The following is a 115,343-nucleotide window of genomic DNA, read 5'->3' as shown; positions in this document are numbered from 1 at the left end:
ACGAAGACAACCAACCGCTTGCGGTAGGTGAACCCGGTGAACTTGTGGTGAAAGGTCCGCAGGTCATGAAAGGCTACTGGAACCGTCCAGACGAAACCGAAAAAGTGCTGATCAATGGTTGGTTCAAAACAGGCGACGTGGGCTTGGTGCAAGAAAACGGCAACATCAAAATTGTAGACCGCTTGAAAGACATGATTATTGTCTCGGGTTTTAATGTTTACCCGAATGAAATTGAAGACGTGCTATGCCAACACCCAGCAGTATTGGAAGCGGCCGTTGTCGGCAAGCCAAGCGATAAAACTGGCGAGTCGGTTCACGCATTTGTATCGCTTAAGGGTGAAACAACGGAGAGCGAGCTTATCGAATATTGTCGTGAGCAGTTAACTAACTACAAAGTGCCACAAAGCGTTACGATTATGGATGAGCTTCCAAAATCTACGGTGGGTAAAATTTTACGTAGAGAGCTAAGGTAGATACGGGCGTTATAAATCGACTAACTCGACTTGAGAAAGTGGAATAGGAGCGCCTAAAAACATATTCGCTATTCTCGCGAAACGCTCAGGCCCGTCGGTGACTAGGTATTGGTCAACGGCGGGCTTTTCTTTTGCGAGCAACTGCTTGTCGGTGAGTAACTGATGTAATGCATCAGCTGTAGTTTCAGCAGAATCGACAACCTTTACATTGTTCCCCAATACTTTTTCGATAGTATTTCGAAACACGGGGAAGTGGGTGCAGCCGAGCATCAATGTATCTGGCGCGCTAGTATCGCTAAAGAGCGTGCCTAAATACTCTTCCACGGCAAGATGCGCCAATGTGTTTTGGGTCCAACCTTCTTCAGCCATCGCCACTAACATTTGCGTGGCTAAACTCTGTACCTTAGTTGAAGGGTTGTAGGCGTGTATGGCGCTCTCATAGGCTTTTCCATTTACAGTGCTTTCTGTGGCAATAACGGCGATATGTTGAGACTTACTGGCGGCAACTGCTGCTTTAGCGCCAGGCGCAATAACTCCGATCACCGGAATATTGGGGTAGGCTTCTTGTAGTGCAGGTAGGGCTACAGCCGAGGCGGTATTACAGGCGATAACGAGCGCTTTAATGTCACGCTCTGCCAGCTTACGAGAAGCCTGCAGAGCGTATTGGCGCACTGATTTCGCCGATTTTGTGCCGTAAGGAACACGAGCTGAGTCGCCTAAGTAAATCAAAGACTCATTGGGCAGCCGCTTACGAATAGCCTGAAATACAGACAGGCCACCCACACCCGAGTCAAAAATACCTATAGCCGACATGCTGCTCCCTCTAACAACTTACCTTGGAAAATTAATGCAACACGCGAGCACGAATGGTGCCTGGAATTTGCTTCAAAGCTTCAAGTAAGCTCTCAGCTTGATCGCTGTCCACGTCCATAACCACGTAACCTAGCTCGTTGTCGGTTTGTAAGTACTGACTGGCAATGTTCACATTAAGATCGGCAAACACTTGGTTAATGCGGTTCATCACACCGGGCTGGTTGTGGTGCGTGTGCAAAATACGGCTGTAGTTTTGTTGCACTGGTAATGAAACTTCAGGGAAGTTTACCGCCGACAGTGTGGAACCGTTGTCTGAATATTTAATGAGCTTCAGGGCGACTTCTGTGCCGATATTCTCTTGAGCTTCTTGGGTCGAGCCACCTACGTGCGGTGTAAGAATAACTTGGCTTAAACCGCGAAGCGGCGACAAGAATTCTTCTTGGTTATTCTTCGGCTCTACCGGAAATACGTCGATGGCAGCGCCTGCAATGTGACCAGACTTCACGTGTTCGGCTAAAGCCTCAAGATCGACCACTGTTCCGCGCGAAGCGTTAATCAGCGAAGCTCCCGGTTTCATAGACGCTAGCTCTTTGTCTTTTATAAGCAACTTAGTTTGCGGCGTTTCGGGAACGTGTAGCGTGACAATGTCGCTGGTATGTAGCAACTGCTTCATACTTTTCATGGGCGTGGCATTACCCAGGGCAAGCTTGGTTTCTATATCGAAGTAAACCACGCGCATGCCCAATTGCTCAGCAAGAATACTGAGCTGTGTACCAATGTGGCCATAGCCCACAATACCCAATGTTTTGCCCCGTGCCTCATGTGCGCCTTTCGCCGTTTTTAACCAGCCACCGTTATGACATGCCATATTCTTTTCAGGTACTTTTCGAAGCAACATAATAATTTCTGAAAGCACCAACTCGGCAACGCTGCGGGTATTGGAAAATGGTGCGTTAAATACCGGAATGCCAAACTCTCGAGCCGCTTGGGTGTCGACTTGGTTCGTGCCGATGCAGAAGCATCCTATAGCATTTAGGCGTGTCGCCTTCTCTAATACTTTTCTAGAAAGCTGCGTACGCGAACGAATACCAATGAAATGAAACTCACCAATGCGCTCCATCAGCTCGTCTTCATTCATTGCTGTGGCGTGCTCTTCAATTTCTGAGTAGCCCTGTTGCTCAAAACACTCTACTGCACTGGGGTGAACGCCCTCGAGTAAGAGAATTTTAATCTTGTCTTTTTGCAGCGAGTACACCGGCGGCATGGCGTTTTCCTATCGGGTTAGTTTTTGGACTTGGGTTCCGTCACTCAATAGCGCAATGTCTGCGTGGCGCATTGCAAACAAGCCATTGGTAACAACACCAGTAATATTATTGATCGCTTGCTCTAATTCTTCAGGCTTTTCGATATTCAAGTGGTGAATATCCAGAATGACATTACCGTTGTCTGTAGTGACACCTTCGCGGTAAACAGGGTCGCCACCTAATTTCACAAGTTCACGAGCTACATGAGAGCGTGCCATTGGAATGACTTCGATGGGCAAAGGGAAAGTGCCTAACACATCCACTAACTTGCTGCTGTCGGCAATACAGACGAATTTTTTGGCACAGGCAGCTACGATTTTTTCGCGCGTTAAAGCTGCACCGCCGCCTTTAATCATTTGTAGGTGACGATTAATTTCGTCGGCGCCATCCACATAAACACTAAAAGGTCCTACGCCATTTAAGTCATAAACAGGAATGCCATGCTTTTTTAACCGCTCGGTTGACGCTTCAGAGCTTGAAACTGCGCCTTCAATGTCGAACTTCAATTCGGCGAGCGCGTCGATGAAGTAGTTTACAGTTGAGCCGGTTCCGACACCGACAATGCTTCCTTCTTCAATGAATTCAATGGCAGCTTCTGCTGCTTGGCGCTTTGCGGCATCTTGATTTGTCATGGGTCACCGTTGTTTGAGGGGGATAAATTCGAATCATCAACGGCTCTCTATTATACCGATAAGTGTTAGAACCGCCATGTTTTTGAGGGGGTAATAATCATGGGTAAAGGAACGTCCCAAGGGGCAGAGGGTAAGCTGTCGACGAACTGACAGTCGTGCGCTATGCCTACGGGATATAGGTTGCCCAACGTGCCGTTTTGCCAACGCGAGAGCAGGCGATCGTAGTAGCCACCCCCCATACCTAACCTCTGTCCTGTTGTGTCGAATGCAACCAGTGGAACGCAAAGCAGTTCAATGTGTTCTGGTGCAACTTTGCTGTTTTGCGTTGGACAAGGTTCTGATAAACCGAACTGGTTTACTTGCATGGCCGAGTTTTCGCGAAGCTCGAAAAATTCCATCATGCCCTGAACTTGTGGGTCAATGACGGGTACCGCAACATTCTTATGCTGACTCCAGCTAGTGCTTATGAGTGAATGGATATCGAGCTCGCCAAATGCGGCAAGATAAGCGCCCACCGACTGAGCTTGTTGATATTCTGGAAGGTCTATCAGTTGCTGACACACAGCAATAGACGCCTGCTCTTGTTCCGAAGTAGGTAAATGGCGTCTGGTTGCACGCATTTGCTGGCGAAGCGTATTTCGCGCTTCTATAACTTCGTTTGAAAGAAACATTTCCATAAAAAACCCAACTGTTGCGGCTAGTTTATTTGCTTCAAAGTCAACATGCTGCGACACTCTTTGCTATTCGATTTGCCACAAATTTTCAAAAAGGATAACAAGATGCGCTTCATCAGTCTGCTTTTTCTTATTGCTGCACTTTTTAGTGTTTCTGCATGTGCTCAAGAGCCTATTGCCAGTGAACGTGAGCGCGGTGAAGGACCTTATGAGCGCTTAATTCTTCGTGGTGGCATTGTCATTGACGGGGAAGGTGCACCGCCTTTGGGTCCTGTCGACATAGTGATAGAAGGTAACCGTATTATCCAAGTTGCTGTTGTGGGTTACCCCGGGGTTCCTGTTCGAGAGAATAGAAGGCCTGAAGCTGGACCGAACGACCGAGAAATTGACGTAACAGGGCAATATATTTTACCGGGGTTCGTGGACATGCATGGCCATTTGGGGGGCAGCGCACAAGGCATTCCGGCAGAATACGTATTGAAGTTGTGGTTGGCACACGGCATTACTACTGTTCGTGAGCCGGGCAGCTTTCGTGGTTTAGACTGGACTATGGAGCACGCTCGGTTGGCAGAGCAGGGCACTATTGCTTCACCACGTATTATTCCTTATTTAGGTTTTGGCATGGAGTGGGACGAAGCCATAATTACGCCAGACGAAGCTCGCCAATGGGTGCGTCATATTGCTGATGAAGGTGCGAAAGGTATTAAATTCTTCGGAGCAACACCGCGTGTTATCGAAGCGGCTTTAGATGAAGCGCAGCAGCAAGATATCGGAACTATGATGCACCATGCGCAACTTAACGTAGTGCGCACTAATGTTATCGACTCTGCCCGCATGGGGCTTGGTTCTATGGAGCATTGGTATGGCTTGCCGGAAGCATTATTCACTGATCGCGTTATTCAAGATTACCCTACAAACTATAATTATCAGAATGAGCAAGACCGCTTTAGCGAAGCGGGACGATTGTGGGCGCAAGCAGCGGCTCCTGGGAGTGAGAAGTGGAACGCTGTTCGAGACGAACTTATCGAGCTAGATTTTACGATTAACCCCACTATGACTATTTACGAAGCTAGCCGAAATTTAATGGCACAACGCAATGCCGATTGGCATGAAGAATATACGCTACCGCGTTTGTGGGATTTCTTTACACCTTCGCGTTATGCCCATGGGTCTTACTGGTTTGACTGGACCACTGAAAATGAAGTGGCGTGGCGCGAAAACTTCCGTTTATGGATGGACTTTTTAAACGACTTCAAAAATCACGGTGGGCGAGTCACTGTAGGTTCAGACGCTGGCTACATCTATAAAATTTACGGTTTCGGATATATTCAAGAGTTGGAGCTTCTTAGAGAAGCGGGATTTCATCCGTTAGAAGTTATTCAATCGGCAACATTAAATGGCGCTGAAGCGTTAGGCTTAGACGAAGATATTGGTAGTATTCGTGCCGGTAAAATCGCCGATTTAGTTATCGTGAACGAGAACCCGCTAGAAAACTTTAAGGTGTTGTTCGGTACTGGGCATTATCGTTTGAATGAAAATAACGAGCCTTACCGCACCGAAGGTATTCGCTACACTATTGCTAACGGCATTGTTTACGACGTTTCTGAATTGCTTGCCGATGTTCGCAGCATGGTAGACGCGGAACAAGCAGAGCGCGCAAGCGCAGAAGACTAGAGGACATTAGAAAATGGACAAGCTGCATCCCAGTAAAGTTGACCCGCTCTATTTATTAGTGCTGATGACCATACCCATGTTCGGGTTTGTGTTTGTGGGGTTGTTTTTATTGGTGGGGCAACTTCTGATTGGCTTTTTATTAAGCTTAATCACCATTGTGTGGCCTGCATGGATTGCGCTCGGTACGCGTTACCGTATTACGGGTGAAAACCTAGAAGCCAGTTGTGGGCCGCTACGATACCGCGTGGCTCTTGCGGATATTAAGAAAGTAGAGCCAAAAACGACGATTATGCCTGGTCCGGCGCTCTCGCGTGACAAACTGCTCATTCATTATGTCGATTCGAAAACAGGGCAAACAAAAATTCTTCGGGTTTCTCCTACCGACAAATACACATTCGTGTTTAATTTGGGTTTAGGTCAGGAAGACGACTTTGAAGGACAGCTCGACGAAGACGAAGTATAAGACTTCCCAAGGTGCCGCTGCTCGGTGTTAGCCCTTGAACCCATTGGTTCAAGGCGGGTGCTAAGTTATGTACCGCAGGCTTCCCGGCAAATTCTGGGCATGCACACTGGCACACAAGTAGGACCCTAATAAAAAAGCATCGGCTCAGGGACATCCACGTGCTGGCGAACACCCCAGGAAGCAATTCTATTGTAACTTATTTGGAAGTGGTTTTTGAGGGCGATTTGTCTTCAGGCTCACCGATTGCTTTTTTTATGGTCGCTTGTAAAAGGGCAACCTTGTCTTCTAAGGCAATCATTTTCTCAGACTGTTCTGCGCGCTCTTGCATCCACTCGTGGCATAAGTTTAGCGCTGTCATTACTGCAATTTGCTCAATGTTGGTTAGCTTGGTAGCAGAACGTGTTTCGTTCAAGCGTTCGTCGAGTTGTCTTGCTGCCTCGCGCAATGCACTTTCTTGCCCGTCTGGACACATAACACGATAGTTTCGCTCTAGCAGGTTAATCTCAACAATTTGACCGCTCATTTATATTCCTCTGAAGAAAATCCTTCTGTAGAGCCCGAAGCATAGCGATACCACTGAATTTATGCAACATATCTGCACTGCTTTACATTTTATAAAAGCAGGTGGCGAATAGTAGTTCCATGGCGTAGCAAGTGGTAGGATAGGCGCTGAAAATACACAGAAAGAACAGACTGCACAGGTGAAACGAATGGCAGAGCCTATTTCGAAATTATTTGAAACGTGGAATCAATGGTTAGAGCGCGAAGGTATGATTACCAGCGCGGCAGAGCTCCACGGCATGCTTACAGGCTTAATGGCAAGTGGCCAACAGGTTCAGCAGTCTGATTGGTTGAATGTAGTTGCAGACCTCGCTCACGAGGGGCAAGCTTTCTCTGCACAAATGAATGAACGCCTAGAAACTCTAGGGCGTAAAATTCGTGAAGACCTTGCCAGTGCAGAATTAAACTTTCAATTATTAGTTCCTGGCGACGAAGAATTGCTTTCAGAGCGCTTAAAGGCGCTGGCTGAATGGACCCAGTGTTTCTTGGTGGGTTTTGGTGTGAATCAGCAAAACCTTAAAGCTGCGTCTAATGAACTACGCGAAGGTATTGAAGATATGGCTGAAATTGCCAAGCTTTCGCCTGAAATGGAAGGCGACGAAGAAGACGAGCGCGCGTTCTATGAAGTTTCAGAATATGTACGTATTACGGCAATTATGTGCTTTAACGAGCTAGGGCAAGTTGCTAATCCTACGCCGCCTTCGAGCAACACCATTCATTAATTGCTAAACGCTGAACAAGCTGAACAAAGAGTGCAGTGATTCGATGACCACCCCAAATGCCCAGCAAGGTAAAATAAGTTCCAACCGCATTGTATTGGCGGGCGCGGGTCTTGTTGGCATGCTGGCTGCGGTGGTATTGAAGCAAACCCGCCCAGACTTTGACGTGTTACTGCTAGATACACGAAAAGAAGACGACCCGACTAAAGATCCTAGAGCCATTGCGCTCTCTCGTCGTACGGTTTGGGCTCTTAAGCAATACGGCGTGTGGCAACTTCTAGAACAGTTCCTACCCAATATTACCGAGCATGCCATTGAAACTATTCACATTAGCGACGCAACTGGTCCGGGAAGTAACAAGCTGGAAAGTGCAGAGCATGGTGAAGAGCCGTTAGGTTTTGTGATACCCGCAGCGCAAGCGATGAAAGCGCTAGACGAAAAGCGCAAAGAACTTGGTGTGGAAATTCGCTACCAGTCTTCGGTGACGAATATTTCAGGTACAGCTGCATGTGTTGCTTTAAAAGTGAACGAACAAGAAACCATTGAAGCCCAGTTGCTGTTAAGTTGCGACGGCAGTGCTTCGCAAATGCGCGACCTTTTGGGTGTGCAGGAAAATATTTACGACTACCAGCAAATGGCGATTGCCGCCGAAGTTGATATGGTCAAAGCGCATGGCCAGGTGGCGTACGAAAGGTTTACACCAGAAGGTCCAATGGCGTTACTTCCTCTAGGCTCTCGACGCTACTCGATGGTGTGGTGTGGCACTTGGCAAAGTGTACAAAAGCTTATGGAGTTACCGGAACAAGACTTTATACGCGCAGCTACGTCGCTATTAGGTGGGCGTGCAGGCTCAATAAAGCATGTTGAACGCTTGGCTGCTTTTCCGCTTCGTAAAATTACCGTAGATCGCTTCTGTGGTTACCGTTGGGCACTTATTGGTAACGCGTGCCATACCCTGCATCCAGTTGCCGGACAAGGTTATAACTTAGGTGTTCGCGACGTATTAGCTTTGGCAGAGCGGCTTCGTTATGCAGAAGATGCTGGCGCAAATACAGTTTTGGAAAGTTACCAAAAAGCTAGAAAAGCAGACTATAAAAATGTAGTGGGCTTTACCGACAGTGTGGTGCATTTGTTTTCCTCTACCGATCCTATTGCCAGTTATGGTCGACGGGTTGGTTTAAAGTCGATGCGTTTATGTAGCACTTTACGGAATGCAGTGGCGAGCAAAGCTATGGGTTTTGAAACGGAGCGCAGCCGATGGGATTAACAAAAACCCAAGTTATTGTTGTCGGTGGTGGCATGGTGGGTGTGTCGCTAGCCCTGGCGCTCGCTAGTAAAGGTAAAAAGGTTGCGTTACTGGAACGCGCAACAGAACCTAAAGCCATGCCCGATCAACCCACGTTAAGAGTGAGCGCGCTGAACGAAGCTTCGCAAACCTGGTTAGAACAACTTGGCGTTTGGTCTTTGTTGCCGCCTGAAAAGCTAGGCTACTTTCAGCGTATGCAGGTGTGGGACGACAGTTCTGGTGCCGATATACAGTTTTCCGCTGCGTCGGTCGACAAACCAAACTTGGGCTGCATTGTTGAAAACGCCGTTATTGAAGCTGCGCTTTGGCAAAAAGCTGAAGCTCTCGGCGTGCAGCTTGAAACGGGCGTGGTGATCGAGCAAATCGAAGAAAGTGAAGACGACGTTCATGTGCAAAGTGAAGACGGTCGTCATTTTCTGGGACAACTGTTGGTGGCTGCGGACGGCGGTAAATCACAAGTTCGGGCGACCATGAATGTTGAAACCTCATTTCGAGACTACGAACAACTTGGTGTAGTCACTACATTAACCACCGAATACCCGCACGAAGGCAGTGCAAGGCAGATGTTCTTGCAAGGTGGGCCTTTGGCATTATTACCTATGGCGAACCCAAATGAAGTGTCTATTGTGTGGAGTTTACCGACTCTTGAAGCCAAGGCTTTATTGGAGCAAGAGCCACAAGCGTTTGACCAAGCCGTAACCGCTGCGGCTGGTGGTAGACTAGGGCTTCTCAAGCAAGCTATGAAACCTGCGGCGTTTCCTTTGAAAATGCAGTACGCCGAACAGTGGGTGAAAGGCAGAATGGTTCTTGCTGGCGACGCAGCCCACACTATTCACCCGTTAGCAGGACAAGGTGCGAATTTAGGCTTAGGCGACGCATGGTATCTCGCCGAACAGCTGTTAACCCTAGGGTCGTTAAATGGGGCTTGGGACGCTGCGAAACTGCAGAAGAGCTTGCGACATTACGAGCGTGCTAGAAAAACTGCAGCCGTGAAACAAATTGCCACTATGGAAGGTTTTCATCGTCTTTTCACAGAGCAGCACCCAGCTGTGCGATTCATTCGAAGCCTTGGTCTTTCCGCGACTCAGCGTTTGGACAAAGTAAAAGCCTTTTTTTTAAAGCAAGCCAACGAGTTTTAAGAAGCTTTAAGGCGTTTGTGCGCTTAAAAATTCGTGCAAGTAGCTTTGTAAATGTTCCGCCGCCGCGTTTTGTTTTTGTCCGTGGCGCTCTAAGAAAATATTGATTTTTCCAAGCTCGGGTAAGTTTTGACTTTTATCTGCGCGTTTTACTTCAAACAGTTCTGGTGGTACCGAGCTTTTCGCCAATACCGTAAAACCCAACCCTGATCGTAACGCACTAGAAATACCGGTTAGGTCGTTGTTGGTGTATGTAATGCGGTGCGGTATTTCCGAACCATTTAATGCTTGTAGGGTTCTGCGCCGATAAATACAGCCCTCAGAAGCCAAAACCAAAGGTACCGGTGTAGCATAAGAGGCATCGGCACGACCGGTGACCCAAACCAATTCGTCTTCTTTTACTTTAATGGCATTTTCTGGAGCCTGTTCTGCAACAGTGAGGATAATGTCGAAGCTTCCGCGGCTAGCCCCTAAGCGAAGATCACGGCTTAATGCAGAAGTGACTTCCAACGTGATTTGCGGGTAGGTACTGGCAAATTGACCCAGAATTCTGGGCAAAAGGGCGGTGGCGAATTCACTGGGAATGCCTAACCGCACCTGCCCAGCAACTTGTTCGGTATTAAAGCGACTAACCAGCTGATCGTGTTGGCTAAGCAGTGCTACAGCACCTTGGTAAAGCTCTTGTCCGGCAATGGTGAGTTTGATACTGGAACCGTCTTTGGTGAATAAAGACTGGTCTAACGTTTCTTCTAGACGTTTTATTTGCAAGCTAATGGCTGGCTGGGAACGGCTCATGCGTTCGGCGGCCTTGGTGTAGCTTTGTAAGTCGTACACGCTAACAAATGCGCGCAGTGCGTCTAAAGATAAGTGTTTCATAAGCTTGCCAAATATAAGAAAACTCAATGCCTAAGGGTTGAGTATAACAAAAATTAATAACTTAATTTGTCTTTTTAATTTGTTGCGCAAGGCTCAGACTTCTATAATGTGCCGCATTAAATCACAACCCGAGTATTTGTTATGGCACAACGCACTGCATTGTACGAAGCGCACATTGAAGCTGGCGCGAAAATGGTTGATTTCCACGGTTGGGACATGCCGCTTAATTACGGTTCGCAAATTGAAGAGCACCATGCGGTTCGTAAAGCTGTAGGTATGTTCGACGTTTCTCACATGACCATTGTCGACGTAACTGGCCCAGAAGCGAAAGCATACTTGCGCCGTTTGCTTGCGAACGACGTTGAGAAGTTGAAAGCGCCGGGCAAAGCACTTTATAGCGCAATGCTCAATGAACAAGGCGGTGTGATTGACGACCTGATTACTTATCACTTCAACGACGAGTCTTACCGTGTGGTTGTAAACTCTGCTACGCGTGACCGCGACATGGCTTGGTTGCAGCAGCAAACTGGCGAATTCGACGTACAAGTGACCGAACGCACTGAGTTCGGCATGATTGCGTTACAAGGCCCAGAAGCACAAGACAAGATTAAAGCGATTGTGTCTGCAGAAGACCACGCAACAATTTCTGAAATGAAGCCTTTCTTTGGTGCACAGTACGGCGACGTATTCGTTGCAACCACAGGTTACACTGGCGAAGCAGGTTACGAAATTATCGTTCCTGTGGCAGAAGTTGTGAACGTATGGAACAAGCTTAAAGAAGCTGGCGTTCAACCCGCAGGTTTGGGCGCGCGTGACACACTTCGTCTAGAAGCTGGCATGAACTTATACGGCCAAGACATGGACGAGTCGGTTTCTCCGCTAGCAGCAAACATGGGCTGGAGTGTTGCACTTGAGCCAACAGACCGTGATTTCATTGGTCGTAAAGCCCTAGAAGCTGCAAAAGCGCAAGGCACTGAAAAATTAGTTGGCTTGGTGATGACTGAAAAAGGTGTGCTTCGTGCAGGCTTGAAAGTGATTGTAGACGGCGGCGAAGGCGTGATTACTTCAGGCACATTCTCACCTACATTGGGTGTGAGTGTGGCAATGGCGCGTGTACCTCAACCAGTAGGTGAAACTGCACAGGTGGAAATGCGCAAAAAAATGGTTACAGTTAAGGTCACGAAGCCAAGTTTCGTAAGAAACGGTAAAGCGGTCGTCGAACTTTAACAATTAGTCAGATTTTACTGAAATATTTGAAGGACATAACAATGAGTCAGGTACCTACAGAGTTAAAATATGCGTCTACCCACGAGTGGATCCGTGACGAAGGTGACGGCGTTTACACCGTTGGCATTAGCGAACACGCACAAGAACTTCTTGGCGACATGGTGTTTGTTGAGTTACCAGAAGTGGGTGACACGGTTGCAGCAGGCGACGACTGCGCAGTAGCAGAGTCTGTAAAAGCTGCTTCAGACATTTACGCACCTGTAGGTGGCGAAATTATTGCTGTGAACGAAGAGTTAGAAGACTCTCCTGAAACAGTAAACAGCGACCCATACGGCGACGGCTGGTTATTTAAACTTAAAATTGAAGATGCAGGCGAGCTTGCAAACTTGCTCGACGCAGACGGCTACAGCGAGTCAATCGCAGACGAATAAGCCACAATCACAAAGGCCCCGGTATCGCCGGGGTCTTTTTGTTCGACTTCCGTGTTTTTAAAGAACTACCGAACAGAGTTCTAGAATTTAATAGGTATTTTCATGAGCAGTAAATCGCTGAATCAGCTTGAACAGCACGACGATTTTATCTACCGCCACATTGGCCCAGACACCGCTGAGCAGAAAGAAATGCTAGAAGTGGTGGGTGCGCCTTCACTTGAAGAAATGACTGCGCAAACCGTTCCTGGTTCTATCTTGCGTCAGCCGTTCCTGTCGGTAGGCGAGCCAATGTCTGAAACTGAAGCTTTGGCGAAGTTGAAGAAAATCGCGCAAAAGAACGAAGTGTTCACAAGCTACATTGGTGCGGGTTACTACGACACCGTTACACCTAATGTGATTCTGCGTAACGTACTTGAGAATCCAGGTTGGTACACGGCGTACACGCCTTATCAGCCAGAAATCGCACAAGGCCGTTTGCAAGCTATTTTGAATTTCCAGCAAATGACTATCGATTTAACCGGTATGGAAATCGCCAGTGCGTCATTGCTTGATGAAGCCACTGCAGCAGCCGAAGCCATGGCGATGGCACAGCGTGTGAGCAAGTCGAAGTCGAACGCATTCTTCGTTGCCGACAACGTATTCCCTCAAACCATTGATGTGGTGCGCGCACGTGCAGACATGTTTGGTTTTGAAATTATCACAGGTCCTTGGCAAGAAGCTGGCAAGCACGACGTATTCGGTGCATTGCTACAAAGCCCAGCCGACAACGGTGATGTGCTTGACCTAACCGACGTGATTGCAGAAGTTCAGGCGAAAAAAGGTATTGTGGGTGTTGCTACTGACCTGATGAGCTTGGTGCTATGTAAGTCACCGGGTGAAATGGGTGCAGACATGGTATTCGGTTCTGCACAGCGCTTCGGTGTTCCTATGGGCTACGGCGGACCACACGCGGCATTCTTTGCAACTCGCGAGAAGTTTAAGCGTTCATTACCTGGCCGCATTATTGGTGTTTCTAAAGACACCAACGACAACACCGCACTTCGCATGGCCATGCAAACGCGCGAGCAGCATATTCGCCGTGAAAAAGCGACGTCAAACATTTGTACCGCACAGGTACTATTGGCGAACATGGCTTCTTTCTATGCCGTTTACCATGGTCCGAAAGGCTTAACGACCATTGCTCAGCGTATTCAACGCTTCACCACCATGTTTGCAGCGGCGCTAAAAGAGCATAATTTCGAAGTAGAAAATTCTAACTGGTTCGACACGATTACTTTCAGAGTAGACTCGACTACGCGTAGCGGTATTTTAGCGCGCGCGAAAGTAGCGAAAATTAACCTACGCATCGACAAAGAAGACACCTTAACGGTGAGCTTCGACGAAGCGAAAACTCGCCACGACTTTATGGCATTGTTGAATGCTGTGTTCGGTGAAGGCCACGACATGGAATTGGCTAACCTAGACGGTAAAGCTCAGGGCATGGAACCGCTTGCGAAAGAACTTGAGCGTACTAGCGACTTCTTAACGCACGAGGTGTTTAACCAGTACCACTCAGAAACTGAAATGCTGCGTTATATTCGCCAGCTTGAAGGCCGCGACTTAGCCTTGAACCACAGCATGATTTCATTGGGCTCTTGTACCATGAAATTGAACGCGACTGCAGAAATGATTCCGGTAACTTGGCCTGAGTTTGCTCAACTGCACCCGTTCTGCCCATTAGAGCAGGCGCAAGGTTATGCTGAGATGATCGGCACGCTAAGTGACTGGTTGCTAGACATTACTGGCTACGACGAAATGTCGATGCAGCCGAACTCTGGTGCGCAAGGTGAGTACGCAGGCTTGCTAGCTATTCACTACTACCATGAAAGCCGTGGTGAAGGGCATCGTAATATCTGTTTGATTCCTGAGTCTGCTCACGGTACTAACCCAGCTTCTGCGCAAATGGCAGGTATGAAAGTTGTGGTTGTGGCGTGCGACGACAAAGGTAACGTAGACATTGAAGATCTTCGTGAGAAAGCTTCAAGCGTGAAAGACAACCTCGCGTGTGCAATGGTGACTTACCCGTCTACGCACGGTGTTTACGAAGAGAAGATCAAAGAAATCTGTGACATCGTGCATGAAAACGGTGGTCAGGTATACATGGACGGCGCGAACATGAACGCGCAAGTGGGTGTAACGTCGCCGGGTTATATTGGTTCTGACGTTTCTCACTTAAACCTACACAAAACGTTCTGTATTCCACACGGCGGTGGCGGTCCTGGTATGGGCCCAATCGGTGTGAAGAGCCACTTGGCACCGTTCTTACCGGGTCACGTTTCTATGGACGCAGAAGGGCTAGTAAAAGGTAACTCTGCGGTTTCTGCAGCACCTTATGGTAGCGCGAGCATTCTTCCAATTTCTTGGATGTACATTGCCATGATGGGTAGCCGTGGACTTCGCGAAGCAACTGAAGTGGCTATTTTGAACGCTAACTACATTGCGAAGCGCCTAGAGCCGCATTATCCGATTCTATATCGTGGCCGTAACGACCGTGTTGCGCACGAATGTATTATCGACTTGCGCCCGTTAAAAGACGCAACTGGCATTGCGGAAATCGACATTGCGAAGCGTTTGCAAGACTATGGTTTCCACTCACCAACAATGAGCTTCCCGGTTGCGGGTACGCTAATGGTTGAGCCTACTGAGTCGGAAGCTAAAGCGGAACTCGACCGCTTTGTAGACGCGATGATCAGCATTCGCCAAGAAATTAAGCGCATTGAAGACGGCGAGTGGACTTTGGAAGACAACCCATTGGTTCACGCTCCGCATACGCTTAACGACATTGTGAATGCTGAGTGGAACCGTGCTTACAGCCGTGAAGAAGCTGCATACCCTGCAGAGTGGATTCGTGGACACAAGTTCTGGCCAAGTGTGAACCGTATTGACGACGTATTTGGCGACCGTAACTTGATTTGTTCATGCCCTCCGTTGAGTGCTTATCGTTAATCGAGCGAGCTGTTCCCATGAAATAAGTCGTTTAAAAGCTGAAGTCCGCCTTGTGCGGGCTTTTTTATTACAGGTTAGCCATTTCGTCAGTACCGCATGCGAAACTTACACTTGTATGTACTTGAAGTACACTTGGCCAGCCAAAAGATAGGGCTAATCCTTGAATTGTGATCTCTCGACCTCGAAATGAGGAGCAGAAAAATTTGTAGAAAAAAAGCGGAGATTGTCGAGAAACCAACTTTTCACAAGTTTTAATTTGGAGAGTGAAGAACCACTTTAATACAACTTATGTGATGTAAGAGCGTCTCAAGCTAAAGGCATGTTACGAGTTTTTAACTATCATCTATTAAATAGCCGTATAAGTTTCGGTTGTCATCGATAGATGTTGGCTTTAAGGTTGTATATGAGATAGGAAGAAGACACCGATACCGTAAAAAAACTTAAAATACTAAATCAAAAATCCCCTTATTTATTCTAATGTTTAGGGATAATTCATTAGGCGATTAGAGCCTGATGCAAATGATTCAGTTAGGGAAAGATAGAATGACACAAAAAGTTTTTATCAGTTACTCACACATAGATGAACCATTCAGGCAAGAGCTCGAAGACCATCTCGCCATGTTGAAAAGAGATAATCTAATTTCAGTCTGGCATGACAGGAAGATTGATGGGGGTGATAACTGGAAGAATGAGATTGATAAAAACCTAGACAGCGCAGACATAATACTCTTCCTAATTAGTTCAAAATTTCTTGCATCGGATTACTGCATGGACGTTGAAGTAGCAAGAGCAATTGAGAAAGAGGAGGAAGGTACGGGAAGGCTAATTCCTATTATCATAAGACCTGTGGATTGGCAGGCCTCCCAACTTTCAAAGTTCCAAGCGTTTCCTAAAGATGCTCTAGCTATAACTAAATGGGAAAATCAGGACGAAGCATGGGTCGACGTAACTCAAAGACTCAGGCGAGTGCTCGCAGACTTTGTTCCAAATACTGTGCCTGTGCAAAGCCAGCTTGACTTGTCAAATGATATTAAGGTTTCTAATAGTACCCTAGATTGGTTGAACTCCACTGAGATATCGTTTTCACACAGACACGTTGACTTAGTGAAGTTGTCGCATATATTCGTTTGGCCTGACCTCCTTCTAGACCAAGATGTGAAAGATATCGAGATAATCGATTCAAAAAAGTTAGTGAGCCAAAAAGGACGATATTTCATTACAGGAGAGGAGCAGCAAGGAAAAACCACTTTACTGAAAGCAATATACAAAGAAGCTCTTCTTGGTAGTATTGTTCCGATCTACATTGATGTTAAAAACCTAAAGAGCTCCGACCTAAATAAAATGCTTGAAAAGGCTCTAAATTCACAATATGAAAACCTTGATTTAAACAAATCACAGGACTTTGAGGTTATTCTTTTAATAGATAATCTAGATGAAAATGGGCTTAATAGAAAAGGATTAAATCGATTTCTCGAGAGTGTAGAGGAGTATTGCGATTGGGTAGTAATTACGGCTCACGAATCATACAGTCTCATGGCGTCGGACATAACCTATCTTGCGGAATATAAAGAAGCAGAAATCCAAGGGTTAGGACACTATAAACGTGAGGAAATAGCAAGAAAGTGGATATCTCTTGGGCAAGAGGAAACTATTGAGGATAAAGAGCTATATAAGAGGTGTGAAGAAATCAGCGCTTATCTTAATTCTATAATAAGAAAGAATATACTACCTCCAAAGCCAATATACATTCTGATGTTAATGCAGATGCATGAGGCAAGTACGAAGCAAAACTTGGATATGACATCGCACGGACATTGTTATCAGAAACTCATATACCAAGATTTAGAAAAAGCAAAGGTAAAGAGTGCTGAAATTGAAAAGTACATGAATTTCCTGACTGAATTAGCTTGGACAATATTTTCTAATGAGGGGCCGTTAAACCTGCATTTCAAAGAAGAATTTTTCAAGCAGTACAATAATACATTCATGCAGGTTGATGGTAATAGGTTGATAGCAACTCTGAGTCATGTGCCAATTCTAAAGGAAAGCGATGGACTTTTGTCTTTCTCGTACCCCTACATTTATTATTTTTTTACCGCAAAAAAAATCGCAGAGGGGTATCAAACAAAACCTGAAGTGAAAGATGCATTCGAGAAGCTACTTGCAGGTTTTCACCGGGAGGATTACTCGAATATTCTCGTGTTCATTACTCATCATTCAAAAGAAAAATGGGTCACTGATGAAATAAACAATGTATTGAGTGGGTTATTTAAGGAACAAACTGAATCTAAATTAAATAATGAGCAATTATCTTTCATGGATGATTTTCTAAGTCAAATACCTCAATTGATAATACAAACAAAGAGTATCCAAGAATCAAGAGATGAGAGAAATAAGAGGTTAGATAAGCTTAGCCGTGAGAATGCAGATGATGAACGTGAGAATGACGACGTACCCTCTGACATTCTTGTAAGTATTAATAAAACATTTAAAGGAATGGAAATATCTGGACAGATTTTGAAGAGTCGCCATGCGACTCTTGAAAAGTCGATTTTATTAACGCTAGCTGAAAATGGAACCTCTACAGGATTAAGATTTTTGGACTATTTCATATCAATCTCCGATAGCACCAAGACGGAGGTGATAAATATAGTATTATCATTGTTAAGTGAGTCGTCGGACATATCAAACTCAGAGCTTGAAGATCAAGCGAAAAAGGCGTACTACCATCTGGTGTATAGCGTGATAAATGGTGTGGTTCGGAAAATTGCGTCATCTGTAGGCTCTAGGGAGGCTTATGAAATATATGTTGAGCTAGAGCAAAAATCTGACTCACCAGCAATAACGTTAATAAAGCAGGCGATAGACCTTCAATTTAATAGGAATATTGATTTTGTTGAGCTCGAACGCACCAATTTGAAATTAAAAAGCAATCCTGTATGTCAGCATATCTTGAAAGAGATTGTCGTTCAGCATGTTTATATGTTCCCCACAGATTATAAAGAGAAGCAGAGACTTGAAGAGCTCTTTGGCCTACCTGTGAAAAGACAGAGACTATTCGACAGTAATAAACGAGGGAAGGGATAATTCAGTTTTTAGCGTTACTAAGGTGATGACTTGAACGGTGGATTCTAAATGGGTCTACTAACGTAACTTTAAACATCTTATTTAAGATACGAGTGTATTAAGGCATTTGCTTTAACTGGACTCCCATTAAACGACTTATTTCATGAGAACACGAGCTTTATGTTTTCAGTATATAAGTCGTTTACTGGGAGTAAATAAATCGTTTGCGGTAAATAAGACGTTTAATAGTGAAGCCCGCCTTGTGCGGGCTTTTTATAATGATGAATCTCGACAAGGTTATGTTTTTATTCCGAAGCTTGAATTTGCTATCCATAGATCCTGCTAGTGAACAACAAGTAAACGAGTATAGATTTGGTTAACTTGAGTAGACATTAACTCAATAGTCACCTCTTAGTTAGATAAACAAACCAAAAATACCGAGGTGTTTGTTTATAAGAGGAAAACTCTTAAATCAACAATATCAAGATTAGAGTGCTGTGCTCTACAGGATTTAGTAGTTAAGAATCATTCGAGCTACTTGCTCATCTTGTTCGTTAAAGGAAAACATTTCTTTTATTTCAGAAATAGGTACACCTTGTCCCAACCACAAAGCGACCTGAGCCGGTACCGTAGTATCGTGATTAGGATTGTTGCGCTTGTATCTAGCAATCTTATTAGCCAAAGAGCTTAAGTTCTGTGGCACGTATTTCACTGCAAAGGAATCTGAATAGGTCGGATTACCTTTTTCAAAATCGGCGCAATATGCAATGAGGGTAATGGAAGTGCTTCTGTTAGAGGCCAGCTCTATAAAATTCTGACCATTCGCTCGGTAGTAACCGCCGCCCCGTAAATAGATTTGAAAAGCAATCATATTTTGATTTGAAGGATTAGAGTTTTCCAAATATAAAGCTGGGTTTATATTAGTTCCTATTCTAAGCGCTTGATTCGTATTATTTCTTAGGGTGCCAGAGATCGACGAACCACTAGAACTACCATTTCCACTTAATCTCTCAATAGAGACCTGCCCAGATTGTAATGCATCAACGAGGCTTACCACTGTTGAGCTGCTTTGGGCGCTAGGGCTAAACAAAAACAAAAACACACCTAAAAGCACTGCAGGAATTGTCAGTGAAAAATCTAAAAATTGCGGCTTTAAAATCTTACTGAAAAGCATTGGTCGTTCCTTATAATCTGTTACCGGTAAGTAGCTCTGGATTATCAATTGGTAGCTTTTCTAAGCTTTCAATACGAATAGAACACTTTTAATTAATAGCGACTAACTAATTTTGACTTTAGACATCTCGATATTCAATTATTGAGTAAGCAGCACACCCTAAACGTTTCAAAGGGTTACCCATGAAATTATGCTTGCAGGCAACGCAACTTGTGCTACGAAAATTCTTGAATGGGGTGAAATAACACCGGCTATGATTGCGCCAATCACAACTTCTCCGATCGCAAAAAAACCATATTTTGCAGGATAGGTTACGAAAGTCGATATGATCCAGATTATTGTTATAACCGGAGTTGCACTCGTGGAAATATTGAACCAGCCTCTGTTTACAGGAGCTAACGCTGGGTTAGTATTTGCGGTTAAGATAGCTTTAGAAGCACTACCCGCAAAGAAGCCCATTAGTAGCCCTAGAATTATTTTAGATTCCATCGGCATTCTCCCCTAAATCGTTAAAACTAAGACGCACGGCAAGTCTTCGAGGTTAATTAACTGTTACTTTTCTACTTAAAATTAACTATTTCTAAGAGCGTTAGCTATAAAAGTCAAACACTTTTAGTCTGAGTTAATATTTGCCTTTCCAATGAAACTATGTAAAGTTCTAAGCCTATATCCTTGTTCTAATGCCATTTATATTGACAAGCTGGATGCTTGCAGAAAATAAGATGCAAAGGATGCTATCAATATCCGGTATTGTATGGGTTAACATATATAAGCCATTTGTTATAGTTTGTTTTTATAGGCCAATGAGCTAGGGCTTTTATTCATTTTGAGAAACAGGAATTCAAGAAAAACACATCAAGGAGACCGCGCTTGGATATTGTTCATGAAAACCCCTTCCGAGTTCTTGGTTTGTTCGCCAATTCGAGTGAAAGAGATCTTCAAAAGCAAGTTGCAAAATTAAAACGTTTTTTAGAGGTTGGGAAGTCGGTTGATTTTCAAACTGATTACTCACTATTGAATAGCGTCGATCGTTCACCCGAAATAATCTTACAGGCTACCGCACTTTTAGAACAAAACTATGAAAAGCTTCATCACGCTTTGTTTTGGTTTGTAGTTGATACTCCATTCGATGAAATTGCGCATAGCAAATTGGCGGATAACGAGATTGATTCAGCAATCGATATATGGAGGACCAGATTAAAGGCTGAAGTAACTGAAGCGAATCTTTCATCGTACCTAAATTTATCTACGCTACTCCTAGCTCTCTCTGTTGATGACGGTCATGTTGACAAAGAAAAACTGGCTGAAGGACTTAATTTGAAAGGTCGGTTACTACAAAGTCAGGCTTTATCAAAATTACCATCATTACTCCATATTAAGTCTGAATACCTTAATACAGAAAGGTTAACTGCTGAATTTGTTGATGAAACAGTGAGCTGGTTAAATAATTTGACTGGTAATCCAAATGGGATCGAAAAGTTCGAACTCATTAAATTATTTACGGAATTTCCCTCAGATATTCAAAGAAAAGTATTAGATGAGCAAGTCAAAGAACCAATACGAGATATACAATCTCAGATTGAACGTTGTGAAGATGAGCGAAAACAAACTCCTCTTAAAGCAGACCGTTTAGGAAAAAAGCTATTTAACAATACTAAAGACAGGCTTAGCACGATTAGCAGTATGGTTAACTCAGGTAATTTGAAATACCAACTATTAGTGAACAGTCTTGCGGATGAAATAATAGAATGCAGTATCAGTTATTTTAATTCGCAATCAAAAAATGGAAATCCTGATGCACACAAGAAGGCTTTGGGTGTTCTGGAACTAGCGCACAAGCTAAGTCCTTCTGGCCAGACGAATAATCGACTCGAAGATAGTCGTCAAACGCTTGAAAAAATGATGCAGGAAAGGGAAGAAGAAAGAGAGCAAGAGGAACTTTTACGTGACGTCGAACCATATGTCGCTAGGCTTACTAAAGAGTTAGAGGCTTTTAATAGTAAATCCTCGATTAATGCAGTGAGTGATTTTATACAAGCATGTCGTCCAGAGCTGGATGCGATAAGAGCTGAGATAGGAGACGACAATGATGCCTACATAATGCTTAGTGATGGGATTGTTAATTGCGCATTAAATGCACTTATCGAAGTTGTAAATGGCGCGCAGCAAAACGCAAGAAGTTATGGTCTGGATAAAATGCTGAAAATAGTCACGCAGGCTCGCAATTTAACAAAGCAACTAGCTAGTATAAGCTGCTCACCAGATATGGCGTCTAGGGTAAAAGTAAATTTAAGAACTATAAGCAGTATCGTTTTGGATCTAGAGGCTATAAAACGTAAAAATAGTGGTGGCTGTTACATAGCGACCATGGCTTACGGGAGCTATGATCATCCAAAAGTCAAAGCACTTAGGCGTTATAGAGATAACGTTCTCAAAGCGAGTTTTACGGGTAGATTGTTCATAAAAATTTATTATGCAGTCTCTCCTCATTTGGTATCTCGGTTGGCCGGCCATCCCATAATCAATGAAAAGATTAGGGGTATTCTCGACAAATTAATAAAGGTTATCGAAAAGTGAAAGCTACTACATTTTTAATCCTGATATTCGCTTCTTTGAGTTCACAAGCCATAGGCCAAGAGTGTACCTTCGATAGTGAGATTGTTGGCCAGATCACAAAAGACATTGATGAGCGTGATTTACATGATACGGACGCCTCAGTTGAGCAGTTGTTGCTGGTAAATCAAGCTGCGTCCGAGCAACTAATATGTTTGGAAGAATTAATCGCTAACGCAGTCACGGAATTAGAAAACACTAGAGCGGAGCAAATTGAAAATAGGACGTTGATTGAAGATCAAGTAAGCGTGCTTGATCGGCTGATGGTGAGTTTAAATCAACTTACGACCAAGAAAGATGAAATAGAGACTGGTCTCAATAACTTGAACGCAGCGCTTGATGCTAATAGAGCCTATATGGAACAGCAAATTGTAAGTCTGCAGATTCAACAGGAAAACACAAACGCAGAGCTTGAAGGCAATACCAATGATCTGAATGAGCGCATACACAGTTCTAAGGAGCAAACAAATGAGATGATAGATAGCCTTGAGGAGCAAAATAAGGATACCAATGCAAATCTTGAGCAGTTATCTATTGAATCGTCAACTTCGATTGCTCTGGTAAATGATTATCTGAGGTACTTGGCGATTGCCATTTGTATCGTTTTTGTGATCCTTGCCTCCTTGTTTATTTACTTCGGAATATATCTTCAGAGAAGAAGAGCGTCGATACAACAAAAAATGTTAGAGCGTTTCAATGAAATTGAAACAAATATTCTAGCAACTGACAAAAATGCTTCTGATATGTTGGAGAAAGTAACATCTAGTTTGGCCTCAAACAAAAAAGATGAGGAAGATCATACATTGGCGTTGAAAGTGGCAGATGAAATAGTCCGAATTGAAAAAAATGCCGCTAAGATGGACTCGAAAACAAAAGGGCTTAAGCAGTTAATGGCCTCAATAAATAGGATTCAGGATAACTTCGCTGCCAATGGCTATGAGATTGTTGAGATGTTGGACAAACCCTATGATGAGCGCATGAACGTGTTAGCTACTTTTGTACAAGATGAGAACCTCTTACCAAATGAACAGGTAATTACCAAGATAATAAAGCCGCAAATTAACTTTAAAGGGCAGATGATACAAACAGCCCAAGTTGAAGTAAGTACAGGGGAATAATAATGGCCAGAAACAAAATTGATTACGGAATAGATCTGGGTACAACAAATTCGGCTATTAGCAGAATTGAGGAAGGTAAGCCAATAATCATTAAGACAGATACTCTTAAAGATACGATGCCATCTTGTGTATTCTTTAATAAGAAAAGGTCCATCCAAATAGGTGATTCTGCATATAGTGCATTAAAGAGAGATAAATTAAAGGCATCACGAAATCCAAATGTTATGGCTAGTAATGCGTTTATTGAGTTCAAGCGCACGATGGGGACCGATAAAAAATACTACTCTGAGTCCATGGGGCAAGAGTATTCATCAGAACAGCTGTCAGCTGAAGTATTAAAAACATTGAAGTCATTTGTTTCTGATGAAGATGTAAAAGCAGTCGTGGTTACTGTACCAGCTAAATTCACGAGTAATCAAAAAGATGCAACTCTTCGCGCAGCAAAGTTAGCAGGTATTTCGCAGTGTGAACTATTGCAAGAACCAATCGCCGCAGCGATGTCTTATGGTTTATCCTCGTCAATAAAAGATGGTCAAGTTCTCGTGTTTGATTTTGGAGGTGGTACTTTTGATGCTGCACTCGTGGAAGTTCATGAAGGTATCATGAAAGTGATAGATACCGAGGGCGATAACTATTTGGGCGGAAAGAACTTGGATTTGGCAATTGTTGATAGAATTATCCTACCTCATCTACAAGACGAATACGACTTAGACGAATTTCTTTCAAACGAGGCGAATAAAGTTGCGTTGCAGGCAGCAATGAAGTTTTACGCGGAAGAAGCCAAAATCCAAATGTCTTTCAGTGACTCTCATAATATTTTATCCGATTTGGGTGATATTCCTTGTGAAGATGATAACGGTGAAGAGTTAGAACTAGATATTACTGTTACGCAAGAAATGATGGAACATGCTGTTGGACCTGTTTTCCAGAAGGCTATTGATGTTTGTAAAGCTCTGCTAGAGCGCAATAATCTATCGACAAAGTCTCTCAATACATTATTACTTGTTGGGGGCCCCACATATTCACCAGTTCTTCGAAAGATGCTCGAAGAGCAGTTAATTAAACCCAATCTAAGCGTAGATCCAATGACCGTTGTTGCTAATGGTGCAGCTTTATTCGCATCAACGGTAGACATTGCTGATGATTTGCAAGAGGCACAACGAGACAGAACTAAGATACAACTAAGTTTAAGCTATGAGGCAACAACAGTTGAAGAAGAGGAGTTTGTCGCTGTAAAAGTACTTGAAGACAGAATAGATGGTGAGGTACCTGAACAAGTTTATATTGAATTTACCAACAGTGATAGATCATGGTCAACTGGTAAAAAGTTGGTTGGCAAAAGTGGTGAAGTTATCGATGTGACGTTGAAAGCTGATTCAGCAAACCTGTTTACAGTGTCAGTAAGTGACGGGCAAGGAAGCAAATTAGACTGTGAACCGGAGTCCTTCACAATTATTCAAGGCTCAAAGATCGGAAGTGCAACTTTACCCTATCATTATGGGGTGGAAATTAAGAGTCGAGATTCAGGAAAAATAGTATTTGATCCAATTAAAGGACTGGAAAAGAATCAATCCACACCAGCAGTGGGCACCAAAAATGGTTTAAAAACGCAAAAGCCAATTCGACCGGGCGTTGTTGATGACTCTTTAAAGATTGCTCTATACCAAGGAGAGCATAATGCGAAAGGTACTCGAGCATTACACAATGAGCACGTTTATGATGTAGTTATTACCGGAGAGCACCTGCCAAAACTTCTGCCAGAGGGAAGTGATGTAGAGTTAACAGTCAAAATTGATAAATCTGAACGAATGACTGTATCTGCTTATTTTCCCTCGTTAGATTACACGCATGAAATTGACGTGCCTACAAATACAACACAGAGTGAGATTGATTCAGACTACTTGAGTTCTGAGATTAATAAGGCCATACAGTCACATAAAATAGTTTGTGAAGAAGGTGTTTACCAGAACTATGAAGAATTGGATGCATTAAAGACAGAGCTTAATAGTATCAAGGAAGAGTTCGAGCTAGGAAAGTCTGACTACGATCGGAAAATGGGTGTTCTTCATCGACTACGATCTGCAATAAAGAAAATTGAGAAGATTCAAGATGAGAGTGAATGGCCAAAAGTAGAAGATGAATTGAAATCAGTATTCTATCAACTGGAACAAACAAATAATGAGTTTGATAATCAGAATGCTAAACCTTTGATTTCTCAATATAAAGATCAAATACCTGAAGCAATAAGAGACAAGGACATCACACTTGCACGCGAACTTATCGATAATATGCGTCGGTTGAATTTTGCAATTACCGACGAGGGTTTAGGCGCTAAAATGGAAATAGGCCTTCTATACAACTTTAACGATGAATTTGACATGCTTCAATGGTCAGATTCTCACAGAGCACGTAATTTAATTGATAAAGGGCTACAACTTGCGACAGATTCGCCGTCCAAAGAGCGATTGAGACCAATCGTCTCTGAACTCTATAGTTTGTTACCACATGCGGATAAAACGATGCTCAGCGAGGGTGACGGATCGGAGCTGATTGGTTAAGGATAATAATGTGAAGAGCACATTCGGGCAAAGAGAACTCATTGATTCTAAATATCGAGTAGAGTTCTTTTTAGACAGAACATCGAACTGCGAGCTTTACCGGGTGAAAGACGAGAGTCAAATTACCCGACTTGTTGCTCTTTACAATAGCTCAAAGGTGCATAGACACAGCTTCTTTAACCAAGATTTGCTAGAAGCAGAGATTCTACGAAAGCTAGATCATAGAAGCATTATTTCATTTGTCGATAGTGGTGTAGTCATAAAAGACAACACAACATTTCACTATTTGGTAACCGAATTCGTTAGCGGTGAAAGCCTGTCTGAAAAAATGGCTCGTGATGGTGCCTTTTCTCAGTACACTGCAACGTCTATTGTTTTGAGGGTGGCTAAGGCTGTAGGAGACTTACATGAGCACTCTCCGCCGATCATTCATAACAACCTGAATATACAAAATATCTTTCTTGATTATTCGGAAGAACAAGCTTGTCCAGTTATTTCCTCTTTTCACTGTGCTCGCTACTTTAACTCTGAAAATCAGATATTTGACCTAAAACTATTGAATCCTTTTTGCACAGCTCCCGAGGTTTTCAATGGTGTATATACAATTCAAAGTGAGATATTTTCGTTGGGTGCGATGCTTTATCACATGATTTTTGCTGTCCCACCTTGGTTCTTCGAGTATCCCTCTGATGATTATTTTTCGGCGGGGTTCATTGATGAACTATTCGAGGTACGAGATAAGAATTTAAGTTTCATACTGCCCCGTGGCGAGAAGTTTTATGATGAAAGCCTCAAGAATACTATATTGAAAGCTGTTCACCCGAATATTGATGAGAGGTTTAAGACCTTAAAACAGTTTGTGTGTGCTTTGAAACAGCCAGTCCGTGTGGCGAGCTCTGAGTCTTCAACATTAAAGAGTGTGACCAATAAACGAGTAGTAAAAAATGGTGCGGGATTTTCGTCAATTGCGGGGATGGAGCAGCTGAAGTATACACTTCATCAAGACGTTATTCGCGCATTAAACGAGCCAGAACTTTATCAGCGTTATGGTCTAACAATACCTAATGGCATGCTGCTTTACGGTCCACCTGGCTGCGGAAAAACATTTATCTCTCAAAAATTCGCAGAGGAAATAGGGTTCAACTTTCTCGAATTACGGCCGTCGGATATAAAAAGTTCTTTCATCAATGCAACAGAGGAAAACATAGGTAGAATTTTTACAGAAGCGACCGAAAACTCCCCGACGATTATATTTATTGATGAAATAGATGCCATCGTGCCCACGCGAGAAGAAAGTGGATTACATCAAATGCATTCTGCACCGGTAAATGAGCTGCTTGCGCAAATGTCTAATTGCGCCGAGAAAGGCATTTTTGTTATTGCAGCAACAAATAGACCCGAACGAATTGATCCTGCCATTCTACGAACAGGGAGAATAGATAAAATATTTTATCTACCTCCTCCTGACTGCGATGCGAGGCTAGAAATGTTCAAACTCTACCTTAAAGACCGACCGGTGGAGTTGGATTTTGATTACGAGCACGTTGCAAAAAGCACGAGCGGATATGTATCGAGCGATTTGAAGTTTTTGGTCGATGAGTCGTCGAGATATGCGTTAAGTGAGAAAATAAGGATAACAACTGAACACGTGCTAAATGCGATAGATAGGAACAAACCCTCAGTTTCATCTGCTGAACTTAAAAAGTATGAAATATTGCGGAAGAAGTTCGAAGATGAAAAAGGCGATTCGACAGGTAATCCAATAGGGTTTATTCAATAATTAAAAAGGGAACAAACATGGATAAAAATGAATTCAAAAGGCTATTATTTAAGATTGCTTTTTGTACTATGGGGTGCGACGGAGATATTGCTAATTCAGAGGTTGACGAATTGCGAGATATTGATAAAAACACCTCTTTTTTCAATGATGTTGATTTGTCTCAAGAATTAGACCAGTTAATCGCTGAATTCAAACTAAAAGGAGTTTTGCTAGTATCCGAATTGTTTGAGCAGTTGAAACAGGTTGGTTTATCTCCACTCCAAGAGTTAATTATATTAGAAGTAGCTATACGATTGATTAATGCAGATGGGAAGCAAGATGAAAACGAGAAGCGATTTATTCAGCATTTGAGAGCACATCTAAAGGTTCATGACGAAGAAATTTATGAACGTTTTGGTCTATTAGATATTTTGCGCGTTAATCCTCACTCTAGGCGGTTTAATAGAGCTGTGACGATCAAAAATGGTTTGGATATTCAAATGCCTGAACATGATGAGCTAGAAAAAGTGAATTTTAGATTTGATTGATTTTGTTAGTAAAGTTTTATGCAGTAGGTCTTTCTCAAAACAGTCATTCTTTTGAGCACTTTGAACCCAACGCAAAAAATATCAGGCAAAAAACAGCAGATAAATGCAGTACATTCAATCTCAAAACGAGGAGAGGAGCCTTTCTCGCCGCTCTCTTTAGCTTAGTTTTTTGCCTACGCTAGTTTTTAGATTATTGGTGTAGATTCAATTTGCCGCTCAAATACTTGGATAACTAATGACATGATATGAGGAATATCCTCAACATTTTCGAGTCCCACTTCAATATCACCATTGCCCCAACGGCCTAAATTGGTAACGTCTTTACATAACCCTCGTGGGTCATCTATTTCTGCAAATGGCATGTTTAACGACAGGCGTAGTCTTTTTGCCTGAGGCACTACATCTACAAAATTTGTCTCCGCTTTAAATGCGATATAAAGCTTTTTGATCTCTTCTGTAACACAAGGGTCAATTTCCAATACTGCTTTACGAAAGGCTTGATAAATCTCTGCTATTTTACCAACCACTAGATGTGGATGGTCTTCTAAACTGTACCCTGTGGGCCGATCTTGGTTAGGTTTGTAAGCATCGATAATATCTTTCGGTAATTCAACTTTTGCCCATACCTGAGTGGCTTTATCTGCTAGTTTGTTTGCACGCTTTTGAATTGCGGCTTCATTCCATCGGGATTCAGCCGCAATTCCTTCATTCATCTTGAGTGGGCTAAATTTGAAACCATATTCGTGCTCGCATTTATCAAGGAATGCATTGTTGCTGTATTCAGAGTTGTATCCAGTTAACGTTAAGTTGCCTAGAGTGTGACGATATGTTTCCCATATTCGTTCCCAGTCATCTCCTAACTCCGAGCGCCACACTGTAGGTAATTTTTCAGAATTGTTATCAGCCTGCGGCAAAATATGCTCAATGGTGAATTCATCAACTAAGATACGCTCTTTACGATCAAAGTTTTCCATCCGTCTCAACCAATAGCTTTTACTTCGGAAGTTATAGATATCTTTGGTTTGTATTTTTCTATGGAATTCTTCATCACTCGGAAACCGACGGTAAGACGGCAGTAACATAAACGACGCTTTAAGGCTTTCTAAATACCGATCCTTTTTCAGACTCATACCCATACGTGCAAAGGTTTTGTTCATCGAGTTTGTCGGTATTTCGCAAATAGCGCGTCTGAATACATAGCTTTCAATAATACGGACAGCAGACAGGAACTCACCGTGGCTCAAGAGTTGAGTTGAATAGTCTGAATACAACTCAAGCAAAAGTGGAAAAGCAACATCAACTTTCAATTCTCGTAAGTCTTTAAATGCCAGCTTTAATTGTTCGTCTTGTTCTCTACCTAAAGCGAAAGCACAAAAGTAGACCGCATAGTTTCTAATGTCTTTAACGAGTTCATCTACACCTTTGCTAGCAACGTGTGGTCGTGTGGAATACTCCTTAAATACGTGGTAAACATCGTTAATCTTAGGAATTTCGCGTGTTTTAACAGTAAGGAAATGACGCATGAAGCTATCAAAATAGTCGCTATATGCCTGTTGCCCAAATGCTAGTTCCATTGGTCGCCAGTATTGTTCATACAGGTGGGTTTGGTGCTCAGGCTCCAGACCCATAAGAATATAATTACGGATTAAATCCGCTTGACTCAGCTCCTTACCTGTTGAGTTCATACTCTCAAAAATAAGCTGGGCGTTGTCTTGCTCGCGGTTGAGAGAAATGTCGACAAGCATCAGTTTCGCTAAGCCTCTACAAACTGGCTTCAAATCAGCCATTTTTTGTAGTTTCGTTTTAAAGAAATCAAAGTTCTCAACTACCCTAATCGATCTTTCATTGGGCTGCTCTAACCCTTTAATTATCGCTTTTAATGACAAATCATCTGTTTGTGATAATATTAACTTGTAGAATTTCTCGCCGCTTTCAAGCGGGTTAGTTAGGTAGTAACCTTTTAGTTTGGCTTTGCTGAACTCTTTTAATGGCTCTTGATCACCAATTACTTCGGTTAAAGCTGCGATCAAAAGGGTAATAGTGGTTAAACGCTGCTGTCCATCAATTACCAAAAGAGGAGTTTGAGATGAGACTGAATACAAGCCTTTCTCAACATAGACAACTGATCCCATGAAATGGGCATTAATATCATCATTGTTGCCGCTACGTATAATGTCATCCCATAATTGCTGGCACTCTTTTACTTTCCACGAGTAAGTTCGTTGGTAAATTGGAATAACAAATTGAGGAGATCTCTTCAGAAACTCCAGTAGTTTCGCTTCGGTCGCTTTCATATCAGATCAAGCCCATATAACGCGGTACACATACTGTTCAGTTGTTGTGCCATTACTTTTATTCCCCGGCCAATAGCCTAGTGTTATTGGCTTCAATTTATACAGTCAGTTAAGGACGTCAATGCCGCTCACCACTAACCCTAAGGTTGTGAGTGTTAATGCGAGGATGGATATCCACAAAGCTCTCTTAGCGATCTCTACAGATTTGTATGATAAATAGTTGAAGTAAGCATTGGCATTGAGCTGCCAATGGCAAGAATGATTATCGAAATCGTCATTATTTACAGTGGTATACCTTTCAAGGCTGCCATCATCTTCAGGGGCGAGGCAGATGTCTCGCATGATTCGAGCTAACTGATGCCTAGTTAATCCATTCAACTCTATGCTTTTCGTTGCTGATTGTACGCTGAAGGCTTCGTTCTTCGTTGATTTGTCTAAAATGAACTGAACCACTCTGAGCACATCAGGTTGCTTTTTGCTTATCACTTGACCAGTCCTTAGTATTGATGCGTTTGCCTTTTAACTTCGTGACTCCATTGAGTTGCACACACATACATATTAAAGGCAATTTCGATATCCTGCCACAAAGGTGATTTAAACGGAAATTCCTCAAGTTCAAAGCTCTCGAATATCCAGCAGCGGTTAGCAATGAAACGAAGTGTGCGTTAGCTCATTTCTTCTACACCATATTAGTAATCAGTCACCTTTATTTGTCTTCTCATTGGGCAATGCGGGGCAGTCTTCTGATTGGCTTTTGTTCGAGATAGCTTCCTTAGACCTCATTTCAAAATGCGCGGAGAAATTTTCAAACGTCTTTTGATGTCCTCCGCACTGATTTTTCAAGAATGCCTCGAATGCTAAAAGGCTCCCTTCATTTATTTTTATCATGAAAAACTCCCGCGTTTTATTTTTCCATTAACCATTGTTAATCAATGGTTTATATTTACTCGTGTTGACATAATTTTTGTTTTTGATATTAAAAGTGGCTTTTGTGATATTTATTTTTAATAAAGATCTATTTTATAAAGTTATAAGTATCACGAAACCTTAAAATGTCAATTTAAAATGCAAATTAGTATTTTTCAATATGCGTTTTTAATGGGTTTTATGGTGATAAAATATAATTTTGATCTTTTATTTGATCTTTTAGTTTGAATTGTCTATTTTAATAACTTATTTAAAGGTGAGAGTTATGAGAAATGTAGACAAACCGAAAATTAAGCAGCCTGCACGCACAGAGTTGACTGAAAGCAAAGTAAAAAAGTATTTGGACAAAAAGAAGTTTGAAGGCAAGTATGTTTCTTACATTACCGCGCGGCAGTTCTCTAGCGCAGGGAATGCCTCCTCAGAGCAGCTTAGCTCTTCTGAACGTCGCCAAGAGTATCTATCTGATCTAGAGCGTCGATTTGGCATTGCTCTGTCCTTTCTGAGTAATGTTTCGAATGTGAAAACCCAATATCCCATTCTGAACGTTGATGAAACAATTCGCATTGCTAGCGAGTTGAACATTCCTCACCCAAGGTTTGCTCCAAAGTCAGGCTTGGTAAAAGATGAGAATAAGGGGTATCAGGCATCGATTATGACGACGGACTTTTTGTTTGAGTATAAAGATGTCCTGACCCAAGAGGCTAATCGCATTGCAGTATCCTTAAAGTATGATCAGGATGTATCCGTCGAGGATGGAAAGGATAGGATTGTTGGACGAACGAAAGATAAGATAGAAATTGAAAGAGTGTACTGGGAAAAGACTCAAGGATATGAGTTTCGTGTGATTACCTCTAAGGCATGGATGGTACAGCCGGCTTTTTCGAAGAATATAGACATGGCACGCAGGTTCAGAGATTTGGATGTGCCAAGAGCGATTCTAAAAAACGCGACCCATGAAATGCTTAGATTGCTTGATGATACGCCATGCTATCGATTACGTGATTTTATTAATAAATCCTCTTCTGCCATTAATATTTCTTTTGAAAAAACCTACTCGATTTTTTGGTATCTCATTTGGCATAAAACTCTCAAGATAGACCTATTTAGACCACTAGAAGACTCTACTTTTGTTTACCCTGCTCAGGAGCATTACGCATGGGCATGGTAGTTGCGCATTCCTCAACTAACTTTGACTATAGAGTTAATGAACTGTTAGTTCACAAGTCAGTTCCCGGCCTCGTTTATACAGTGTGTTGGACATTTCCAACTACTAACCGGGTTGCACTCTCATTGCAGCGTGTGAAGCCTTGTAAACCTATTGTGATAGCCATCGGAGATCCAATTGATGGATATGCATTCGAAGGCTTTGATAGAGCTGAAAACGACTTCATCGGTTCAGATCTGTACAACTCTGTTACGGAAGAGAAGGAAGTCGATGCTCTGCGAAAATACCAAATAATCAAACCGCTCATTGATACACAAGAAATTGAACTGTATATCAAAGGTGATTTGTCTAAGGAAGTCCTTGAGAAATATGCATCTGCGGGTTCAATCTCTGTCCAAACCCTATACAAGTATCTTAATCAATATCTTGCTTTTGGTAGCCATCGGTTAGCATTACTGCCAATGACCCATGTCTGTGGGAAAGGCCGAAAGTTACCTCTAGATCATGAAGCTGCGAATGAAATGAAAAAAACGCGCGGAGGGAACTATATAGGTAGAAAAGGGTTGTCTGATGATTATTTAAGGAGGGACTTTAACCAAGAAGATGAGACGCGGATAAAAAAGTTTATCAAATCGATACTCCCGAGAGCCCAAAATCATCATCTTTCAGCATTGTTCGCTTTATATTCATCAAAACTCTGTACAAAAATAATTAACGTGTACGGTATCGAGGAGCTAATACCCGACCCTTTGAAGTTAATCTCATTAGAGCAATTTTCCTATCACTTCAAAAAGAATGTGAATTATAAAAAATGGGAAGTGTACAAAACTAGCTCCAAGAATGTTCAGAATAATCATGAGCTCACTGTGGGAAGGGCTCAGGACTATTCCTTAGGCCCGTCGCATACCTATGAAATTGATGCCACAACCTTGAATCTTTATGTGGTGTCTCGTGTTCAGGATGAAAACGGTAAAGACTCACCAAAGGTGCTTGGGAGACCTTATTTATATTTTATCGTAGACAGCTATAGCACTATGATTGTTGGGTATACGTTGACGTTTCAAACCGGAACTGCGGCAGTAAAAAGGGCTCTATACAACGCTTTTACAAACAAAGTTGAGTTTTGTAGAAAGTATGGAATTCCCATAGATGATAGTGATTGGCCCTGTGAGCACGTTTGTACCCGTTTACTTTGTGATAGAGCTGGAGAGTACACGACAAAGCTATTCGATGACATTATTGCAGAGGACTTAAAGCTAGAGACGATAACATATGCTCCTGCCTATTTGGGAAAACGAAAGGGCACGGTAGAAGTAAATTTTAACGCTATTGATCAAATTGTAATTCAGCAGCTAGATGGCTCGGTAAAGCGCCGACCCGCCAAAGACTCGGCTCATCCATCAAACTTCGCGAGATATGACATCCAGACCCTAAATCAACTCGTCATCAAGGCCATTCTTTCTTTCAATAAAAGAAGAGTGAACTTCTCCAGATTACAAACATTTGATGTGTTAGACGGTGTCGCTCCTACTCCTATCTCAATCTGGAACAGACACATTTCAGGCAAGATGGGTGGAGGTGTCAGAAGGCCCAAAGAACAAATTAAATATGCGCTATTAGACCGCGTTGAGGCCACTATTGGAAAAAGCGGGATTACTTTAAAGTCAAATCGACTTTCCTACTTTACGGAGCATAAGGCCTTTCAAGAATGGCAGACTGAAATAATGCTTCGTAAGACACCAAAGACAATTGATGTTAGAACCAACCCCGATGACCCGCGATTTGCATGGTTTCGTTCCAAGCAATTTGACAATGAGATTATAGAGTTCTCGATTGGAACCAATTTAGAGAGCTATGCAGAGCTTGTTTATGAGGAAATTCAGCAGCTCAGAGAGCTACAAGCGCGATCTAAATCTATAAATCGAAAAGACCGAAACCTCGACAGATTTGAACTGCAAAACCTCATAAATTCCAACCAATCATCAACTAAGAAAGTCATAGATAGGAAGGGAATGGTTGCAGGTATCAAAGACAACTTTAAAGCTGAACAACAAGCGGAGATTGTTCGTGATTCGATTGAATCAAGACTAGATTTTGGGACTTTGGACTTGTCTGAGAACTCCCAAATGTATAACGACCAACCAACGGAGTACAAAGATGAGTAATGATGATTTTTTAGAAGAACTAATTAATGGGAACCCTTTTATCGAGAGGCTTCAGAGTATGCGGCTTACTGAGTCAGAAGTGTTAGATAGACTCGAAGAAAGAAGCGACAAAAAAGAAGGGTTTAACGACGCCTCTGGCGGAGTTCGACTTAAGTATCTTTCTAAGAGGTTCTTTGTTCCAACAGAGCATACTTATGAACTCTACACTAGTATTCACGACCTGATTTTTACCGGCTACTTAAACCGACACCCAAAAGAAGATACTTATGACAAGTATCTGTGCTGTATAGAGGACGGAAGCGAAAAAGTTAAAGACATTCCCAGACCGCCCTCAATATCGGATGCGGGTAGCTCTATGTTGATTATCGGGCGCTCTGGGCAAGGTAAAACAAAGGAGATCGAAAAGGTATTGTCTTTATTTGATGTCAGTGAATACTACCATGCGCCCTCACCACAGACAGGAGGACGGCGTCTACCTCAGATACCTTACATCAAGGTGTATATGAAAAGCACCAGCAGTAAACGTCCATTCCTGATATCAATTTTGGGGGCAATAGATGAAAAACTCGGCACGAGTCTAGCTTCCAGAATACAGGGACGAACAGTCGGAGATGAAATTATTCACGTCATTAAACTCTGCCGTATGGTCGGTCTGGGACTGATCGTTATCGATGATGTTCAATTTGTACTTAATAGCAAAAAAACAAAAGATGCAAAGCGACTCACCAATGAGTTTTTAGAAGATTTATATAATGACTTAGGCATTCCAATGTTATTCATTGGCACACCTGAGGTGGTGGATTTGTTTACGGAAAAAGACCAGCCTGAGCAAACAGAGCGTCGCCTTTTGAGTGATGGTCTTGTCAAGTTGAATGCATACGACATTGAGTCTCATACTTGGGAAGAGATGGTCGAGGCAACGATGCTCAATTTTCTTGGATTGAAACCTCAATGGCTTACCGAAGATTTCAAACACCTCATATTTTATTATACGGAAGGGAATATCAGTAAACTGAAAAGGATGACAAGTTACCTTCTTAAATTGAGTGAGGAACTCTCACAATCAAATCTTTCAAATTACCTGTATGAGGCGCACATAAATACTCATATTCGTGATGACTCTATAAAACCACAATTCAAAATGAGACAAGGCAAATCAGTAAGCTCTGGCAAAAATCTTAAATTAGCTGAGAAACCTAAAGATACTGATCCTGCTAAGTCTAGAGGTAAAAATGACAAGGAATTCTTTGACAGGTTAATCGAGCAAGATTGGAGTGAGTAAGTATGATGCCGAAAGAAACCTTCGCAAGCTTGCTTATTGATAATCTTGTCATCAAAGAAGATGAATATCTGTTCGGTTATTTACACCGACTGATTCAGTTCTCAGAATGCCACAGTGAGGCGGCATTATTCAGAGAAATGGACATGCCTGCCCCAAGACGCTTTGGGGAGGCGGTTCCCAAATGGGCTGTTAGGATGAGCCCATTTTTCAGCACCATGTCCAGAGCAGAGTTAATAGAAAATCACCTTGGAGGAGGGTTTTGGAGAGGTTTTTTAGATTCTGATAGTTGGATAGACAGTCATGCTCACGTACTAAATATAAAAATAAGCATGGGTGCATATTTTCTCTTTCGTGCAGAAAGGGTTCTGTTCAGCTTTCAGTCTCTTAAATTTTGCCCGAAGTGCTACGAAGAATCTGTACAAAAATACGGATTCGGAATTTGGCGAACGAAACATCAGGATATGACCGCATTCATCTGCCACGAGCATGAAGAAGTGCTCTATCATCGCGAGAACTCTGATTTTAAGGGATTTAAGCATAGTGATGATTTTTTTGACCGCAGTAAATGTTTCCAGCCAAAGCTGACAGTTCTTCATCGTTGGTTAGATTTTGAGACCGCGCGAATTCGCTTAAAGGGAGTTGAGGCGTGTCGAGAAGAGATGAAGCTTCATAAAAGAGTATTTTTAGAAAGCAGCTTCTGTAGTGAAAAGGATTCACCGATGCGTGAGTTAGTAAAAGAACAATGGGCAAAAGCACTAAAAAAATACCTTCTCACTTTATATCCACATCATAGGAAGAATATTGAAGCTCTCGCACATACATCCATGGTGGATCCAATAGAGTTAATGGCATGTCGTAAACCAACTCATCCATTAATTTTTCTACTATTCAAGCTGTTCTCATTATATGAGCTTGAATTACCCTCGCCTGAATTAAAGTCGTGAGCATTTCGATATACTCGCCTCGGATCCAGAACAATGAAACCATCTATTCTTATGTTTCAAGGTGTCAGCACATCTGGGGCATAGTGAATTCGCGCGTAGTTGCCCGGGATTGGTTTGGAAGAGATTCTGTAAGTATCAATCAAGAGTTACCGACGGAGTTGAGTAAAATTTCAGAGGGCGCTGACTACGACTTAGATTACCTGCTGTCTCATCATACGTTGTACAACATTTATGCGCATTTCACGAATCAGTCTGAAAAGTTAAAACGATTGATGTTGGGGAGTAATGCTCAATCCCTTGCGAATGTCTCAATGATATCTCAGCTAGGGGCTTCATCACATGACATATCCAATGTTTGTCCGTTGTGCTACGCAGAGGACATTGAGAGGATTGGGGTTGGATATTGGCGCTTAAACCATCAGTTTTATGGGGTAAAGGCTTGTGCAAAGCACGGATGTGAACTTGTTGCGCAAAGGGTCGATAGTCGACACTATACACTTCCTTCATTGCCTTCAAATCATAGGGTTGAAAAGGCATCTACAATGCAAGTCATGTTCGCAGTATTTGTTGAAGACTTTATTGCGCAATCTAAAGAGTTCGATGCAACCAAAACTGATGGCCTGAAATCCTATCCCCTTGCATTCAAGCGGGGGCGTCAGCTTGATATGAAAAGTCTTCTTCATTTTCTAGATGCAATAGAGCGTGGACTGGGACTACCAAGAACAATCAACGAAGGACATCTACGTAGACTTATCCTAATCCCTTCACAACCCATTCATCCTTTTAAAGCAACACTACTGAGGTTCGGGCTCTCTTTTCTCTCAAAAGGGCTTAGAAACTATCCTAAGCGAGAATATCGAGGCGTCAGCGAAAGACAAGCTCTCAGATGTGTATCTATGCTCCACCAATTCAAGTTCAGTATGCGGGAGATATCTCGGCGGGTTGGAGTGAGTATGAGTTATGTGAAACAAACCGCAAAACGTTTAAAGCTCCCGGTAGATGAGCGCAGAAAATTTATTACAGCTGACATGGAGAGAAATATCATTGATATGGCAATCAATGGGCAGTGCAGAGAAAGCATTGCGAGCAAGTTTGAGATATCAGTGGGCGCTGTAGAGCAGATTATCCAATCAGTGCCCAATCTCACCAGCTGGCGTCAGTATCTTCGGATGCTTGAAAAACGAAATCAAGCTCGCAGCGTTCTGGTGGCATTAATCCAGCGCCACCCAAATTACTCACGAACTCAGTTAAGAAAGCTTGCGCAAAAGGAGTATAAGTTTTTATACACCTATGACAAAACATGGCTATTCAAAAACTTGCCCAAACCACAGAAGAGAGTCTATCACGGGTATAAGCAATGGATTGAGCGGGATAAAAGCCTACTTGTAAAACTTAAAGATTTGGTTCGAAATTGGCTCCTTCAGCAGCGTACAGTGCCTTCGTTAAGCGATTTAGACAGAGCCTTTAAGCATGAAGGGTGGTTCACGAAATCCCTTCATAAAATGCCACTTTGCTGGCGTTATTACAGACGCGTGTCTAAGAGGTTTTCAAATCTACAGGAGAAAAACCATGTCAGAGAACGATGTAAAAAGCACAATTGAAATTGATATCGATTTGATTGAATCTGCTGGAGCTTATTTGGAAAAGCTTCCCAAGACACCGGGTGAGGTTTTAGAAAAATGGATTTATTTAGGCACGGCAGCAGAAAGGCAACTTACTGAAGATGAACAGTTGTTGCTGATGTCTGGGCGAACCTATTGTCTATTGAATAATAATGGTGTTTCAACCGAGGCTCTACAATGCTAAATACCAGCAGGGGAATGCATCAAATCAACAAAGTCACTTTGTTAGGTTGCTTTCGATCGTCTTTTCACACTCAGCGAGAGAACGCGCGCGTATCAATCGCTACTGTTTATCAATTGCACTATCTAATGACTCTTGAACGCTTATTTGCGAATGGGTGGCGATACCCTCTAATAAGCCTTTCCCTGCACCTGACTGTTTTTTCACGATTGAAATAACGCCCTGTCTTTCAACAAAGCACTCGACATCATCGCCCGCATTGATATTTGCGGCCACACATTGTTCTTTGGGCAATGTAACTTGTCTTTTTGCACTTACTTTAGTCATAAGTCCTCTTCGACTACTCCCCGTGAGTAGAGATTACTACATTTTACAGCTTTACTTCGGGGAAAGGTTAAATGATTGGTATTTATCCCTCACAGACAAAAGACTGGGTTAGTACGAGTATTTTCTGGCGGTTTGAATCTATAAGTGTGGATTATTAGTCCGCTACTACATAACCTAAACAAGAAAGTGTGGCCGAAAATAATAGGGCTGTTATTCGCAGCCCCAATAGCCTTGTTGCATACAAGTATCAATAAAAGCTTGCGCCTCTTGTCGATCTGATGAATTTAAATTCCGTTGGACCTGCTGATAAAGGTTTTGATTGATGCGGTGTCCAAGTAATTGAGACAGACTCATCCAAGCATAGGCTTGAGAAAAGTCAATATAGATCCCTTCGCCTCTAGCATACATCTCGCCAATAAGTGCCATGGCTTCTGCGTCTTTTCGTTTTGCAGCTCTTTCAAACCAATGAAAAGCTTGGTAAGGGTCTTGGCGTACACCTGTCGGCCCATTTTTGTACAGGGTTCCGATATTAAACATCGCATTGGTGATTAAACCTTCGTTAGCGGCTTCGACGAAGTAGTCTAAGGCTTTTCTGTAATTCACTGGAACACCAATACCTTCTTGGTAAGCAACGCCGAGATTATACAGACCTGTATTCTTTTTTGTGTAATCACCACTTGTAGCGAGTGTTAGGTTCCATTGGTAGTAAAGATGAGGGTTTCGTGGTGTACCCACTCCGTTTAGATTCATCTGCGCAACTTGGAGCATTGCATCTGAATTTCCTTGCTCTGCTGAGCGAAGATACCATTTATAGCCTTCTTGAGGATCGCGGCGAACACCACGACCTTCTCGATACATAAAGCCTACAAACCGCTGCGCGTGTTCGTTACCTTCTTGAGCATCGCTTAGGCAGGCAGGGAAAGCTTCGTTATATTGATTTGAAGTAAAAAGATCGACACAGGAGGGTCTGTCACCGACCTCAGCACCCAATGCTTGAGTGCTTAATAAAAAAAGGTTTAAAAAGACCAAGGTTAAACCAAAAGTATGCTTCATAAATACTCCTTTTTAAAAGACTGGCCACCATGGCCACTAGATTCACACAAATCCAATATGAAGGTGAGTGCAGGTTTACTTTAAGGTCAAATGATTCTATCAAAATAATTCAAAAAGACATAAACTTAAAAGGAGCCCGCAAGTTGCGGGCTCTTTCGTACGTATGAACCGGCCGCTGTGCGGTCTCCACAGTTATGGATAAGGACTATGTATCTGGCTTAGTTGTGCAGACTGCTTCCCGTTCTACTGGCGAGGTGGGGAGTTGTTGGTTTGGTATGCTTTTGAAATTATCACCTTATTGTGTCACGGTAAATCACAGTGGTGTACCACCGATAAAAGTAGGAAGTATTTGGAAGCCGCTCCGCAAATGCTAAAGAGGTATAACTTCTGAAAATGATAATTAAAATTCAATTAAGGATTAGCCAAAATGACAACTAAACAAGCCAATATTTTAATTTTTTTAGTTATAGTTTTGATTGCTGTTGTAGCGCTCAATCTTCAAAAAAAACTAACTTCGCAAAGTTGGGAATATAAAATTTCCGCTCCTAGCGACTCTAATTTTGAATCTCAGATGAACGAGTTTGGAGAAGAAGGATGGGAGTTGGTTACAGCGCGAAGAGCAACGAATAGTTACGGTGGCGCTAGCTACGAGGTAATACTAAAACGACCACTAAAATAGTAATTCTGGATTATTGTACGGCCACTCTTTGAATGGCTCTTTAGGCTGGTTTGTTTTCCTGTATTCTGGGATTTACTTGCGTGAAAGAATCCAGTCTTGTAAGTTATTGCTCAAATAATAAACGTGCGCCGACGGAGTTATGGCAAGCGAACAGCACTAGAAGAATTAGCTGCAAAAGAACCCGCTCATATAACCTCCTCATGGAAGAGTCTTTCTTGTTTTTCGCTTTTATATGCTTGTTTTGCTCCCATTAGATCGTATTCGTGTGTTTTTAAGAATGCGCATGTATCTGGAATTTGAACCATACATAGCATGAGGAGACAAGAATGGAATACTTGGTCAGCATATTATCTGGTGGGTTAAGTAGTGTAACTGTAGTCTGGCTTGCAAAAGGTTGGATTTCAGAGAGGCTGAAACAATCCATTAAGCATGAATATGCCGAAAAGTTAGAAAGCTATAAAACTGAACTGAATTCGAAAGTAGAAGGAATTAGGCACGAAAATCAGGTTTCACAACTTCGCACTTCATTGTTCTTTGACCATCAAAGGGATGCTTTTGCAGCCCTAATAACGAAAATCGCTCAAATCAACGAGGATTGGATGGCTCACTACCATCCTGACCAAGGGCTATACGAGCCTGTTCCCTCTATAGGGCGAGGTGAGTTTGAAGAATTGTTTTATCGCCATCAACTGTTTTTGGATGAAGAATGCTTATTAGCGTTGTCATTAGTGAAGAATGCTTACCGCCGTTCACTTCCATTCGATGATGGAAGCGGTGCGCCCCCTGAACAAAGTGAAACTTTCCAACATGTTTTATATATCGAATACTTACAACCTCGAATAGCTTCTGTATTTCGAGGAAAGATTGGTATTAATTCTGATCCGCAGCATTTAGTGGATATCGTAGTTTTGTCAGCAATTGAACTTGTTAATAGGTATCATTTTGCAGAAGCAGGTGTCCCACCAAAAGGAGAGTTATCAACTCTTGGGATACAAGATGCATCTGACAAGGTTAAGATTGGATTAGACAATATTGATGAACTAAAAGAGTTGCTCAGGATCTTTGATGACTACCTGAAACGCAATGGAGGCTGGTTTCACGAAGCTCAGTTAGAGGTAAGTCAAACTTTAAAAATACTGGACAAATGCTTGGCAAATCGAAGCGCCCGGACGCAGCAAAGCTGCGCTGGAAGTTGAAGCGTTTAGCTTCTCGCGAGATAAGTGAATAAATGGATGGAAAATACTTTCGTATTTAGATGGTAGCAATCCTTACGTTACGACGACCGCGATGAATTAATGCAACTTACAGCAAGTCCCTTTAGGCTGTTGTGGCGGAAAAGCCTTGGTCGAGACTCCTTTTTATAGCAAGGATTTTGGCTGGAGTGACCGAGCATGAACAACAGATCAGTGATATAGAGAATGCTTATGAGTAAACTTAAAGGAATTCTATCCAAGAGTAAGTCTATTGGTCGAAAGCTCCATGCGGGCATTCAGTCAGAATTTGAAGCTGGGAAAAAATATTGGAAAGACAACAAAGATGATGTTCGGCAGAGTGCGGAAGAAAAAATAGAATTAGGCAAAAGGTTTATCAATAGTAACGTCAAGTCTGTATCTGACTCTGTTTATGGCTTTTATTATGATGCGGCGTACTCTAATGAAAAGCTAAAAAATTTGGAAGCAGATATAGAAAACCAAGGTGGGCATTACAGAGAGTTAAACAAAAGAGATTCGACGCGAGACTCCATCGTATTGGGTGGTGAGTCAATTTCTAACCTGTTGCTTCTGAACTCAATCCCTCAAGATATTATTGACGCATACGAGGCTGCATATCCTAATTTGGCCAATACAATATCCTTTGAAGAGAAAGTCAGAGAGTTAGATAGCGAATCCTTGCTAGGGTTTATATCAGGTGTAAAGGGTAAGCTATTCGAACAAAAGTATGTCGATTATCTAAATAATGATAACTTGCCTGATGGTTATACGGCTTATTTGGCTGACTCTCCGGTTCAAAGCGGCTGGGATATAGCCATTGAAGGGCCTAATGGAGAGTACGCCTCAGTTCTCCAAGCTAAAGCAACTGATTCAGTATCGTATATCCAAGCTGCATTAGAGAGATATCCACAAATAGATGTAGTCACTACGGAGGAGGTATACAGCCACCTTGTTATGACCGGGGTTAGCGAAGGAATTAGCAATAGCTCAATTCAGAATGCTGATCTGGTCGAAGCCTTAGATGAAGCTATTGATAATGCAGAATTAACGATGAGTTTTGCTCCTCCAATATTTGCATTGGCTTTTATTGCTTACACATCATATAAAGACCAAAGTCTGAGTCTTTATCAGAAAGCATCTAGTGCAGGCGACCGAACAGGTAAAGCTTATCTCAGTTATATATTAGGCGTTGGTGTTACTGCTATCACAAACACATGGTGGTTAGGAGTTTTGGGCACAGTTACTAGTCGGATATCAAGTGATAGGGGTATTCGCAAAAGAGAAATGATAAAAAAACTCCAAGAAGTTAAAGGTAATAATCAGTTGATTATTAACAGGCTGAAGGCTCAATAAGGTTAATATTGAGGGCTTTTACATAAACACGTGGTAAGCATTTAATTTAATATTATGGTCTCTTGAAAAGCTTAAAATATTGGAAGAGCATTAAACGACTTATTTCATGAGAACACTTTGCATCATAAAAAAAAGCCCGCAACTTGCGGGCTTTTTTGTGTGTACGGACCGCTGTGCGGTCTGCATGGTGATGGTTAAGCTGCGAGGCATCAGGTCACGTATCAACGGCTAACCGATGAGGCTTGCGAGAATCTGCCACAGGGACGCCGTGAACCCATCCATGGGGGCTTCTCTTCGACGTCCCTGTCTCAGAGACCCTGCGGTCAGAAACCTCGCAATCCTCTGGTATCGGTTAGCCGTTGCATCAGACAACATCAACACAAAAGAAAAAGTCACAGCACAAGCAAAGTGCATCGAGCACTTCACTTGCGCTTGGGTGCGAGGTAGCTAGTTAGGGAGTTAGTACGGACCGCTGTGCGGTCTCCACGTTGATGGTTAAAGGCGATAAGCATCTGATAACGTGCCCCCGCTAACCGATGATGCTTTGCGAGAAGCTCCCACAGGTGCGCCTTAAGCGCATCTGTAGGATCGTCTCTTTTGCAGCAGCTATTGAGCTGAAATCATGGATACTTTCATCACAGCCAACACTTTACGGGTTATGTAAAAACTAGCTGCGGCAATAAGCCATGCAACGGGGATGAACCACCAGCCAAGAACTTCTGTTGAGCTTGGGGATACTGAATCGGTAAAACCGATGATAACGCTATTGCCTTGTGCAGCGCTCCAAGCACCTACTTGATCTGGAAATATAAATTTCGCAGCGCCAATGAGGGCAAGCACTAAGGAAAACCCAAATCCCATGATTGCCATTGAAACCATAAGCCCTTTTGAGGCTCCTCGCTTAATTCTCTGCATAGATCTGAAACCCTGAGGTAATGGACGTCCTTCGAGAATATGGTCGGTGTACTGCGCCGCAAGCTCTCGTGGGGATCCCAAACGAGCAAGAATCTCTTCAATATCGGCGCTGCCGTTTTGCTCCTGCGCAAGTTCTACCGCGTCATAAATATGCGACTCGATTTCTCGAATAACTTCGTCGGCTTCTGGTTTAGACAACCTTGATAGATATTTGGCTAAAGACTTTAAATAAGTATGAATAAGATCTCGTTCTAACATGTTTCTTCTCCCTGTTTTGTCAGAGCTGCTGGTCCAGGATTGTTGATAATAAATTCGATATCCGATACCGACTGACGCCACCGTTGGGTAAAACCCGTTAACTTGTCTAACCCTTTCTGCGTGAGTTGATAGTATTTTCTGGGACGGCTTTCACCTTCCTGTACCCAATTCGCGGCAACTAGTTCGTCTCTCTTCAAACGGTCTAGCAACGGATACAATGTTCCTTCCGTTAATTGCATTGACTCGAATTGATGAAGAGACTTTAAAAGCTCTAAGCCGTACACATTGCGATCTTTTAAAGCTGCAAGAACAACTAACTCCAAAGAGCCTTTGCGCAATTGGACATCCCACTTTTCAGTATTTTCTTCGTTATTAACCATGCAATGCACCTTACTTTGTAATACATAGTACAAATACAAGGTAATGCACTTTACTATGTATTGCAAGGTATATTTGGCAGAAGTTGTTATGGTCTGCTGATAGGTGCGTAAATCTTGAAGATGAACGTGATATTTTGCCGTTTATTATCTAATTTACTTCAATGTAGTAAAAATAACTTGCAAGCTGGGAATTCAAATACTACTTTGTAGTAAAAATAGGGGAAGGTAAACATGAGCCAGAAATCATTAGGAGAGTTTGAGCACATAGTATTGCTTGCGCTAATACGCTTGGAAGGAAACGCCTACGGCGCTTCCATTCGGCAGTTTCTTCATTCTGAAATCGACAGAAACGTAGCATTGGGTGCTTTGTATTCCACACTGGAAAGAATGGAAAAGAAGGGCTTGGTGGTGTCGGTGTTAGGTGAGGCAACGGCTCAACGAGGTGGCAGACCCAAACGCTTTTTTTCGGTCACGGCTGAAGGTAAAGCTGCGCTTCGCCATGCGAAACAAGTCATAGACACAATGTGGAAAGACGTTGCAGTTAAGGCCAGTGGTGAAAGCTATGCATTCTAAAAACGCTCAACAAGAGAATCATACTGCATTGCCCAAACTTGTAGGTTGGCTGCTGTCTAGGTTAGCTAATCCTGCTTATAAAAATGAATTGATTGGGGATTTAGAAGAAGAGTACATCGAGCGCCAAAGCGCGCATCAAGAAACGACAAAATGGTTATGTAGCCAGGCAATGTTCGCAATTTGGGATGGGCAGAAAGCTATGGCAAGAACTACAAAATTCGTAAAAGTGATAAGTATTATTTTGTGTATTTTAGCGTTACCCACCATCGTCTTTTTTGTTGGTTGGCTCGCGAATATGCAAGACCCTTCAGAACAATTGTGGCAGCTATTGGTCGATGGAAAAATACACGCTATTTTGTTCAACAGCGAATATTGGCAAAGCGCATGGAACGAACATGGCCTTGGTCAAATTGGTTTGGCTACGTTCATTAATGTGCCCGGCATTTTCTGGGCGTTGCTCTTTGCTGGCGCAAGCTACCTATTTTTGAGCAAAACCAACAGCAACTCCTGGCAATACGGTATCTTCGCGTTAGCGTTTATAGTAGTACCTTACCTACTTGGCTATGCAGCAATAAGCGCGCTTGAGCCAGAACCACAGAAAATAGGGCCAACAATCGCATTTATGGTGCTCGCACCGTTCTTCACCATTCCGGTTTATTTGGTGATTCTGTTTGGGCGGTTTAGGAAATAGGTTAGGGATACTGCGGGCTTGAGAGTTTAAATTTTGACAGCCCTACAGGGGAACTGATTGAATCCTCTATATTTCGCTGCATTTAGGGAAGATTGAGGAAGGGATTTTCTTAACTACTTTAAAATTAAATGTAGACCTGTGATTGCTAACAATGACTGGAAGGCACTAACGTTGATCGCTATGAAGTGGTTCTATAAAGTTCTAATAATGAGCTTTATGACTCTAATTTATTTGTGCTTAGTCAGTATATTAGAAGTCAAACTGATGACTGAAGCTTTAACCGGTTACTTGGCCTGGCTTGCATTCTTTTCACCCTTCATAGGGGCTTATTGGATTTTCAAAGAACCTTACAAAGGCTCTCATTTGACCTTTCGACTATTTAGTAGCATTACTGCTTTCATTTGCTTGTTTGTAATTACATATTTGCAGTTTTTGTGGGTGCTAGTGAACTTTAGAGCTATGATTGGCGGTAGCTATTGAATATAAAAAGGTGACTTCATTTTTAAATGCGGCTCATAGTAGAGTGGGAGCCTCTTGAAGTAACTTAAATTCAGGGTATCAAAATAGGGAATTAAAAGCCTGTGATAATAAACGGAATTAAAACGAAGAAGGTTGTTATATACACGAGCATCATTACTGCGATTCTTATTCCCATATGCCTGCATGGTATATGGGGAGGTATTGGCTCCGGTTTCGAGTTTTCTTCAGCTCGTTCAGAAAGACTATTTGTTTTGTCTATTGTAGCGCCAATTGTATGGTTCTTTTTTCTTCGTAAAACGATTAGGGAGTACCGTAAAACTAGCGATAGAGTGAAACTTGAAGTACGAGATGAAGCTTTGTATGTGAACGATAAAAAGGTCTTTAGCCAATTCTCAGATAAGGTCAAAGTTACGGTAATTGGCTTTCTTACAGGCTCCAACCGTTACGCCATATCTTTTACAGATGAAAATAAAAAGCCTCTGCGTGACCCAATAAGACATTATAGTTTCGATCATCACCTCGAAGACTTCGCTAATGCCTTACCGAAAGACTTCAAAGTTAAGAGACAAACGTTTTTTGGTTTGTAGTTACTGTATCGCTTCTGTAATGGATTAAATAGTTTGAACAGATTCCTACATCTACTATTCAAGAAAAAGTTTCGGCTGAATAAGCAAATTTTAGTTTTGACTGTATTGCTAGTTGGTACATTCTTGGTTTGCAGGCATCTGGCATTTTCAGCAGTATTGTTAATGGAAACCAATTTTGAAAAAGGATTGAGGAATTTTTTTCTAGCTAATTTGATCAATGCGACGGTAATCACTTTTGTCTGTTATTTTGTGTTCTTTCAAATGATACTAGACACCTATAAAAGCTTTAAAGACAAACGAAGGCTAACCGTTGGTAAGAAGACCGGTGAAAAATGTAATATTCTAAAGAAAGTGGGCGGTCTATTAAGCGCAGTTATAATCGCATCAGGCTCACTACTTCTCATCGTGCTCCCATTTCCATGGCAATTTCAGGCTTACGAGGCTTATCAAAGCTATTCAAATCATTTAGAAAGTTCAAAAAGGCTGGAGGAACTTCAATTGAGATTGGAGAAACAAGACGAGGAGTAGTAGGTAATACAGAAAAAATAGCACTCCTCAAAATGCCTACAAATCGAATTACTCTCATTACTTGCTCAGCCCAAACCAATCTTGTAAGTTATTGCTTAAATAATAAACGCACGCCGATGGAGTTATGGCAAGCGAAGAGCAGTTGAAGTATCAACTGCAAAGAACCCGCTCAGATAGTTTCCTCATGGAAGAGCCTTTCTTGTTTTTCGCTTTTGTGTGTTTGCCTTGATGACTCATGAGGAAGTTAGAAATGCAATATATTAAAAAGCTCAAGCTTTTCAACTTTAAAAGGTTTAGAAAATTTGAGGTTGAGTTTAGCTCTGAGACTAATACGATAATTGGTGATAATGAGTCAGGAAAAAGCTCAATTCTTCAAGCGATAGAGCGAGTGGCGAGAACAGGAAAGAGGGCCGGTTCGAAGTTTTTGGGATGTGCGAGCTATCCTAAGTGTAAGTTTACTAGAAGTGCTTAACAACTTGGCGTCAATAAACAGTACTGAACTTTAAACAGACAATTGGCAAAATTGGTTGAAGAAGGTATTGTAAAAATATTGATTATTAGAAAACCTGCTAAGGAGAGCAATAATATGAACGTAAAGCTCATCTCGTTTTTATTCACCTGTTTAGTACTTACCGCGTGCACTTCCACGCAGGAATCACCTTCTCAATCACAGCAATCAAACACAACACCTACAATTACCGATAGTAGGACATCGAGTGATCCTGACTATGGCTACACTTCCCATAAGCCGATTGAGCTGGGGGGCTTTTTGCGTGGAACTCGTTCGGAAGGGGCGCATATAGATTATTTTGAAAGCTTAACTGGCCCCAACGGTGAGAAAGTGGAAGTGCATCGCCTCGGAAGTTGCTGCGGATTTGAGGATGACTCATTACCATTTGGCGGTGGTTTGCTTGATCGTTATCACCTGAGCTACCGTGGAATCCCCGAGCCAGTGGTTATTTACGTAAATCTATACCGATTCAATAAGCCAATGGCACCGATGGGATTTCTTCTTGAATAAAAGATTTCTTTATTTAGCAGGCCTTTGCGCTTCCCTATCTTTCTCGGCTGTTAGTTACGCATGTGACTCTTTGGAAGACTGTATTGCAGAGTATTCTTTAGTTGAAAAAGGTAGCCATAGGAGTAGCGCACAAGAAATGGAATTGGTAACAAAGGTCCGAACGTATGGGGCTGAAGCGATTTCATATCTGCTCCCACTTTTAGAGCATGATGACGCGGCTGTTCGAGAATTGGCTGCGTATACCATGATTGATATCGAAGGTTTGTCGTCAGAACATTTTGGAGCATTAAGAGAAGCAGCTGAAAATGAAGTGGGCTGGATATATCGCGTGTTAGCTCGGCTTGGGACGCCTCAAGCAATCGATTACCTAGTAGAGAAATTTCGGAAAAGACCGAGTTCTGGCTCTGCTCTGGCTGAAGCTCTTCGAATGCTTGGTGCAAAAGGGGCTATCTCTATTGCTGAGTTATTAGCATGTCTGGAACAGTGTGATGAGCGTTTGCCGAGGGCGGTTTCTTCTGTTTTCAGAGGTTTAAATGAAGATGGTTCTTCGGCAATTCCTCGATTAATGGAAATCGCGACGGATGAGCGATTTCATATTTCGAGCAGAAGAGAAGCTATATCTAGCATTGGAGAGATTGGTGAGAGCTCAGGGGGTGTTGTTCCTCAATTGATTGCGTTAAAAGAGTCAACTCCACCATTTGCTCATACTATCGACCGTGCACTAATCGATATAGGAGTCGAAGAGGCTCTGCCTGGAATAATTCACAGACTCCCTAGCGATTCTTATTATGCATTGAGAGACCTCATAACACTCGGGGATAAAGGCTATGATGCGGGCCCGATAGTTTTAAATTACCTTGATGACCCTGATTGGGATGTCCGAGTAATTGCCGCAGAAGCTTTAGGGCATATTGGATACTTACCAGCGGTACCAAATTTAGTTGATATTTTGTCTGGGGGTCATGACTGGAAACTCGATTACGCTGCGATTTTATCTTTGGCTAGGCTTGAGCAAGAACAACTGTTGGACGAGTTAGAGCGGGTTCATAACTCTCATTGGTACTCACCTGTTAGAGAGGTGGCTAGGGTTTCAATACAACACATTAGAACCGGTGCGGCGATTGATTTGAGTCACTGGTGGCGTTTCGGTAGAGCTGAAAATAGCCCTGAGACCTGTACGGGAGTAGCTTATGAAACTATCGAGGAATTAGAGGGCACTAAGCTATATTCTAGTCGAGATGAGGATAGAAAGCAGTTAGAGATCTTGTCTTACGATATCGAAGTTGTGGGGGTTGGCGCAGCAGAGGGCACGGAGCCGAATGACAATGGTATTATCGAAATTACCCCTGAAAATATGGTTGAGTATGTGGAAATTATTGAACAAGTACCAAATATTGGGCTTAAAGTCCCTAACGGCTGGCTTGTAGGTGCGAGCCGAGGCGAGTGGGGAGGTGAAATTGTTCATGTAGCCTCTAATGGTGACAGGTTGTTCTTAGTTAATGAGAATGTCGAGGATATATTTCCACTGGGAGACAAAATTATTGCAACAGCTGGACTTGCTCATTTGTCAAGCAATAGAGGCATGTTGTTAGAAATTAAAGAATCGGAAGACGGAGTATATTCTGCCTCTCCGTGGCGGCGCCTCCCTGGTGAACCTGTTTCTTCATGGTTAATTGAAGGGAACAAACTTCTAGTCAATACCAGAGGTGCAGGCAGTGTTGTAGTGGATGCCGACGGCACCTTGAGTATGGCCGAGTGCACCATTGTTAATGAAGACTCATGATCTTTTAAGAGTCTCGCTAAGCATGTATATACGGAGCTCCGTAAGTCTGACGAAGAAAATTAACAGGGCAATTAGTATTCATGGAAAATGAATTTTTCATTAGCAGTAAATTTTTCTCATTTCGCGGAAAAATGGATATTACTGATAGCCATGATCAATTGTTATATGAGTCTGCTGGCGAGTTAGCTTTACTCAGTCCTACTTGGACTATTAGTCAAAATGGTCTGCCCCTTGCGAGAGTCCAAAGGAAGATCTTGAGTTTCGTGCCTACTTGGCTTGTTTCTGGAGAACTCGGAAACTTTCAAATTAAAAGAAAGGTGTTCTCTGTTACTCGTTGTTACGTCGTTATTGGTGGCGTCCATGATGGGGTAACGATTGAAGGTAACTGGTCAGACTTGGAATTCAGTATCAATAGCGAAGAGGGAATGATTGCTATGGCGACCGGATCAGCTTTCTCTTTGCGAGACAAGCATCGTATTGAAGTTGTTCAACCCGCCAATAATGGGGAACTACTTACAGTAATTGCTATGACTACTCTGCTTATGGACAAGCGGTCTCAAAGGTTTTCTCTCTCAGTGAATAGCAATAATTAGCGATTGAGGTAATATTAATTTTCCGAATAAAATTCGCGCTAATGGTTAGGTTACCGACCGTATACATTTGATGAAATTAGTAAATATACCATGAGAACCACTGTCATTATTTTAGTAGCTTTAGCTTTGATTGCAGCTATCGCACCACTCACCGTAAAGCTGTGGCCTAGGAGTTACATGCAAGATGCGGTTCTGCTCTGGTTAAATGATGACGAATGGACGCATATACTAGCGCTAGCAGAGCAAACTCCTTATACACATATTATTTGGAGCGAGCCGTTGACCCTAGTAGGTACGAGAACAGAAGACGGTATAAATTGGCACGAAGAACCTAATATTAATGAACTCGTTTCAACTGCGAAAGATTATGGTTTTTTATTGATTGATATCCAGCTTTATTCCGGAAGTTGGACGATAAATGGTTTCGATGATGTCGAGGTTAAGCAGTCAAACGAAAATGAAGTTGTTCATATAGATTCTTATTATCAGAAAGGTTTGACGTCCGCTGAAACAAGGTGCTCGACCGAATTAATTGAGGCGGAGAGTACCGGTCGGTGCTATCAAAAAGTTTTTGGTGGCTGGGTTCGTTACAAAGAGTGGTTCACAATTCCGCATCCCTCGCTTAGACCTCAGTAATAGCATTACCACCCCAACCCCCGATACTAACCGCCACATCTTAGGCACGACCCCATTTTCAGGAGTCGTTCGCGAACTGGTTCATTCTTATTCTTGTTGGGTTAGATAGACTCAACGACCCTTGGCACACAACTTGCTGATTAGGTGACAGGTGGCATCAATGTCACCTGTTTTTCGTGTATTCACACCAAAAATTCGTTTAACAGGCTAATAATTAAGGAATTAACTACATGAATTTGGCGACCTTTAAAAGTTTGGGAATGGCGTTATCGATAACTTTATTCTCTGGTTCAGCATTAGCGGGAAATACGCTTCTGGAAGAAATTACTGCTGCAGATACTGAGCTTTTTAGCGCTTTTAATGCGTGCGATGTTGAAGCGATCAGTACGATTTACTCGCCTGATCTTGAGTTTTATCATGACGTATCGGGGCTGCAGGGTTATCAAGCTAGTATTGAAGCAACGCGTCAACTTTGCTCGCGCGATCTTGGTTTAGTGAGAACGCCGGTCGAGGGAAGCTTTGAAGTTTTTCCAGTTAAAGATTTTGGCGCCATGCACATAGGTGAACATACGTTTTGTCATGAAAGAAATGGTGTAGAAGACTGCGGAACGTTTAGCTTTGCGCACGTATGGAAGCAAACTGATGGCGGTTGGCGGCTGCATCGCGTTCTAAGTTTTGGGCATTAAATAGGTTTAACCAATCCGCACTCGGTTTCGGCCCGCATTTTTAGCTTCGTACATGGCGGTGTCGGTGCGTTTAAGTACGTTCTCGAAGCTGTTGTCTTCGACACCTACGGTACTTACGCCAATGCTTGCAGTAATGGGAATAATGTTACTGTCTATGAGTAGAGGGTTCATTTCTAACGCACTGCGAATCTTCTCTGCGGTGCTTATGGCCCCTTTTTGGTCGGTATGGGGAAGAAGTATAGAAAACTCTTCCCCTCCGGTTCTGGCGGGTATGTCGCTTTCTCTGCAATATTCAATGAGTTTGCCCCCAACAATTTTAATGACTTCGTCGCCAATGTCGTGGCCATAGGTGTCGTTTATGGACTTGAACTTGTCAATGTCTAGGGTAATGAGCGAAAGAGGGCTATCGTAGCGCTTTGCGTTGGTGAAAAAGCGTTGTGAAAAGGTATTGAATGCGCGGCGGTTTGCTATGCCTGTTAGCGGATCGTGGTACGCGTCGAATTTTAGTTTTTCGGCGTACAGGGTAACCTTTTTCACCATCGGGCGGAAAATAAAGAGTGCCTCCACGAGAATGGTAATAATGATGATCCACAGAACTACGCCTTGAGCTTGCCTCAGATGTTCTACTTTTTCTCCGCTTTCTATTTCATATTGTTGAACCGCTGTGTCGAGAGAGGTCAATAAAGGTTCGCGAGCCATGGCGAGGAAGTCGTATTGCAACCAACTTTCGGGAACTTCGGAGTTGTGGTGCTGCGAGATAGCAACTCGTATAGACGTTGTAAAGTCTTCTATTTTTTGGTGAATATTGTGCGGTTCTTCGAAGTATAAAGCTTCCATTTCCGCACTAAACGGAGTGCTTTTATTGGCTGCTAGCGCATAAAGGTGATCTTCAATGAGCGTTAGATGATTACTTTCCAGGGTTTGTAATGCTTGCTCTGCAATACGGCGCGCCTCTTGGTTGCCTGTATTCAAGTACTCTAGGGTGAATAGGCTAGCGCGTTGCGAAATCATGCGCTGTTGACCGCTAATATTAATAAGTTCGCCGCTTCTAGATTGCTGAGCGATAACCCGATCGAGCATAAGGTGAACAAGCAAAGACAATATGGCAATGAGAGACAATGACACGACGTAGGTGAGCGTCATGTATCGGCTGGGGTTTCTTAATTCGTCAGCATTAACTATGTTGTTTGAGTCGGTGCTCATAAAGTTCAACTTTGTTACTTGTGCATATTGTGCATCGCGACATTTAGGCTTTAAAACAAAACCACGTATTTAGAACCTAACACTTGCAAAGCAATTCAACAAATCTGCGCAAACTGAACCTTTGGTACAATAGCAATTTTTCTGCGCCGTGGTATGTTGAATGCAATAGAGATAAAGCGGCTGTAATATGACATTTCTTCCTTTCCTAACGGCTTCGCACGACATGAGCGTTGCTATACACGGACATCACCATAATGGGCTGGTGCTTTTGTCGGTGTGTATGGCCATATTAGCCGCTTATACCAGCTTGTCTCATGTAGAACTTATTAAGAGCATTACGAAACCTTGGCAACGTTTGGTTTGGCATGCGTCTGGTTCTTTAGCGATGGGGCTTGGCGTATGGGCTATGCACTTTACGGGCATGATCAGCTTTCAGCTTCCGTTCGACGTATTTTATTCTCCAACAATTACCGCTATTTCAGTCATTCCGGCGATCATTGCGGCCGCTATTACATTGCAGCTTCTGAAAAAAGAGCCTTTGCAGCCGGGAACTATATTGCTTGGTGGCGTGCTTATGGGGGCTGGTATTGGTGCCATGCATTACACCGGTATGGCTGCGATTCTTACGCACGCCGATATGCGTTATATACCGGTTTGGTTTGCAGTGTCTATTGCTGTGGCGGTGTTGTTAGCGGTTATTGCTTTGGCAACCAAACAGGCCGTTAAGCCTTTTGTGAGAAATGAATATGTGTGTAATGCCTTAAGTGCCGTGGTTATGGGCTGTGCTATTTCCGGTATGCACTATACCGCGATGCACGCCACTTTATTCTTCCCTACAGACGCCATAAAAACGCCTTTAAGTGGCGCAAACGCAAGTCAAATTGTTACTTCCACGTTATTGGTTGCCATGTTTATTGTGCTCACCAGTACGGTAGTGGTGTTAATGGTCCGTAGGCAACATAAATTAGAGCGTGCTGCTGCCGAGCGGGGCGAGGAAGTTGCAGTGCTTACCGAGCGCTTGCAGCGCGTTGCGAACCGGGTGCCGGGCATGGTGTTCGAGTTACACCGCTCGAAAGACGGCTTCTTAACCTTTCGTTATTTAAGTGAGGCGGCAGAGCAGATTTTCGGGGTTTCTCCAGAGCGGGCGATGAAAGACGCGAAAGCAATTTTGGAACTGATGACGCTCTCGGAACGCGCGCGCATTATTGAGTCTTTAACGCAAAGCGCTGTGAATTTGAGAACATGGAGTTATGAGTTTTCGGTTGCTCACAAACATGGTTCGAAGCGCTGGTTGTATGCCACGGCGACGCCGTTTGTAGAGGTTGAGCAAGGCGTAAGTTTTAGCGGTTTTATTACCGACATTACAGACAAGAAAAAAGACGAAGAAACGATTAACCGTTTAGCGTTCTACGATAGTTTAACGGGTTTACCTAACCGCCGTTTCTTCTTACGCAACTTAAGTGAACGTATGGCTCAATTTGCTATAGAAAGCCAAGTTGTGGTGCTGTGGGCTATTAATTTGGACGGGTTTAAACGCATCAATGATGTTCATGGTCAACATCAAGGTGATGCTTTATTGAAAGCCTGCGCAAGACGCCTAGAAAACATTCGAGCTGAGGACGGTTTGTTGTGCCGACTAACGGCAGACGAGTTTGTGATGGTGGCAACTTTCTCTACCGAAGAAGAAGCGCAATTAGCAGCGAGCAGTATCGCCAATCAAACCTTGAGTAAGTTGAATACCCCCTTTGATCTTCCACGGCTGCGCCATCAAAGCTCGGCTTCGGTAGGCGTGGTGCTGATGACCGATGACAGCATAAGCGGTGAAGAAGCGATACGCCGCGCAGACTTGGCGGTGCACCATGCGAAGCAGGTGGGCGGAGCACAATGGCAATATTATCAAGAATCTATTGAGGAAGAAGTAAGTGCTCGCTTCGAACTGGAAATGGACTTGCGTGAAGCGTTAAACAAAGACGAGTTACAGCTGTTTTATCAGCTTCAGGTGGATAGCGAAGGGAACACGGTTGGCGCAGAAGCGCTAATGCGTTGGTTCCACCCAGCGCGGGGCATGGTTTCGCCTGGTTTATTTATTCCGATAGCAGAAGACAGTGGTTTAATTGTTTCTCTTGGTGAGTGGGCACTTACCCAAGCTTGTAAGCAGTTAGCGCTTTGGAAAGAAAAGGAAAGTACAGCCGCGATTCGTTTGTCAGTGAATGTGAGCCCTCGACAGTTCTATCAGCACGACTTTGTAGAGAATGTGCTTCATAACATTAGAGTGAGTGGAATAGACCCAACAAGCTTAAAGTTAGAGCTTACAGAAAGCCTAGTTTTGGAAGACATGGACGTGGTTGTGGACAAAATGCGTGAGCTGAAAGCACATGGCGTAAGCTTTAGTATGGACGACTTTGGCACAGGTTATTCTTCGTTATCTTACTTATCGTTCTTGCCTTTTGACGAAGTAAAAATAGACCAAGCCTTTATTCGCAGAGCTTCTTCCGAGGAATTTTCTCGCGACTGGACTATTGTGGAAGCCATTATTGGTATTGCCAACAACTTGGGTATGGAAGTGATTGCGGAAGGTGTGGAAACACAAGCGCAGTGTGATCGCTTAAAAGCTAGTGGCTGCTTCCGCTATCAAGGTTACCTATTTAGCAAGCCTAGTGCTGTTTCCGACCTGCCCATTTGAGGAAAGAACGGCGGAATGTCTGCTGCTTTCGGTACATCTTCTTCTGGCGTTAGCGCATGATAAAACGGAATTTCCTGTTCTACTTCTAAACGAGGGAAAACTTCACTCCAAAAGCTTGCTCCAAGCTCGCTGATCACGTTGCTTTCCGCATTCATTAAAATAACTAGCCCTACGCTGTATTCCGGTGAATAGGCAACCATTGCTCGATAGCCTTCCACCCAACCACCGTGGTAATAAAGTTCGTGGTCGTTGAAGTTATACTGGCGCCATCCGGCTGCGTAATTGGCGTCTTTCAAGTAACGACGCCAATATCTGCGGCGCAAGTCTCGAGAGGTTCTTACACGTGGCGTGCGAATGTCGGTTAATACAGTATTTGGAATAACTTCTGGACGGTATCCCATGTGTGCAATGAGCCACTGGCTTAGGTCGCTAGCGCTCGCATTTATACCCGCGGCAGCAGGATAATTGTAGTAATGGTGGGTAGGGACCCTTTGGAACCAAGTGCTTCTGCCTTTTACATGCGGCATGGCACTATTGTCGTTATCTACAAGCGCTTGCAAACCAATACTTGCTTGGCGCATACCCAAAGGCTCGAAGAGTAGGTCGTTTACCAGTTGCTCGTAACTTTCACCGGTGGTTCTTTCTATGGTGGGCTCTAACAAGTTAAAGAGCACATTTTGGTAGCCATAACATTCACCGGGTTCACACATGGGGTTAATACTTTGAAAGTACGGCAATACACGGCTCATGGTGTAATTGGCTTCGATGAGGTTGTCATAGGCGTTGGGTACTAGCCCGGCTGAATGGCTCACGATATGGTCTAAGCGAATTTGGTTGGCAAGTGCAGGTTCTTCAAATTGGAAGTCGGGCACAAACTGCGTAATCGGGTCGTGCCAGCTAAAGTATTCGTGCTGTTGGAGTATGGAAGCCAAGGTGCCGGCGAACGTTTTAGACACAGAGGCAAGCCTAAACACCGTATTTTCATCGACAGGAGTTGGATCGTTCAGGGCTCTTACGCCGTAGCTGTGTACTTGATGGACGCGATCGCGAATCACAATGGCAAACACACCGCCAGGAACTTCTTCTTCTGCTAGCTTTTGTTCGAACAATTCTTGAAATTCAGGGTGCAGCGGAACTTGCGCGTGCAGCGCCATGGGTAAGCAGCTTGCTACACAGGCAAGCGTTGTGGCTAAAAACTTCTTAAAGCTTTGTTTCGACATTGTTTAACTAGGCTCGTTGTTATTCTTTTTCTGCTAGAACAAGGTCTACCACTTTAAAGACACTAAGTGCAGTTTCGGCGCTTGCATGGAAAAAATCAATGTCTACGTTCTCAAAAGTGTCAGTGGGTTGGTGGTAGTCGGGGTGATCCGGCACCCCTAAATAGATAAATGGAATGCCTCGTAAATGAAACGGCGCGTGATCTGACGCTGTTGTCCAGTCAGGGGTGTCACCTGCTTCTGAACGTGGTCTGTCGTACGCCGCAATAAGCTTCACCGCGCTTTCAGCTTGAGCTCGGTCAATAAGGGGTACCAGCCACGGGGTGTGGTAGCTGCCCACCGCGAACAATAAGTTGTCGGTGTCACGGCTTAACATGTCTAGGTTTAAGTTAAAGGCTATAGCGTCTGGAGTTAATAACCCAGTCTCGAATAAAGCTTTTGCGCCGCGCAAACCATTTTCTTCCGCATCAAGGGCTGCAAGCAGAACATTGTGCTGCGGTTGGTGCTCGGATAGGTATTCGGCGATTGCCAGCAAAGTAGCTGTGCCAGAGGCGTTGTCGTCTGCACCGTTGTATATTCGACCTTCATGTACACCGACATGATCGTAATGAGCTGTTATTACAATAGTACGTAAGCTCGGTTGCTGCCCTTCAATGCGGGCTAACACATTAACGGCTGTTTTGTTGTCTGGAACCGTGAACGCATGCTCAAAGTTTTCAGTACCCGCCGGTGTAAGTTGTAGTGCGTTGAAGCGCTCTATAATGAAATTGCGTGCGGCTATTCCGCCCTCGGTATCTGGGGCGCGACCTTGCCTGTCGTCATGAGATAACCAACGAATGTCGGCAATTAAAGTTTCAGCGTTAATGCGATTGGGACGCTTAGCTGGTTCTGCGGCAGCGATTAGGCTTTCCACCCGCAATTGCTCTTTAGCGGTAAGATGGTCGACATACTTCGACCATGCAAATTTTCCAAGTAGTGCTGCCACAGATAAACCGATAATAAGAGCAATAATAAATTTGAGGTTGCGGCGCACTGAAAACTCCTTAAAAAAACAGTGATATTTCGAACAACTCTGCTTGGTAAATACGTTCGAAAACCTTAGTATAAAAGCCATTGAAACAAACCAAGAGAGTATAATGAATCAAGCAGTCACTGAACGCGAACGAAAGTCTCCAGGCACGCTTGTCGAGCTGTTGATTACGGTGGCTGTTCCGGCCCTTATCTTAATGAAATTAAGCGGAGATGAACAGCTTGGTTCTGTTTGGGCATTGGTTGTGGCGCTCGCTTTTCCTTTTATTTATGGTAGTTGGGACCTGCTTTCTAACCGCCATGTGAACTTCTTCGCTATCTTGGGCTTGGTGAGTGTTTTGTTGACCGGTGGTATTGGTTTGTTAGAGCTAGACACTAAATACATTGCCATAAAAGAAGCTACTGTACCCGCCATTATTGGTATAGCGGTATGGGTTAGCTTGTACACGCGCTACTCTGTAGTACGTAAGCTTTTGCTTAACCCTTCTATTTTTGATCATGAAAAACTGAATAAGGCATTAGCTGAAAATGGTCAATTAGCGGAGTTCGAGAAAGCTATTGTTCGAGCAGGCTATGGCATTGTGGTTTCGTTCGCATTTTCATCTTCAGTAAACTACATCTTGGCGAAGTCTATTGTCGTGAGCCCAACCGGAACCGAAGCGTTCAATCAAGAACTGGGTAAGCTTACTGCGTTAAGTATTCCGGTAATTGTATTGCCAACCATGGTTATTTTACTTGGCGCTATTATCTATTTATTCTGGAAAATGTATAAGCTTACTGGTGAGTCGGTAGAGAGCTTTATTGAATTAGAATAGCGCGTTGGAATAATAAAAAAGGAGTTGTGATTGATCACCGTTGATTTAAAAGACAGCTTTCACTTAAGAATAACCCGTGAGTTAGGGGACTATCCCCAACACAGTTTCGACGCTTGTCTTTTTGTCCCTGGTGAACTTGGCCTGACACCTTCCTTTTTAGACGAGAAGAGCTTTTACCAGCAAGGTATTCAAATACGGAGAACTTACCAAAGTACCGCTTCACTAGAGCCTCTAGTGAAAAGCCGGCTAGCTCAGCGCCTAGCAAAAACCCAAGACCGCCCAGATCCTCAATATCGAGTGAGCTTGAGCTTATATGGTTACCAATATGTAACTGCAATGGAGCAGGCGGTTCGTAAACTGCAAAGCGACGCACCCGAAAACCTACGTGAAGAGCTGGGTGAACTGGTGGAGCTTAGTGCCACAATTCTGCGCCGCCTACGCCGGAACCGTCCGCAAGACAGCACGATTTCTTTGTACTTCGTGAACATTGATAACTACTTGTCTTGGTTTACAGAGCAACAAATGTTGAAGCTTGCGGCAGAAATGACTTTTGCCGACGACGAAAAAGATATGAAAGAGTTGTTGCTTCGCATTGCTCGCCGTGAAGCGAAGTATCGAGAGGAATACCGATATAACGGTGAAAAGCTAAACCAAGACGGTACTCGTCTTTCCAATAAAATGCGGCTATTGCGCCGATTAATTGAATACCCTGTCTCTATGCGTCGTATCGGTACCGAGTTAGGCAACACCGAGCAAAAGGCTGTGCGAGCAGGTGTTGCGGCTGTGCTCATGTCGGCGGCGTCGTTTTCCATTCTTACCGCGCGTGAGGCGATCGGCGACCTTACAGCCATATTTATTATTGCTTTGGCGTTCTTCTACGGAATGCGTGAATTGTTTCGTGAAGACATCCAACAAAAACTTTGGGGCTGGCTGCGCCGCGGCAGACCCAAGTGGCGATACCAATTTGTAGACGTAAATTCAGATGAAACCATAGGTAAAGCTTTGGAGTGGTTCGACTATAAACGCTACGAAGACTTGCCTGTTGCACTTCAAAATGCGCGACGCTCTGTAACACCTCAACGTGAAGAAACCGTGGTTTGGTTTCGCAGTTATTCACGCATGCTGCCAGCGCGCTTTCTCAGTGGGTATGCTGGCGCACGTGAAACCATCGAAATAGACATGTCGTTGTTACAGCCGCTGATGAACCAAAGTACTTACAGGCTATACAGTGAAGCCGAAGGCGAGGTAGTGAGTGAAGACATTGAACGGCGTTATGTGTTTAACCTTGTTTGCCGCGAGCAAGTGGGCGACAAAAAGGTGGTGGTTAAGCGCTGGAAAGTAATTATGAATTACTCGCGCATTTTAAGTGTTGAGGAAAGCGCCTAATGCCTTCACAAGGAGTAGAGAAAACGGCAAGGAAACGCGAGTTATGGGGCTGGGCAATGTACGACGTTGCCAACCAGGCATACACCACTATTGTTATCTCCTTTGTTTATTCTGCCTTTTTTGTCAATTACATCGTCCCGGAAACAAGCAACTGGCGAGACGCTTATTGGTCGGTTGCCATTTTAGGTTCTACTCTGGTGGCGATGATTCTCTCTCCGATGGCTGGACACTGGATAGACCAAGGTAAATCAAAAAAGACGCTGTTAGCGTGGGCTACAGGTATTTGCGCCTTATTTACCAGCCTATTGTTCTGGGTAAGCCCAGGTGATATTTACTGGGCTATCGCCATTATTTTGGTGTCGAACACCGCATGGATGTTGGGCGAGTCTATCGTGTCGTCATTCCTGCCTGATTTGGCCAAAAAGGAGCATATGGGCATAGTTTCAGGGTTAGGTTGGGGGTTAGGCTACCTCGGTGGTTTTGTCAGTATGGTTATGGTTTCGGTACTGATGATTCGAGCTGATCCAGAAACAGACACTTCGCTTTATGTTTCACAGCATCAGTGGGCAATGATTGCGATATCTATATATTTCCTGGTAGTCGCGCTACCCACGTTTATGCTGGTTAAAGACAGAAAACGTAAATCGGCTAGCCATATACAGCCGTGGTATACCAGCCTTCAGTTTTTGCGCCACGCGAAAAACCAACCCCTACTTTTCCGTTTCTTTGCTGCTTTTATTTTTTATATGGCAGGCGTTCAGGTAGTGGTGAAATTCATTGGTATTTACAGCACCGGAGAACTGAACCTAACGCAAGGGGACTTGGTTTCTGTGTTTTTAGCAACACAATTCAGTGCTTTAGTGGGCGCTCTACTATTTGGCTTTTTCGAGCGGTATTGGGGCGCCAGAAGAGTGCTTTTTGTGGTGATTGCTATTTGGATTGTGGCTATTTTTGGCATTTTTAGCATTCGTGACTTAAGTGCCATGACCGGCATGTCGGTGAAGCATATCTTCTTGGGTATTGCGCTTTTAGCTGGCACCGGGATTGGTTCTATTCAAGCCTCTAGCCGTTCTGTGGTGGGGCTTATTTGCAAGCAGGGACAAGAAGGAATTGCGTTCGGTCTTTGGGGAAGCATGAACCGTGTAGCCATGTTGCTTGCAGCCTCGTTCGGCGTAGTTAGCGACTTACTGTCCCGTCAGTATGCTTTGCTACTTGTTATTATTTTCTTCATATTAGGTGGCTTACTTTTAACCCGTGTCTCACTGAGTCCGAGCACGCAACACAACGAAACGACACAATAAAAATAAATGAGGGGGCGTTATGCTCGGTAATTTAGGTTTAGTTGTAGGTTTAGCATTACTTATTGGTTTGGCCCTTCGTGGCATGAATATTTTGCTCGCCGTACTCATATCTGTCGGCGTTATTGGCTTAACCAATGCCATGAGTTTCAACGACATTTACCTGCAGTACTTTCCTTTTGGCGCTTCCGGGGCATTCTCATTCGCAGGGAACTTCCTCTTATTATTTTTATGTGGGGCTATATTTGGTCGCATTATGGCGGCCAGCCGAGCTGCACAAAGTGTCGCGGTCACGGTAACTCAGTGGCTGGGTGCTGAGCGTGCGTTATGGGTGGCTATGCTGGTGTGTGCAGTATTAACGTATGGCGGCGTAGTGGTGTTTGTAGTGATGTTCACTATGTATCCCATTGGCGTAACACTGATGAAAGAAGCCAATATTCCTCGTCGTTTATACGCAGCAGCCATTGCGTTAGGCGCAGGCACATTTACCATGACTGCAATGCCTGGTACGCCCTCTATTCATAATGTAATTGGTGCGCGCTCTTTAGGTACCGACTTATTTGCTGGCGCAGCTGTGGGCTTAGTGGCTAGTGCCGTAATGATTGGCTTAGGTATGTGGTATTTACAATGGCGTTGGAAGGTTGCAACGCAACAGGGCGAAGGTTACCAAGCTACCGACAAAGACGAGCAAATGCGCAAACTTGCTGAAACGGACAAAGCTATTGTGCCTTGGGGATTAGCTATCCTTCCTATTATTGTGGTACTAGGCAGTATTCTTGTTCCTCGCCTTCTAATGATGGCCAGCATAGAAAGTTCGTGGATAGGCTTCGCTAACACCAATCCTATTTTATGGGCAAGCTTTGCTTTGTTGCTTGGAGCGTTTACTTGTTTCGTGCTGTTTCCCGACGTGCGCAAAGTATTTAGCGTTGCCGCAGGTGAAGGCGCGAACGACGCGATTATGCCGCTTATTAACACTGCTGCCGTAATAGGCTTTGGTGGCGTGGTTATTCAAACACCTGGCTTTAGCGCATTTGCCGAATGGCTACTAGGCTTGCCGTTAGAACCTCTGGTTTCTGTGTTCATTTCGGCGAACTTAATCTCAGGTATTACCGCTTCCGCTTCTGGCGGTTTGCAAATCTTTATGTCTAGTTTGGCAGAGTCATACCTTGCGGCGGGCGTGTCACCTGAAATGCTTCACCGTATTGCGAATCTAGCCGCAGGTGGCTTAGACAGCTTACCGCACTCTGGGGCCGTTATTGCCTTATTTACGCTCATGGGCTTAACCCACAAAGAAGCTTACAAAGATGTATTTGTGGTAACGGTGATTATCCCCATGATCGCTGCATTGGTTGCGGTAGCTTTGGCACTATTTCTTTATTAGGCTTGAAGCCTAGCAAACGAACATTGGTCGTGTTCTCACTTCGGTTTGCCGAGCATCGCTAGACATAGAACAAGAGATTGCTTACAACCGAGGTACAAACAACAAGTGGAACGTAATTATGAAACATAAATTGCAGTGGTTAACCGCATTAACGGTTGCTTCGAGTATGTTGGCTCCTTTGAGCGCAACAGCTGAAGAGTCTGAAGGTTGGTCGGTAACTAATCCTATGGGCGAATTTCAGTCGGTAAGTATTAATACCGACGAAGGTACATGGATGAGTGTCGACGTTAGCCCGAACGGCGAGTGGGTAGTATTCGATATGTTGGGTGACATTTACCGTATGCCAGCAGGTGGCGGAGAAGCCGAATTACTGCGCGGTGGTATTGCTTGGCATATGCAGCCAACATACAGCCCAGACGGTGAATATATTGCCTTCACGTCTGACGAGAACGGCGGCGACAACATTTGGATTATGACCGCGGACGGCTCAGAAGCTTGGGCAGTAACTAATGAAAGCTTCCGCTTGTTGAATAGCCCTTCTTGGAGCCCAGACGGCCAGTACATAGTTGCGCGTAAGCACTTTACGGCTCGCCGCTCATTGGGCGCGGGTGAGATTTGGATGTATCACCGTAGCGGTGGTACAGGTGTAATGCTTACTGCACGCCCGAATGACCAGAAAGACCTAGGCGAACCTGCATTTAGTCACGACGGCAAATATGTGTACTTCTCACAAGACGACACGCCAGGTCCTATTTTTGAATATTCAAAAGACTCAGTAAGCGGTATTTACTCGATTAAGCGTTACGAGTTAGAAACTGGTGAAATTGAAACAATCATTACTGGTCATGGTGGTGCGGTTCGCCCAACACCTTCGCCTGATGGGCGTTTTATCGCGTATGTGGCGCGTGACGATTTCCAAAGTAAGCTTTACTTGTTCGACCTAGAAACGGGTGAACAAACAGAAATTTACGACAATCTAACCCGTGATATGCAAGAGACATGGGCGATTCACGGTGTATACCCGGCAATGGGCTGGACCGATGACAGCGACTCGATTGTGTTTTACGCACAAGGTGGCTTGCACCAGATTGATGTGGACTCTCAAGACGTAACCACCTTACCGTTTGAAGTAAATACGACTAAGCAGGTACAGCAAGCGCTTCGTACGCAGCAGGAAATCGACGATGAGTCTTTCCGTGTGCGCATGATTAGAAGTGCACAAGTGTCGCCAGATGGTGAGCAAGTAATTTACGAAGCCTTAGGTCACTTGTACGTTCGTGACTTACCAAACGGTACCCCGGAGCGTTTAACTTCGCGCACTGACAGGTTTGAACAATTCCCATCTTACTCTCGTGATGGCCGTTATTTGGTTTACACCACTTGGGACGACCAAGAGCAAGGCCAGGTTGTTGTGCGTAACTTGCGCAATGGCAATGAGCGCGTATTGAATACCGGCATTGGCAAGTTTATTGAGCCTGTATTTTCACCAGACGGTGAGTCTGTGGTGTATCGTAAAATTGGTGGCGGCTACTTAACAGACCCTGCTTACGGCATAAACAATGGGGTTTATCACCTAGCTGTTGACGGTGGAGAGCCAGTGCGCATTGCAAGAAGTGGTAGTCAACCTCACTTCGGAAGCAGTAACGATCGTGTTTATGTTTCTGGTTATGGTCGCAGTGGTCCTGAACTTCGCAGCATCGATGTGGACACGCATGATGTCCGTACGCTATATACCTCGTCTCATGCGACTGAATATCAAGTGTCGCCAGATGGTGAGTACTTGGCATTTGCAGAGCGTTTCCGCGTTCATGTAACTCCATTTGTAGAGCGTGGTGATGCCATTAGCATTAGCCCAAACGATCGCCAGTTACCGGTTGAAACCGTGTCTCAAAGAGCGGGTGGTGACATTTCTTGGACCAACGACAGCTTGCACTTGTACTGGACGCTTGGACCAGAGCTCTACAACGCGTCTTTAAGTGGCATGTTCGAGTTGGGTGACAGCGACATTGAAATGGTAGCTGACGGCACAGACATTGGCTTCGAGCAAGAAACCTATGTTCCAGAGCAAACGGTAGCGTTTGTAGGTGGTCGTGTTGTAACCATGAATGACGAACTGGGTGAAAACCAAATCGTCGAGAATGGTGTTGTTGTAGTAACAGGGAATCGTATTGAGGCGGTCGGTCGCCGTGGTGAAGTACGTGTTCCTAGTAACGCACGCGTGATCGATGCGTCAGGGCAAACGATTATTCCTGGCCTTATCGATACCCACGCTCATGGTCCGCAAGGTGAGAATGAAATTATTCCTGAACAAAACTGGAAGCTTTATGCTGGCCTAACGTTCGGTGTAACAACGATTCATGACCCGTCGAATGACACGTCTGAAATTTTCACAGCAAGTGAGATGCAACGTGCAGGTATGATTGTTGGGCCGCGTATCTTCTCGACCGGTACTATTTTATATGGTGCAAATGGCCCAGGATATACAGCGCACGTAGATAGCCTGGACGACGCGCGTTTCCACTTAGAAAGAATGCAGAAGGTAGGCGCATTCTCGGTGAAAAGCTACAACCAGCCACGTCGTGATCAGCGTCAGCAAATTGTGCAAGCGGCACGCGAAATGGGCATGATGGTTATGCCTGAAGGCGGTTCATTGTTCCAGCACAATATGAGCATGATTGCCGACGGTCATACAGTTGTTGAACACTCAATTCCAGTAGAAACAATTTATGACGACGTGTTGCAATTCTGGAGCCAAACCGAAACTGCTTATACACCTACACTAGGTGTTGCTTATGGTGGTATTTGGGGTGAGCACTACTGGTATGCCCATACTAATGTTTGGGAACATCCTAAGTTGTCTCAATTTGTGCCAGAGCGTATTTTACGTCCGCGCTCAATGCGCCGTGAAATTGCACCAGAACATCACTATAACCACTTCAATATTGCGCGTGGAGCAGCAGAGCTGCAAGCCGAAGGTGTACGTGTAACTGCGGGTGCTCATGGTCAGCGTGAAGGTTTAGCACAGCACTGGGAAATCTGGATGATGGAACAAGGCGGTATGAGCCCACTGCAAGCACTTCGCACGGCTACTATTGATGCTGCAGAGCACTTAGGCATGGACCAAGCGATTGGTTCTATCGAAGAAGGTAAGTTAGCGGACATCGTGGTGATTGACGGTGACATTCTTACCGACTTTAGACTGACTGATCGTGTGACTTACACCATGGTGAACGGACGTTTATTCGACGCTGAAACCATGCAGGAAATGGGGCCTAGTGCACAGCCTAGACAGCCGTTCTATTTTGAAGAGCAGAACTAAGATGTTGTAACCACATCTGAACAAAAGGCCGCTTTTTCGAGAGATTAAGCGGCTTTTTTGTGTGTATCTTTTGCTATTTTAAAAGCACTTTTGTAATCTCTTTGAACTGCTATTCAGAAAATTATGCCAATGCCGATAAATCGAATAGCTGTTGTCGAGGAGGTGGCATGTCAATCTGGGCGTCCATACAAGAAAAGTTTAATAAGCTCTCCGTTCGTATTATTTCCGGATTCGTGATCGTTTCTGTTGTGGTTGCCATAACAGGCGGTGTCGGCTTGTTGTTTATCAAAAGCTTTGACCGAACGATTGGGTACGTTACCGAAACGACCACGCCGACTGTTACGATTTCAGGCGAATTAAAGAACGCGATGTTTGAAGCGAATGCCATTGTTGGCCAAGCTCTCGCTTCCGACGTCATTGGCGACATTTCTACCTACGAAGAAAACTTTCAAGCGGCGAGCACCTTATTCGGTGAAAGTTATCGTAGCCTTAACAGCCTTATAGACGATACAGAATTGAAACAAACGCTAGAGTCTGCGGTGGCAGCGCGTCAGTCGTTTGAAACCGAGGCCGAGGCGCTTTTCCAATATCATCGTAGTGCACTTGAAAATGCAGCTGAAGTGAGACGAAACAGAACTGAGTTTGACCGAATCGCGGCGTTTCTTATCGGCGAGCTTGGCAATATTTCTTATCAAGCAGAGTCGGTAATTCAAGACACCGAAATGACTTCTGCAGCGGTGAATTTGCAAGCCTTAGTCTTTGAAATTCAGTATTTGGTGCGCGACTACTTGAACCAAGAGCGGGTGATTTTGCTCACGCCTTTGGAAGAAGAGATTACCCAAGTCTTTGAAATTTTCGACTGGCCGATGGAAACGTTACAAGAGTTAGCTGAAGGCGACATGTTACGTTCTGTTGAGGAAGTCGGAAGTTTGCTTGAACAGTGGCAAGAGCAAGCTATGGGTGACAATGCGCTATTTGACTCGTATACCCGCCAATTAGAAAACGAATATGAAGCTTCACTTCGTGCTGAAGCAATGTCGACTGAAATTGAAGCTGTAAATACGGTTCTAGACCAAGTCGAACAAGCGTCTACTGCACTGAACAACGAAGCGGCAGACAATGCTAGTGCGTTAGTTGCACAAGCGATGGTGATTATTGCCGTTGTCGTTATAGGTGGCTTTGCTATCGCTGTGGCACTGGGTATTTGGGTTACCCGAAGTGTGGTGATGCCGCTAGGTGGTGAACCCAAAGAGATGCAGAACATAGCCGAGCAAATTGCAGCAGGTGATTTGCGATTAAACGCCAAAGGCAATGAAACGGGCGTGCTCAGCGCCATGGTTGTCATGGCTGAAAAGCTTCGTGAGTTATTAGCCGACATTTCGTCTGCCAGCCGAACAGTAACTTCTTCTGCTCAAAAAACGAATGAAGTGGCGGAATCTGCGAGTCGCAACGTGCATGAGCAAGAGCTGTCGGTAGAACGAGCGGTTACTGCCATTGACGAAGTTGTCCATACCGTTTCGGGCATTGCAGATGCGGCGTCACGTGCGCTGGAAGCTACTCGCAATGCAGAAACGGAAACACAAAGTGCAGAAAGGGTTTTCCAAGAAACCTCTGAGGCGATTAGTGCGGTTGCCGACGAAGTTAAACGCGCCGGTGACGTGGTGCAGGAAGTGGAAGCGAACAGTAAACAAATCGGGACCATTTTAGAGGTCATTGAGGGTATTGCTGACCAAACTAACTTGCTGGCACTTAATGCGGCGATTGAAGCAGCAAGAGCGGGTGAGCAGGGTAGAGGCTTTGCCGTTGTAGCCGATGAAGTAAGATCATTGGCAAGAAAAACCCAAGATTCGACATTGAATATTCAGAAAATTATCGAAGGGCTACAGAAGGGTACTCAAAGTGCCGTGTCTGTTATGGACAGTAGCCGTAAACGTGTGGAAGCCACGCTCGATAAGTCGGTTGACGCGCGCGGCGCATTGGACACCATTCGTGAAGCCGTTGGCGAGCTTACGGGAATCAATGACCAGGTTGCTACCGCTTCTGAAGAGCTTGCTTCGGTGACCAGTGGCATTAAAGGTAATATCGACGAAATAAGCGCTAGAGGCCAAGAGTCTGCAGAAGGTACTGCGCAAATGACAAGCTCTAGCGCTGAGCTGTCTAAAGTAGCGAAGCGCTTAGAGGAACTTGCAGAGCGTTTTGACGTTTAATTTCGGTTTAACTTCGCTCTGCAACCTCTGAAAGTAACTGCCGGAACCAGCGGTGTCCTTCGTCGTGCTGCAATAACGGACTCCAAATCATTTGCAGGTCGATAGCCGGTATGGCGAATGGCGGCTCTTTTAATACTAAATCGGGTGCGTCTTCATAAAGCTTAGCGGCGCGCTTGGGGAGTGTCGCAATCAATCCTTCACGCGCTAAATGCATCGCAACATGGTAATTACGTGTAAATACCTGAATGCGGCGTGTATGACCAATTTTAGCTAATGCGTTGTCTACCCAACCCAGCTTTTGAACGGCGTCTGGTGTCATACCAATACCTACACCAAAGCCTGTTTTACTTACCCAACAATGTTCAGCTTCCAAGTAATTTTCTAGTGTGTAGTCGTTCAATAGTGGGTGTGACTTGTGAATAAGACACGCGAAGTCGTCTTGCCATAATTGCTTTTGATGAAACGACTGCGGCAAGTCTTCAAAGCGGTTAATCGCAATGTCTACCTTACCGTTTTCAACGTCATGGAAGCTCACGTCACTGGGCGTCATTAAGTCGATAGTTACTTCCGGAGCTTGTTCCCTAAGTGCTTTAAGCAAAGGTGACATAAGTGTCGACGCCGCATAATCTGAAATCATCATGCGGAACACGCGGTCACTTTCACTGGGTTCAAACGCGCGACTTGGCTGTATAATTTCTTCAACCGAGTAAAGTATTTGGCGTACCTGTGGTTTCATGGCCAATGCGCGTTCGGTAGGCACCATGCCTTCACTAGTTCTTACTAAAATGGGGTCGTTCAGCAATGTACGCAAACGTTTTAGACCATTGCTCATTGCCGGTTGAGTGATATTTAGTTGTTCTGCCGCACGGGTCACGTTACGCTCTCTTAATAGAGCGTCGAGGTAAATCAGCAGGTTGAGATCTATCTGACGAAAATGATTCATAGAGTGAATTACCTAATAAGAAAAATATAAATTACATGAATTATATCGGGGCACATGACCCCCACGCAACAGAAAACCCAGAACACATGTCACCGAACAAAATAGCGCGGTCGATTCTGCGTGGTTTTCATCAGCATTCGAATGCTTTCCAGCACGAAACAGCAAGAGCTCGTGATCGCTTTTTGAGCCAAGAATGGACTGGGGCTCTGCAAGCTGCGCGAAATCGTATCGACTTTTATGATCAGCGCGTGACATTAACGGTCGAAAGTTTGCGGGCTAGCCATTCAGTACAAAGTTTAGAAGAAGACTTTTGGAGAAAAGTAAAAAGGTCTTATACCGACTTATTGGTGTTCCACCCTCAGGCTGAATTGGCAGAAACCTTTTATAACTCTGTATTCTGTAAGTTATTTCATCGGCGTTACTACCATAACGAGTTTATTTTTGTAGAAAGCGTCTTGTCTAAACGCATTCCATTGTCGTTAGAAACGGAATACCGCACCTATTTTCCTGTAGCAGAAGGACCTGGTCCCGAAGGGATTAGTGAAACCTTAAGGCAGATTATTTCGGATATGAACCTCGGTGCTCGCTTTGTAGATTTAGACCGGGATATTGAGCTTTTAATGCGTGCATTTGCGCAACAAGCAAGTGTTCGAGCGCTAGCGCCATTTCAGTTTCGGATAGATGTATTGAAGTACCCGTTCTACCGCAATAAGGCAGCTTACGTAGTAGGGCGAATTGTTACCGAAGACGCTCAAATTCCTTTTGTGGTGCCTGTGCTTATTCGCAAGGACGGCAAAGTTTTTATCGATGCGTTGATTACAGACGTAGAGCAAATGCTGATTTTGTTCAGCTTTGCCCGAGCTTACTTCATGGTTCGTACGCGTGCTCCCTCTGCGTTAGTTCGCTTTTTGCAAGGACTCATGCCGCGCAAGCAATTAGCTGAGCTTTATTCTGCAATAGGACTACACAAGCAGGGTAAAACGGAATTTTATCGAGAGTTGTTGCATCACTTCGACTCTTCCGACGACCAACTAGTGCTTGCTCCTGGTATTAAAGGACTAGTTATGGCTGTGTTTACTATGCCTTCTTTTCCTTATGTATTTAAGGTGATTCGAGACGAGTTTGGCCCTACCAAGCCTTTTGGTCGTGACACGGTGTTAAGCCGATACCGTATGGTTAAGCGTCACGACCGGGTAGGGCGTATGGCCGATACCATTGAATACTCAGACGTGGCGTTACCTTTAAACCGTATTTCTGACGACCTTATGCAGGAACTGAAGTCTACTATCGCAAGCTCGATGATGATTGAAGGTGACTATTTGGTGCTAAAACATGTGTACATCGAAAAGCGCCTTACGCCTTTAAATATATATCTGGAATACGCCGACGAGCAGGAAACTCGAACGATTCTGAAAGACTACGGTCGGGCGCTCAAAGATATGCTAGCTGCCAATATTTTTCCGGGTGACATGCTACTGAAAAACTTTGGTGTGACGCGCGGTAAGCGAGTGGTTTTCTATGACTATGACGAGGTGCAGTATCTTACCGATGTGCATTTTCGGTCGTTGCCTAAAAGCGATAACCCACAAGAGCAACTTGCTTCTCAAGACTGGATTTCGGTTGCTCCAGACGACGTTTTTCCCGAGCAAATTACAACATTTGTGTTTCCTAACAAACGTTTAAGAGAGATATTTTTAGAGTTTCATCCAGAACTTGCGGATGCGAGTTATTGGCAGGCGCAGCAAGAAGCCATAAAAAAAGGGATGCTTCCAGATATATTTCCATACCCGCAAAGCATCCGCTTTTTAAATCAGTTCGACTAGAGGCTTATGCCGCTGGTTTGTCGTTGAACTGCTCTTCTTCTGTTGAGCCCTTCAGTGCGGTTACTGAAGACTGACCGCCTTGAATAACGTTGGTCACGTCGTCGAAATAACCTGTTCCCACTTCTTGTTGGTGAGCTACGAACGTGTATCCGCGGTCTGCAGAAGCGAATTCTTCTTGCTGTAGTTTAACGTACGCAGACATATCGTTGCGTGCATAGTCGTATGCAAGGTTGAACATGTGATACCACATGTTGTGAACACCCGCTAAAGTGATGAATTGGAATTTGTAGCCCATTGCTGCAAGCTCGCGTTGGAATTTAGCGATAGTTGCGTCGTCGAGGTTACGCTTCCAGTTAAATGAAGGCGAGCAGTTATACGCAAGTAGCTTACCTGGGTATTTAGCATGAATAGCTTCGGCAAACTTACGAGCTTCTTCAAGGTCTGGTTTCGCGGTTTCACACCAGACGAGATCTGCGTATGGAGCGTACGCTAGACCACGTGAAATAGCTTGGTCGATACCCGCATTTACACGATAGAAACCTTCAGCTGTGCGCTCACCCGTTAAGAATTCTTTGTCGTTCGGATCAACATCGTTGGTCAGCAAGTCGGCTGCGTTAGCGTCGGTACGAGCAACGATAAGCGTGCGTGTACCTGCAACGTCTGCTGCCAAACGTGCTGCAATAAGCTTTTGTACAGCTTCTTGAGTAGGAACAAGTACTTTACCGCCCATGTGACCGCACTTTTTCACTGAAGCGAGTTGGTCTTCGAAGTGAACACCAGCAGCACCTGCTTTAATCATGCCTAACATGAGTTCGTAAGCATTCAATACGCCGCCAAACCCGGCTTCTGCATCTGCAACGATAGGTGCAAAGTAATCTACATAATCTTCGTGGTCTGGACCAATACCTTTACCCCATTGAATTTGGTCTGCACGTGAGAAAGAGTTATTAATACGCTCAACAACTTTTGGTACAGAGTCTACTGGGTAAAGTGATTGGTCTGGGTACATGCTTGCCGCAGAGTTGTTGTCTGCTGCTACCTGCCAGCCAGAAAGGTAAATAGCTTGTAAGCCTGCTTTAACTTGTTGAACTGCTTGACCGCCTGTAAGTGCGCCAAGAGCGTTCACGTAGTCTTTACCGAACTTCTCTTGAGCTTTACCGTTAATGAGCTTCCAAAGCTTTTCAGAACCATTCTTGGCGTGGGTATATTCAACTTGGCGCGAGCCGCGTAAACGAATAACGTCTTCAGCAGAATAAGTGCGTTCGACACCCGTCCAGCGAGCATCTTCAGCCCAGCTTTTCTCTAGTTCTTTTACAGCTTCTTGCATGTGAGTTGGAGTAGTCATGTTGTTGTCCTCGAATTTTATAATGAACAGTTTTATTTAAAGTTGTTGGTAGCCAGGCAAAGTTAAGAATTCGGTTAACTTTTCTGACGTTGTGATTTTGTCCAGTAGCTCGCGGGCTGCGACAAAGTTGCCTGAGTTCCATGCGTTTACGCCTACTTCTTCGCGAACGACGTGGCACTCTTCGTCGAGCATGGTGCGAAATAGGTCAACCGTAACGACTTCACCGGTATCTAGCGTTTTCCCGTGTTTAATCCATTGCCAAATAGAGGTGCGAGAAATCTCGGCGGTGGCGGCGTCTTCCATTAAGCCGTAAATCGGCACGCAACCTTTTCCAGACAACCAGGCGGCGATGTACTGTAGCGCTACGCGGATATTGGTTCGCATTCCGGCTTCTGTGCGCTCACCTTCGCTAGGTTCAAGTAGGTCTTTGGCGGTCACTTCAGGGTCTTGCTCGCGCAGAACGTGTAGCTGGTTCGCTTCGGTACCTAGATACTGCGAGGCAACCCCACGTACAGTTTCTGAAAGACCAGGATGAGCGACCCAGGTGCCGTCGTGCCCGTTAGAAAACTCTAAGTCTTTGTCTGCTTTAACTTTGTCCAGAATTTTCGCGTTCTCTTCGGCATCTTTGCTTGGAATAAATGCCGCCATTCCACCCATTGCTAGGGCACCACGGGTGTGACAGGTTTTAATCAGTAATCTTGAATATGCGTTCAAGAAAGGCTGGTTCATGGTGACTACTTGGCGATCAGGTAATACTCGGTCGGGGTGTGCTTTTAGGGTTTTAATGTAGCTGAAGATGTAGTCCCAACGGCCACAGTTTAAACCTACAATGTGCTCTTTTAAGCTGTGCAGAATTTCATGCATTTGGAACACAGCTGGCAATGTTTCAATAAGAATGGTTGCTCTTAGTGTTCCTGTTGGCACGCCGAAGTACTGTTCACTGAAATGGAATACCTCACTCCACCACGCAGATTCAGTATGGTGTTGAAGCTTTGGTAAGTAGAAGTAGACACCGGTACCGTTTTCTAATCGTTGCTTCAGGTTATGGAACAGGTACAAGCCGAAGTCTACTAACGCGCCTGGAACAGGCTTACCATTATATAAAACATGTTTTTCCGGCAGGTGTAAGCCACGAACTCTTGCAATCAGTAGCGCAGGGTTCGGGTTCAGCTGATAACGCTTGCCTTTCTTTTCGTCGGTAAAGGAAATTGTTCCTGCATTGGCGTCACGAAGGTTAATTTGCCCTTGAATCAGTCCGTCCCAGGTTGGCGACTGGGCGTCTTCAAAGTCAGCCATAAAAACGTCGACGTCTGCATTCAGGGCATTGATGACCATTTTGCGATCGACTGGACCAGTAATTTCTAGATGACGTTTGCTTAAATCGACAGGAATGTCGGCAACCTTCCAGTCTGAGTTGCGTATGTTTGCGGTGTCTGGATCGAAGTCGGGAAGTTCACCTGCGTCGAATTTAGCTTGTTGTTGCTCTCGAGCTTTCAAAAGCTCAGATACTTGCGGTGAGAACTTCTCGAAAAGCTGCGATAAGAACTCACACGCTTCAGTAGAGAAGATTTGCTGATACTCTTCAGTCAGCGGCTGAGAGAAAGTGAGATTGGATTGACTCATATTCTGACCTAATTTGTTATCGTGTTGTAAATGACAAGGTCAGTATGAAACGGATATTTTTATTCATCCAATCTATGGTGATGATTATCGCTATATAAACCATGAATGTTATAGCTACCATTCATTTGATGAATAATTGTTCGCTTGTTATGTGTCTGTGTGCGTAGCGTGTTGCAGGGATATTTTTTTGTTATACAGTGGAAGGTTTTTTAACATTTTTGCGACAACCTGTGGTATTCTCGCGCCGCTTTCGTCAGCCGCCCGGTTGATCCCTTTAGTTTAATACCTGCATTGCCCGTGTTGGCGTAGGTAAGTTGTATTTAAAACATAGGCACGCTCATGAACATTCGAAGCCCATACTGGCTTTTCACGCTCTTGTTTGTTTCTCCCGCAAGTTTTGCTTCTACCTCCTCAATAGACATGACAGGCACTACCATAGGCACCATTTGTATAGCCATATTTGTGCTTGCGTATGCGTTAGTTATGGGGGAAGAGAAGCTTCACATGCGTAAATCTAAACCGGTGCTTGTTGCCGCTGGTGTAATTTGGATCTTAGTGGGTTGGGCTTATACCAGCCAAGGTCATGGTGAGCTGGCGGAAGAAGCGTTTAGGCATAACTTACTCGAATTTTCTGAGCTTATGCTGTTTTTGCTTGTGGCAATGACTTATATCAATGCGATGGAAGAGCGCAGGTTGTTCGACGCATTGCGCGCCTGGATGATTCGTAAAGGCTTCACTTACAAGCAGCTATTCTGGATAACGGGTGGTTTAGCTTTCGTAATTTCGCCTGTTGCAGACAACCTAACAACCGCTTTGTTGATGTGTGCCGTGATTATGAAAGTGGCGGCTGGAGATAAGAAATTTATTAGCTTGTGCTGTGTGAGTATTGTTGTCGCTGCCAACGCGGGTGGAGCATTCAGTCCGTTCGGTGACATCACCACACTAATGGTATGGCAAGCTGGTATTGTTAGCTTCCAAGAGTTCTTTGCGCTGCTGTTGCCTTCTTTGGTTAATTTCCTAGTGCCAGCCGTAGTGATGAGCTTCTTTGTTGAAAACAAGAAACCAAGCTCAGTGACTGAAGACGTAGAGCTAAAGCGTGGAGCGCTGCGCATTACATTCCTCTTTTTGTTAACGATAACTACCGCAGTTCTGTGTCATAGCTTGCTTCATCTTCCTCCAGTGTTGGGCATGATGATGGGCTTAGGCTACTTACAGTTCTTCGGATATTTTTTACGCGTAACTTTACCAGGCTCGCTGGCGCGCAAACGTGCAATGGCTGAACGAGCTGGTGACATGGAGAAAATGAAACGGTTAGGTGGTGTAGTGCCGTTTGACGTGTTTAGCCGTGTTGCGCGAGCAGAGTGGGACACCTTATTGTTTTTCTACGGTATTGTTATGTGTGTTGGTGGTCTTGGCTTTTTAGGCTATTTGAGTCTGATGTCGGAAGTGCTTTATTCACAGTGGAGTCCAACATTTGCGAATACAGCTTTAGGTTTAATATCTGCTGTTATCGATAACATTCCAGTGATGTTTGCCGTACTTTCAATGGCACCTGAAATGTCGCATGGACAATGGTTGCTGATTACCTTAACCGCAGGTACTGGTGGTAGTTTGTTGTCGATAGGTTCAGCAGCTGGTGTTGCTTTAATGGGCCAAGCACGAGGCTATTACACCTTTGCAAGCCACCTAAAATGGGCGCCTGTTATCGCGCTAGGTTATTTTGCGAGTATTGCTGTGCATATTTGGCTAAACCACGGGCTTTTTGCACTGCATGGCTAACAAAATGGGGTCAGGGGTTAATTACCCCTGGCCCCATTTTGTGCCTGGTGCCCTGAGGCCGACAAAGTACAGGGAAGTAATTGAGACTTAGTGTTAAAGACCTTTTATATACCTTACGTTAAAATATTGTGAACAAAATTCTTCTCCTGTAATATGCTCCGCTCTAAAAATAAAAAGCTCTAATTTAAAGGAGCAGTCCGGAGTATAGAATGAAGAAAATTTACCTTACCCTTTTACTTTGTATTCTGATTAGCGGTTGCCGAAGTACTATTCCTATCGAAAGAGATTCCTCTACAGGGTATTTCCCTACAATCCGAGACCACAATATCGCAAAGCAAGAAGATGTTGAGCTAGATAGATACAAGAAGCTTGTATTGGTTCCGGACATGTTTATCAAAGAAATGCTCCTTAACGTGAATTACTTTGAGAATGTCATAACGTATGAAGAACTAGAACTGTTTGTGATGGATCAAGGATTAAGTAACAAAATCCCAAGCCCTCACGAAATGATCGGACTTATTAACCTTTACAATCACTACGGTCCGTTTTTGATTATGTCCAGAGAGGGTGGCTTGCTGGATGGCTATTTGCATGTGGGTTTAACTCTGATGGATGTTAAGCAGGAAGAAATTCTTTTCCGATCGTTGAAGCGCTCGCCAGACGTTCGTGGGGATATTGATTATCAGTGGGCCCCAGTTTTCAATGCTTTCATAGATTACGCTGAGAGTTACTCTGCGAGTTATAGCAGAATGGACTCATTACAGGTTGAGGAAGGCGTAGATGTTGATTAAGTTCGTTGGGATGGGGGTGCTGTCTTTAGCACTCTTTACCGGTTGCGCCATCACCACCTTTAAAGTTGGCGAACGAAATACTCAAACTGGATATTTCGAGTCTCGTGGCGAGGCAACCATATTAATTAGTGCTCCAGCGGATCTTGATCAACTTCGGTCATTAGTAGTAGTTAAAAACTTGGAACTGTTACGTAGCCAAACATTAAATATAAATTATTTTGATGAAGTAATGACGATCGGAGAATTAGAACAAGAAATTATTAGAAATGGGCTTGCTGAGCAAGTTCCATCTGTGCGACGAGCCAATGGATTAGCTGCTGCAGCAAATTATTATCGGGAGTTTCTCGTTTTGGATCTTGTCCTCAAACGCTATGAAGGTGCAGAACACAACTCAATGCAAATATCTTTATTTGACCCGATGACAACTGAGTATTTGTTTGCTGCTAAGACAGATATAGTCTACGGACTAGTTGACCAAGCTCATATTTATCCGCTGTATAATGCGCTTATAGATTATATCGAAGACAACTCGAAAGATTACAACCGCTTTCAAGCACTTTACGCTTACTAGGTAGTGTGGTGTTCAGTTAAACGGAAATAATAATAAATTCAAGGAACTATTTTATGATGAAAACATTATTCGGCTTTATTGCTTTTTTCGCAATTGTTTCTATGACTGGCTGCGAAACTTATTATGTGTTGGGAGAAAGGGACGTAGAAACTGGCTATCTAAAAATTAGTCGAAATGCCAGTGTAGAAATTGTCGAGAATACCCCAGTCGATTTAGATAGGTATAAATCCTTACTTGTCATTAAAAACTCTGACTTAGTTCGTTCTCAAGTAGAGAATCTGAATTATTTTGAAGAAATTATGAATATGTCGGAGTTAGAAGATGAAATTATTGATAATGAGCTAACAGATAAGGTTCCTTCGTTAAATCAAGCTATAGGGCTCACTAATGCATCAAATCATTATCGAGAGTTCTTGGTATTAGAATTTAAAGTAATTCGATTTGACCAGTCACATAGAGTCGATACGGAATTGTCTCTATACGACCCTGCTACAGCTCAATATTTGTTTTTAGCGAAAACTACCGTGAATGTTTCCTTTAATGACCAGCAAAATGTCTACCCTCTGTATAATAAGCTAATCGATTATATTGAAGATAACTCGCAAACTTATGACCGTTTTGAGAGTCTTGACGCAGAGTAGATTGGAACTTATTGGAGTAGTCCGTAGCTTGCTTGAACAATCGTGTAAGTGGACTGCATTTGGACGTTAGATTCATAAAAGAAGCCGCTCTTTGAGCGGCTTTTTTGTATGGTGCTTGGGAACGTCCATGTGGGCTTGGTCCGGTTCGGCATCCATGCCTCACGTTCAAACCTGAACGAGCAGTGCTCGTTCCGAGCGGTTTGAACCCCGGCACTTTTGTCGAACCATATCGGTGGTTCTCATCAGAACTCCAGACCCATAAAACAAAAAAGCCGCTCTAAGAGCGGCCTTTTTGTTTTATATGGTGCCCGGAGGCGGAATCGAACCACCGACACGAGGATTTTCAATCCTCTGCTCTACCGACTGAGCTATCCGGGCGTGCGTGCAATTAAACGTTTTCAGAGGGCGAAAGTCAAACGGTTTTTAGCCTTTTGCCACTGATTGGTTAGGAATTGCTCGTTTTTGCATGTTTTCTCTATTTTTCGTGGCGTAAATAAGTTGTTCCGGCTAAGCAACGCTCGTAGAAATCGGTCCAGCGTACACCTTCTCTTGGTGGTAGCTGTCCCTTTCTGATTTCACGATCAATCGCCTTTTTAACAACTTTAGCCATGTAATCAGTGTTGTATTGCATGGTTTCTAGCACTTTTTCAGCCGAATGACCCGGAACTACTTCTTCAATGTAGAAATCGCCTGCTTCGTCGTCGTGACTAAAGATATGCACTTCAGTGAGTCGACCAAACAGATTGTGCATGTCACCCATCACATCTTGGTACGCGCCGGTAAGGAACATTCCGATAGGGTAAGACTCTCCCTTACGCAGCTTATGCATCGGAATGTTTTCTCTGATCTGGTTGCTGTCCATGTACTTGCTAATTTTACCGTCACTGTCGCAGGTAATATCTACAATCGAGGCGCGTACTTCTGGTTTTTCGTTTAGTCGTGTTAACGGAATAATAGGCAGTAGCTGGCCAATAGCCCAGGTGTCTGCAGCAGATTGGAAAATAGAGAAGTTCGCTAAATATTGGCTTGCTAAACTGTCTTCTAAACTGTCTAGCTCTTGAATTTGACGAGTTTCGTCGTCGAGGTGCGACTGTATGTCACTCAAAATTTGCCAGTACATGGTGTCTAGCTTTGCCATTTCAACAACGCCTAGAATACCTAGCTTGAATGCTTCATAAGCACTCTGCTTGTAGGCCGCTGCGTCGTTGTAGCGTTCCTGCGGGTGAACTTCGTTGGCATTCACTAATTCGCGCATATTGGTGACAAGCACATGCTCGCCTTCGGTGGCGCTAATGTCGAACTTTGTGCCTGTTAATGAGATTTCACCCACTACGTCGGTAACCACCAAGCTGTGGTGTGCGGTAATGGCGCGGCCACTCTCGCTAACTAAATTCGGATGAGGTACTTTTTCCAAGTCGCAAATTTGCTTCACCCCATAAACTACGTCGGCAACATATTCGTCTGTCGAATAGTTACGCGACGAGTCGGTTGTGGTGCTAGAGCCGTCGTAATCGATACCTAAGCCACCACCAATGTCTAAATACTCTAGTGGTACACCCATTTGTATAAGCTTGGCATAAAGGCGCGCGCCCTCGGTTACGGCTTCTTTTATTTTACGAATGTCAGACAACTGGCTACCAATGTGGAAGTGCAGAAGCTTCACACATTCGGACATGTCGTGCTCTTTCAGGTACTCAACTGCATTGACGATTTCTGCAATGCTTAACCCGAATTTAGCGCGGTCGCCTGATGACGTAGACCACTTACCTGTACTACGCACCATCATTTTTGAGCGCAAACCAATAAGAGGCTGTACTTTGTATTTTTTAGCTAGGCGAACCAACATCTGTAAGTCTGAAAACTTCTCAACAACCACAATCATTTTGCGACCTAGTTGGCGGCCAAGTAGCGCCATAGTGAGATAGTCTTCGTCTTTGTATCCGTTAAGAATAGTTAGCGCATTCGGGTTGTCGTTATACGCCATAACGGCCATGAGCTCCGGCTTTGAGCCTGCTTCTAAGCCGTAGTTATATTGCTCACCTGCGTCGAGAATCTCTTCTACAACTTCGCGCATTTGGTTTACTTTGATTGGGTAAACCCCCACATATTGGCCGTTGTAGTCAGCGGCACTAATGGTTTCACGAAACGTTGTGTTAAGAATTTCAACTTGAGATCGAAGAATGTCGTGGAAACGAATAACCGCTGGGAATTGAATACCTTCGGCTTTCATTTCTTCAAGAACTTCTGCCATGTCAATCGACACGTTAGGGTTTTTATGATCAGGTGAAATTTTTATACTGCCTTGTTCACCAATATGAAAGTATCCGCCGCCCCAGCGATTTACGCCGTATATTTCTTCTGAGTCTTCAATTGACCATGTGTTGTCGGTCATTTACGACCTCCTTCGAGCACCAAAATTAGTTCTCTCACAACTTTCGCTGCGAATACGTCTGAGTTACCTGTAGGGTCTATTTCGGGTGAAAGTTCTACCACGTCTACGCCCACGAAGTTTTTCTGTTTTAACAGCTTAATTAGGCTAACAAACGAATGAAAGTCTTCTCCACCTGGCTCTGGTGTTCCTGTGCCGGGAAAGAACGACGGGTCGAAATAGTCTAGGTCTAACGTTAAATAAATAGGACGGTCATCTGGAATGGCCGCAATACTCTCTAAGAACTCTTGACGTGACGTGCGGATGGTTTTGTTTTCACGCATCCATTGATATTCGTCTTTAGTACCTGAACGTATACCGTACTGAATTAACTCATGACCTGGGCCGAAGTGGTCTAATGCTCGACGAATAATAGAGGCGTGCGAGTAGTGGTAACCGGTAAAACCGTCTCGCAAGTCCGCATGGGCGTCCAGGTGAACCAAAACTAAGTCTGGGTATTGGTTCAAATGTTTTACGATAGGCGCATAAGAAATAGAGTGTTCACCACCAAGAGTGACCACTTTAATGCCCGAACTTTGCAGATCAATGGGATCAAAGACCTTATTAAAGTCGTTTGTGGCACTTTTCCACTGAGCTTCCACGTCGGTACTGTCGCCGAGTTGGAGGTTACCGAGGTCATAAAACGTGTAGTCTTCGAGGTCGTCGTTGAGGTACGGAGAAAACGACTCAATATCTTCGGAAACTGCACGAAGACCATTTGGCCCGTAACGGGTTCCTTTACGGAAGCATGCGGTTCCGTCGAAACCAAAGCCAATAATATATGTTGTATTTGACTGTAACTCGGTGGCCAAGTCAGCGCCAAAATAGGCGCGAACAGGCTCGTCGAGCGTTACAGGAACTGGATATGTGTCAGCCAAATTTATCCACCTCTATATTCACTAAAAGCCATAGCATTTAGGCTATGGTACGCACTACAAAAAAGGGGCGACATTATGAGGTTTTGTTTGCCTCTTTTGAAGCAATATTTACACCCTGTAAACTCAATTGTAGGTCAACTAATCGCTGGTCTAAAGGTTTGTCCCGTTCGAAAGTTAAATTCAACGGCACCTCCACTACGTGCTCGTTTTCTAGACCGATCATTACGTTGTGGCTACCTAATAGCATGGCGTTAACCGCCGCGTTCCCGAGTTGCATTGCGAGTATGCGGTCTTGCGCATTGGGTCGGCCACCTCGTTGTATATGTCCTAATGGGCAAGCATGGCAGGTTACACCAGTCGACTTCCCTAAGTTCTCGGCTAACCCATGAACGCCGCCGGGCCACAGATTTTCTGAAAGCACCACAATATAACTACTGTCTGGGAAGGCAGTGCGTGCTTGAATAATATTGTCAGCAAGTTCTGAGAGGTTCGGCTGAGGTTCCATTTCAGGTACAATCATAGCTTCTGCAGCACTTGCTATAGCTGCATGCAAACCGATAAAGCCTGCGTGGCGGCCCATAACTTCAATAATAAATACGCGCGCCATAGCTTCAGCGGTTTCCCGCACTTTATCAATGGCTTCCATTGCAGTGTCTACTGCGGTAGAGAATCCGATTGTGGTGTCGGTTCCTGCTAAGTCATTGTCTATGGTTCCTGGCAAGCCAATAATTTTGCCGTCCCAAAATTTCTCTAAATGGTAAGCGCCGCGGAACGAGCCGTCTCCGCCAATAACAATTAAGCCGTCAACATTGTGCTTAGTGAGGTTTTTCGCTGCTGCTTTAGCTACGTCGTCTTCACGGAACTCCGGATAGCGAGCACTTTTAAGGAATGTTCCACCGCGCTGACTGACTAATCGCATGTCGTCTGGATGTAGTGGCTGAACAAAGTCTTCGACGATGCCTCGATAGCCATGTCGAAACCCCACAACCTCGATGCCGTCTTGCCATGCTGTGTTCACAATTGCGCGGATACACGCGTTCATGCCGGGAGAATCCCCGCCACTTGTGATGACACCGATTTTCTTCAATGATTTGTCCTTTTTCATCCGCTGACCACTAGCTAAATTCAAGTTACACTAAAGAAACCATAGTAGCGCATAACCGGGGTGAAAATGAATAACGAAGGCGTTTCTATTTCCTATGAAACCTTAAGACGCTGGGCGGTTTCTTGTTTCGAAAAAGCAGGTGCTAAGTCTGAACAAGCAAATGTCATGGCAGAAAGTTTGATTCAGGCCGACTTACTTGGCTTTTCAACACACGGGCTTCGCAGGTTGCCATACAATGTAAAGCGCCTTGTTAAAATAGAAGCTGACTCGAACGCAGAAGTTGAGATTGTTAAACGTCGAGCAGCAGTGGAAACGTGGGACGCCCACACTCTCCCTGGTATTTACATTGCTCCACTCGCTGTAAAAAGAGCATGTGAAATGGCAAAAGAAGCGGGAACGGGAACGATAGTGGTTCGTAAAGCCGATCATGTTGCGTGCTTAGCCTCATATCTTGAGCAAGCAACCAGCCAAGGCTTAGTGGTTTCTATGATAGCTTCCACGCCAGCGCAAGCTAGCGTTGCGCCTTTCGGTGGAAAGTCGCGTGTATTTTCACCCAACCCTTACGCACTTGGGGTACCTACTTCTAGCGTTCCGCTATGGGTAGACATGAGCTTCTCAATTACTGCAGCAGGAAAGGTGAACCAAGCGAACGACCGCGGCGAATTACTTCCTTTCCAAGCATTGGTAGACGCATATGGAGAGGTGTCGAACCGCCCGGAAACATATTTAAAAGAGGGTGGGGCGTTGATGCCTATTGGCGGTGCTGAACATGGTTATAAGGGCTATGCGCTATGTTTGATGTCTGAAATTTGGACCATGGCGTTGAGTAATTACGGGCGAATGGACGGTGTGAGTGACGGGGAACGGAACTCACTGTTCGTACAGGTTATGGACCCTTCTGCATTCGGCGAGTTAGCCCAGTTTAAACGCGTAACAGACGACTTGTTGCAAAGATGCCGAGATAGCTTGCCCATAGTGGAACGCGAGCCTGTTCGGATTCCTGGAGAGCGTGCGTATGCTTTGCGGAAGAAGCAGTTACAAGAGGGCGTTAAGCTCGACAGTATTATATGGTCGAAATTAGTAAGTTGCAGTGAGCGGTTGGGAATTCAACCGCCCAGTGTCTAGGGTTTAAGGCTGCAGCCGTTGTTTAAACCACGCACCTTTACTGTTGCGAAGATATTCCACGCGGTCATGCAGCCGGGCCGCGCCGCCTTGCCAAAACTCGTAACGTGTCGGCTCTACTCTAAAACCACCCCAATACTCAGGTCTAGGCACGGTCTCTTCATTCTGAAAACGTGCTTCGGCACTTTGAAAGGCCGACTCAAGTGCTTCTCGGTTGGCAATAGGTTCGGACTGGTGAGAAGCCCATGCACCAAGCTGGCTCGCACGTGGACGAGACGCGAAATAGCGATCATTTTCTTCGTCGCTAAGTGGCCTCGCTATGCCTTCAATAGCTATTTGACGTTCTGCATGTAGCCATGAAAAGTGCAAACTACAGCGGGGCTGAGTGAGCAATGCCTGAGCCTTTCTGCTTTGATAGTTGGTAAAGAATACATAACCTTCGGGGGTTGAGCCTTTGAGTAGAACTACGCGCTGGGAAATACCCGACTCCTCCTCGTATGATGCTACGACCATGGCCGTTGGGTCTGTTAGGGAGTCATCGTTAAGTACGTCGTTAAACCACTGCAAAAATTGCTCATGAGGCATTTCATGTGCGGTTTGTTCGTTGAATGTTCCCCGAGTGTAGTCGCGGCGAATATCTTCGATACCCATGGTTAGTTGTCCTTTACTACTTCTGCATGCTCAAAGGCAATGGCGGTATTATTCATAAACATATTCAGCAGCTTTCTGTCGGTTTCGTTTAGGTCGTTAATGCCGCGAATATAAAGCAGATAGAAATGTTTAGAAGACGTTTTGTAAACGCCATAGTAAGTATTTCCAACAACCTCGAAGCTTACAGTTGCTTTGTCATTGATAAGTTTAGTAATGATTTCTCGGTCGAGTGAATGGTTAACAGACTGCCCAATTTCATTCTTGAAATCGCCAGTAGCGGCAATGATATGCATAGGGTGTTGTTCGTCACCACTCGCGGTAAAGCCGTCGACTCGGTAATACGCGGCAGAATAAGAGCGTGTGAGTAGGGCTACAAGTTGCTCCAGAATGCCTTGACTTAACTGGCTCATCGACTTGGCACTGAATATTTCTGCTGAAGCCTCAATAATGCGTTCTAAACCTTGCTTATACTTCTCGATAGCTTGTAGATCTCGAAATGCACGCAAGCTTGAATACATCAAGGTCATCAGTTTCCGATAAGTAAGCTCTGTTTTCTCTTTATAGTCGTCTATTTCGTATTTTGAGATGACTTCTTCTTCCGGCGCTTGGCCTGGTTGCCCGGTGCGAAGCACAATACGAATCATACTGTTTTTGAGAACTTCGCGTGTCCACTTCACAAGATCCAAGCCTGCATGGTCGTCTTCCATGACTACGTCGAGTAGCATTAATGCAAAGTCGTTTCGTGACTCAAGTAATGCTCTTGCTTCTTTGCCAGAGTATACCGATGTAAAAGATAAGGGGCGATCATCGAGTTTAAACTCACTTAAAGCCATTTTTGTAATGACATGTATTTCTTCGTCGTCATCCACGATTAAGATATGAAATGGTTCGATGTCTCCAACGCTCTCAACTTGCTCGGGCTCGTCAGCAAACATAAATGAGTCGGTCATGCTAAGTCCTTGTCTTAGTTCTAATGCTGCTTCTTGTATTGACGTTCACCAGCAACATACGTGGCAAGCACATCAATTTTCCAAAGGTGTTCAGGCGCAATGGTAAAAGGGTCTTTATTAATGACAATGAAGTCAGCCCATTTTCCTGGTTCTAGTGAACCTGTATCGTCATCGAAATGTCCCGCAAAAGCAGCGTCTATGGTAAATGAGCGAATCGCTTCTTCAACGCTCATACGCTGCTCCGGGTGCCAACCTTCTACCGGTTGGTTATCTCGATCTTGCCGAGTTACTGCTGCATGAATGCCGTAAAAAGGATTCGCAAGCTCAACTGGAAAGTCAGAACCTGCAGCAATAATAGAACCTTGATCTAAAAATGTGCGCCATGCATAAGCTCCTGCTATACGCTCGGTGCCTACTCTGTCCTCAGCCATGTTCATGTCGCTGGTGGCATGGGTGGGTTGCATGGAAGGAATAATACCCAGTGTTTTGAATCGAGGAATGTCTTCTACTTGCACGATTTGAGCATGCTCAATACGGTGACGCATTTCTGCAAGCGGTGCTTCATGTTCCTGCTCAAGCTGAGCAAATGTGTCGAGTGCTAAACGATTTGAATAGTCACCAATGGCATGATAGTTCACTTGAAAGCCTGCATTGTGAATCGTGCTGAATAGCTGGTAAACCCGCTCTTCTGGCGTGACAAGTAGGCCTGAATTGTCAGGGTCGTCACTATACGGATGAATAAGTGCCGCTCCTCGGCTGCCTAATGCTCCGTCTCCGTAGAGTTTTACACTGTTAATTTGCAAACGGTCGAATTCGTCTCTTGAGGTACCTTGCTCGAGTAACGCTTCGAGGTTAGGACTATTGCCTGCAATCATAGCGTGAACTCGAATAGGTAATGCTCCTTCACTTAGCAGTTGCTGGTAAATATTCAAGTGACGGGCGTCGGCTCCTGCGTCATGAACCTGAGTGATTCCTAACGATAAAAGCTGGTCGAAAGCCGCGTGATAATTACTACGAATACTTTGTTCAGATGCTCCTGGGATGTGCTGAGTGAGCAGTTCCATGGCGGTGTCGATAAGAATGCCGGTAGGGTTGCCGTTTTCGTCTTTTACAATCTCGCCACCGTCTGGCGATTGAGTTTCTGCCGTGATGCCAGCTAGTTCTAGTGCGGCTGAATTCGCCCATCCTGCGTGCCCGTCAATGCGAGTTAACCACACAGGACGGTCGCTAATCACGTTGTCTATGTCTTGGCGATTGGGAAAAGCGTTCTCTGGCCAAAGCACTTGGTTCCAGCCTCTACCGATAATCCAGTCCAGGTCGAGGTTTTGGTCGGCATAGTTTGCGACCTGAGCAACCGAAGAGGCTTTACTGTTAATACCTCGCAAATCTACCTCATTGAGGTTTTGGCCGAGTCCTTGAATGTGTCCATGCGCGTCAATGATGCCAGGTAAAACAGTTTTGCCATGAAAATCTATTTCTCGGTTTGCTTCGACAAGCTGTCTTAAGCCATGGTCGCCAGTCGCTACAATTCTGCCGTCGGTGACTACCATAGTGGTAAAGCGTGTTAGTTGAGCTTCTTCCCCAATGCCCTGCGTAAAGCTATAACCGTTCATGTTGTAATAGGTTACCGTTTCGGCGGTGCTACTGAATGAAGTGGCTGCGAATAGAAATCCGACAAAGGTTATGATTACACTTAAAGGTCTCATTGCTTATTCCTGCTCAGTTTCCTCAAAGAAGTATGAAGTTGGCCATTTTTGGATAACGCCATCTGATGTTAATAATCCTATATGGTTTGCGTACTCAAATACATCAATAATGTCAGTTCGATGCAAAGGATTAGAATGTTTTTGCGCGTAACCATGTTGCCAAGCTTGGTTAACTGAACCCCAAGCATGCCACTGGTTGTTACCTCCGCCCACAACAACGCCATAGGAAGTATATCGTGCCACTGAAACGCCGGACTCTACACTTACACTTGGGAATCTTTGCCGCGTATTTACATTGAGTACCTGAATGGTGTTCTGAGTAGCTAGCGGATTGTTTGAACTACCTAAAAGAGCATAAATGCTATTGCTATTGGGGCCGCCAAACATCAGAGCAATAGGCGACTGAGGCAGTACGGATGTTTCTAATTCTGATGAATTAGGGTTGCCTCGTATCAGATACCCATTTCTTAATAGTGCGAAAAAACTAACTTGGTCATCGTGCAGCATCACTTCGAGTTGCATAGCTTGGTGGTTGGCTGTCGTAAACAGTTTGGACTGCGTTAACCCATTGGGTTGACTGGCATCTGTGTTAAACCAGTATACATTGTTGTTTTCCAGAGCAACTAAGCCATAAGAGCCTGCTGCGCTTAGTGTGCGGATTGGGCCTGAAATATCTAAAGTAAGGGACTGAGTTTGTTCTTGCTGCGGTCGCCAGACGATAATTTGCTGGCGGTCGTGAATCCAAAGTGTATTGTCGTTCGCCCATTCAACAAACCACACTCCGTCAGGTTCGGGTAAGTTCAATAAGTTCTGCAACTGACCGGCAAAACTATAGACGCCTATGTCACGTCCAACCGACACCGCCAAATCACCTGTTTGGTTAAACTGTGCAGCATTGATTCTGTCTAAGTTCAGGTCGATAAACTCAACATCTTTTGGCGCCTGACTACATGCGGTCAGAAATATGGCAAAAGCCAGAAGGGCATAACGGAAGTCTATTAATTTAAGCAAATCGTATAAACCACCCTCAAGAAAGGTAACATTTGACTAATATATTTGTTAAAGTATACCTTTAAATACAATGCTTAATATAAAGCATAATGAAAATAAAAAGTACTTTTCGCAATTGCGCTAACGCTAAACAATAGGTGAGCGAATTTGCTCACTACGAGATATTGAATCGCATGAAAATATTGATCATAGATCCACAGTTCTTCACTCGTTCAGGGTTAATTTATCTGCTTACTGGTTACACGTCCAATGTTGCTATTTATGAAGCGACTGACTTTCAAGTAGCCGAAAGCTACCTGACTAGTGGGGAAACTTATGACCTAATATTTACCGAGCTAGACATGCCTGATATTGACCACAAAGCCGTAGTTCCAAGGCTTTTGGAGTTGGTTCCAGACGCTAACATCGTTTTGTTTACATGGCGCCAGCATCAAAGTGATATACGCCAATGTTTGTCGCAAGGCGCGTCTAGTTATTTGCGAAAAGACACTTCCGCCGAAGAAGTAAAATTAGCTGTGCATGGCTTGCTACAGGGCAGAAATTATATTCCTGACTCGAGTAGTCGTGATGATAGTTCTCGTTACGACCCCGAGCGCCGTTTGTCACCTCGTCAGCAAGAAATTATGCAGTTGCTGGCGCAAGGACTTTCAAATAAGGAAATTGCCAATATCCTTGGCATCACCGAAGGCACGATTCGCGTTCATTTATCGTCAATCTTTAAAGCGATTAAGGTTTCGAACCGGACAGAAGCTACACTTTGGTATTTGCTAAGACAAAACAAAGTAGTGGGATAGTTTTATGGATCTGCAATCACTGCAGAACCAACTGGAGCGCCAAAACCGTGCGCCGACAGAGTTGTGGAACCCTCCATATTGCGGAGAAATGGACTTAGTTATTAAGTCTGACGGCAGTTGGTGGCACGAGGGCAGCAAAATCAATCGCCTAGCTTTAATTAAGCTTTTCGCGAGTGTGATTACACTGCAAGATGACAAATACTACCTCGTTACACCAGCAGAGAAGGTCGGCATTACCGTGGAAGACCTTCCCTTTCTAGTGACCTCGTGGAAGTGGCACCAAGAACAAGACTCACAATTAATGCATATGCTGGTCGAAACCAATATAGAAGAAAGGTATATTATTGGCGAAGAGCATCCTATTGTGATTGACAAAGAGCTGCCTGCGGTCAAGTTAAGAGATAATCTTCTGGCTCGCGTGCACCGAAATGTTTATTATCAGTGGAGTGACCATGTGCAGCCTGCCAATAAAGGTGAAGATGCAGGATATTACTTGCAAAGTGGTTCACAACGATTCAAATTAGATTAAGCTGAATAAGAAAGTATATAAATTCCAAAAGATGAGGTTGGATTGGAATTGACTGACTTGCAGAATACATCGGTAATCATTATTTCAGAAGACGAAAGCCGCTTGCGTGAGCTGCGAACTATTTTTATGTTCGTTGGTGAGAAAGCTATGGCTGTCGACTTCGCTGAAGGCCAAAGGCTTTTGAAAAGCTCACCCCAGTCGCCAGTGATTGTGGTTATAGACTCTGCAAAAATTGATGCTCAGTTTTTACTCAACAACCCCAGTATTCCTTTTATTGCTACTTCCGATGTAACCCAAGAAACGCTAGCTCCGGTGAATTGCTTAGGGCAGTTAAGCGAGCAACCTTCGTATGGTGAAGTGATTCGACTGCTGCATTACGCGCAGGAATATCACCGACAAAAGCCTGACCATGAAGACGTTAGTTATTCTCAACGTGTATCTTTACTCGCCCAGTCTTTGGTGGGCAAAAGCGAAGCTATGCAAGAAGTGCGTACCCAAATTGCACAAGTTGCACCTTCTAATGCCAACGTATTGATTCTAGGTGAGTCGGGAACGGGTAAAGAAGTGGTTGCGAAAGGCGTTCATGACACTTCACTTCGAAGCAAGGGGCCTTTCGTTCCGGTGAATTGTGGGGCTATTCCACCTGACCTTTTAGAGAGTGAACTATTTGGCCACGAAAAAGGCGCGTTTACCGGTGCTATTGGTACACGAAAAGGGCGCTTCGAGCTCGCTGAAGGCGGAACACTGTTTCTGGACGAAATTGGCGATATGCCCATGCCAATGCAAGTGAAGTTGTTACGTGTATTGCAAGAAAGAGAATTCGAAAGAGTTGGTGGTAATAAGACATTGCGAGCCGACGTTCGGGTTGTGGCCGCAACGCACCAGCATTTGGAAGAGTTGATTAAGGAAGGCAAGTTCCGCGAAGACTTGTATTACCGATTAAACGTATTCCCGATTGAAATGCCTGCGCTACGCGAGCGAGACGACGATATTCCTCTGTTGGTTCAAGAACTAGCAAGTCGTCAAAAAGAGCGCGAAGGCATAGAGCTTCGATTTACTGACAATGCGCTTGGCTCACTAACGACACATCGTTGGTCGGGGAATGTTCGGGAGCTTGCGAACCTTATTGAACGGTTATGCATAACTCACGCAGGGCGTGTTGTTGACGTAGCCGATTTGCCGGGGAAATACCGAGATGCTACAGCAGAACCCTATAAACCTTCATACCCAGACGAGATGCAAGAACGCGATGCATTAAACGCAATGTTCGCGGAAGATGAAGCCGTACTCGATGACGTGCTTTACCCAGAAGGTTCTGGGTTAGTGCCGGCGCGTTTACCTGAGGAAGGCGTAGACTTGAAAACCCTACTAGGTGACTTAGAAGTTGATCTGATTCGTCAAGCGTTAGAACAACAAGACTGGGTTGTAGCGCGCGCAGCGGAAAGGCTAGGCATGCGTAGAACAACTCTGGTCGAAAAAATGAAAAAGTACCAACTCGCCAAAGAAGACTAACGTCTTAAAAAATAAAGCAAAAACCTTTCATGATTTATTGGCATATTGGTTGCATGGTTCTGTCCAAGTTTTATTGGAGACGGAATTATGGCACCTACAATGTCGACCTCGTCAGTTGAGTCTATCCCACAGCCGGTGAAAGGGCGTAACCGAACCTCTGCTGCTGCTCGAGTGAAAAGCTTAGTACATGCTATGCCTAATGGCGTTGTGTTGCTTGACGCTAGAGGGATTGTGCGAGAGGTAAATGACGAAGCTACACGACTACTAGGCGACCCTTTATTAGGTACGCGCTGGCGAGACGTGATCGATCGAGCTTTTCGCCCACAAGCGGACGATGGCCATGAGGTGTCTTTATATTCTGGGCGTCGGGTACGACTTGATATTTCCTCTTTAAGCCCCGAACCAGGTCAGCTTATTGTTCTAACCGACCTTTCCGAAACGCGAGCGTTGCTTTCGAGAATCAGCCATCTGCAAAGGCTTACAGCCATGGGAAAAATGGTTGCTTCTTTGGCGCATCAAATCCGTACGCCGCTTTCAGCCGCAATGCTATATGCCGAAGGCTTGCAGCGCGAAGAGTTAGGCGCTGATCAGCGCAAGAAATTTGCTGGCAAGCTGAATGACAGGTTGCTGGATCTAGAGAGCCAATTAAACGACATGCTGTTGTACGCCAAAAGTGGTGAGCAACAACCGGTTAAACGTCTCTCTATTCGCCACCTGTTAGATGTTGTACATGGGCAAACAGAGGGTGTTGCCGAGCAGCACCATGTGAAGTTAGTGATTGAGCAGCCCCAGCAAGACGTTTTTGTTATCGGTAATGAAAATGCATTAGCCGGCGCGCTGCAAAACTTGATTGTGAATGCAATACAAGCTTCTTCTGTAGAAGGAGAAGTTACCGTTCAGTGCAGTGCAAGCCAAACCGACGTTAAGTTGACGATTTCTGATCAAGGCTGCGGAATTCCACAAAATGTTCTGCACGATATTTTTACTCCATTTTTTACCAACAAGCAGCATGGAACTGGTCTTGGGCTTGCCGTGGTTAAAACGGTAATGAATGCTCATCAAGGTTCCGTAGATGTTCACAGCGAAGAAGGCAAGGGAACACGGTTTGAGTTGTGTTTGCCTCAAGGAGGCGCAAATGAATCACAATAAAAATATATTATTGGTTGAAGACGATCGCTCGCTCCGCGAAGCACTGACCGATACATTAGAGTTAAATGGCTACAATGTGCGTACAGCTTCAAGTGCAGAGCAGGCATTAATTCTTATTAAAGAGCAAATTCCTGGGCTGATACTCAGTGACGTTCAGCTTGGTGGAATTAGTGGTATTCAACTACTCACTAGTATTCAACGGCAGGGCTATGAAATTCCCGTCATTATGATGACTGCCTATGCGCAAGTGGATGACGCGGTTAAAGCAATGAGAATTGGCGCGGTTGACTATTTGAGTAAGCCGTTTGCGACCGAACAACTATTGGAGTTGATTGAACGTTATGCTCCGAAAAAGCCTTCGTTGATTACCCGACCTGTGGTGGGTGACCAGTCCAGTGAAGAGTTGCTTCGACTTGCACAACGGGTTGCTCAAGCGGAAGCTACGGTAATGGTGACTGGGCCAAGTGGTTCAGGTAAAGAAGTATTAGCGCAGTTTATTCACAATGCTTCAAACCGCAAAGATGGTCCGTTTGTAGCCATTAATTGTGCGGCGATTCCAGAAAATATGTTGGAAGCAACATTATTCGGTTATGAAAAAGGCGCGTTTACTGGCGCGGTTCAAAGCTGTGTAGGTAAGTTCGAGCAAGCGAATGGAGGCACATTGCTGCTCGATGAAATCACTGAAATGGATTTAGGTCTACAGGCCAAATTACTTCGTGTGTTACAAGAACGCAAAGTAGAGCGTTTAGGGTCTCGAAAAGAAATTCAACTGGACGTTCGTATTGTCGCAACCAGTAACCGTGATTTACGTGAAGCCGTGGAGAGCGGACAATTCCGAGAAGACTTATATTACCGCTTAAATGTGTTCCCACTAGGCTGGAAGCCTTTGTGTGATCGCCCTGGCGATATTCTTCCTTTGGCACAGCATTTACTTGAACGCCATTGTGAAAGAACCGGCGTAGACATGCCTGCACTTACTCTGAATGCGCAAAAGAAACTGTCTAGCTATCGTTGGCCAGGTAATGTGCGCGAGTTAGAAAATGTTATCCAACGCGCCTTGATCATGCACTTAGACGGCAAAATAGACGATGCTGATATTATGCTGGACGAGCGCTTTCACGCTATTGACGCAAGCCGGGGGCCGGAAATTATGCCTGAACAGGTTATTCCTGAGACGGTGAATTCTGCGAGTCAGCCAGCAGAGCGATTAGGCAATGAGCTGAAACAGCAAGAGCAGCAAATAATTCTGGATACGTTGCATAAATTCAACGGTAAAAGAAAAGCTGTTGCGGAAGTTTTAGGCATTAGCCCACGTACGCTCAGGTACAAGTTAGCCAGAATGAGAGACCAAGGTATAGCCCTTCCGTAACCCCTGATAATGCCAGCTTTTATAGTTGGCATTATTTCTGCATAAAACCTCTTATCGAATCATTGTCAGAAGATTGACAGTATCTAGGTAAGAGGTTTTTTGTATGAACGTAACCAATAATCCACTTATGGCAGACATGCAGGCTATGCTTGCAGATTTGCGTGCATCTCAGCAGGCAACGTCTCAGCAAGTTACCCCATTACCCTCACAAAACATTGAACCGGTTCAAGCCGGAAGCGAGTCTCGTGCAGACTTCGGCGGTATGTTGAAAAGTGCAATAGATAACGTGAATGAATTGGCAATGAATACGGGTGAGCTTCGTAATCGTTTTGAGATGGGCGACGAAAGTGTCTCACTTGCAGAAGTTATGATTGCCTCGCAGAAGTCGAGCATTGCATTTGAAGCAGCTGTTCAGGTTCGTAATAAGGTCGTAGAAGCATACGACAAAATTATGAACATGCCGGTGTAATCAATAGGGTTTAGGAGAAGCTGATATGGCTGAGTCAACAGATTTAATGGTCACCGGAAACGACGCTAGTTCAGATAGCCAAAGCTCTAGTAATGAAGAGCAAAAGTCGGGCTTCATGGGAGCGTTAGCGAATATCGATATCATGCGTCAAGTTATTATCGTGCTTGCGCTAGCGATATGCCTAGCTATTGCCGTGTTCATCATGATGTGGGCTCAAGAGCCAGAGATGCGTCCGTTAGGTCGTATGGAAACTGATCAGCTTATTGAAACATTAGACTTCTTAGACGCGAACCAGCACGACTACAAAGTGGAAGGCGATACCGTTTACGTATTGGAGCGTGACTTCAACGCGATTCGCTTAGAAATGACTCGCCAAGGCATGCAAGCGACTCAAACATCTACCGGCAACGAGATCTTGATGCAGGACCCAGGCTTTGGTGTGAGCCAAAGACTTGAAGCCGAGCGTTTAAAACATTCTCGTGAACAGCAGTTAGCAAGAACAATTGAAGAAATGCAGTCGATCAATAAGGCTCGTGTGCTTCTAGCTATTCCACGTGAGAATGTGTTCACTCGTCGTGAGCGACCACCTAGTGCAAGTGTTATGGTTCATTCTCGTCGCCAGCAGCTTCGCCCTGAAGAAATAGATTCTATTGTTGATCTAGTCGCGTCTGCAGTACCAGAATTAGAAACTTCAGAAGTAACCGTGACTGACCAGAATGGTCGCTTACTGCATTCGGGGTCACAAACGGGAATGTCTGCTGTTGCCCGTCGTGAATATGAGCTGGAGCGCCAACGTGAAAGCGAGTACCTAGACAAAATTGACCAAATTCTCTCACCTGTAGTGGGTTATGGTAACTACACAGCGCAAGTAGACGTTACCATGGACTTCACTCAGCTTGAGCAAACCCAACGTTCGTTCAATCCGGACTTACCTGCGGTACGCAGTGAGATGGTGATTGAAGACAATTCTGTGGGTGGAACAACAGCGGGTATTCCTGGCGCGCTTTCAAACCAACCTCCATTAGATTCGGACATTCCAGAAGAAGTTGAAGGTGGTGCCGGGCGTAATCCAGTTCCTGGCCGCAATCATCGCGAAGAAACCAGAAACTATGAATTAGACACTACGATTAGTCATATGCGTCAGCAAACTGGCGTGCTTGATCGCTTAAGCGTTTCTGTTGCACTCGACCACAAAACGGTGACGAATGCGGAAGGACAAACTGTTCGTGAGCCGTTTACCCAAGAAGAAATTGCCTCTATTCGACGTATGCTTCAGGGCGGTCTAGGCTTTAATGTAAACCGTGGTGACGCCTTAGAAGTTGAAAGCTTCGCTTTCAGACACGAAGCGTTAACTACCGATGTGTCTGTTGCATGGTGGGAGCAAGCTTGGGTGTGGAGAGCTTTACGCTTAATCGTGGGTGGCATGGTTATTGTTGTTCTGCTACTTACCGTGGTTCGCCCAATGATGCGTAAACTTATCAACCCAGAAGACAGTGTTGATAGCGAAATGGATTCATTGTTGATGCAAGACCAAGACTTAGGTGACGAGACCATCGATATGTTGAGCCAGCAGTTCGACAGTGAGTCGATCGGCTTCTCGCCAGATGGTACGCTTAAGCTACCAGACTTGCATAAAGACGAAGATTTATTGAAAGCAGTACGAGCGCTCGTGGCTAATGAGCCAGAGCTTTCTTCTCAAGTTGTCAAAGCGTGGTTAAACGAAGATGCCTGATACAATGCAACAGATGCCACAAATGGCGCCTACCCAACAGCGGGAAAGAGGCGGGTTTGATGTGCACAAACTAGACGGTGTTGAGAAAGCTGCAATCTTATTGTTAAGCCTTTCAGAAGAAGACGCTGCTCAAATTCTTAAACACCTTGAGCCGAAACAGGTGCAACGAGTAGGTATGGCTATGGCTGGCCTAGAAGAGTTCAGCCAGGAGAAAGTGAATGCCGTACATAACTTGTTCCTAGATGATATTCAGAAATTTACGACCATTGGCTTTAAGTCTGAAGAGTTCGTGCGTAAAGCACTTACCGCAGCGCTTGGTGAAGATAAAGCCGGCAACCTTATTGAACAGATTGTTATGGGTAGCGGAGCTCGAGGCCTGGATTCATTGAAATGGATGGACTCCAAGCAAGTTGCAACAATTATTCGCAACGAGCACCCGCAGATTCAGACTATTGTTATGTCGTATCTCGACCCAGAGCAGTCTGCAGAGATTATGTCTCAGTTCAGCGACAAAGTTCGCCTAGACTTGATGATGCGAATTGCAAACTTAGAAGAAGTTCAACCTGCTGCATTGCAAGAATTGAACGAGATTATGGAGAAACAGTTTGCGGGTCAGTCTGGTGCTCAAGCTGCGAAGATGGGCGGCCTGAAAGCAGCGGCAGATATTATGAACTACCTAGACAACAGTGTAGAAGCGCCGCTAATGGACGCGATTCGCGAACAAGACGAGGAAATGGGACAGCAAATCCAAGACCTTATGTTTGTGTTCGAGAACTTGGTGGACGTGGACGACCGTGGTGTTCAGCGCTTGCTGCGTGAAGTTGAAGGTGAAGTTCTGCAACGTGCACTTAAAGGCACGGAAGAGAAGATTCGCGAGAAATTCTTCAAGAACATGTCGAAGCGTGCAGCAGACTTGTTACGCGACGATCTTGAGGCCATGGGGCCAGTTCGTATTGTGGACGCAGAGCAAGCACAGAAAGATATTCTTGCTACTGCACGCCGACTTGCTGATGCGGGTGAAATTATGCTCGGCAGCGGTGGCGGTGACCAATTCGTATAAACCGACGTAGTCATTTTAAAGTGGTCTGTATATGAGTGACGAATCAGCAAAAGCGTGGGATTTACCCGATATCACTGAAGATAAGTCTGAAAGTGAAGAGCGTAGTAATGCGTTGAACATGCGAATGCCTTGGAAATATGAACCGCCAGAAGCGGACGAAGACTCGGATTTAGCTGAAAGTGACGAGTTCCAGGGCGTTTCCGCTGAAGCTCTGGAAGAGCTACGGGAAGCTGCGAGACAAGAAGGCTTTGCAGAAGGAAAGAAAGAAGGACTGGAGGCTGGCCATAAAGAAGGCTTTGAGGCTGGTTATGCAGACGGTGAAGCCAGAGGTAAAGAAGCTGGGGAAGAGCAAGCACAGGCTCAGCTTGAAAAAATACAGTCGGACTTAACGGAGCAATGGGAGCAGCGTATTGAGAGTTTGCGTCAACCGTTAGAACAAGTCGATGAAGCGTTAGAAACTCAGCTGCTGCACCTAACTAAAGCTTTGGCCGCTGCCGTTTGCTGGAATGAAGTTAAGCAGAATGAAACGATTATTCTGGAAGCCATGCGTCGTGGACTTAATGAATTGGGTATGACGTCGCAGCGCGTTGAGATTTATGTGCACGAAAATGACATGCACGTGATTGACGCAACTTGGGACGAGAAAACACGTAACGAGAAGAATTGGTTTGTTTACACCGACAACTCCATATCTCAAGGCGGTTGTAAAATTCAGACGCCTTTAGTTGAAATCGACGCCACTATGGAAACACGAATGCAGGAAGTGTTCGCAAGTTTACTGAAAGGGCATACGCCGCAAAAGCAAGCTGCCGGAGATTCCGATGAGTCTCAGTCAGAAGATTGATAAGCATATTGCCAGAATTCACCCTGCACGCCCTCACGTAGCAGGGCACCTCACTCGTGTGGTTGGACTTACCTTTGAAGCCGTAGGTGTGCGTGCTGCTATCGGCGCCATTTGTGGTGTAGAAACAGCTCAAGGCGAAGTTACTGCGGAAGTGGTAGGTTTCGACGACGATGTAATCTATTTAATGCCTCATGATGATGCGCACGGCGTTCTGCCTGGCGCTAAAGTTCGTCCCCTTTCTCGTACCGCAGGTATTCCTCTAGGTATGGAGTTACTTGGTCGAGTGATTGACGGCTCTGGTAATCCATTAGATGGATTGGGGCCCGTGGTTACGCAAGCGCACGGTACGAGTGAACGTCATAAAATGAACCCATTAGTGCGTCGTCCGATTAGAGAGCCTTTAGATGTAGGTGTTACTGCAATCAACGGATTAATTACTGTAGGCCAAGGACAACGCATGGGTTTGTTTGCAGGTTCTGGTGTGGGTAAAAGTGTGCTGATGGGCATGATGACACGAGGAACTACGGCAGATGTGATTGTTGTGGGGCTTATCGGTGAGCGTGGCCGTGAGGTTAAAGAATTTATTGAAGACATTCTTGGAGAAGAAGGTCGGGCCCGTTCTGTGGTGGTAGCTTCTCCAGCGGACCAGTCACCTCTGATGCGTTTACGCGGTTGTGAAACTGCAGCGCAAATTGCTGAGTATTTCCGTGATCAAGGGCTAAATGTTCTGTTGTTGTTAGACTCGCTAACCCGTTATGCAATGGCTCAGCGTGAAATTGCATTAGCGATTGGTGAGCCTCCGGCAACCAAAGGTTACCCACCTTCAGTATTCGCAAAACTACCAGCTTTGGTTGAACGAGCTGGTAATGGTGGTGAAGGGCAGGGGTCTATAACCGCTTTTTATACGGTATTGACCGAGGGGGACGATTTACAAGACCCGATTGCAGACTCCGCGCGAGCAATATTGGACGGCCACATTGTCCTGTCTCGTGACTTAGCTGAAGCAGGTCATTATCCTGCGATTGATATTGAGTCTTCGGTGAGCCGTGTAATGCCGCAGGTGGTGAGTGAACAGCATTTAAAAGATGCGATGGCGATTAAGCAACTTTATTCTACTTATCAAAGAAGCCGTGATTTGATTTCTATCGGAGCTTATACCCAAGGTTCTGATCCTAAAATAGATAAGTCGATACAAATGATGCCTCTTATGGAGCGATACTTAAAGCAGGGTATGCGCGAGGTGTCAGCATTTGACGACTGTGCAACAGTGCTTGGTCAGTTGTCGCAGCAGGCTAGGAGTTAGGTATGAGGCAAAACTCGCTAGAGCTCGTACTTGAAATGGAGCAGCGTAAAGAGCAGAAGGCTGCCCAAGAATTTGGTACGGCAAAGAATCAGCTGGAAATGCAGCGTCGTAGACTTGCTGGGTTAACGTCATATCGCCAAGATTATTTGAATCAGGCGAACCAGAAAGCACAAGGTGGTTTAGGGTCTGCGGCATTTGGTCAATATCATGCGTTTGTAGGGAAACTTGATGAAGGTATTGAACAGCAGCGCTCTCAACTGGAGCGAATCGCTTCACACGTGGAAAGCCTCCGCCAAGCTTGGATGCAACGGCAGCAACGAAGAAAAGCGGTAGAAATGTTGCTTGAAAAGCGTATTGAAGAAGCCAACCGTAAACGAGAAAGACAAGAACAAAAAACCTCTGACGAATTCGCGATGCAGGGATTTTTAAGACGAATTCGAGGAAACTCCTAATTCAGGCACAGATATTGCTTTATCTATTCTGATTCAGAACACATGTTTGAGCGGATAGAGTAGATAAGTATGCAGACACAACCCGTAATTCCCTCACAAGTAACGCTAAATAAGCAGGACTCAGCGCCAGGGCGTAGCTCTTCAGCGTCATCGGAGTCTGATTTCGAGTCTGCATTGTATCAAGAAGAGCAAAAGCATCAGTCTGATAGTCGGAAAACCGACGAAGCGGCAAAAATTGCCGGCAATCGTGAGCGAACTGAAACAGATACATCAGCGCGTAATGAACCATTAAATGAACGTTCGGAAGAGCGTTCGCGTCGTAATTCTGACACCGCCACAGAGCAAGAACAAAAAGCTGACAATGTGGCTCGCGAAGACGTTACCGATAAGAAAGAGTCTGATGAAAGCAAAGATAAAGATTGGCATTCGTTTTTAGAATCGGTGTACCACCGTTTGCAAGAGAGCCAAGAAGAAGGTAGCGATAGTAAAACTGTGCGACTAGACACCTTGCCTTTGTATCATGGCGACCCAGTTTCCGATGAAGGCCGAGTATTAAAATTTGAAGTAGAAAAGTCACAGGACGAAGTGAACGTAAAAGAATTATCTGAAGATGCTTCGCAATCGGGTGATTCTGACTCTGACGAACAAAGCCGGGATGCGAACGCAGAGCAGAGTGGAAATGTAAACGAAGATAATGGTGACGTAAGCGAATTTCTTAAAAAGCTACAGCCTGAATTAAGCGAAGGAGATGCTGACCAGTTAGCAGAACTTCTAAATGGTGAAGTGTCGCTGGAGCAAATGACAGACGAACAAAAAGAGCTTTTAAATGCGTTCTTTAGCGAGCTGGATATATCAGAATTCCAACAGCAAATTACTGAGCTATCACAAGATAGCTTGACCCAGTTGGGTGTTTCACTTGAGAGTTTGGAGCAACTGCAGGCTCAAATTGACCGTCTTGCGTCAGCTGAGTTTGGATTAAGTACAGAAAAAGCGAATGAACTTGACCAGTTACAACTACGAATGAACGAGTGGGTTGAAGCTTTAAAAGATATTAAAGCAGAGCTTTCGCAAGCACTGGTAGATTTGAAACAAGGTGATAGCAGTGCGTTAGAACAACTGCTGGCGTCACTTAATATATCGGACGAGCAGAAAAACGCGCTTCAGCAGGAGTTAGAAGCTATAGCACAGCGTTTTGATGTAGAGCAGTTGCAACGCTTTGCCACAGAGCAAATTAAAGCTGCCCCGCAACTACAAAGCGCAGCAGCTGAAGTGATAAATGTTGCCAACAATGCTTCCAATAAAGAAAACCCAGTTCTAAAAGCGTTTGAAAATGCCTCAAATAAAGCACGCTTGCTGCAACAAGCCGAGGGTGCAGGGGATGCTGATGTAGAAGTCAAAAACGACGGCGATAAAAACAATAATGCAGTTCAACGTTTGTTAGACGTAGTCGTACAAAGCCAAGCGACTGAACAGAACAAAACGCCAACTCAACCAGCGGCTACTAACCCAACAACAACTGCTACGGCGCAGTCTCAAAATGGGTTTAGTCAGCAAATGAGCCAGGCGCAGCAAGCAGCACAGCAAACACCATTAGAGCAGGCGAGGCAGGTTCAGCAACATATCGATCTATTTGGACCACAAGCACCTCAAAACATGCGTGATCAAGTGATGGCGATGGTGAATTCTAAGCAGCAATTCGCGGAAATGCGTTTAGATCCGCCAGAACTAGGAAAGTTGCAGATTCGAATTCAGATGAACTCTGAAAACCAAGCTTCGGTGCAGTTTCAAGTGAATAGTCCGCAAGCACGAGAAGCAGTTGAGCAGTCGTTACCTAAGCTAAAAGAAATGTTGGAACAACAAGGTTTACAATTAGCGGATACAGACGTGAAGGAAGGAAGTGCGGAGCAACAGCAGTTTGCTCAGCAGTCTGGCTCAGGTACTAACGGCCAGGGGCATGGTGGCGAAGGTGAAAATACAGAAATTAATGAACCTGATTCCATGCATACACAGTGGATTGATGTAGACTCTGGGCGTGTAGATTACTACGCTTAAAGCCAGATACGGACGAGAGAGAGAATATAACAATGGCGGCAGAGCAAGAAACAGAAGAGCAGCAAGAACAAGAAGAGTCGAAAGGCTCGAAAAAGATGCTGTTTATTATTATTGGTGCGGTTGTAGCATTAATTGCTGCCGTCGCTGTGGTGTTTTTTGTGTTCATGGGCGGTGATGAAAGCTCCAGCCAGCAGTCTTCTGACGCATTAGGGGTTACCGGACCAGAAGCAGGAAGTGCATATTATGTGGCACTGCCAAGACCATTTATTTTTAATATACCGGGCCAGCAGCGTGACCGTTTAGTGCAAATTTCCGTGCAGCTCATGGTGCGTGGAACCCGTAATGAAGAATTAGCAAGACAAAATATTCCAGCCATTGAAGGTGTGTTACACCGTACGTTTTCATCTTCAACAGCGGAAATGTTAGAAACGAGCGAAGGAAGAACTGACCTACGGGCTGCTTCATTGAATGTGGTAAGAACCGAACTACAAGAGCTGACCGGAAGTCCTGTAGTTGAAGAAGTTCTCTTCACTGGCTTCGTGATGCAATAGGTAAAACGATTATGGCTGTAAGCGATCTATTATCACAAGACGAAATTGATGCGTTACTCCATGGTGTCGATGACGTTGAAGAGGAAGATGTCGAGACGTCCTCCTCCGCCGCGGATGCAACTGATTTTGATTTTTCGTCACAAGACCGAATTGTTCGTGGGCGCATGCCTACGTTGGAGATTGTTAACGAGCGTTTTGCTCGCCACATGAGAATCAGCTTGTTCAATATGATGCGTCGAAGTGCCGAGGTATCTATTAACGGCGTTCAGATGATTAAGTTTGGTGAGTACGTTCACACTCTTTTTGTTCCTACCAGTTTGAACATGGTTAGATTCCGCCCGTTAAAAGGTACCGGGTTGATCACCATGGAAGCGCGATTAGTGTTCATTTTGGTGGATAACTTCTTCGGTGGTGACGGTCGTTACCACGCGAAAATTGAAGGGCGTGAGTTTACGCCGACAGAGCGACGCATTATTCAAATGTTGCTTAAGCTTATTTTCGAGGACTACAAAGAAGCTTGGGCGCCAGTTATGGACGTTGGTTTCGAATACTTAGATTCGGAAGTGAACCCAGCGATGGCGAATATCGTGAGCCCTACAGAAGTTATTGTAATCAGCTCGTTCCACATTGAGCTAGACGGTGGTGGCGGTGACTTCCACGTGGCGCTGCCGTATTCGATGCTAGAGCCGATTCGTGAATTACTAGACGCTGGTGTTCAAAGTGATAAAGAAGACACCGACTTGCGTTGGAGTAAAGCACTACGCGACGAAATTATGGATGTACCTGTCGATTTACGCGCCAAGCTTTGCGACACAGAACTTTCATTGCACGAAGTGATGGATTTAGAAGCCGGAGACATTATTCCGATTGAAATGCCAGAGAACTTAACTGTGTTTATTGAAGACTTACCAACGTTCCGAGGCAAGTTAGGCCGTTCAAGAGACAACTTAGCGATTCAGGTGGCGTCGAAGATTCCACGCCCAGAGACCGTTAAGTCAGACATACACATGCTAACTCGTGGAGGTCGTCGTATCGGTGGTGATGCGGAACTTCAGGAATTAGAAAAAGATTTTGACCCGAAAAAACGTTAAGGGTTTGAGGAGAGAGAGATGGCAGACGATACCGATAAAAGAGATGACAACGACGATTTAGATGACTGGGAAGCCGCATTGGCAGAACAGGCAGCTTCTGAGTCGGAAGGCGATGACGCGGGAAGTGGTGTAGAAACTGCTGAACTCGAAGAGTTAACCGACGCGCCAGAACCAAATACGGAAGAGTCACGCAAGCTCGACGCAATTCTGGATATTCCTGTCACAATTTCTATGGAAGTAGGGCGAAGCCAGATTAGCATTCGTAACCTTTTGCAGTTGAACCAGGGCTCTGTTGTTGAGCTTGAACGTATTGCGGGTGAGCCGCTAGATGTTTTAGTGAACGGTACGCTAATTGCGCACGGTGAAGTGGTTGTGGTGAACGATAAGTTTGGGATAAGGTTGACTGACGTAATTAGTCAGATTGAGCGTATTCGGAAACTTAAATAATGTCACAACCTGAAGTTGCGAGTGGAGTGACCACATTGGGCCTCGCCGATGTGGGAACAACACTCCTTATGCTGTTTCTTGTACTTGGACTCATTTTCGCACTTGCGTGGATGGCCAAGAAAATGCGGTTGGGCTTGCCCAAGTCGCAAGGCAACATGCAAGTAATACAGCAAATGTCGTTAGGTCAGAAAGAGAGACTTGTGGTGGTAAAAGCTGGAAAAGATAACCTGCTTTTAGGTGTCACGAGTTCTCAAATTAGTTATATCAAGACGTTAGGCGACGATTTTGACGAAGAATCGGAAATAACGTCAAAACAAACAGAATAAGCCTTGTCTGTTCATGCTGTGGCAGCAATAATGGTATGAACAATAATGATAAAAATGGCTCCACCATGAAACCGATACTTTACGTTCTGCTAGTTTGTTGCTTGTTTATTTTGCCCGACGTAGCTGTAGCCCAGCAAGACTCGGTAACGGCGGTAACAGTAACGACTAACGAAGATGGTAGTCAGGAATATTCTGTAACCCTGCAAATACTTGCCATAATGACCGCGCTGAGTTTTATACCAGCGATGGTGATTATGATGACCTCTTTCACCCGAATTATTGTTGTGCTGGCTATTTTGCGCCAAGCGTTGGGCTTGCAAAGTCAGCCTTCGAGTCAAATTCTTATTGGTTTAACGCTCTTTCTGACGTTTTTTATTATGACGCCGGTGTTTAATCAAATTAACGATGATGCATTACAGCCTTACATTAATGAGGAAATTGCGCCATTAGAGGCTGTGGAGAGGGCAAGAGCCCCTATAAAAGCCTTTATGTTGGCGCAAACACGGGTGTCTGATTTAGAAACCTTCCTAGATATCGCAGGCTATATTGAGATCGACCAAGTTGAAGATGTGCCCATGTCAGTGCTGATACCCGCGTTTATTACCAGTGAATTAAAAACTGCGTTCCAGATTGGATTTATGATTTTCATCCCGTTTCTGATTATCGACTTGGTAGTTGCCAGTGTTCTTATGGCCATGGGTATGATGATGCTATCGCCAATGCTGGTGTCTTTGCCGTTTAAGTTGATGCTATTTGTGCTTGTCGACGGTTGGGGCCTCGTTGTGCGTACCCTTGCCGGTAGCTTTGGAATCTAGGAGGGTTTATGTCTCCAGAAATGTTCGTCGATGTGTTCCGTGAAGCCATGTTTATGGTGGTACTTATGGTGAGCGCAATTATTATTCCTAGCTTAATAATTGGTTTAGCTGTTGCTGTATTCCAAGCGGCAACTTCTATTAACGAACAAACACTAAGTTTTTTACCCCGTTTGATAGCTACTATTGTAGCGATTGGTCTTGGTGGTCACTGGTTTGTTCAACAGCTTATGGAATTTACTATTGGAATGTATATGCGCATTCCTGAAGTTCTTGGCTAATGGAAATCTATCTAGACACCATTCTTACTTTTTTTGCCCAACACTTTTGGCCTTTTGTCAGAGTGGGGGGAATGTTTATGACCATGGCTTTGTTAAGTGGTCGAAGCATACCTACCCAAATTAAATTATTTGCTGCTGTCGCCATTACAATTGGCATAACACCAGCATTACCTCCAGTTGAGTATGAGTTTGATACTGTTTCCGCGCTTGGGATGTTTATCACTGCCCAACAAGTGCTTATTGGCATGTTATTAGGCATTGTTTCGTTAATGGTGATTAATACGTTTACGCTTGCAGGACAAATTCTAGGTATGCAAATTGGCTTAGGTTTCGCCGCGATGGTCGATCCTAGCTCGGGCCAACAAGTACCAGTGTTAGCTCAATTTTATTTATTACTAGCATCCTTAATGTTTCTTGCTTTCGACGGTCACTTAATGATGATTCGTATCGTTGCAATTAGTTTTGATGCGATCCCTATAGGTCCAAGAGGTCCAGATGCTGATGCATTGATGCATGTGGTTGAATGGGCATCATGGATGTATTCTGCAGGCATGACATTCGCGCTATCTGCGGTAATTGCTATATTGGCAATGAGCTTAGCGTTTGGAGTGATGACTCGTGCAGCTCCTCAATTGAATATTTTCACCATAGGTTTTCCAATTAAGCTCGTTTCCGGGTTGATCATTTTATGGCTAACCATCGGAAACTTTACCAGACACTTTGAGGCGCAATGGCAACGTGGACAAGAAGCTTTGTGTTTTGTGCTCGGTGGGTGTTGAGGTGATTTATGGCTGATGAAGAACGTACAGAAGAACCCACGGCCAAAAAGCAAGAGGACGCCAGGAATAAAGGCCAAATTGCGCGCTCTAAAGAGCTTGGAACGCTCGCCGTGTTGTTGTCTTCGGCTGTCGCGCTTATTGTTGCAGCGCCATATTACGCGGAAAGCTTAAAGAATGTTATGGAGCTTCAGTTCGCGCTGGAGCGCGAGGATGCCTTTGACAAAGGGGTGATATTCTCCTTGTGGCCCGAAGTGGGTAAGCAGTTATTCATCCCTACACTTATATTCTTTAGCATCGTAACCGTGGGGGCCTTTATAGGGAATGTGATTGTAGGTGGTTACAACTTTACGTGGAAAGCGATAGAACCTAAACCGTCTAAAATGAACCCTTTGAAAGGTTTAAAACGCATTTTAGGGTTACAGTCTGTTATTGAACTGATTAAAAGTATTGCTAAGTTTGCGGTAGTGGTTACGGTTTCCTATGTACTTCTAGCTTGGCAGTTTCCTGACATCGTAAGACTCTCCGAAGGTGTTCTTCCTACCATTTTCATCGATGCACTGAAAATTTTGGGGATAATTTTCGTGCTCATGGTGTGTAGCCTTATTGTCGTTGTCATTATTGATGTGCCGTACCAGCTTTATAAGCATAACGAACAGCTAAAAATGACCAAGCAGGAAGTGAAAGACGAGAGGAAGAACGCGGAAGGTAACCCGCAAGTGAAAGCTAAAATGCGCTCGATGCAGCTTTCGATGCTGATGAAAAGAATGATGCAAGATGTGCCAAAAGCAGACGTTGTGGTAACCAACCCGACTCACTTCGCTGTCGCGCTGTCTTATGATACGGACGGTAGAGCAGCCCCTCGCGTCATCGCGAAAGGTACAGACGACATTGCAGCACGCATTCGTGAAGTAGCCATGGATTCAGAAGTGCCTATTTTGCAAAATCCATTGTTGGCGCGGGCACTTTATTACACCACAGAGCTTGGGCATGAGATACCTGAAGGGCTGTTTATGGCCGTGGCACAAGTTTTGGCCTATGTGTATCAGTTAAAAGAGTACAAAAGAGGTAGACGTAAGCGTCCGAAGCAACCTGCTAAAGACTTACCGATACCAGAAGACATGCAATTTGATAGTTAGATTGCTCGAGCGCACGGGTTTAGCTATGATCCGCAGCTAATATAGGATAGCTAAGAAGTATTATGGTTTCTGAGTCTCTGAAAATTGCGTTGGCACAAGTAAATTTTACTGTGGGAGCGCTCGACAAAAACTTTGCGATATTACGCGATTGTGTTTTATACAATACACAGGCCGATCTTATTGTTTTCCCTGAGTTGGGCTTAGTTGGGTATCCGCCCGAAGACTTATTATTCAGACCCGACCTCTACGCAGAATTAACGGATCTAGAAGAAGAGCTTCTCAAGCTTTCTCATGAAGTGGCTATTTTAATCGGTCACCCTGAAACAGACGGGAATCGTTACTTTAATGCTGTAAGTTTTTACCAAGATGGTCATAAAACTGTGACCTACCGCAAACACAACCTACCTAACTATGGGGTGTTCGACGAGAAGCGTTATTTCACGCCTGGCGAACAAACGGTTGTAGTGGACTTTAAAGAGCACCGGTTGGGCTTGCTTATTTGCGAAGACCTTTGGACGCCAGAGCCTGTCCGCGCGGCGAAAGAGGCTGGCGCAGACATTATTGTGAGTATTAATGCGTCTCCGTATGAAGAATATAAATACCCACAGCGCTTACAGGTGTTGAAAGCTAGGTGCCAAGAAGTAGGCTTGCCTCTTGTCTATGTTAACGCTGTAGGTGGGCAAGACGAGCTCATCTTCGATGGTAACTCGATGGTGCTCGACAGTGACGGCGAAGCCTGTGTCACGTTGCCACATTGTGAAAGTGCTGTGGAAACCGTAGAAATAAAGAAACGTGATGTTCTTACCAAGTCGTTGGTGGAACAACCGGATTTATACCATGCGATGTACGATGCTTTAGTTATGGCGCTTCGGGATTATGTTGAAAAGAACGGATTCCCAAGTGTATTACTTGGCTTGTCTGGCGGCATAGACTCTGCATTAACGCTCGCTATAGCAGTTGATGCGTTGGGTGGAGACCGAGTGCATGCGGTAATGATGCCTTACCATTATACGGCCTCAATAAGTGTTGAAGACGCGAAGCAGCAAGCAGAAATTCTGGGTTGTGGTTTTGATGTAGTTCCCATTGAACCAATGGTGCAAACCTACCTGAAGCAGCTTGAACCTTTGTTTGGTGGGAAACAAACCGATACCACAGAAGAGAATTTGCAAGCTCGATGCCGCGGAGTGTTGTTGATGGCGTTGTCTAACAAACACGGTAGCCTGCTACTCACCACCGGGAATAAGAGTGAGTTGGCGGTGGGCTATTGCACGTTATATGGTGATATGTGTGGTGGCTTTGCTCCTATTAAAGACCTTCCTAAATCTTTAGTTTATGCGCTTTCAAATGCCAGAAATAAACTAGGCTCTGCAATTCCTGAGCGCGTTATTACGCGGGAACCATCGGCGGAACTTGCTCCTGACCAAAAAGACCAAGACTCGCTACCGCCTTATGAGGTGTTGGACGAGATTATTGATGGTTACGTAGAGCGAGACTTAAGCGTTGCCGACTTAGTTGCTTCTGGTTACGCTAAACATGAAGTGGAGAAGGTTGTTAAACTTATTGAAAGAAGCGAATATAAACGTAAGCAGGGTGCTGTTGGCCCGAAAGTAACACGACGAAATTTTTCTAAAGACCGTCGTATGCCAATTACCCATGGTTACTTGAATACCCTGTTGAAACGATAAGCTAAAAGTAGAGCCTGAAGAGGATGCAATGAAAAAGATAGAAGCAATTATTAAGCCTTTTAAGTTGGACGATGTACGCGCTTCGCTTTCAGAAGTTGGAATAGCGGGCATGACAGTTTCTGAAGTAAAAGGCTTTGGACGTCAGCGCGGCCACACTGAGCTTTATCGTGGAGCGGAGTACATGGTGGACTTCTTGCCAAAAGTGAAGTTGGAAATCGTTGTAGCGGATGACGACGTAGAGCGGTGCTTAGAAGCTATTATGGAGACTGCTCAAACCGGGAAAATAGGTGACGGTAAAATCTTCGTGACAGACGTAGAGCGCGTTATTCGAATTCGTACAGGTGAAAGAAATGAGGATGCAGTTTAAGCATCCTCTTGGTTTTCTTTTTATCTAAAATTCGCTTCCAGAATTGTTCTTGCGTCGGCGGCTTGTTGTTCTAAGCCGAGACGATTGTAGCTCTGAATCATGATCAATAAAGCATCTTCTTGCTCTGGAATGCCAGGGTGAGACTCAATCACTCCTTTTGCACGATTTGCCGCAGCGGCGTATGCCTCGCGGCGAAGATAGTATTCCGCAACCGCTAGCTCGTGTTTGGCTAAACGTGAGCTTAATCCAACTAAACGCTGCCTTGCGTCTGCTGCATAGTCACTGTTAGGGAAAATACGAATAAGTTCTCTAAACTCATCGAACGCACGTTGCCCGTAATACGTTGAGCGGTCAGAACGGTCGATACCAAATGCGTCTTGCATGAAGCTGAATTCGGCTTGTTGATAAACTAGACCACGCATGTAACGCACATAGTCTAAATCGCCGTGACTCGGGTTGAGTTGTAAAAACTTGTCGATAGCTGCAAGAGCTTTGTCTTGGTCTCCTATTTTGTAATAGGCATAGATTAGGTCAAGTTGCACTTGGCTAGAATAAGGTCCGAAAGGGTAGCGGCTGTTAATCTGTTGCAAAGCCACCGCTGCGTCTCCAAAACGGCCCACGTCGAGGTATCTTTGGGCGTTGCTGTACATAATGTCTATACTGCTACGTTCTACCACTTCTTCACTAGGACTCGAAGAACAGCCGCTCAATAAAATTGTCGCTAGGAGCGCTGTGGTGATAACTACTCTCATTGTTTATTAACCTTCATTTTTTGATTTCGCTAGGATGGAATGCGACATCAGGGTACACTTTATGTTTGCACGGATTGTAACGTAACGACACGAGGTTGCACAGTACAAGTTCTATGACTACCAATGTAAACGAAACTGGAATCGTTCCAGACGAATGTCTTGGCTTTCGATTCGACCAAGCTCTTGCGGAAATGTTCCCGCAGTTTTCACGTTCTAAGCTAAAAACTTGGATTCAAGATGGAAATATAACTGTAGACGGACGAGTGGTGACCAAACCCCGAGAGAAGGTTGTGCCAGGAATGGAAGTGGTGCTTAACGCAGAGCTTCAACCGGAAGTGGAATATATTCCACAGAAAATTGATTTAAATATTGTGTATGAAGACGATGATGTGTTGGTGATTGATAAACCAGCCGGTTTAGTTGTGCACCCAGGTGCTGGTAACAAAGACGGTACTTTGCTTAATGCGCTACTTCATCATTGCAAAGGTTTAGAGAATCTCCCTCGTGCAGGTATAGTGCATCGCCTTGATAAAGAAACGAGTGGCCTTATGGTTGTGGCAAAGTCTTTGGAGGCATACACCGGATTGGTTGCTGATCTTCAAGAGCGCGAAATTACTCGAGAATATGAGGCTATTGTTACTGGTGTTCTGACCGCAGGTGGAACAGTTGATGCCCCCATAGGCAGGCATCCGACGAAGCGAACATTAATGGCCGTGACTCGCAGTGGTAAGCCGGCAATGACACATTATCGAGTGATTAAAAAGTTTAGAGCGCATACTCATTTAAGGTTACGTTTGGAAAGTGGTCGAACGCACCAAATTAGGGTGCATATGGCTTCATTAAAGCACCCATTAATTGGCGATCCACAGTATGGTGGAAGACCCAAGCCGCCACCTAAGGCCGACCCTGAACTACTTAAAATGCTTACAACGTTTCCACGCCAAGCGCTACACGCGGTTCGTTTAGCATTCGCACATCCGATAACAGGTGAGGTAATGTCTTGGAACTCTCCATTACCTGTTGATATCCAGAAACTCATAGAAATTCTGGAACATGATCATGAGCAATTTAAGTGAAGCTTCTTTCATTTTTCCGCGCTGGCAACTTCCTGCCAGCGTAAAATGCGCGTTAACTACTCGGGTGGGCGGTTGTTCTACCCCTCCCTTCCATAGCTTGAACTTGGGTCAACATGTAGGTGACCTAGCCCTGTCTGTAAAAGAAAATCGTAATCAGGTTAAGCAATATTTAAACTTGCCCAGCAAACCGCATTGGTTAAACCAAGTGCATAGTAACCGCGTTGTGGTTCCTAGCCAGTTTGATTGGGATGATCCGCCCGAGGCTGATGCCGCCTACACATGTGAGCCTTCCCAAGTACTCGCTATTATGACCGCAGATTGCTTACCTCTATTGTTGGTTGGTTCTAACACAACAGAAATTGCTGCTGTTCATTGTGGTTGGAAAGGTGTAGCCAACGGGATTGTAGAGAAAACTCTAGAACACTTTAAAAGTCCTAGGGAAAACATCTCAGCCTATCTCGGACCGGCTATTGGGCCAGAGGCTTTTGAAGTTGGTGAAGATGTTAGGCATGCTTTTTTGAAGTTGTCCCCGACACACGAAAAGCATTTCATGCAGTTCGCAGCGAAATGGAAATTGGATTTGGCGAGCAGCGTGGTGTCGGAGTTACAACGCTTTGGTGTTGTGAAATCGACAGTGAGTGGGCGCTGCACTTTTTCTGAAGAGGATACGTTTTTTTCGTACAGGCGTGACGGCACCACTGGCAGAATGGCTGCATTTATTTGGATAAACGACTAGTTTTGTCAGTGATTGATGATTTAAATATTAGAACCCTCTTGTATTTTGGTGAAAAAATACCCACATAGAGAGTAAGAGATTACAAGTGTGAGGTACCAGTGATGCGATTAGATCGTTTTACTAGCAAATTTCAGTTAGCCATATCAGATGCTCAGTCTATCGCGCTAGGCCGAGACCATCAGTACATTGAGCCGGTTCATTTAATGACTGCATTAATGAACCAAGAAGGCGGCTCTGTGCGACCACTTCTTCAGCTTTTGGGTGTGAATTTAAATAACTTACGAGCTGACCTTAGCAAAGCGATTGACGAACTACCTACCGTGGAAGGTGCCGGTGGTGAGGTTCAGTTGTCTTCCGCAACAGGAAACCTATTAAACCTGTGCGACAAATATGCTCAGAAAAGAAAAGATACATACATTTCGAGTGAAATGTATGTGCTTGCGGCAACAGAAGACAAAGGAAAGCTTGGAGATATTCTACGCAATAACGCTGTAACGAAAGACGGGCTTGAGCGTGCTATAGAAGAAATTCGAAATGGTCAGAAAGTTGATGACCCAAATGCAGAAGAGAAGCGCCAAGCATTGGACAAGTATACGGTAGACCTAACCGAGCGAGCTGCTCAAGGTAAGCTTGATCCTGTTATTGGTCGTGACGAAGAAATTCGACGTGCCATACAGGTGCTGCAGCGCAGAACTAAAAATAATCCAGTACTGATTGGCGAACCGGGCGTAGGTAAAACAGCAATTGTTGAAGGCTTGGCACAGCGTATTGTGAATAACGAAGTGCCAGACGGGCTAAAACATAAGCGTGTTTTGTCTTTAGATCTTGGAGCTCTTCTTGCTGGCGCCAAATATAGAGGTGAATTTGAAGAGCGCTTGAAGGCGGTGTTGAACGAACTGCAGCAGGAAGAAGGTCAAGTCATCCTCTTTATCGACGAACTTCACACCATGGTGGGAGCGGGTAAAGCCGACGGCGCTATGGATGCGGGTAATATGTTGAAACCTGCATTGGCGCGCGGAGAGTTGCATTGCGTAGGTGCTACCACTTTAGACGAGTATCGTGAATACATCGAAAAAGATGCTGCGTTGGAGCGTAGATTCCAAAAAGTATTGGTGGAAGAGCCAAGCGTGGAAGATACCATTGCAATTTTACGTGGCCTAAAAGAAAGGTATGAATTGCACCATTCGGTAGAGATTACCGATCCTGCAATTGTCGCTGCGGCAGCGTTGTCACATCGTTACATAAGTGATCGGCAATTACCTGATAAAGCCATCGACCTTATCGATGAAGCTGGTTCTAGTATTCGTATGCAAATAGACTCTAAGCCAGAAGAATTAGACCGCTTAGAGCGCCGAATGATTCAACTTAAGCTTGAACGCCAAGCTTTAAGTAAAGAAAAAGACGACGCGAGTAAAAAGCGGTTAGAAGTATTGCAAGAAGAACTAGACGGCTTAGAGCTGAAGTTTAGTGACCTTGAAGAGGTGTGGAATTCTGAAAAGGCTGCACTTCAAGGGCATCAGCATATTAAAGAGCAACTCGATCAAGCCCGAACCGACTTAGAAATTGCGCGACGCGCTGGTGATTTAAACCGCATGTCTGAATTGCAGTACGGTAAAATTCCGTCGTTGGAGAAGCAATTAGACTTAGCGTTACAAGCGGAAATGCAAGAAATGAGCTTGCTGAAAAACCGTGTCTCAGAGGAAGAAATTGCAGAAGTTCTTTCTCGCTGGACAGGAATTCCGGTTGCTAGAATGCTTGAAGGTGAGCGAGACAAGCTTATTCGTATGGAAGAAGATCTTCATAAGTACGTGGTTGGCCAAGATGAAGCAGTGGTTTCGGTAGCCAATGCTATTCGTCGCTCTCGTGCCGGTTTAAGTGATCCAGACCGTCCTATTGGTTCATTCTTATTCCTAGGTCCGACAGGTGTTGGTAAAACAGAGCTATGTAAGTCCTTGGCTCGCTTTATGTTTGATACCGAAGACGCGATGGTACGTATCGACATGTCAGAATTCATGGAGAAGCATTCTGTAGCGCGACTCGTAGGTGCTCCTCCTGGGTACGTAGGTTATGAAGAGGGTGGATACTTAACTGAAGCGGTTCGACGTAGACCATATTCGGTAATATTGCTTGATGAAGTCGAAAAGGCACATCCCGATGTGTTTAATATTTTACTTCAAGTGTTAGACGATGGACGTTTGACTGACGGGCAAGGTCGTACGGTCGACTTTAGAAACACGGTTATCATCATGACGTCTAATTTAGGCTCTCAGCTTATCCAAGAGAAAGCGGGTAGCGTGGATTACGATGAAATGAAGGCGTTGGTGATGAATGAGCTTACTTCAGCGTTCAGGCCTGAATTCCTGAATAGGGTTGACGAAACTGTTGTGTTCCACCCACTAGCCAATGCCCATATTAAGAAAATTGCGGGCATTCAAATGCAGCGTTTATTGAAACGCCTAGAAGAAAAAGGTTTTGAACTCGAGGTTACAGACGCGGCGCTGGAACAGTTGGCAAAAGTTGGCTTTGATCCAGTGTTTGGAGCCCGACCTTTAAAACGAGCCATTCAGCAAGAGTTAGAAAACCCTCTGGCACAAAGCATATTAAAAGGAGAGTTTTCTGCTGGTGACACAATTAAAGTCGACGCAGGTGAGAAGGGACTAGAACTCACTCGTTAACACGCAAACCTTGTCAATAGACCGAGTTACTGTGATATTCTTAGCGATACTATTCGTAACTCGGTCTTTTTTATTTTATGTCTGAACAGCAATCGAAACTTACCAAACGAGGTATTTACCTGCTTCCCAACTTATTGACTACAGCAGGGCTGTTTTCTGGTTTCTACGCCATAGTGGCATCGATGAACGGAAACTTTGAACAAGCTGCCGTAGCTGTTTTTGTGGCAATGGTGTTTGATGGCCTCGACGGAAGAGTTGCAAGGATTACGAATACCCAAAGCGAGTTTGGTGCCGAGTTTGACAGCATGGCAGACATTGTATCGTTTGGTATGGCTCCAGCATTAGTAGCTTATAACTGGGCTCTGCATGATTTAGGTAAGTTCGGTTGGTTAGCCGCGTTTATCTTTGTGGCTGGTGGGGCATTGCGCCTTGCACGTTTTAATGCGGCGCATGCGACAGCCGACAGTAACTACTTTCAAGGCTTAGCTATTCCGAGTGCCGCGGCTATTGTGTCTGGAATGGTATGGGTTGGCGCAAAATATGAGATAGATCCTACAGATGTTCATTGGTTAGTCGCTCTATTCACTATCGCTTGTGGCTTACTAATGGTGAGTAATTTCAAGTATCACTCATTTAAAAATGTCGATTGGCGCGGCAAAGTAAACTTCTTAGTGATTTTAATAATCGTGATGTGTTTCGTTATTGTTGCTACAGAGCCAGCCATTGTTTTATTTGTAATGTTTACTGTGTATGCCATCTCTGGGCCTGTATTCACAATTAAAAACGTGAGCAAGTTAAAATTGGAACATGTTCTAGGTGATCCTCAGGAACATGAGGATGAAACTAAGAAAGATACCCCAAAAGAGCCTACAGAATAGCCGACTTGGTTGAACTTTGAGCAGTTGAAAATAAAGTTCAAAAAAGATCTTGATCGTTGCTCAATGATCTTTATAATGCGCCGCCGTTGTCACCGAATAAGTGGCAACGGCGGAGTCACTTTAAGAAGCTTACAAAA

102 protein-coding genes, 1 tRNA gene, 1 other RNA gene and 1 pseudogene (1 of these 105 running past the window's edge) are annotated in these 115,343 nt (G+C 44.5%); 74 read left to right on the top strand and 31 right to left on the bottom strand.

The features are described 5' to 3' along the window. Window positions 1-473, top strand: partial view of an AMP-binding protein gene (locus EYQ95_RS11510; RefSeq protein WP_111916105.1) — the final stretch only. Its footprint begins 1,075 nt before the window's first position; only the last 473 of its 1,548 coding nucleotides appear in the window; the start codon falls outside the window, past its left edge; the stop codon is at window positions 471-473. A 9-nt stretch (window positions 474-482) separates the two neighbouring features. Here the strand turns inward: EYQ95_RS11510 and murI are convergent, their stop codons facing one another. From murI to EYQ95_RS11490, 4 genes are all read right to left on the bottom strand, one after another. Next, window positions 483-1,286 carry a glutamate racemase gene (gene murI, locus EYQ95_RS11505; protein WP_111916104.1) on the bottom strand — a complete coding sequence of 268 codons (804 nt, stop codon included), beginning with the start codon at window positions 1,284-1,286 and terminating at the stop codon, window positions 483-485. 31 nt (window positions 1,287-1,317) lie between these two features. After that, window positions 1,318-2,550 (bottom strand): phosphoglycerate dehydrogenase, encoded by a 1,233-nt coding sequence (gene serA, locus EYQ95_RS11500; RefSeq protein ID WP_111916103.1) that lies wholly within the window; start codon window positions 2,548-2,550, stop codon window positions 1,318-1,320. Between the two features lie 9 nt (window positions 2,551-2,559). Next, window positions 2,560-3,222 carry a ribose-5-phosphate isomerase RpiA gene (gene rpiA, locus EYQ95_RS11495; protein WP_111916102.1) on the bottom strand — a complete coding sequence of 221 codons (663 nt, stop codon included), beginning with the start codon at window positions 3,220-3,222 and terminating at the stop codon, window positions 2,560-2,562. A gap of 65 nt (window positions 3,223-3,287) precedes the next feature. After that, window positions 3,288-3,956, bottom strand: coding sequence for a 5-formyltetrahydrofolate cyclo-ligase (locus EYQ95_RS11490; RefSeq protein WP_111916101.1), 669 nt, complete (start codon window positions 3,954-3,956; stop codon window positions 3,288-3,290). Here EYQ95_RS11490 and EYQ95_RS11485 point away from each other — a divergent pair. Both EYQ95_RS11485 and EYQ95_RS11480 read left to right on the top strand, forming a co-directional pair. Continuing rightward, the gene (locus tag EYQ95_RS11485; protein WP_207916377.1) at window positions 3,945-5,570 is read left to right on the top strand and encodes an amidohydrolase family protein; all 1,626 of its coding nucleotides are present in this window, start codon (window positions 3,945-3,947) and stop codon (window positions 5,568-5,570) included. The two genes, EYQ95_RS11490 and EYQ95_RS11485, sit on opposite strands and share 12 nt — an antisense overlap. 13 nt (window positions 5,571-5,583) lie before the next feature. Then, window positions 5,584-6,033 (top strand): PH domain-containing protein, encoded by a 450-nt coding sequence (locus EYQ95_RS11480; RefSeq protein ID WP_111916099.1) that lies wholly within the window; start codon window positions 5,584-5,586, stop codon window positions 6,031-6,033. Here EYQ95_RS11480 and ssrS read toward each other — a convergent pair. Together ssrS and EYQ95_RS11470 are read right to left on the bottom strand one after the other, a co-directional pair. Beyond that, window positions 6,033-6,216, bottom strand: a non-coding RNA gene (gene ssrS / locus EYQ95_RS11475) — 6S RNA. The genes EYQ95_RS11480 and ssrS overlap by 1 nt on opposite strands. Window positions 6,217-6,229: 13 nt before the next feature. Continuing rightward, the gene (locus EYQ95_RS11470; RefSeq protein ID WP_111916098.1) at window positions 6,230-6,556 is read right to left on the bottom strand and encodes a cell division protein ZapA; all 327 of its coding nucleotides are present in this window, start codon (window positions 6,554-6,556) and stop codon (window positions 6,230-6,232) included. Window positions 6,557-6,743: 187 nt separating this feature from the next. Here EYQ95_RS11470 and EYQ95_RS11465 point away from each other — a divergent pair, with 187 nt between their 5' ends. Genes EYQ95_RS11465 through EYQ95_RS11455 form a run of 3 tightly spaced genes read left to right on the top strand, consistent with a single transcriptional unit; the run spans window position 6,744 to window position 9,758 of the window. Beyond that, the gene (locus tag EYQ95_RS11465) at window positions 6,744-7,316 is read left to right on the top strand and encodes a UPF0149 family protein (protein ID WP_111916097.1); all 573 of its coding nucleotides are present in this window, start codon (window positions 6,744-6,746) and stop codon (window positions 7,314-7,316) included. A 43-nt stretch (window positions 7,317-7,359) separates the two neighbouring features. Next, entirely contained in the window at window positions 7,360-8,580 is a 1,221-nt protein-coding gene (locus tag EYQ95_RS11460) for an FAD-dependent monooxygenase (protein WP_111916096.1), read from the top strand. After that, a complete protein-coding gene (locus EYQ95_RS11455; protein ID WP_111916095.1) occupies window positions 8,571-9,758 on the top strand; it encodes an FAD-dependent oxidoreductase in 1,188 nt (395 codons plus the stop codon). The genes EYQ95_RS11460 and EYQ95_RS11455 overlap by 10 nt, the downstream gene beginning before the upstream one ends. Window positions 9,759-9,764: 6 nt before the next feature. Here EYQ95_RS11455 and EYQ95_RS11450 read toward each other — a convergent pair whose 3' ends face one another. Continuing rightward, on the bottom strand, window positions 9,765-10,631 hold the full coding sequence (locus EYQ95_RS11450) for a LysR family transcriptional regulator (RefSeq protein WP_111916094.1): 867 nt from the start codon (window positions 10,629-10,631) through the stop codon (window positions 9,765-9,767). 141 nt (window positions 10,632-10,772) lie between these two features. Between EYQ95_RS11450 and gcvT the strand changes: the two genes are divergently transcribed. From gcvT to EYQ95_RS11430, 4 genes are all read left to right on the top strand, one after another. After that, window positions 10,773-11,858 (top strand): glycine cleavage system aminomethyltransferase GcvT, encoded by a 1,086-nt coding sequence (gene gcvT / locus EYQ95_RS11445; RefSeq protein ID WP_111916093.1) that lies wholly within the window; start codon window positions 10,773-10,775, stop codon window positions 11,856-11,858. A gap of 41 nt (window positions 11,859-11,899) precedes the next feature. Next, window positions 11,900-12,289 carry a glycine cleavage system protein GcvH gene (gene gcvH / locus EYQ95_RS11440; protein WP_111916092.1) on the top strand — a complete coding sequence of 130 codons (390 nt, stop codon included), beginning with the start codon at window positions 11,900-11,902 and terminating at the stop codon, window positions 12,287-12,289. Between the two features lie 96 nt (window positions 12,290-12,385). After that, entirely contained in the window at window positions 12,386-15,274 is a 2,889-nt protein-coding gene (gene gcvP, locus EYQ95_RS11435; protein WP_207916399.1) for an aminomethyl-transferring glycine dehydrogenase, read from the top strand. 543 nt (window positions 15,275-15,817) lie between these two features. Further along, window positions 15,818-18,361, top strand: a complete 2,544-nt coding sequence (locus tag EYQ95_RS11430; RefSeq protein ID WP_111916238.1) for a toll/interleukin-1 receptor domain-containing protein — start codon at window positions 15,818-15,820, stop codon at window positions 18,359-18,361. A gap of 490 nt (window positions 18,362-18,851) precedes the next feature. Here the strand turns inward: EYQ95_RS11430 and EYQ95_RS11425 are convergent, their stop codons facing one another. Next, window positions 18,852-19,514: a hypothetical protein gene (locus tag EYQ95_RS11425; protein WP_111916090.1), complete on the bottom strand. Its 663-nt coding sequence runs from the start codon at window positions 19,512-19,514 to the stop codon at window positions 18,852-18,854. 168 nt (window positions 19,515-19,682) lie between these two features. Then, window positions 19,683-20,003 carry a hypothetical protein gene (locus EYQ95_RS11420; RefSeq protein WP_111916089.1) on the bottom strand — a complete coding sequence of 107 codons (321 nt, stop codon included), beginning with the start codon at window positions 20,001-20,003 and terminating at the stop codon, window positions 19,683-19,685. A 381-nt stretch (window positions 20,004-20,384) separates the two neighbouring features. Here EYQ95_RS11420 and EYQ95_RS11415 point away from each other — a divergent pair, with 381 nt between their 5' ends. Genes EYQ95_RS11415 through EYQ95_RS11395 form a run of 5 tightly spaced genes read left to right on the top strand, consistent with a single transcriptional unit; the run spans window position 20,385 to window position 28,110 of the window. Continuing rightward, window positions 20,385-22,091 (top strand): CFI-box-CTERM domain-containing protein, encoded by a 1,707-nt coding sequence (locus EYQ95_RS11415; protein ID WP_111916088.1) that lies wholly within the window; start codon window positions 20,385-20,387, stop codon window positions 22,089-22,091. Continuing rightward, window positions 22,088-23,245, top strand: coding sequence for a hypothetical protein (locus tag EYQ95_RS11410; protein ID WP_111916087.1), 1,158 nt, complete (start codon window positions 22,088-22,090; stop codon window positions 23,243-23,245). The genes EYQ95_RS11415 and EYQ95_RS11410 overlap by 4 nt, the downstream gene beginning before the upstream one ends. A 2-nt stretch (window positions 23,246-23,247) precedes the next feature. Further along, window positions 23,248-25,803, top strand: a complete 2,556-nt coding sequence (locus tag EYQ95_RS11405) for an Hsp70 family protein (RefSeq protein WP_111916086.1) — start codon at window positions 23,248-23,250, stop codon at window positions 25,801-25,803. Window positions 25,804-25,813: 10 nt separating this feature from the next. Beyond that, a complete protein-coding gene (locus EYQ95_RS11400; RefSeq protein ID WP_165831992.1) occupies window positions 25,814-27,583 on the top strand; it encodes an AAA family ATPase in 1,770 nt (589 codons plus the stop codon). 17 nt (window positions 27,584-27,600) lie between these two features. Then, on the top strand, window positions 27,601-28,110 hold the full coding sequence (locus tag EYQ95_RS11395) for a TerB family tellurite resistance protein (RefSeq protein WP_111916084.1): 510 nt from the start codon (window positions 27,601-27,603) through the stop codon (window positions 28,108-28,110). A 185-nt stretch (window positions 28,111-28,295) separates the two neighbouring features. Here the strand turns inward: EYQ95_RS11395 and EYQ95_RS11390 are convergent, their stop codons facing one another. The 3 genes from EYQ95_RS11390 to EYQ95_RS11380 form a co-directional block, all read right to left on the bottom strand. After that, window positions 28,296-30,404: a DUF262 and DUF1524 domain-containing protein gene (locus tag EYQ95_RS11390; RefSeq protein ID WP_111916083.1), complete on the bottom strand. Its 2,109-nt coding sequence runs from the start codon at window positions 30,402-30,404 to the stop codon at window positions 28,296-28,298. 105 nt (window positions 30,405-30,509) lie between these two features. After that, complete coding sequence (locus EYQ95_RS11385; RefSeq protein WP_111916082.1) at window positions 30,510-30,890, bottom strand: hypothetical protein; 381 nt, start codon at window positions 30,888-30,890, stop codon at window positions 30,510-30,512. Window positions 30,891-31,100: 210 nt separating this feature from the next. Then, on the bottom strand, window positions 31,101-31,292 hold the full coding sequence (locus tag EYQ95_RS11380) for a hypothetical protein (protein WP_111916081.1): 192 nt from the start codon (window positions 31,290-31,292) through the stop codon (window positions 31,101-31,103). Between the two features lie 304 nt (window positions 31,293-31,596). Here EYQ95_RS11380 and EYQ95_RS11375 point away from each other — a divergent pair, with 304 nt between their 5' ends. The 6 genes from EYQ95_RS11375 to EYQ95_RS11350 are packed head-to-tail and all read left to right on the top strand — an operon-like array spanning window position 31,597 to window position 38,693. Further along, a complete protein-coding gene (locus EYQ95_RS11375; protein ID WP_111916080.1) occupies window positions 31,597-32,499 on the top strand; it encodes a TnsA endonuclease N-terminal domain-containing protein in 903 nt (300 codons plus the stop codon). Further along, window positions 32,487-34,661, top strand: coding sequence for a transposase (locus EYQ95_RS11370; RefSeq protein ID WP_111916079.1), 2,175 nt, complete (start codon window positions 32,487-32,489; stop codon window positions 34,659-34,661). Before EYQ95_RS11375 ends, EYQ95_RS11370 begins: the two co-directional genes overlap by 13 nt. Further along, window positions 34,654-35,943 (top strand): AAA family ATPase, encoded by a 1,290-nt coding sequence (locus tag EYQ95_RS11365; protein WP_111916078.1) that lies wholly within the window; start codon window positions 34,654-34,656, stop codon window positions 35,941-35,943. The genes EYQ95_RS11370 and EYQ95_RS11365 overlap by 8 nt, the downstream gene beginning before the upstream one ends. Window positions 35,944-35,945: 2 nt before the next feature. After that, the gene (locus EYQ95_RS11360; protein WP_111916077.1) at window positions 35,946-36,887 is read left to right on the top strand and encodes a TniQ family protein; all 942 of its coding nucleotides are present in this window, start codon (window positions 35,946-35,948) and stop codon (window positions 36,885-36,887) included. Next, a complete protein-coding gene (locus tag EYQ95_RS11355; RefSeq protein ID WP_111916076.1) occupies window positions 36,884-38,488 on the top strand; it encodes a TnsD family Tn7-like transposition protein in 1,605 nt (534 codons plus the stop codon). Before EYQ95_RS11360 ends, EYQ95_RS11355 begins: the two co-directional genes overlap by 4 nt. Then, complete coding sequence (locus EYQ95_RS11350; RefSeq protein WP_111916075.1) at window positions 38,457-38,693, top strand: hypothetical protein; 237 nt, start codon at window positions 38,457-38,459, stop codon at window positions 38,691-38,693. Before EYQ95_RS11355 ends, EYQ95_RS11350 begins: the two co-directional genes overlap by 32 nt. A gap of 99 nt (window positions 38,694-38,792) precedes the next feature. Here EYQ95_RS11350 and EYQ95_RS11345 read toward each other — a convergent pair whose 3' ends face one another. Then, window positions 38,793-39,017 (bottom strand): AbrB/MazE/SpoVT family DNA-binding domain-containing protein, encoded by a 225-nt coding sequence (locus EYQ95_RS11345; protein WP_111916074.1) that lies wholly within the window; start codon window positions 39,015-39,017, stop codon window positions 38,793-38,795. A 210-nt stretch (window positions 39,018-39,227) separates the two neighbouring features. Beyond that, on the bottom strand, window positions 39,228-40,070 hold the full coding sequence (locus tag EYQ95_RS11340) for a tetratricopeptide repeat protein (protein WP_111916073.1): 843 nt from the start codon (window positions 40,068-40,070) through the stop codon (window positions 39,228-39,230). Between the two features lie 427 nt (window positions 40,071-40,497). On the opposite strand from EYQ95_RS11340, the gene EYQ95_RS11335 reads away from it, so the two are divergent. The 3 genes from EYQ95_RS11335 to EYQ95_RS11325 all read left to right on the top strand — a co-directional run bounded on the left by EYQ95_RS11335 (window position 40,498) and on the right by EYQ95_RS11325 (window position 43,313). Further along, window positions 40,498-40,749, top strand: coding sequence for a DUF4177 domain-containing protein (locus EYQ95_RS11335; RefSeq protein ID WP_111916072.1), 252 nt, complete (start codon window positions 40,498-40,500; stop codon window positions 40,747-40,749). A gap of 326 nt (window positions 40,750-41,075) precedes the next feature. Then, the gene (locus EYQ95_RS11330) at window positions 41,076-41,945 is read left to right on the top strand and encodes a hypothetical protein (protein WP_111916071.1); all 870 of its coding nucleotides are present in this window, start codon (window positions 41,076-41,078) and stop codon (window positions 41,943-41,945) included. 228 nt (window positions 41,946-42,173) lie between these two features. Next, the gene (locus EYQ95_RS11325; protein ID WP_111916070.1) at window positions 42,174-43,313 is read left to right on the top strand and encodes a hypothetical protein; all 1,140 of its coding nucleotides are present in this window, start codon (window positions 42,174-42,176) and stop codon (window positions 43,311-43,313) included. Window positions 43,314-43,919: 606 nt separating this feature from the next. Here EYQ95_RS11325 and EYQ95_RS11320 read toward each other — a convergent pair. Beyond that, the gene (locus tag EYQ95_RS11320) at window positions 43,920-44,486 is read right to left on the bottom strand and encodes a hypothetical protein (protein ID WP_111916069.1); all 567 of its coding nucleotides are present in this window, start codon (window positions 44,484-44,486) and stop codon (window positions 43,920-43,922) included. Further along, window positions 44,480-44,866, bottom strand: a complete 387-nt coding sequence (locus EYQ95_RS11315; protein ID WP_111916068.1) for a PadR family transcriptional regulator — start codon at window positions 44,864-44,866, stop codon at window positions 44,480-44,482. Before EYQ95_RS11315 ends, EYQ95_RS11320 begins: the two co-directional genes overlap by 7 nt. Before the next feature lie 231 nt (window positions 44,867-45,097). Here EYQ95_RS11315 and EYQ95_RS11310 point away from each other — a divergent pair, with 231 nt between their 5' ends. The 11 genes from EYQ95_RS11310 (at window position 45,098) to EYQ95_RS11260 (ending at window position 52,444) form a co-directional block, all read left to right on the top strand. Continuing rightward, window positions 45,098-45,439: a PadR family transcriptional regulator gene (locus tag EYQ95_RS11310; protein ID WP_111916067.1), complete on the top strand. Its 342-nt coding sequence runs from the start codon at window positions 45,098-45,100 to the stop codon at window positions 45,437-45,439. Then, on the top strand, window positions 45,429-46,130 hold the full coding sequence (locus EYQ95_RS11305) for a hypothetical protein (RefSeq protein ID WP_111916066.1): 702 nt from the start codon (window positions 45,429-45,431) through the stop codon (window positions 46,128-46,130). Before EYQ95_RS11310 ends, EYQ95_RS11305 begins: the two co-directional genes overlap by 11 nt. A 264-nt stretch (window positions 46,131-46,394) precedes the next feature. Next, the gene (locus EYQ95_RS11300) at window positions 46,395-46,610 is read left to right on the top strand and encodes a hypothetical protein (protein WP_132327490.1); all 216 of its coding nucleotides are present in this window, start codon (window positions 46,395-46,397) and stop codon (window positions 46,608-46,610) included. A gap of 101 nt (window positions 46,611-46,711) precedes the next feature. After that, a complete protein-coding gene (locus EYQ95_RS26365; protein ID WP_111916064.1) occupies window positions 46,712-47,197 on the top strand; it encodes a hypothetical protein in 486 nt (161 codons plus the stop codon). A gap of 162 nt (window positions 47,198-47,359) precedes the next feature. Further along, a complete protein-coding gene (locus EYQ95_RS11290; protein WP_126266359.1) occupies window positions 47,360-47,725 on the top strand; it encodes a hypothetical protein in 366 nt (121 codons plus the stop codon). Window positions 47,726-47,960: 235 nt separating this feature from the next. Next, window positions 47,961-48,197, top strand: a complete 237-nt coding sequence (locus EYQ95_RS27165; RefSeq protein ID WP_368665647.1) for an AAA family ATPase — start codon at window positions 47,961-47,963, stop codon at window positions 48,195-48,197. Between the two features lie 114 nt (window positions 48,198-48,311). Then, window positions 48,312-48,746, top strand: coding sequence for a hypothetical protein (locus EYQ95_RS11280; RefSeq protein WP_207801117.1), 435 nt, complete (start codon window positions 48,312-48,314; stop codon window positions 48,744-48,746). 136 nt (window positions 48,747-48,882) lie between these two features. Beyond that, window positions 48,883-50,529 (top strand): HEAT repeat domain-containing protein, encoded by a 1,647-nt coding sequence (locus tag EYQ95_RS11275; protein ID WP_126266358.1) that lies wholly within the window; start codon window positions 48,883-48,885, stop codon window positions 50,527-50,529. An 80-nt stretch (window positions 50,530-50,609) separates the two neighbouring features. Continuing rightward, the gene (locus EYQ95_RS11270; RefSeq protein ID WP_111916060.1) at window positions 50,610-51,122 is read left to right on the top strand and encodes a hypothetical protein; all 513 of its coding nucleotides are present in this window, start codon (window positions 50,610-50,612) and stop codon (window positions 51,120-51,122) included. A gap of 90 nt (window positions 51,123-51,212) precedes the next feature. After that, a complete protein-coding gene (locus tag EYQ95_RS11265) occupies window positions 51,213-51,758 on the top strand; it encodes a hypothetical protein (RefSeq protein ID WP_126266356.1) in 546 nt (181 codons plus the stop codon). Window positions 51,759-51,988: 230 nt separating this feature from the next. Next, entirely contained in the window at window positions 51,989-52,444 is a 456-nt protein-coding gene (locus EYQ95_RS11260; RefSeq protein WP_111916058.1) for a nuclear transport factor 2 family protein, read from the top strand. Between the two features lie 6 nt (window positions 52,445-52,450). On the opposite strand, the gene EYQ95_RS11255 is transcribed toward EYQ95_RS11260, so the two are convergent. Next, on the bottom strand, window positions 52,451-53,647 hold the full coding sequence (locus EYQ95_RS11255; protein ID WP_111916057.1) for a diguanylate cyclase: 1,197 nt from the start codon (window positions 53,645-53,647) through the stop codon (window positions 52,451-52,453). A 280-nt stretch (window positions 53,648-53,927) separates the two neighbouring features. On the opposite strand from EYQ95_RS11255, the gene EYQ95_RS11250 reads away from it, so the two are divergent. Next, window positions 53,928-56,330: an EAL domain-containing protein gene (locus tag EYQ95_RS11250; RefSeq protein ID WP_165924713.1), complete on the top strand. Its 2,403-nt coding sequence runs from the start codon at window positions 53,928-53,930 to the stop codon at window positions 56,328-56,330. On the opposite strand, the gene EYQ95_RS11245 is transcribed toward EYQ95_RS11250, so the two are convergent. After that, the gene (locus EYQ95_RS11245; protein ID WP_111916055.1) at window positions 56,285-57,550 is read right to left on the bottom strand and encodes a serine hydrolase; all 1,266 of its coding nucleotides are present in this window, start codon (window positions 57,548-57,550) and stop codon (window positions 56,285-56,287) included. The two genes, EYQ95_RS11250 and EYQ95_RS11245, sit on opposite strands and share 46 nt — an antisense overlap. A 19-nt stretch (window positions 57,551-57,569) precedes the next feature. Then, window positions 57,570-58,580 carry a M20/M25/M40 family metallo-hydrolase gene (locus EYQ95_RS11240; RefSeq protein WP_165831991.1) on the bottom strand — a complete coding sequence of 337 codons (1,011 nt, stop codon included), beginning with the start codon at window positions 58,578-58,580 and terminating at the stop codon, window positions 57,570-57,572. 103 nt (window positions 58,581-58,683) lie between these two features. On the opposite strand from EYQ95_RS11240, the gene EYQ95_RS11235 reads away from it, so the two are divergent. The 6 genes from EYQ95_RS11235 to EYQ95_RS11210 all read left to right on the top strand — a co-directional run bounded on the left by EYQ95_RS11235 (window position 58,684) and on the right by EYQ95_RS11210 (window position 68,982). After that, on the top strand, window positions 58,684-59,391 hold the full coding sequence (locus EYQ95_RS11235) for a VC0807 family protein (RefSeq protein WP_111916053.1): 708 nt from the start codon (window positions 58,684-58,686) through the stop codon (window positions 59,389-59,391). 30 nt (window positions 59,392-59,421) lie between these two features. Continuing rightward, entirely contained in the window at window positions 59,422-60,777 is a 1,356-nt protein-coding gene (locus EYQ95_RS11230; protein WP_111916052.1) for a hypothetical protein, read from the top strand. After that, window positions 60,777-62,078, top strand: a complete 1,302-nt coding sequence (locus EYQ95_RS11225) for an MFS transporter (protein WP_111916051.1) — start codon at window positions 60,777-60,779, stop codon at window positions 62,076-62,078. The genes EYQ95_RS11230 and EYQ95_RS11225 overlap by 1 nt, the downstream gene beginning before the upstream one ends. 19 nt (window positions 62,079-62,097) lie before the next feature. After that, window positions 62,098-63,456, top strand: a complete 1,359-nt coding sequence (locus EYQ95_RS11220) for a GntP family permease (protein WP_111916050.1) — start codon at window positions 62,098-62,100, stop codon at window positions 63,454-63,456. 118 nt (window positions 63,457-63,574) lie between these two features. After that, on the top strand, window positions 63,575-66,775 hold the full coding sequence (locus EYQ95_RS11215) for an amidohydrolase family protein (RefSeq protein ID WP_111916049.1): 3,201 nt from the start codon (window positions 63,575-63,577) through the stop codon (window positions 66,773-66,775). Window positions 66,776-66,942: 167 nt separating this feature from the next. Further along, the gene (locus EYQ95_RS11210) at window positions 66,943-68,982 is read left to right on the top strand and encodes a methyl-accepting chemotaxis protein (RefSeq protein WP_111916048.1); all 2,040 of its coding nucleotides are present in this window, start codon (window positions 66,943-66,945) and stop codon (window positions 68,980-68,982) included. A 7-nt stretch (window positions 68,983-68,989) separates the two neighbouring features. Here the strand turns inward: EYQ95_RS11210 and EYQ95_RS11205 are convergent, their stop codons facing one another. After that, complete coding sequence (locus tag EYQ95_RS11205) at window positions 68,990-69,925, bottom strand: LysR family transcriptional regulator (protein WP_111916047.1); 936 nt, start codon at window positions 69,923-69,925, stop codon at window positions 68,990-68,992. An 86-nt stretch (window positions 69,926-70,011) separates the two neighbouring features. Between EYQ95_RS11205 and aceK the strand changes: the two genes are divergently transcribed. Next, window positions 70,012-71,748: a bifunctional isocitrate dehydrogenase kinase/phosphatase gene (gene aceK, locus EYQ95_RS11200; protein WP_111916237.1), complete on the top strand. Its 1,737-nt coding sequence runs from the start codon at window positions 70,012-70,014 to the stop codon at window positions 71,746-71,748. A 4-nt stretch (window positions 71,749-71,752) separates the two neighbouring features. Here the strand turns inward: aceK and aceA are convergent, their stop codons facing one another. Further along, complete coding sequence (aceA, locus tag EYQ95_RS11195; protein WP_111916236.1) at window positions 71,753-73,075, bottom strand: isocitrate lyase; 1,323 nt, start codon at window positions 73,073-73,075, stop codon at window positions 71,753-71,755. A gap of 54 nt (window positions 73,076-73,129) precedes the next feature. Further along, on the bottom strand, window positions 73,130-74,716 hold the full coding sequence (gene aceB, locus EYQ95_RS11190) for a malate synthase A (protein WP_111916046.1): 1,587 nt from the start codon (window positions 74,714-74,716) through the stop codon (window positions 73,130-73,132). A 339-nt stretch (window positions 74,717-75,055) separates the two neighbouring features. Here aceB and nhaD point away from each other — a divergent pair, with 339 nt between their 5' ends. The 4 genes from nhaD to EYQ95_RS11170 all read left to right on the top strand — a co-directional run bounded on the left by nhaD (window position 75,056) and on the right by EYQ95_RS11170 (window position 78,498). Beyond that, window positions 75,056-76,495, top strand: a complete 1,440-nt coding sequence (nhaD, locus tag EYQ95_RS11185; RefSeq protein ID WP_111916045.1) for a sodium:proton antiporter NhaD — start codon at window positions 75,056-75,058, stop codon at window positions 76,493-76,495. Window positions 76,496-76,704: 209 nt separating this feature from the next. Beyond that, window positions 76,705-77,286, top strand: coding sequence for a hypothetical protein (locus tag EYQ95_RS11180; RefSeq protein ID WP_111916044.1), 582 nt, complete (start codon window positions 76,705-76,707; stop codon window positions 77,284-77,286). Continuing rightward, window positions 77,276-77,857 (top strand): hypothetical protein, encoded by a 582-nt coding sequence (locus EYQ95_RS11175; RefSeq protein WP_111916043.1) that lies wholly within the window; start codon window positions 77,276-77,278, stop codon window positions 77,855-77,857. The genes EYQ95_RS11180 and EYQ95_RS11175 overlap by 11 nt, the downstream gene beginning before the upstream one ends. Window positions 77,858-77,910: 53 nt before the next feature. Then, window positions 77,911-78,498 (top strand): hypothetical protein, encoded by a 588-nt coding sequence (locus EYQ95_RS11170; protein ID WP_111916042.1) that lies wholly within the window; start codon window positions 77,911-77,913, stop codon window positions 78,496-78,498. A gap of 302 nt (window positions 78,499-78,800) precedes the next feature. Here EYQ95_RS11170 and EYQ95_RS11165 read toward each other — a convergent pair. The 4 genes from EYQ95_RS11165 to EYQ95_RS11150 form a co-directional block, all read right to left on the bottom strand. After that, window positions 78,801-78,876: transfer RNA gene (locus EYQ95_RS11165), tRNA-Phe, on the bottom strand. A gap of 97 nt (window positions 78,877-78,973) precedes the next feature. Further along, window positions 78,974-80,890 carry a biosynthetic arginine decarboxylase gene (gene speA / locus EYQ95_RS11160; protein WP_111916041.1) on the bottom strand — a complete coding sequence of 639 codons (1,917 nt, stop codon included), beginning with the start codon at window positions 80,888-80,890 and terminating at the stop codon, window positions 78,974-78,976. Beyond that, window positions 80,887-81,804, bottom strand: a complete 918-nt coding sequence (gene speB / locus EYQ95_RS11155; protein ID WP_111916040.1) for an agmatinase — start codon at window positions 81,802-81,804, stop codon at window positions 80,887-80,889. Before speB ends, speA begins: the two co-directional genes overlap by 4 nt. 73 nt (window positions 81,805-81,877) lie before the next feature. Then, window positions 81,878-82,909, bottom strand: coding sequence for an ATP-dependent 6-phosphofructokinase (locus EYQ95_RS11150; protein ID WP_111916039.1), 1,032 nt, complete (start codon window positions 82,907-82,909; stop codon window positions 81,878-81,880). Window positions 82,910-82,975: 66 nt separating this feature from the next. Between EYQ95_RS11150 and EYQ95_RS11145 the strand changes: the two genes are divergently transcribed. Next, window positions 82,976-84,034: an Ldh family oxidoreductase gene (locus EYQ95_RS11145; protein ID WP_111916038.1), complete on the top strand. Its 1,059-nt coding sequence runs from the start codon at window positions 82,976-82,978 to the stop codon at window positions 84,032-84,034. Between the two features lie 3 nt (window positions 84,035-84,037). Here EYQ95_RS11145 and pdxH read toward each other — a convergent pair whose 3' ends face one another. From pdxH to EYQ95_RS11125, 4 genes are read right to left on the bottom strand one after another with little or no spacing between them, the layout of a single operon-like run. Continuing rightward, window positions 84,038-84,682: a pyridoxamine 5'-phosphate oxidase gene (gene pdxH / locus EYQ95_RS11140; RefSeq protein ID WP_111916037.1), complete on the bottom strand. Its 645-nt coding sequence runs from the start codon at window positions 84,680-84,682 to the stop codon at window positions 84,038-84,040. Between the two features lie 2 nt (window positions 84,683-84,684). Then, complete coding sequence (locus EYQ95_RS11135; protein WP_111916036.1) at window positions 84,685-85,632, bottom strand: DUF3369 domain-containing protein; 948 nt, start codon at window positions 85,630-85,632, stop codon at window positions 84,685-84,687. 20 nt (window positions 85,633-85,652) lie between these two features. Beyond that, complete coding sequence (locus tag EYQ95_RS11130) at window positions 85,653-87,338, bottom strand: amidohydrolase (RefSeq protein ID WP_111916035.1); 1,686 nt, start codon at window positions 87,336-87,338, stop codon at window positions 85,653-85,655. Window positions 87,339-87,341: 3 nt separating this feature from the next. Beyond that, window positions 87,342-88,349 carry a hypothetical protein gene (locus tag EYQ95_RS11125; protein ID WP_111916034.1) on the bottom strand — a complete coding sequence of 336 codons (1,008 nt, stop codon included), beginning with the start codon at window positions 88,347-88,349 and terminating at the stop codon, window positions 87,342-87,344. 173 nt (window positions 88,350-88,522) lie between these two features. Here EYQ95_RS11125 and EYQ95_RS11120 point away from each other — a divergent pair, with 173 nt between their 5' ends. From EYQ95_RS11120 to glnB, 22 genes and pseudogenes are all read left to right on the top strand, one after another. Next, window positions 88,523-89,143 (top strand): response regulator transcription factor, encoded by a 621-nt coding sequence (locus EYQ95_RS11120; RefSeq protein WP_111916033.1) that lies wholly within the window; start codon window positions 88,523-88,525, stop codon window positions 89,141-89,143. Window positions 89,144-89,147: 4 nt separating this feature from the next. Further along, window positions 89,148-89,672 carry a DUF1285 domain-containing protein gene (locus EYQ95_RS11115; protein WP_111916032.1) on the top strand — a complete coding sequence of 175 codons (525 nt, stop codon included), beginning with the start codon at window positions 89,148-89,150 and terminating at the stop codon, window positions 89,670-89,672. Window positions 89,673-89,729: 57 nt separating this feature from the next. Further along, window positions 89,730-91,184 carry a sigma-54 dependent transcriptional regulator gene (locus EYQ95_RS11110; RefSeq protein WP_111916235.1) on the top strand — a complete coding sequence of 485 codons (1,455 nt, stop codon included), beginning with the start codon at window positions 89,730-89,732 and terminating at the stop codon, window positions 91,182-91,184. Window positions 91,185-91,271: 87 nt separating this feature from the next. Next, entirely contained in the window at window positions 91,272-92,333 is a 1,062-nt protein-coding gene (locus EYQ95_RS11105; protein ID WP_207916374.1) for a PAS domain-containing sensor histidine kinase, read from the top strand. Beyond that, window positions 92,320-93,702, top strand: coding sequence for a sigma-54 dependent transcriptional regulator (locus tag EYQ95_RS11100; RefSeq protein WP_111916031.1), 1,383 nt, complete (start codon window positions 92,320-92,322; stop codon window positions 93,700-93,702). The genes EYQ95_RS11105 and EYQ95_RS11100 overlap by 14 nt, the downstream gene beginning before the upstream one ends. A 103-nt stretch (window positions 93,703-93,805) precedes the next feature. Beyond that, on the top strand, window positions 93,806-94,171 hold the full coding sequence (fliE, locus tag EYQ95_RS11095) for a flagellar hook-basal body complex protein FliE (protein WP_111916030.1): 366 nt from the start codon (window positions 93,806-93,808) through the stop codon (window positions 94,169-94,171). A gap of 25 nt (window positions 94,172-94,196) precedes the next feature. Next, complete coding sequence (gene fliF / locus EYQ95_RS11090) at window positions 94,197-95,903, top strand: flagellar basal-body MS-ring/collar protein FliF (RefSeq protein ID WP_111916029.1); 1,707 nt, start codon at window positions 94,197-94,199, stop codon at window positions 95,901-95,903. Window positions 95,904-95,925: 22 nt separating this feature from the next. Then, entirely contained in the window at window positions 95,926-96,963 is a 1,038-nt protein-coding gene (gene fliG, locus EYQ95_RS11085; protein ID WP_207916396.1) for a flagellar motor switch protein FliG, read from the top strand. 31 nt (window positions 96,964-96,994) lie between these two features. After that, window positions 96,995-97,807, top strand: coding sequence for a flagellar assembly protein FliH (locus EYQ95_RS11080; RefSeq protein ID WP_111916028.1), 813 nt, complete (start codon window positions 96,995-96,997; stop codon window positions 97,805-97,807). After that, window positions 97,785-99,110, top strand: coding sequence for a flagellar protein export ATPase FliI (fliI, locus tag EYQ95_RS11075; protein WP_111916027.1), 1,326 nt, complete (start codon window positions 97,785-97,787; stop codon window positions 99,108-99,110). Before EYQ95_RS11080 ends, fliI begins: the two co-directional genes overlap by 23 nt. Window positions 99,111-99,112: 2 nt before the next feature. Then, window positions 99,113-99,562, top strand: a complete 450-nt coding sequence (gene fliJ, locus EYQ95_RS11070) for a flagellar export protein FliJ (protein WP_111916026.1) — start codon at window positions 99,113-99,115, stop codon at window positions 99,560-99,562. Between the two features lie 69 nt (window positions 99,563-99,631). After that, window positions 99,632-101,614 (top strand): flagellar hook-length control protein FliK, encoded by a 1,983-nt coding sequence (locus EYQ95_RS11065; RefSeq protein ID WP_111916025.1) that lies wholly within the window; start codon window positions 99,632-99,634, stop codon window positions 101,612-101,614. A 32-nt stretch (window positions 101,615-101,646) separates the two neighbouring features. Continuing rightward, window positions 101,647-102,165 carry a flagellar basal body-associated protein FliL gene (fliL, locus tag EYQ95_RS11060; protein WP_111916024.1) on the top strand — a complete coding sequence of 173 codons (519 nt, stop codon included), beginning with the start codon at window positions 101,647-101,649 and terminating at the stop codon, window positions 102,163-102,165. A gap of 11 nt (window positions 102,166-102,176) precedes the next feature. Next, window positions 102,177-103,256, top strand: a complete 1,080-nt coding sequence (fliM, locus tag EYQ95_RS11055; RefSeq protein WP_111916023.1) for a flagellar motor switch protein FliM — start codon at window positions 102,177-102,179, stop codon at window positions 103,254-103,256. 195 nt (window positions 103,257-103,451) lie between these two features. Next, a pseudogene (gene fliN / locus EYQ95_RS27225) lies at window positions 103,452-103,703 on the top strand (flagellar motor switch protein FliN); the annotation flags it as partial. Next, window positions 103,703-104,029, top strand: a complete 327-nt coding sequence (gene fliO / locus EYQ95_RS11045; RefSeq protein ID WP_111916021.1) for a flagellar biosynthetic protein FliO — start codon at window positions 103,703-103,705, stop codon at window positions 104,027-104,029. The pseudogene fliN and the gene fliO, both read left to right, overlap by 1 nt. Before the next feature lie 35 nt (window positions 104,030-104,064). Further along, window positions 104,065-104,844, top strand: a complete 780-nt coding sequence (fliP, locus tag EYQ95_RS11040) for a flagellar type III secretion system pore protein FliP (protein ID WP_243699902.1) — start codon at window positions 104,065-104,067, stop codon at window positions 104,842-104,844. A gap of 8 nt (window positions 104,845-104,852) precedes the next feature. After that, the gene (gene fliQ / locus EYQ95_RS11035; protein ID WP_111916020.1) at window positions 104,853-105,122 is read left to right on the top strand and encodes a flagellar biosynthesis protein FliQ; all 270 of its coding nucleotides are present in this window, start codon (window positions 104,853-104,855) and stop codon (window positions 105,120-105,122) included. Next, window positions 105,122-105,901: a flagellar biosynthetic protein FliR gene (fliR, locus tag EYQ95_RS11030; protein WP_111916019.1), complete on the top strand. Its 780-nt coding sequence runs from the start codon at window positions 105,122-105,124 to the stop codon at window positions 105,899-105,901. The genes fliQ and fliR overlap by 1 nt, the downstream gene beginning before the upstream one ends. A gap of 8 nt (window positions 105,902-105,909) precedes the next feature. After that, a complete protein-coding gene (gene flhB, locus EYQ95_RS11025; protein WP_111916018.1) occupies window positions 105,910-107,037 on the top strand; it encodes a flagellar biosynthesis protein FlhB in 1,128 nt (375 codons plus the stop codon). 62 nt (window positions 107,038-107,099) lie between these two features. Then, window positions 107,100-108,722 (top strand): NAD+ synthase, encoded by a 1,623-nt coding sequence (locus EYQ95_RS11020; protein ID WP_111916017.1) that lies wholly within the window; start codon window positions 107,100-107,102, stop codon window positions 108,720-108,722. A gap of 28 nt (window positions 108,723-108,750) precedes the next feature. Beyond that, complete coding sequence (gene glnB / locus EYQ95_RS11015; RefSeq protein ID WP_111916016.1) at window positions 108,751-109,089, top strand: nitrogen regulatory protein P-II; 339 nt, start codon at window positions 108,751-108,753, stop codon at window positions 109,087-109,089. A 20-nt stretch (window positions 109,090-109,109) separates the two neighbouring features. Here glnB and EYQ95_RS11010 read toward each other — a convergent pair whose 3' ends face one another. Further along, complete coding sequence (locus tag EYQ95_RS11010; protein ID WP_111916015.1) at window positions 109,110-109,841, bottom strand: outer membrane protein assembly factor BamD; 732 nt, start codon at window positions 109,839-109,841, stop codon at window positions 109,110-109,112. 113 nt (window positions 109,842-109,954) lie between these two features. On the opposite strand from EYQ95_RS11010, the gene rluD reads away from it, so the two are divergent. The 4 genes from rluD (at window position 109,955) to pssA (ending at window position 115,206) form a co-directional block, all read left to right on the top strand. Further along, the gene (gene rluD, locus EYQ95_RS11005; RefSeq protein ID WP_111916014.1) at window positions 109,955-110,917 is read left to right on the top strand and encodes a 23S rRNA pseudouridine(1911/1915/1917) synthase RluD; all 963 of its coding nucleotides are present in this window, start codon (window positions 109,955-109,957) and stop codon (window positions 110,915-110,917) included. Next, window positions 110,901-111,653 (top strand): peptidoglycan editing factor PgeF, encoded by a 753-nt coding sequence (gene pgeF, locus EYQ95_RS11000; protein ID WP_111916013.1) that lies wholly within the window; start codon window positions 110,901-110,903, stop codon window positions 111,651-111,653. The genes rluD and pgeF overlap by 17 nt, the downstream gene beginning before the upstream one ends. Before the next feature lie 101 nt (window positions 111,654-111,754). Then, window positions 111,755-114,328 carry an ATP-dependent chaperone ClpB gene (clpB, locus tag EYQ95_RS10995; protein ID WP_111916012.1) on the top strand — a complete coding sequence of 858 codons (2,574 nt, stop codon included), beginning with the start codon at window positions 111,755-111,757 and terminating at the stop codon, window positions 114,326-114,328. A 77-nt stretch (window positions 114,329-114,405) separates the two neighbouring features. Continuing rightward, on the top strand, window positions 114,406-115,206 hold the full coding sequence (gene pssA / locus EYQ95_RS10990; protein ID WP_111916011.1) for a CDP-diacylglycerol--serine O-phosphatidyltransferase: 801 nt from the start codon (window positions 114,406-114,408) through the stop codon (window positions 115,204-115,206). The last annotated feature ends 137 nt before the right edge of the window (window positions 115,207-115,343 follow it).

The sequence above is a fragment of the Lysobacter sp. N42 genome, assembly GCF_004344885.1.
This window is presented reverse-complemented; position numbering and strand designations above follow the sequence as displayed.

What these genes read in the sequence shown, in the direction of transcription:
- EYQ95_RS11465 (WP_111916097.1), top strand. Translation starts at nt 6,744, where the DNA reads ATGGCAGAGCCTATTTCGAAATTATTTGAAACGTGGAATCAATGGTTA.
- EYQ95_RS11100 (WP_111916031.1), top strand. Translation starts at nt 92,320, where the DNA reads ATGAATCACAATAAAAATATATTATTGGTTGAAGACGATCGCTCGCTC.
- aceA (WP_111916236.1), bottom strand. Translation starts at nt 73,075, where the DNA reads ATGCAAGAAGCTGTAAAAGAACTAGAGAAAAGCTGGGCTGAAGATGCT.
- fliP (WP_243699902.1), top strand. Translation starts at nt 104,065, where the DNA reads ATGAACAATAATGATAAAAATGGCTCCACCATGAAACCGATACTTTAC.
- fliG (WP_207916396.1), top strand. Translation starts at nt 95,926, where the DNA reads ATGGCGCCTACCCAACAGCGGGAAAGAGGCGGGTTTGATGTGCACAAA.
- EYQ95_RS11300 (WP_132327490.1), top strand. Translation starts at nt 46,395, where the DNA reads ATGACTGAAGCTTTAACCGGTTACTTGGCCTGGCTTGCATTCTTTTCA.
- fliI (WP_111916027.1), top strand. Translation starts at nt 97,785, where the DNA reads ATGAGTCTCAGTCAGAAGATTGATAAGCATATTGCCAGAATTCACCCT.
- EYQ95_RS11350 (WP_111916075.1), top strand. Translation starts at nt 38,457, where the DNA reads ATGTCAGAGAACGATGTAAAAAGCACAATTGAAATTGATATCGATTTG.
- EYQ95_RS11320 (WP_111916069.1), bottom strand. Translation starts at nt 44,486, where the DNA reads ATGTTAGAACGAGATCTTATTCATACTTATTTAAAGTCTTTAGCCAAA.
- EYQ95_RS11115 (WP_111916032.1), top strand. Translation starts at nt 89,148, where the DNA reads ATGGATCTGCAATCACTGCAGAACCAACTGGAGCGCCAAAACCGTGCG.
- EYQ95_RS11210 (WP_111916048.1), top strand. Translation starts at nt 66,943, where the DNA reads ATGTCAATCTGGGCGTCCATACAAGAAAAGTTTAATAAGCTCTCCGTT.
- EYQ95_RS11310 (WP_111916067.1), top strand. Translation starts at nt 45,098, where the DNA reads ATGAGCCAGAAATCATTAGGAGAGTTTGAGCACATAGTATTGCTTGCG.
- EYQ95_RS11245 (WP_111916055.1), bottom strand. Translation starts at nt 57,550, where the DNA reads ATGTCGAAACAAAGCTTTAAGAAGTTTTTAGCCACAACGCTTGCCTGT.
- fliL (WP_111916024.1), top strand. Translation starts at nt 101,647, where the DNA reads ATGGCGGCAGAGCAAGAAACAGAAGAGCAGCAAGAACAAGAAGAGTCG.
- EYQ95_RS11270 (WP_111916060.1), top strand. Translation starts at nt 50,610, where the DNA reads ATGGAAAATGAATTTTTCATTAGCAGTAAATTTTTCTCATTTCGCGGA.
- EYQ95_RS11020 (WP_111916017.1), top strand. Translation starts at nt 107,100, where the DNA reads ATGGTTTCTGAGTCTCTGAAAATTGCGTTGGCACAAGTAAATTTTACT.
- EYQ95_RS11360 (WP_111916077.1), top strand. Translation starts at nt 35,946, where the DNA reads ATGATGCCGAAAGAAACCTTCGCAAGCTTGCTTATTGATAATCTTGTC.
- EYQ95_RS11250 (WP_165924713.1), top strand. Translation starts at nt 53,928, where the DNA reads ATGGCCATATTAGCCGCTTATACCAGCTTGTCTCATGTAGAACTTATT.
- EYQ95_RS11175 (WP_111916043.1), top strand. Translation starts at nt 77,276, where the DNA reads ATGTTGATTAAGTTCGTTGGGATGGGGGTGCTGTCTTTAGCACTCTTT.
- EYQ95_RS11215 (WP_111916049.1), top strand. Translation starts at nt 63,575, where the DNA reads ATGAAACATAAATTGCAGTGGTTAACCGCATTAACGGTTGCTTCGAGT.
- murI (WP_111916104.1), bottom strand. Translation starts at nt 1,286, where the DNA reads ATGTCGGCTATAGGTATTTTTGACTCGGGTGTGGGTGGCCTGTCTGTA.
- EYQ95_RS11010 (WP_111916015.1), bottom strand. Translation starts at nt 109,841, where the DNA reads ATGAGAGTAGTTATCACCACAGCGCTCCTAGCGACAATTTTATTGAGC.
- EYQ95_RS11430 (WP_111916238.1), top strand. Translation starts at nt 15,818, where the DNA reads ATGACACAAAAAGTTTTTATCAGTTACTCACACATAGATGAACCATTC.
- EYQ95_RS11480 (WP_111916099.1), top strand. Translation starts at nt 5,584, where the DNA reads ATGGACAAGCTGCATCCCAGTAAAGTTGACCCGCTCTATTTATTAGTG.
- gcvT (WP_111916093.1), top strand. Translation starts at nt 10,773, where the DNA reads ATGGCACAACGCACTGCATTGTACGAAGCGCACATTGAAGCTGGCGCG.
- EYQ95_RS11235 (WP_111916053.1), top strand. Translation starts at nt 58,684, where the DNA reads ATGAATCAAGCAGTCACTGAACGCGAACGAAAGTCTCCAGGCACGCTT.
- fliO (WP_111916021.1), top strand. Translation starts at nt 103,703, where the DNA reads ATGTCACAACCTGAAGTTGCGAGTGGAGTGACCACATTGGGCCTCGCC.
- EYQ95_RS11485 (WP_207916377.1), top strand. Translation starts at nt 3,945, where the DNA reads ATGCTGCGACACTCTTTGCTATTCGATTTGCCACAAATTTTCAAAAAG.
- EYQ95_RS11395 (WP_111916084.1), top strand. Translation starts at nt 27,601, where the DNA reads ATGGATAAAAATGAATTCAAAAGGCTATTATTTAAGATTGCTTTTTGT.
- EYQ95_RS11390 (WP_111916083.1), bottom strand. Translation starts at nt 30,404, where the DNA reads ATGAAAGCGACCGAAGCGAAACTACTGGAGTTTCTGAAGAGATCTCCT.
- aceB (WP_111916046.1), bottom strand. Translation starts at nt 74,716, where the DNA reads ATGAGTCAATCCAATCTCACTTTCTCTCAGCCGCTGACTGAAGAGTAT.
- EYQ95_RS11220 (WP_111916050.1), top strand. Translation starts at nt 62,098, where the DNA reads ATGCTCGGTAATTTAGGTTTAGTTGTAGGTTTAGCATTACTTATTGGT.
- aceK (WP_111916237.1), top strand. Translation starts at nt 70,012, where the DNA reads ATGTCACCGAACAAAATAGCGCGGTCGATTCTGCGTGGTTTTCATCAG.
- EYQ95_RS11460 (WP_111916096.1), top strand. Translation starts at nt 7,360, where the DNA reads ATGACCACCCCAAATGCCCAGCAAGGTAAAATAAGTTCCAACCGCATT.
- EYQ95_RS11065 (WP_111916025.1), top strand. Translation starts at nt 99,632, where the DNA reads ATGCAGACACAACCCGTAATTCCCTCACAAGTAACGCTAAATAAGCAG.
- glnB (WP_111916016.1), top strand. Translation starts at nt 108,751, where the DNA reads ATGAAAAAGATAGAAGCAATTATTAAGCCTTTTAAGTTGGACGATGTA.
- pgeF (WP_111916013.1), top strand. Translation starts at nt 110,901, where the DNA reads ATGAGCAATTTAAGTGAAGCTTCTTTCATTTTTCCGCGCTGGCAACTT.
- pdxH (WP_111916037.1), bottom strand. Translation starts at nt 84,682, where the DNA reads ATGGGTATCGAAGATATTCGCCGCGACTACACTCGGGGAACATTCAAC.
- EYQ95_RS11260 (WP_111916058.1), top strand. Translation starts at nt 51,989, where the DNA reads ATGAATTTGGCGACCTTTAAAAGTTTGGGAATGGCGTTATCGATAACT.
- EYQ95_RS11080 (WP_111916028.1), top strand. Translation starts at nt 96,995, where the DNA reads ATGAGTGACGAATCAGCAAAAGCGTGGGATTTACCCGATATCACTGAA.
- EYQ95_RS11425 (WP_111916090.1), bottom strand. Translation starts at nt 19,514, where the DNA reads ATGCTTTTCAGTAAGATTTTAAAGCCGCAATTTTTAGATTTTTCACTG.
- serA (WP_111916103.1), bottom strand. Translation starts at nt 2,550, where the DNA reads ATGCCGCCGGTGTACTCGCTGCAAAAAGACAAGATTAAAATTCTCTTA.
- EYQ95_RS11305 (WP_111916066.1), top strand. Translation starts at nt 45,429, where the DNA reads ATGCATTCTAAAAACGCTCAACAAGAGAATCATACTGCATTGCCCAAA.
- EYQ95_RS11335 (WP_111916072.1), top strand. Translation starts at nt 40,498, where the DNA reads ATGACAACTAAACAAGCCAATATTTTAATTTTTTTAGTTATAGTTTTG.
- fliE (WP_111916030.1), top strand. Translation starts at nt 93,806, where the DNA reads ATGAACGTAACCAATAATCCACTTATGGCAGACATGCAGGCTATGCTT.
- fliQ (WP_111916020.1), top strand. Translation starts at nt 104,853, where the DNA reads ATGTCTCCAGAAATGTTCGTCGATGTGTTCCGTGAAGCCATGTTTATG.
- EYQ95_RS11325 (WP_111916070.1), top strand. Translation starts at nt 42,174, where the DNA reads ATGAGTAAACTTAAAGGAATTCTATCCAAGAGTAAGTCTATTGGTCGA.
- EYQ95_RS11420 (WP_111916089.1), bottom strand. Translation starts at nt 20,003, where the DNA reads ATGGAATCTAAAATAATTCTAGGGCTACTAATGGGCTTCTTTGCGGGT.
- EYQ95_RS11450 (WP_111916094.1), bottom strand. Translation starts at nt 10,631, where the DNA reads ATGAAACACTTATCTTTAGACGCACTGCGCGCATTTGTTAGCGTGTAC.
- EYQ95_RS11280 (WP_207801117.1), top strand. Translation starts at nt 48,312, where the DNA reads ATGAACGTAAAGCTCATCTCGTTTTTATTCACCTGTTTAGTACTTACC.
- EYQ95_RS11265 (WP_126266356.1), top strand. Translation starts at nt 51,213, where the DNA reads ATGAGAACCACTGTCATTATTTTAGTAGCTTTAGCTTTGATTGCAGCT.
- EYQ95_RS11380 (WP_111916081.1), bottom strand. Translation starts at nt 31,292, where the DNA reads ATGATAAAAATAAATGAAGGGAGCCTTTTAGCATTCGAGGCATTCTTG.
- fliM (WP_111916023.1), top strand. Translation starts at nt 102,177, where the DNA reads ATGGCTGTAAGCGATCTATTATCACAAGACGAAATTGATGCGTTACTC.
- EYQ95_RS11375 (WP_111916080.1), top strand. Translation starts at nt 31,597, where the DNA reads ATGAGAAATGTAGACAAACCGAAAATTAAGCAGCCTGCACGCACAGAG.
- EYQ95_RS11455 (WP_111916095.1), top strand. Translation starts at nt 8,571, where the DNA reads ATGGGATTAACAAAAACCCAAGTTATTGTTGTCGGTGGTGGCATGGTG.
- EYQ95_RS11135 (WP_111916036.1), bottom strand. Translation starts at nt 85,632, where the DNA reads ATGACCGACTCATTTATGTTTGCTGACGAGCCCGAGCAAGTTGAGAGC.
- EYQ95_RS11315 (WP_111916068.1), bottom strand. Translation starts at nt 44,866, where the DNA reads ATGGTTAATAACGAAGAAAATACTGAAAAGTGGGATGTCCAATTGCGC.
- EYQ95_RS11225 (WP_111916051.1), top strand. Translation starts at nt 60,777, where the DNA reads ATGCCTTCACAAGGAGTAGAGAAAACGGCAAGGAAACGCGAGTTATGG.
- EYQ95_RS11340 (WP_111916073.1), bottom strand. Translation starts at nt 40,070, where the DNA reads ATGAAGCATACTTTTGGTTTAACCTTGGTCTTTTTAAACCTTTTTTTA.
- fliJ (WP_111916026.1), top strand. Translation starts at nt 99,113, where the DNA reads ATGAGGCAAAACTCGCTAGAGCTCGTACTTGAAATGGAGCAGCGTAAA.
- EYQ95_RS11290 (WP_126266359.1), top strand. Translation starts at nt 47,360, where the DNA reads ATGGAAACCAATTTTGAAAAAGGATTGAGGAATTTTTTTCTAGCTAAT.
- EYQ95_RS11405 (WP_111916086.1), top strand. Translation starts at nt 23,248, where the DNA reads ATGGCCAGAAACAAAATTGATTACGGAATAGATCTGGGTACAACAAAT.
- pssA (WP_111916011.1), top strand. Translation starts at nt 114,406, where the DNA reads ATGTCTGAACAGCAATCGAAACTTACCAAACGAGGTATTTACCTGCTT.
- EYQ95_RS11370 (WP_111916079.1), top strand. Translation starts at nt 32,487, where the DNA reads ATGGGCATGGTAGTTGCGCATTCCTCAACTAACTTTGACTATAGAGTT.
- clpB (WP_111916012.1), top strand. Translation starts at nt 111,755, where the DNA reads ATGCGATTAGATCGTTTTACTAGCAAATTTCAGTTAGCCATATCAGAT.
- EYQ95_RS11345 (WP_111916074.1), bottom strand. Translation starts at nt 39,017, where the DNA reads ATGACTAAAGTAAGTGCAAAAAGACAAGTTACATTGCCCAAAGAACAA.
- flhB (WP_111916018.1), top strand. Translation starts at nt 105,910, where the DNA reads ATGGCTGATGAAGAACGTACAGAAGAACCCACGGCCAAAAAGCAAGAG.
- EYQ95_RS27165 (WP_368665647.1), top strand. Translation starts at nt 47,961, where the DNA reads ATGAGGAAGTTAGAAATGCAATATATTAAAAAGCTCAAGCTTTTCAAC.
- rpiA (WP_111916102.1), bottom strand. Translation starts at nt 3,222, where the DNA reads ATGACAAATCAAGATGCCGCAAAGCGCCAAGCAGCAGAAGCTGCCATT.
- EYQ95_RS11205 (WP_111916047.1), bottom strand. Translation starts at nt 69,925, where the DNA reads ATGAATCATTTTCGTCAGATAGATCTCAACCTGCTGATTTACCTCGAC.
- nhaD (WP_111916045.1), top strand. Translation starts at nt 75,056, where the DNA reads ATGAACATTCGAAGCCCATACTGGCTTTTCACGCTCTTGTTTGTTTCT.
- EYQ95_RS11145 (WP_111916038.1), top strand. Translation starts at nt 82,976, where the DNA reads ATGAATAACGAAGGCGTTTCTATTTCCTATGAAACCTTAAGACGCTGG.
- EYQ95_RS11130 (WP_111916035.1), bottom strand. Translation starts at nt 87,338, where the DNA reads ATGAGACCTTTAAGTGTAATCATAACCTTTGTCGGATTTCTATTCGCA.
- EYQ95_RS11120 (WP_111916033.1), top strand. Translation starts at nt 88,523, where the DNA reads ATGAAAATATTGATCATAGATCCACAGTTCTTCACTCGTTCAGGGTTA.
- speA (WP_111916041.1), bottom strand. Translation starts at nt 80,890, where the DNA reads ATGACCGACAACACATGGTCAATTGAAGACTCAGAAGAAATATACGGC.
- EYQ95_RS11255 (WP_111916057.1), bottom strand. Translation starts at nt 53,647, where the DNA reads ATGAGCACCGACTCAAACAACATAGTTAATGCTGACGAATTAAGAAAC.
- fliR (WP_111916019.1), top strand. Translation starts at nt 105,122, where the DNA reads ATGGAAATCTATCTAGACACCATTCTTACTTTTTTTGCCCAACACTTT.
- EYQ95_RS11275 (WP_126266358.1), top strand. Translation starts at nt 48,883, where the DNA reads ATGGAATTGGTAACAAAGGTCCGAACGTATGGGGCTGAAGCGATTTCA.
- EYQ95_RS11470 (WP_111916098.1), bottom strand. Translation starts at nt 6,556, where the DNA reads ATGAGCGGTCAAATTGTTGAGATTAACCTGCTAGAGCGAAACTATCGT.
- EYQ95_RS11105 (WP_207916374.1), top strand. Translation starts at nt 91,272, where the DNA reads ATGGCACCTACAATGTCGACCTCGTCAGTTGAGTCTATCCCACAGCCG.
- gcvH (WP_111916092.1), top strand. Translation starts at nt 11,900, where the DNA reads ATGAGTCAGGTACCTACAGAGTTAAAATATGCGTCTACCCACGAGTGG.
- EYQ95_RS11150 (WP_111916039.1), bottom strand. Translation starts at nt 82,909, where the DNA reads ATGAAAAAGGACAAATCATTGAAGAAAATCGGTGTCATCACAAGTGGC.
- rluD (WP_111916014.1), top strand. Translation starts at nt 109,955, where the DNA reads ATGACTACCAATGTAAACGAAACTGGAATCGTTCCAGACGAATGTCTT.
- EYQ95_RS11170 (WP_111916042.1), top strand. Translation starts at nt 77,911, where the DNA reads ATGATGAAAACATTATTCGGCTTTATTGCTTTTTTCGCAATTGTTTCT.
- EYQ95_RS11180 (WP_111916044.1), top strand. Translation starts at nt 76,705, where the DNA reads ATGAAGAAAATTTACCTTACCCTTTTACTTTGTATTCTGATTAGCGGT.
- EYQ95_RS11330 (WP_111916071.1), top strand. Translation starts at nt 41,076, where the DNA reads ATGGAATACTTGGTCAGCATATTATCTGGTGGGTTAAGTAGTGTAACT.
- fliF (WP_111916029.1), top strand. Translation starts at nt 94,197, where the DNA reads ATGGCTGAGTCAACAGATTTAATGGTCACCGGAAACGACGCTAGTTCA.
- EYQ95_RS11365 (WP_111916078.1), top strand. Translation starts at nt 34,654, where the DNA reads ATGAGTAATGATGATTTTTTAGAAGAACTAATTAATGGGAACCCTTTT.